This is a genomic window from Streptomyces sp. NBC_01317 (genome assembly GCF_035961655.1).
Classification (GTDB): Bacteria; Actinomycetota; Actinomycetes; order Streptomycetales; family Streptomycetaceae; genus Streptomyces.
This window is the reverse complement of sequence record NZ_CP108393.1, coordinates 5938923-6054020: the sequence shown is the minus strand read 5'-3', so window position 1 is coordinate 6054020 and position 115098 is coordinate 5938923. Positions and strand designations below refer to the sequence as shown.

The window sequence follows — 115098 nt, the reverse complement described above, 5'->3', positions numbered from 1 at the left end:
TCCGCGCGGGTCTGGGCGGGCGGCTGGGCTCGGGGAACCAGTACTGGAGCTTCATCGCGCTGCACGACCATGTGGCGGCGCTGCGGCACGTGATCGACACGGAGTCGCTGGAGGGCCCGGTGAACCTGACGGCCCCGTCACCGGCGACGAACCGCGAGGTGACGGCGGCGATGGGGGCGGCGTTGGGGCGGCCCACGCTGTTTCCGGTGCCGGGGGTGGTGTTGCGGGCGGCGTTGGGGGAGCTGTCGTCGGACATCCTGACGAGTCAGCGGGTGCTGCCGGCGCGGCTGCGGGAGTCGGGCTTCACGTTCGCGTTCCCGACGGTGGGGGAGGCGGTGGGGGCGGCCTTGTCTTGACGCCCTTGGGCGTCGCGGCGCCCGGTGCCGGCGGCCTGTTTGTGCGGTGCGCACGGTGGTGGGCGCGGCTTACTGATTGTCCTCAATCGCCGGACGGGCTTGGTTGTGCCCGCTGCGGGCCGGGGCTTTGTCCGCGGGTTGTTGCCGGGGGCCGGGCAGGGGTCGTGTCCTGCACTGCATGTTTTACGTCGCGTTCGGCGGGTCGTTCAGTTCACCGGGGCCACGCGACACAAAACACGCTCTACGTTCCGGACACGACCCCTGCCCGTCCCCCTTCCACGCCCGCGTTCAAGACAACCCCGGCCCGTCCGGCCTTGGAGACCACCGGGGCCACTTCCAGCCCGTCCGGCGATTGACGACATCGGTAACCCGCACCCCCGCACCGCACAGGGGAACCATCCAGCCCGTCCGGCGTTTGAGGACATTGGTAAGCCGCGCCCGAGCACCGGGCAGGGCCACACTCCAGCCCGTCCGGCGTTTGAGGACGTTGGTAAGCGGCACCGTCCACCGGGCAGAGGTGAGGCGCCCCGGGCCGGCGGGGTCGTTGAGCTCACCCTCGGCGTGAGGGGGGTGGGGTCGGAGGAGGTGCGTGTGTCCGGACGTAAAGCGTGTTTTGTGGCGCATGACTACCGGTGAGCCATACAAGTCCCTGAGGCGCCGTAAAACATGCAGTCCGGACATACGTACCTCCGCAGGCCCCACCCCCCGCCACCACGACAAACCCAGCCCGTCCGGCGATTGAGGACAATCAGTAAGCGCAACCAAACGCACCGGCACAAGGAAGCGCGACGAACACCGGGCACACGCGCCGCCCATGCCCCCATGCCCCACCCCACGCGCGGCCACCCCCACCCCGCCCCCTTCCTACGCTCGTCGTGAACTCGGGAAGACGACCTCGGGGAGGGCCACGTGCTCAGCAGCACCCACACAAGGACCGCGCACACAGCGCAAGACGTTGTCATCATCGGCGCCGGCATCGCCGGCCTCGCCGCCGCGCATCATCTGACCGCCGCGGGCGTGAGCGTCCGCGTTCTGGAGGCCGCCCCTCACCCCGGCGGTCGTATGAGCACGGAGCATGTGGACGGCTTCCGCCTGGACCGGGTGGGGCCGTTGCTCAGTACCGCGTATCCGGAGCTGCTCCACACCCCCGCCCTGGAGGGCATCGCGCTGCGGATGTTCTCGCCCGGCGTGCTCGTCCGGCGGAACGGGCGGCTCCACCGCGCCGGCACGATCGAAAGGACCGGCCTCGCCGGCAGCGCCGCAAGCGCCGGCACCGTCGAAAGGAGCGGCGCCACCGAAAGGAGGCGCGGCGTCGAGCTGACCCCCCGCCCACCCAGGCGCGCACACCGCGCACTCACCACCGCACGCGCCCTCGCGAGCGCCCCCGCGCGGGCCCGCCAGGACCGGACCGCCCTCGGACCCGCGGCCACCCGCCGCGCGCGGCCCGACCGCCCCACCCACGCCGCCCTCGCCGCCAGCGGCCTCCCCGCCTCCGCGGTCGACGGCTTCGTACGCCCGCTCCTGACCGCGCTGCTGGGCGACCCGGGCCTGTCGACGTCCAGCCACCGCGCCGACCTCGCGCTGCGCGCGTACGCCCGGGGCCGGCTCTGCGTCCCCGCGGGCGGCGCGTCCGCCCTGCCGGAGCTGCTCGCGCGGACGCTGCCGCCCGGCACCGTCGTGACGGACGTGTGGGTGACGGAGGCATCGATCAACCGCGTCGCCACCAAGGAACACGGCGAGATCGCGTGCCGTTCCCTGCTCGTGGCGACCGGCGCGCGCGCCGCCGCGGAGTTACTGCCGGGGCTGCGGGTGCCGGACTTCCACCCGGTGACGGTCCTTCACCACACCGCCCCCACCGCCCCGTCGGCCGATCCGGCCCTCGTCCTGGACGCCGAGACGGGCGGCCCGGTCGCGCACACGGCCGTGATGAGCGCGGTCGACCCGTCCCGTACGCCGGACGGCCGGGTCCTGGTGTCCTCCACCGTGCTCGGCACCCCGCCCCCGGCCCGGGAGTTGGACCGCGTCGTGCGGGCGCAGCTGGCCGGGGTGTACGGAACCCCCACGGACGACTGGGAGTTGCTGGCCGTGCACCACACCCCGGAGGCCGTACCAGCGATGCCCGCGCCGCACGACCCGCACCGGCCGGTGCGGCTGCTGTCCGGCCTGTACGTGTGCGGGGACCACCGGGACACCAACACCGTGCAGGGCGCGCTGTTCTCGGGCCGCAGGGCCGCCCACGCCGTCCTGCGGGACCTGGGGGTGAAGCCCGCGGACACGGAGGCGTAGGAACCCGGGACGCCGGGACGCCGGGACGCCGGGACGCGCCGCGTCAGCCGATCGTCGCGACCCGGTCGCGATAGTTCCGTACCGCCGCCGCGTCCCGGAACGGCTCCAGGCGGCGTTCAAAGTCGCGTACGTACTCCACCGCCCGTACCGACCGCATCTCGGCGGCCTGCTGGGCCGCCTCCGCGCCCAGCAGGCACGCCTGGTCCAGTTCGCCGAGCCCGAGGCGGCCCGTGGCGAGCACCACCCGGCAGAAGAGCCGGCTGCGCGCCAGGGCGGGCGCGCGCAGCTGGAGGGAGCGTTCGGCGTGCTGGACGGCGGCGCGGTACTGCTGGAGGTCGCGGTAGGAGTGCGCGAACTCGTCGGCGAGCTGCGCCTCGTCGAAGTACCGGCCCCAGTGCGGTACGTCGTCCCCGGGCCGTGAGGTCTCCAGGGCGCGTTCCGCCCGTACGAGGGACGAGGTGCAGGCCCGTACCTCGCCGAGGACCCCGTGCCCGCGCGCCTCGACGGCGTGCAGCAGGGCCTGGACGACCGGGGGCGCGGAGGAGCCGACGCCCTGCTGGGCGACGCGGGCCAGCTGGACGGCCTCGCGGCCGTGGCCGAGGTAGACGGCCTGGCGGCTCATGGTGATCAGGACGTACGAGCCGTAGGCGCGGTCCCCGGCGGCCTGGGAGAGGCGCAGGGCCTGGACGAAGTACCGCTGGGCGAGGCCGTGGGCGGCGATGTCGTACGAGGTCCAGCCCGCCAGCCGGGTCAGGTCGGCCGCGGCGGCGAAGAGGCGGCGCCCGGTGGCCTCTCCGTACAGTCCGCGCAGTATCGGCTCGACCTCGTGTTCCAGGTACCGGACGAGGGCCTGGCGCGCGTGGCCGCCGCCGTACGCCTGGTCGAGCGCGCGGAACAGCTCGCCGACCGACCGCAGCGCGGCGATGTCCCCGGCGGTGACGCGCTGGCCGGTGGTGCGTTCCGTGCGCGGGCGGGGGACGGTGGCGGGGCGGCCCTGGGCGGGGACGCGGGTCCGGCGCTCGCGGGCGGCGGGGTCCCGTGACCCGCGCGGGCCTTTGTCGTACGGGGCCGTCGGCCCGTTGGCTCCCGGCCCGTTGGCTCCTGGCCCGTTGGCTCCTGGTCCGTTGGCTCCTGGTCCGTTCCCGGTGGCGAGGTCGGGGTGGCCGACGCGTTCGTCGGCGCGGCCGATCAGCCAGTCGCGGCTCGGGACGACCAGTCCGGCCGGGGTGAACGCGATCTTGCGCAGTTCGGCGTGGCTGCCGGAGTCCTTGCGCCAGAGCCCGCCGACGATGTCGACGGCCTCTTCGGGACTGGCGGCGAATTCGAGCCCCGCGTACACCGGCGCACACGCGTCGAGCCCGAGATCCTGGGCCGAGAGCCGGCGTCCGAGCCGGCGTGTGAAGACCTCGGCGATCAGCGCGGGGGTGGTGCCGCGCGGCTGCTGCCCGCGTAACCAGCGGGTCACCGAGGTCTTGTCGTACCGCAGGTCGAGGCCGTGTTCGATGCCGAGCTGGTCCACGCGGCGGGCGAGCCCGGCGTGGGAGAACCCGGCCTCCGCGATGAGCGCGGCGAGCTGGCGGTTGGGGATGCGCTGGGGTGGTCGTTCCGACATCAGCTGTAGGGTCTCCTGCCTTCCGGGCCCCGGAGCAGCCCTCATGGAACGGCGTGAATTTAGCGGCACGAGGGGTCCGTACCGCCACCTTCGTCCTACATTCATCCGATCGTGTGAGGATTTACGGCGCCGCTGACGCAAGCGCGTGCGGCAGGGGCGGGGGGCGTGTGCCGGCGGCAACTGCCGGACCGGCCGACTCCGGGCTGAGGCCCCGTACACCTGCCCGGCGGCTCCCTCCCGCGCCGCCGTACAGTGGCGAGGGCGTGACGAACGCGCCACGAAGCTTCTTGAGGAGGCACGGCCCGTGAGTGAGTTGCGGTACGTCCATCTGGGATTCGGCGAGGAAGCCGTCGAGTACCGGGAGGCCTGGCAGGAGCAGCGCCGGGTCCACGCGGCCCGCTTCGCGGACGAGCTTCCCGACACCTGTCTGCTGCTGGAGCACCAGTCGGTCTACACCGCGGGCCGGCGTACGGCGGACAGCGAGCGCCCCCTCGACGGCACTCCGGTCGTCGACGTGGACCGCGGCGGCAAGATCACCTGGCACGGTCCCGGCCAGCTCGTGGGGTATCCGATCCTCAAGCTGCCGCGCCCGGTCGACGTCATCGCGCACGTCCGCAGGCTGGAGGACGCGCTGATCCGGGTGGCCGCCGAGTTCGGGGTGGAGACGTCCCGGGTGGAGGGCCGCAGCGGGGTGTGGGTGCTCGGGGACCCGGTGGCGGACCGGCCGGCGACGGGCGGGCTCACGCTGGACTTCGACCCGCGCCTCCAGGACGACGAGTTCGACCCCCGGATGAACGGACCCGAGTACGCGCCGTCCAACGCCGGCCAGCGCCGGGAGGACCGCAAGCTCGCGGCGATCGGGATCCGTATCGCCAAGGGGGTGACGATGCATGGCTTCTCGCTGAACGTGAACCCGGACAACACCTGGTTCGACAAGATCGTGCCGTGCGGGATCCGGGACGCCGGGGTCACCTCGCTCGCGTACGAACTGGGCCGCGACGTCACGATCGCGGAGGTGCTGCCCTCCGTGGAGCGGCACCTGCGGGACGTACTGGAGAGCACGGAGCCGAAGCCGCGCGAGATCGCGCGCGAGCCGGAGCACGCGACCGCGTAGGCCGCGTGCGCCCGTGGTGGAGCCGCGTGCGCCCGTGGTGGGGCCGACCGGGGGAATGCGCCCTCGCGGCGCCGGGTTGGCCAGACGTAATGCCGCGCAAACAACGGGCGTAACCTGGTGTTCGCCGAAGAATCGAATGCCGCGCCAGCAGAGAGAGGTGCCGGACGTGTCCGCTGTCGCACCCGACGGACGCAAGATGCTGCGTCTGGAGGTCCGGAACAGCCAGACTCCCATCGAGCGCAAGCCCGAGTGGATCAAGACCCGGGCGAAAATGGGTCCCGAGTACACCAAAATGCAGAGCCTCGTGAAGTCCGAGGGCCTGCACACCGTCTGCCAGGAAGCGGGCTGTCCCAACATCTACGAGTGCTGGGAGGACCGCGAGGCGACCTTCCTCATCGGCGGTGACCAGTGCACGCGGCGTTGTGACTTCTGCCAGATCGACACGGGCAAGCCGCAGGCGCTGGACCGTGACGAGCCGCGCCGCGTGGGTGAGTCCGTCGTCACGATGGACCTGAACTACGCCACGATCACCGGCGTCGCCCGCGACGACCTGGAGGACGGTGGCGCGTGGCTGTACGCGGAGACCGTCCGCCAGATCCACGGGATGACGGCGGGGCGCGAGGCCGGCGGTACGAAGGTCGAGCTGCTCATCCCCGACTTCAACGCGGAGCCCGCGCAGCTGGCCGAGGTCTTCTCGTCCCGCCCCGAGGTGCTCGCGCACAACGTCGAGACGGTGCCGCGGATCTTCAAGCGGATCCGCCCCGGTTTCCGGTACGAGCGCTCCCTCGACGTGATCACGCGGGCCCGCGAGGCCGGTCTGGTGACCAAGTCCAACCTGATCCTGGGCATGGGCGAGGAGCGCGCGGAGGTCAGCGAGGCGCTGCGGGACCTGCACGGGGCGGGGTGTGAGCTGATCACGATCACGCAGTACCTGCGTCCTTCGGTACGGCACCACCCGGTCGAGCGCTGGGTGAAGCCGCACGAGTTCGTGGAGCTGAAGGACGAGGCCGAGGCGATCGGTTTCTCCGGTGTCATGTCGGGGCCGCTGGTGCGTTCGTCGTACCGCGCGGGGCGGCTGTACCAGCAGGCGATGGACCGGCGGGGCGCGGTGGTGGGCAGCCAGGCCGCCGTGTGAGGTCGTACGGGGCGTCGCTTGAGTCCTACGGGCGCCGTGTGAGTCGTACCGGCGCCGTGTGAGTGCGCCCGCGCGCTCGGTGTGAATCCCAGCACAAGCGATTACCTCTGAGTAGCGCGCCGGTGGAACCCCGGCGGAACGCGGTCCGTACCCTCCCCGCAGGTCGGGGGCGGCCTACGGGCCGCGTCCGCGTTCCCGGGCGCCGGCGGGGGCGTACACCGGCCTCGTACCCAGGCTTCATGGGCGTTTGACCGGTCGGTCACGCCCTGGTAACACCAGTCCGTGACGCTGAAGCCACGCGTCACGGACACGCTCCATGCCGTTCCAGGCCACTCCAGGCCGCTCCAGGGGGAATGCCACCATGCAGGTCGCGCACATACGGCCCGTCCGCTCCGTCCGGCCCGTCGCCGAGTCCGGTGCGGACGCCAGGACGACAGTGATCCGCCCCACCACCTCCCTGCCCGCCGTCGCGCTCCCGTCGGTGGGGACCGCGCTGCGCGTGGTGGAGTCCCTCCTCCTCAGCGGCGGGCAGCGCACGGCCCGCCGTAACGCCTGGACAGCCGTCCAGGAGGACCGCCGCAGGGCCAGGGACCGGGTCGAGGCACAGCATGTGCTGGAGGCGGTGTCGGGCCGTACTTCCGAGGCCGCGTCGGACCGCGCTTCCCGGGCCACGTAAACTCCCGTACATGGCGGCGAAGGAAAACGCAGACTCTGCTGCGAACACCGGGCGACTGAAACAGATCGCTCTTACCTACAAGATGACCCGGAAGGCCGACTCGAAGGTCGGTCTTGTCGTCGCGGGTGTGGGAATCGTCACCTTCGGTGTCTTCCTCGCGGTCGGGTTCTTGATCAACCACCCCATCTACCTGGGGATCCTGGGCTTCATCCTGGCGTTCCTCGCGATGGCGATCGTTTTCGGCCGCCGTGCCGAGCGGGCGGCCTTCGGTCAGATGGAGGGCCAGCCCGGGGCGGCGGCCGCGGTGCTGGAGAACGTCGGGCGCGGCTGGACGACGACCCCGGCGGTCGCGATGAACCGCAGCCAGGACGTGGTGCACCGGGCGGTCGGCAAGGCCGGCATCGTCCTGGTGGCCGAGGGCAACCCGAACCGGCTCAAGAGCCTGCTGGCCGCCGAGAAGAAGCGGATGGCGCGGATCGTGGTGGACGTGCCGGTGCACGACATCATCGTCGGTGACGGCGAGGGCCAGGTGCCGCTGAAGAAGGTACGGACGACCCTGCTCAAGCTGCCGCGCGTGCTGGCGGGACCGCAGGTGACGTCGACCAACGACCGGCTGCGGGCGCTGGGAGATCTGATGAGCAACATGCCGCTGCCGAAGGGTCCGATGCCGAAGGGCATGCGGATGCCGCGCGGCGGGAAGATGCGCTGAGCGGTCGCGTACCGCTGACGTATCGCTGACGGAGGAGGGCGGCGCGGGAAGGCTCCCGCGCCGCCCTCCTCTGTTGTTTCGTCCGCTCAGGTCCTGACCTGTACGGCGCCGGAGAGGCGGTCGTGGAAGCCGCGGCCGTCCCGGTCCCAGATGAGGGCGGGGACGGCGAGGCAGAGCAGTACGGTGCGCACGAGGACGCGGACGAGCGAGAGCCGGCCGCCGTGCTCGGCGACGACGCGGAGCCCGAAGAGGCGCTTTCCGGGGGTGAAGCCGACCGTACCGACGGTGAGAAGACTGAGGACGAAGAGGACGCCGAGCGCCCAGTTGCCGGTCTTCTGCCAGTCACCCGCCGCGAGCAGCCCGTATGCGATCAGCATGCACAGCGCCCAGTCGAGGAAGAGGGCGCCGAAGCGGCGGCCGAGCGGGGCGACGGACCCCGGGCCGTGCTCCGGGAGACCGAGCCGCTCGCCCCGGTAGCCGAAGTCGACGCCCATGTTCTCGGCGGCGGCGCGGGGTCCGGAGAGCCAGGATCCGATTACTTGCCTGTTGTCCACCCGTCCACGGTACTGGGCGGGGATTTACCCCCTCTTGACGGGGGTCGGGGAGCATCCCGGCGGCGTCGTGCGCACCGGGGCTGGTTAACTTCTACGAAACAAATGGGTCACGCTTGAGAAATCCCGGAAACCTAAGGTCGGGTCCAGCGTGTGCCACCGCACTGGCCGCACCACCGAGCGACAAACCCCCGCCCCTCCTCGGGTCGGGAGGAGGAGGAGCTGGATGTTCCAGAACGCCGACGAGGCAAAGAAGTACATCGCGGACAACGACGTCAAGTTTGTCGACGTCCGCTTCTGCGACCTGCCTGGCGTGATGCAGCACTTCACGATCCCGGCAAAGGCGTTCGACCCCGCCGAGGAGCTCGCCTTCGACGGTTCGTCGATCCGCGGCTTCCAGGCCATCCACGAGTCGGACATGGCGCTGCGCGCGGACCTGTCCACGGCCCGGGTCGACCCGTTCCGCCGTGACAAGACGGTGAACATCAACTTCTTCATCCACGACCCGATCACGGGCGAGCAGTACAGCCGCGACCCGCGCAACATCGCCAAGAAGGCCGAGGCCTACCTCGCGTCGACCGGCATCGCGGACACCGCGTACTTCGGCCCCGAGGCCGAGTTCTACGTCTTCGACAGCGTGCGCTTCAACACCACGTCGAACGAGAGCTTCTACCACATCGACTCCGAGGCAGCCGCGTGGAACACCGGCGCCCTGGAGGACAACCGCGGCTACAAGGTCCGCTACAAGGGTGGTTACTTCCCGGCCCCGCCGGTCGACCACTTCGCCGACCTGCGCGCCGAGATCTCCCTGGAGCTGGAGGCTTCCGGCCTCCAGGTCGAGCGCCAGCACCACGAGGTGGGCACCGCCGGCCAGGCGGAGATCAACTACAAGTTCAACACGCTGCTCGCGGCGGCCGACGACCTGATGCTCTTCAAGTACATCGTGAAGAACGTCGCGTGGCGCAACGGCAAGACCGCGACCTTCATGCCCAAGCCGATCTTCGGTGACAACGGCTCCGGCATGCACGTCCACCAGTCCCTGTGGCAGGGCGGCACGCCGCTGTTCTACGACGAGCAGGGCTACGCGGGCCTGTCGGACACCGCCCGCTACTACATCGGCGGCATCCTCAAGCACGCCCCGTCGCTGCTGGCCTTCACGAACCCGACGGTGAACTCGTACCACCGCCTGGTCCCCGGCTTCGAGGCCCCGGTCAACCTGGTCTACTCGCAGCGCAACCGCTCCGCCGCGATGCGCATCCCGATCACGGGCTCGAACCCGAAGGCCAAGCGCGTCGAGTTCCGCGCCCCGGACCCGTCCTCGAACCCGTACCTGGCGTTCTCGGCCCTGCTCCTCGCGGGCCTCGACGGCGTCAAGAACAAGATCGAGCCGGCGGAGCCGATCGACAAGGACCTCTACGAACTGGCCCCGGAGGAGCACGCGGGCGTAGCCCAGGTCCCCACCTCGCTCCCGGCGGTCCTGGAAGCCCTAGAGGCGGACAACGAGTATCTCCAGGCGGGCGGAGTCTTCACGGCGGACCTGATCGAAACCTGGATCGACTACAAGCGCACGAAGGAAATCGCCCCGATCCAGCTGCGCCCGCACCCGCACGAGTTCGAGCTGTACTTCGACATCTAGGAAAGCCAGCTAGACGACCTGGAAGGGAGTCTTGGAAACCGGCTGCGAGCTGCGAAAACACTGTTCGGCAGTTCTCGTTGCTTCTATCGGTTTTCCGGCTCCTGCGCACCGCGTAAGCACCGCTCGGTCGACTCTCTGACTAGTGTCAAATACTGAGGGCCGCCACCCACTTCGGGTGGCGGCCCTCAGTCGCGACACCGGGCCATACATTCCGAGCCGTCACCCACTTTCCTGCTGAACGGCCATCGCAACAGACGGCCTAAGGCAGACGTGCGGCGATGAGCCCCTCCACGTCACACCCCCGAACCATCCAGCTACACCTGACGAACTGCGCCGCTCGAAGGAAAACGCCGTTTTCAGAAGGGTTCCCAAAAAGGCCCCCTCGTGCAAGGAGAGCCGATACGATGCTGAACCTACTGACGTCCGACCAGAAAGTGAGTGCCCAGGAGTGAACCTCGCGACAATCGAACGAATGGTGCGAGACGGGGACCTGAGCCTCGACGCGATCAAATATCTCATTGATTGTCGCGGCGAATGCGAGTGGCTGGATTTCAAACAGCTCCTCCGACTTGAGAGCGACTACGACGCAGCCGCTTTTGCTAAAGATGCGGTCGCCATGAGAAATACGGGGGGTGGCTACCTTGTTATCGGCGTCCAGGATAAAACCTGGGTACCGGTGGGCCTCAGTTCCGAACTGCCATATGATGCGAAACTCCTCCGCGATAAAGTTCGTCGAGCGACAGGGCTGGAAATATCAGTAGACATAATCCAGCATAAACTACGCTACGCAGGAGAACCGCGATGGTTTGCTGTAATTTTAGTGAGAGCAGCTGCCAAAAGAAGGAAGCGGCGCACTCCTTCCCTCGTAAAAAATGACTTCCAACCAAAAGAATCATATGGTCTCCGTCGCGGCGAAATATATTTTCGCCGCGGTGATTCAACCGTTCGACTGGACAACAGAGAGGAGCTCGAGGAACTTCTTGACGACCTAGAAGAAAGAGCGGATCAAGATAGCCTTGAACGGGAACAATCGAAGACTCCATTCGCCGTGGATACAGGAACCTATCGCCTCCTAGAGAAGGATTTCCAGTACTTCGTTGGACGGGACCAATTGCGAGACCAGTTGATCTCAGCAGTTACCAAAGATCCCCGAATTTGGATCATCAACGTCCACGGACCTGGAGGTGTCGGAAAATCAGCTCTCGTCACTTGGGCCGCCTACCACTTCTACGCCCAGAGAGAGTTTGAAGCGATCCTGCAGCTCACAGCAAAGGAGACCGCACTCACATTTGGGGGTATTTCACGCTCGCAGATCCGAACATTATACTCCCTCGAAGGCCTTCTCGATCAGGTCCTATTGCTGTTCGGCGAGGAACCTCCTGCTATTCTTGACGACAAAAAGAAACTCGTTCTGGAATGGCTTTCAGTTTGGCCCACACTTATCGTCCTAGACAATCTAGAGACCGTCGACGACGGGAGAATCATCTCCTTCATTCAGAACCTACCTCCATCCTCACAAGCCAAGGTCATCATAACGAGCCGCCGCAAGACTGGCGGATGGGAGCACCCTGTCACCGTCCCCGAACTGAACCACGAGGAGACTCGCGACTTCGTTGCGGTCAAGTCTGGAGAACTCCGGATCGACCTACCACTAACAGAACGGCGAATTAACGAAATAAATAAAGCCTGCGGAGGTCTCCCATTGGCAATCCAGTGGACTCTGGGTCGATACAAATTGCATGGCGACCTCAATCAAGCACTCGACGCAGTGCAAAATGAAGATTCACCGGTACTCGAATTCAGCTTCCGCAATATCTGGGACGTTCTATCCGTGGACGCAAAACGCACATTGAGCGTCATGTCCATCTTCGAAGCGCCGCCCGGGGATAACCTCCTCGCACTCGCTACAGAAATTCCGCGCGAACGTCTTGATTCAGCTCTACACGAACTGGAAGAGGCGACTCTAGTGAGCCGGCAGGTGCATCCGGCTGACGGACAGGCAACCTACAGCAGCCTACCCATCACCCTCTCTTTCGCAGCGAACCAGTTAGCTCGTTTTAGCGATTTAGAGACCGGCGCCCGTCGCCGAGTTCAGCAGTACACGCAGCAAATGGAGCTGAAATCATGGGAGGTGGAAAGGTTCGTCGGAGTGTTCGAGAGGTACGGAATTGAAGCAGATAGCGAGAAGCGGGGAGTGATCCTCTGCAGGCGCGGCGAGTCTGAAACGTTCTCTGGAAACATGGACGCCGCTGGCGCACTCTTTAAACAGGCGCGCGATGTCGCACCGACCAGTGCTTACGTATTTGCGATGAGCGCAAGCTACGAACTCGCGCGCAACAGGATTGGGGAAGCCATAAAGTTTGCAGATGTCGCCTGCGCGCGCGCCAGCCGGTTCACCGGCGGACTCGCGTACAGCACAAAGGGAAGAGTATGTGACGCCCAGCGAGACAAATTTGGTCGTGTCAACGCTTTGCGGCGAGCCGTGGAATATTCCCCGACAGATCTCGTATTACTTCACCAGCTTGGTGTTGCACTTAGCCGTGCCGGGGAAACCACTGAAGCCATCGATAAATTCACGGAGATCATCACTACGGAAGCCGCGCGAGATGTTCCGAGCGAAACCCTGCTCATGGCACTCAAGACGCGGATCATAAATTATCGACGCGTAGGTTTGAATCGCCAAGCGCAGGAAGATCTTACCCTAGCGAAAGACCTTCTGGCCAGACACCCTCATCTCAGCCCCCAGGCTCACCATATTGCAGAGCTGGAGTAATCCCCGAATCTCTTGAAAGCGTGAGCGCGCTCCCAGTATGAAACTCCGGCGCGCCGAAAAGCTGAACATGGATCGGACTCTGCTCACCCCCAGCCTTCCAAGGGAACACATGCACCGTTAGTCAAGTACTGCCGAAGGGCAGCGCTGTGGTGTCCACGGACTCTTTCGGGATGACATCAGCTTCGACCCAAGCAGCGCGGAGCAGATGGAGGTAATCGCTTCGCGGGTTCGGTCCGAGGTCATGCCCTCCAAGAGGACCAGTGCATGGGTCCAGGCGGCGACCGCCTCGTCCGCACGCGCCTCGGCCGCGAGGCTGTCGCCGAGGTCGGCTTGGTTGAGGGCGTGAACGCGCTTGTACTTCTCCGAGTCCCGGGGCAGAGCGTCATGGTGCTGCTGCTCGGTGCCGACGTGATCGGCAAGGTCGGTCCGTGTACGGGGTGTGGCTGGCCACAGTGTCGGCGACAGCGTGAGTGATGCGGAGAAGCGCTTCGATCCGGCCGTCCACATGGCCCAGGCCGCGAGTGAGGGCGCCTTCGACAAGGGCGACGCAGCGGTGTGGCTGTTTGGAGCTGAGTGACTAGTGCGCGAGGGCGCGCATCATCCAGGCGGCATGAGCCCTGAGGTCAGCTTCGCGGGCGGGCAGGTAGCCGACCTGGTAGTAACGCTGAGCGGCGCCTTCCTGTCCGAGGTCGTGATGTTTCTACCCCGCGAGATAGGCGAGTTCGGCGACGGCGCCGGAGGCGGACCGGCGTAAGGCTTCGGTGCCGAAACGGCCGCAGAGCACCGGAGCCGCCGTATTGGCGAGGTAGGCCGTGATAGTGGTCAAGCCGTGGCAACCGCCACGACGTTCATCTGCGGCGCCGAATGCCGCCGTGATCTGCCGTACGCCGTCGATGTCGTCGCCACCGACGGCGGAAGGGCCCGTACGGGCACGGAGCATCCGGGAATCGGTGCTTCGCTGCCTGGAACGGCTTCCTGACGGCTGTGACCAATGGCAACGAGCTGAAGTCTGTCGGATCCTTGCTGCCTTGTTGCACACGGTCGGAAAAACGGAGCCGCAGGACGAGCAGCAAGGCTGCCACCGACGAGCTAGGGAGCAACCCCGCGTGCACCCGTTGTGTACCGGCAATCGATCGATCCTTGGAAACATGCAGTTCAGAACCGTTCTCCACCTGCTCGTCAATATTTAGGCCCGGCCGTCGCGGCGCACCGCAGGCACGGATCTCGCGAAGCCCGATGGCCCGTCAGGGTTGGTCAGGCTCTCGTCGCTCTTCACGGAGAGCGGCGGAGTCCTGTCGTACGGGCGCCGGAACGCGGGTCAGGGCGCCTCGAAGACGATCCTGGGAACGCGGTCCATGTAGGCGGGGCTCGGCGTGCCGGGTGGGAGTGCGGGGCGCAGCCGGTCGAAGACGGCCGCGACGCGGTCCGGGCCGTACTCCCTGATGTCGTCGGTCGCCTGGAGCAGCACCCCGCCGCCGCTCAGGGGGACAACACGGGCGAACGCGGGTGATTCGGCGAGGGACTCGGCGCCGCCCAGTCGGCGCGTCACGCCGGCGGAGCAGACCGTGACCCAGGAGTAGCCGCGCAGGACGGAGTCGAGGCCCGGGAGGGTGTCGTCGGGGAACAGCCCCAGGGCGACCTCCAGTTCGGTGCGGTCGGCGTCCTCCCCGTCGTCGGCCAGCGAACCGAACAGGATCTCCGGATCCGCGCGGAGCCGCCGGTCGAGGAAGTCGAGCCAGCGCCGCTGGACGTCCCGGCTCGTCGCGGGATCGGTGAACTCCCTGCTGGAGGCCCGGACCGTGAGGGTCCCGAAGTCCGGTGCATCGACGTCCCGGACGACGGACGCCGCCCAGTGCTCGGAGCCGGGAAACCCGTTGGAGGCGAGCCGCCCCAGCGACACCCATGCCTTCGCCGGTACTTCGTCCAGCCGTCCGAGGAACGCGTCCCAGTTCTGCGGCGTCCACACCTGGCGGGAGAGCTTCGTGGACTTTCCCGGCTTGTAGGCGGGAGACACCCACAGCGTGCCCCAGAGCTCACCCGGTTCGCCGTACGGCACCCCCGGACGCCGCAGCACCGACGCCCGGCCCTTGAGGTCGAGCCCGTTGGCGAACGGGTCCAGGCGCGGCCCCGTCAGGACGCCGAGGGCGTCGAGCAGCCACGACTCCACCCAGGCGCGGAACGCCGACGTGTCGGCCGGAATCGCCCGGCTGACCGTCACGGTCACCTGGTCATTGAGCGGCGTACGGGACGAGGGCTGATCCATCGTTGTGAGTGGACGGCGTTGTCTGTGGAGGGCCTTGTCTGTGGGTGTTGTCAGTGGATGACGTCGAAGACGTTCTTCTGGAGGCCGTTGGGGTAGGTCTCGTGTTCGGTGAGGTGGAGCTTTTGGGTGTCTTTGTCCGTGGTGCTGAACAGGCGCTTGCCCGCGCCGAGGAGGAGGGGGAAGACCAGGAGGTGGTAGCGGTCGATCAGGCCGGCGTCGGAGAGGTTCTGGTTGAGGGTGGCGCTGCCGTGGATGATGATCGGGCCGCCTTCGGTCTCCTTCAGTGCGGCGACGTCGTCGAGTGAGCGCAGGATCGTGGTGTCGCCCCAGTTCGTGACCAGGTCGTTGTCGGTGAGAGTGGTGGAGACGACGTACTTCGGCATGACCTTGTACGTGGCGAACTCCTCCATGTCCGGCCAGACCGCGCTGAACGACTCGTAGCTGGTCCGGCCCAGGAGCATCGCGGCGGCTTCCTCCTGTTCGCGGCCCTTGATCTCGAACGCCTCGGGGAGGAACTCCACGTCCTTGAAGGTCCAACCCGAGTTCCGGTAGCCGGGCTCGCCGCCCGGGGCCTCCACGACGCCGTCGAGTGAGACGAAGGCGGTGCTGATCAGGGTGCGCATCTTGCTCTCCTGTTGTGACTGGTTGCTTGGCTGGTTGGTTGGTTGGTCGGGACGGTTCGCCGACTCTCAGTGATTGATTGACCGGTGATCGCTGGGAAACTCATCGGAATTGTTCGGTGTGGTGCCAGTGTGTTGTCACCGTTTTGCCGGCGCGGACCGACCGTACGCTTCCTCGTGTACGGGCCCGGCAGCGGCGTGGCCCGAGTCGGGGTCGATCGGGTACCTCCACGGGCGGGCGGCGGGTGCGCTTATCGTTCAGCAGCGAAACAAAACCGGTCCAGGTACGAGGAGCGAATGACGTGAGTGCGAGTGGGGCGCCGGTGCGGTTCGGGCTGGTCGGGACCGGGTGGCGGTCGGAGTTCTTCGTACGGCTCGCCCGCGCGCTGCCCGATCGGCTCACTGTTGTCGGGGTGGTCAGCCGGTCCGCCGAGCGGGCCGCGGAGGTGGAGGCCGCGTGGGGCGTGCCCGTCCATCGGAGCGTTGACTCGTTGACGGCCGGGGTGGGGGGAGCAGCGGGAGCGGGGGACGTACAGCCGGAGTTTGTCATCCCGTCCGTGCCGTGGGACGCCACCCCGCGCGTGACCAAGGAACTGGTCGCCCTCGGCGTCCCCGTCCTCGCCGAGACACCCCCCGCCCCGGACGCCGAAGGCCTGCGGGACCTGTGGCGGGCGACCGGCGGCAGTGTGCTGGTGCAGGTCGCGGAGCAGTATCCGCTGATGCCGGGGCACGCGGCGCGGCTGCGGCTGGTACGGGACGGAGTCATCGGTGACGTGACCTCCGTACAGCTGTCGTCCACGCACCTCTACCACGCGGTGTCCTTGATCCGGCACCTGCTCGGGGCCGGTTTCGAGCCCGCCACCGTGACGGCCCGGGCGTTCACCGCCCCGCTCGCCGATCCGCTGTCCCGCGACGGCTGGACGGACGATCTGACGCCCCGGGACGCCGAGACGTGCCTGGCCTTCCTCGACTTCGGCGGCGGGCGGATGGGGCTGTACGACTTCACCGACAACCAGTGGTGGAACCCGCTGCGCGGCCGGCGCATGGTCGTACGCGGCTCGCTGGGCGAGATCGTCGACGACCAGGTGGTCCGGATGGCCGACCCCCGTACACCCGTGGAATCGCCCCTGGTCCGCCGCCTGACCGGCACCGATCTCAATCTGGAGGGGCGGGAGCTGCACCACATCTCCTTCGACGGCCGGGTGGTCTACCGCAACGAGTACGTCGGGGCGCAGCTCTCCGAGGACGACCTCGCCGTCGTCGACCTGCTGTGCCGTACGGGCGCGTGGGTGCGCGGCGAGGGGCCGGAGCCGTACCCCCTCGCCGAGGGGTGCCAGGACCATCTGCTCAGCCTCGCGATCCAGGAGTCCGTACGAACCGGGCGGGCCGTCACCACGGAACGGGAGGCGTGGGCGGGCTGAGGCGTGGGCGGGGTGAGGCGTGGGCGGGGTGAGGCGTGGGCGGGGTGAGGCGTGGGCGGGGTGAGGCGTGGGCGGGGTGAGGCGTGGGCGGGGTGACGGCCCGGGGGGTGACGGCCCGGGGGGGGAGGGGTGTCAGGAGGTGATCGTGTTCCGCCAGGAGTGCCGCGGTTCGAAGCCGAGCGCCTCGCGGGCGCGGTCGATGGCCAACAGCGTCTCGTACGTACCGATCTCACGCGTCAGCTTCACCCCCGGGAACACCTCGGCCAGCAGCTCGGCCGACGGCCGGTCCATGACGGTGTCCGCCGCCGCGATGACAAAGCTGGGCGCGCCGGTCACGGGCGCGGTGAGCCCGAGGCGGCAGGCCGCGGCGGCGTCGCGGGCGTCGATGTAGCCCCAGAGGTTCCACTTCCGCAGGTGCGGGTCCGACCAGTAGCCGGGCACCAGCCGGTAGTCGTCCTCGACATGGACGTTGGACAGCCGCAGCGCCACGAAGGGGATGCCCGACCAGTCGGCGACGTGCTGGGCGGTCGTCTCGCTCGCCACCTTGGAGAGGGCGTAGGTCGAGGTGGGGTACGGGTAGTGGTCCTCGTCCACCGGCGCGTACCGGGGCGGGACGTCGAAGGGCAGGCCGAGGGTGGTCTCGCTGGACGCCCATACGACGCGGGAGAGCTTGTTGTGCGCGGCGGCGAGGAAGACGTTGTTGTTCATCGCCAGGTTGGTGTGGAGCGTGTGGGCGGCGGGGAACAGGCCGGGCGCCGGGATGTTGGCCAGATGGACCACCGCGTCGACCTCGCTGAGGGCGTCGACGGCCTGCCCGTAGTCGGTCAGGTCGGCGAGCAGGAGCGGTACGTCCGTACCGGCCGTCCTGCCCCGCTCGCCGCCGTCGGTCGCGATGTCCACGGCCAGGACGTCGAAGCCGTGATCCAGGAGATCCGCTACGACGACCTTGCCGGTCTTTCCGGTGGCTCCGGTGACAGCGACGGTGGTCATGGGTCCGCTCCTTGCTCGACGGCGTTTGTCGATGGGTGACGCGTCGTTCCATCCTCCCCTGTCGGTGCCTCCCCCACCACCGCGTCACGCCCCCGGCGTACGCCTACTCCTCGATCGCCCCGCCCACCGCGCGAAGGTGGTCGCGGAAGGTCAGGTCGGGGTTACGGCGCCGCTCGGCCAGGTACGTGTCGAATCGGACCTGGGAGCGGAGGGAGGCCCCCGCGCGGATCCGTTCCGCCTGCCGGTGTTCTGTGTCGCGGATCGTCTCGGCCAGGTTGAGGAGGTCCTCGATCCCGGCGGCGGGGAGGAAGAGGGCGCCGTCGTCGTCGGCGACGACCAGGTCGTCGCGGCCCACGGTCCACTCCCCCACCGCGGCGGAGGTCAGGGCGTCCTGGGGGCGGGGGTCGAGGCGTTGGGGGCCGGTGGGGAGCGTCCCCAGGCTGAAGACCGGGAGTCCGATCGCGCGCAGGTCGGCCGTGTCGCGGTGCAGGCCCCAGATCACGATCCCGGCCAGTCCCGCGATACGGGCCTCCAGGGCCATCAGGTCGCCCACGCAGGCCTCGTCTTGCCGTCCGGCGTTGTCCACGACCAGTACGTCGCCGGGGTCGGCCCCTTCGAAGGCCTCCAGGAAGACGTCCACGCTGCCGGTGTGACGGGCGGGGACGACCCGGCCGGCCAGGCGGCTGCCGGGTTCCAGGGCGCGCAGGGCGGTGGGGGCGCAGCGCACGGGGATACGGGCGCGGATGCACGCGTCCGCCAGATGGGCGGTGGTCACCGCCGCGAACCGGCTCTGGAGATCATTGTCGTTCGCGCCTGTGGTGCCTGTGGTGTGTCTCACGTCTGTCATCCTCGCGTACCTCTCTCTGTGCTGGGGGGAAAGTCTGGCATCGGCCGCCGGGATGTGTCCCTTGTCCGTGGGCGCTGGCACCATGACCGCATGAAGATCTACAACTGGCGGCCGTTCCTGGACCGGTGGAGTGCGGACTGGATCGACTCGCCCGGCGCGGAGGGGCGCGAGGACGCGGCCGAGGAGATCGTGCGGGACCGGTGGCTCGGGTTCGCGCCGGCCGGTGCGGAGCGGATCGCGGCCCTGGAGGAGCGGCTGGATGCGGAGTTGCCGCCGTCCTACCGGTCCTTCCTCGCGGTCACGGACGGGTGGCGGCCGGCCGGGACGGCCGTCGAGTTGCTCGGGACGGTGGACGGAGTCCACTGGCACAAGGGCGCCGAGCTCCAGGAGCTGTACGAGAGCGCGCTGGACGAGGAGTCGTCCGACGACGAGGTGGTACGGGCCGGGATGCGGGGGCGCGCGCTCCAGCTGTCCGTCGCGTCGGACGCCACCGACCTCCTGCTCGACCCGGGTGACGTGAACGCGGACGGTGAGTGGGCCGCGTACCTCCACCGTGCGTGGTCGGGGGAACTGCCGGTCCGTTACGAGTCATTCCTCGACCTCATGCAGGCGCTCTTCCGGGACTTCCACCGGAGCAACGCGGGCCCGGAGTTCGTCAACGCGACCACGCGCGAACTCGACGCGTCCGTGGAGGAGGCGCGGGTGGCGTGTCTGGCGGGTGAGGACATCGACGAACAGCTCGATGTGTTCGAGGACGCGGCGGAGCACGGCCGGCCGCGGGCAGGTGGGTTCCGCGACGAGCTGACGGCCCTGCTGAACGGCCGGCCCGGTGACACGGGGGGCCGACTGCTGCCGTACGAGCCGGTCGGGCCCTTCCGCACGGCGGTCGACACCGCGCGGGAACAGGCCCGTTGGGGCGACACCGACGCGGCCTGGCGCACGCTCGCGACGGCTGTGGGCACGTGGGAGGCGTACGGCAACGAACACGTCGCCCCGGTCGGGCTCCTCGCCGATCCGATACTCGGTCCGGTGATCACTCCGGAGCGGGGGCGGTACCTGCTGGAGACGCCACGCGGGGGTGGGCGGGGCGGAAGACACGAGGGTGGGGCGTGGGACGCGGCCGGGCTTGTGTCCCGGGAGATCGGGCTCACCTGGCTCGCCGATCACGTGGAGCAGCCCGGCGACTACCGCTTTGTCCTCGTCCGGGACGTGTCGCCGGAGGAGGTGGCCGCGCGGGTCGGAGAGGGGCCGCTTCTCCCGCCGAGCGACGAAGGGGACATCCGGCGGCGGTCGTTCGGCCCCGACGGCCGGCCGGTGGTCCGGGTGGGGTCGGCCGGGGAGGGGTGGAGTTTCGCCTATGGGACGGTCCTGGAGCCGTTCGGGTCGGGGCAGTTGAACGATCCGGGCGAGCGGGCCTCACGCGGCACCGAGGCGGTCACCATATGGGTCGAGCGGGGCGACACCTCGGCGGGACGGCCCGGCGTCTTCTACTTCTCCTGCGCGGAGGACGGAGAGCGCGGGTACGGATTCACCGTGCGCGGGGACGAGATCGAGGAGTGGGGGGACGTTCCCGAGGCCCTCGATCCGGAGGAGCTGTTCCCGGGCGCGGAGGTGCCGGAGGACTCCGTGGAGTCGGAGGAGTCGGAGGAGTCCTACGAGGACGAGGGGCCGGCGCCGGTTGCTCTCGACGTGGACGACGAGTACGAGGCGCTCGACGCGGTCACGGGGATTTTTGGTGTCGCGCTGCCCCAACTCGCGCTGCGGCGGGGACGGTTGCACACCGTTGCGACCGGGCCGTGGATCGCTGCCCGATGACCACCACACCGGGGCCCGAGCCGATCGAAACGGAACGGCTCACGCTCGTCCCCCTGAGGGTCGGGCACGCGCGGGAGATGGCCGTGGTGCTCTCCGATCCCGCTCTGCACGGCTTCATCGGCGGGGCTCCGGAGACGGAGGCGGAACTGCGCGTGCGCTACACGCGGATGGTCGGGGGATCCCCGGATCCGGAGGTGTCGTGGTGCAACTGGGTGCTGAGTCTCCGCGCCGAGGGGGCGGAAGGCGCCAGGGGCGCCGAGGGGTCCCGGGACGGCGGGGGCGCGCTGGCCGGGACCGTACAGGCCACGGTCACGTCGGCCGACCCCGGCAGCGCCCCTGGCCAGGGCGCCGTCGCCGAGATCGCCTGGGTGGTAGGAACCCCCTGGCAGGGCCACGGACTCGCCTCCGAGGCCGCGCGAGGGCTCGTACGGTGGCTGGAGGCGCGCGGCGTCGGCACGGTCGTCGCGCACATCCACCCGGAGCACGGCGCCTCGGCCGCGGTGGCCCGCGCGTGCGGTCTGACGCCGACCGACGTGTGGCACGACGGGGAGGTGCGCTGGGAACGGCGGCTCGGTGGAGCGGCGGGTAATGGAGAGGGGGTAAGCGGCAAAGCGGGCACCTGACGGTGCCGGACGCCGGACGCCGGAAACAATCCCGTACGCCCGGCGCCCCGGCCCGCGCCCCTACCCGATCAGCGCGCGCACCATGCGGCACGTCGTGTCGGACGGCGGGTGGATGCCGATCCTGGCCGCCGTGCTCCTTATCCTGCGGTTGCCGGCGTTCTCCGGGTGGTACACGCCCGAGTCCAGCAGGGCGATGGCGAGGCGCATGGCCTTCAGTCGGCGGTTGTGGGTCTCGTACCACTCACGCGGCTGTCCCGCGGGCAGTGGCTTGCGCTCTGGCGTCGGCTGGATCCGGATCGTTTTTGTGGTAATTGTCGTGACTGTGGCAACGGCCATCGGCGACCTCCCGGCACGGTGGTGGAACCCTCACGAACTCCCTCAATTCTACCGCCCCCCACTGACAATCGGGCCTGGCCAGAGGCTGTTTGACGGCAAGAAAGCAGCCCGGCGGCAAGAGGGGCGGAAGAGGCTGGAACGGCGGTGCCGGAAGTTGACGCCCCCGCGATTGAGCGGAACGAACGCCCCACCCGTATCCCAGGGCACACGGAACCCCAGCCGGCCCGCCGCGCGCGGCCGGGAACAGGAGCCCCCACACGTGTCCCGCAAGAAGACGCTCAGCCGTAAGAAGAAGATCTCCCTGCTCGTCGGGGCGGCAGCCCTGGTCGGCGGTACGGCGGTGGTGATGACCGGTACGAGCCAGGCGTCCGTCGCCTGTGACGGGTTCGCGACGGCCCTCGGCAACAACGAGGCGTTCATCGCCGGGCAGCGGTCGGCTCCCGACGCCCAGTCCGAGGCGCGGATCGCCAACCGGGTGGCGGTCATCGAGCAGATCAAGGTGCAGCAGAAGGCGTCCGGTTGCCGGGTCGGTGAGGGCAGCAAGGGCGTGGTCGCCGGTGGTGCGGCCCAGAAGCCTCCGGTCGTGAAGCCCCCGGTCGTGAAGACTCCGCCCGCCACGACGGCCCCGGTCACGACCCCGCCCGCGCAGCAGCAGCCCGCCACGGGCGGGGCCGACAACGGCGCGGGGCAGGTCGTCTGCCCCGGCTCGACCGTCACCCTCTTCAACGAGGAAGGCGCCCCGGGCGCCTCCAGCGGTCAGTTCCCGGTCGGTACGACGCTGCGCGTGACCAACCTCGACAACTCCAAGTCGACCACGGTGAAGGTCACTTCGACGTCGGCGAGCTGTGTCCTGCTGAACAACGCCGCGTTCGAGCAGGTCCGCGAGCCGGGCAAGTTCCTGATCCGCAAGGCCCGGATCGAGCGCGTCGGCTGAGGGGGGACGCAAGACCTGCGGCGGTACGGGTACGGGCGCCAGCCCCCGTACCCGTACCCCTCGCGGCTACTTCCCCGCCGCCGCCACCTGCTTCTCGGCCTCCGCCAGGATCTCGGTCAGCCGCAGTCCGAACCGCACGTCACACGCGTGCGGCAGCCCCGTGCGGACCGACGCCAGCAGCGCGTCGACCGCCGCCTCGAAGGAACCGATCGGGTCGCCCCACTCCTCCGGCAGCGACGCGATGCCGTGCTCCCCGTTCACGACGAACCCCGTGCCCGACCCCTTCGACGGCGCGCTCAGGCTCAGCGCGGCGGTGCTCGTCGCGCCGGACGTGTGCCGCAGGACGAGGTGGGTGAGGTCGGGCTCGCCCCGTACCGCCGTCACCTCGGTGACGTCACCGAGCAGCGGGATCAGTACGGACAGCGCGTGGGGGCCGACGTCCCACAGCCCGCCCTTCTCCCGGCGCCACGGCGAGTCCGCGAACGGGCTGCTCACCGCGCTCGGCCCGTACAGCGAGCCGAGCCAGTGCGCGTGGGCCGTGAACCAGCCGCCGGTCGCGACCTGTTCGTCGATCCAGGCCGACGTCACGGGCGAGAAGCGCAGCGTGCAGAAGACCACCGACGCGACGTTCGCGGCCGCGGCGGCGTCCGCCACCGCGCGGGCCCCTTCGACGGTTGTCGCGACCGGCTTGTCCATGATCAGGTGACAGCCGGCGGCCGCGGCCCGTACCGCGAGCGGTGCCTGGACGTCCGGCGGCAGGGCGAAGGCGATGGCGTCGCTCTCCGCGAAGAGCGCGTCGATCCCGGCCTCGCCGGAGTGCGCGGTGGTGTCGTGGGCGGCGGCGAGGGCCACGGCCGCCTCGGGGCGCCGCCCCCAGACACCGCTGAATTCGAGGCCGGAGTGGGCGGCCAGGGCCGGGGCGTGCGTGCGCTCCGCCCAGGGGCCCGCGCCGAGGAGTCCGATACGTGGTGGCTTGCTCATGGCGCTCAGTGTGCACCGGGCGTGCGACGGGGGCGCGGCCAGGGCGGAAATTCCGTGGCCGGGGTGGTGGGGGTCGGTGTTACGTTGCACGGGCCGGCCGCGGGCCTCCGGTGCGACTTCCGGGACTTGCCTCTTGAGCAAACATTTCGCTGTTCGCGCCCCCATGCCCCGGCCGGCATCCGACGGCACGTACCGGGGGGGGACACCGTGGCCGAGACCTTCGCGGATCTGATCGCGGCCGAGGACGTGCTGCTGTTCGTGAACGCGGCCGTGACAGCGACGGGACAGCGGGAGTTCCGCTCCGACGCGCACGCGCAGCGGCTGTCGCTGGACTTCCTGCACGCGTACGTGTGCGTCAACTACCGGCCCCTGTATGCCGCCACACTCGCGCTCGACATCAACGACCACAACGCGGCGCGGATCATCGAGACGCTGCTGCGCGGCGCCGGTGAGGCGAGCGCGGAGGAGAAGCGGGTGGAGGGGCGGCTGATCGCCCGGCGGCTGGCGGTGCTGCCGCCGCAGCGGGTCTACCGGCTGTTCCGCGCGCTGCGGGCGGCCCGGGTGAACAACCGCCGTACGCGCGCGATCCTGCGCGACTGGCTGGCCGCGCGGCCGGATCTGGGGCACGACGCGGTGAAGTACCGGCGGGGTCTGAAGACGGCCGCGCGGCACGCCCATCTTCCGCTCGGGGCGAGCAAGGAGGGGGTACCCGCCGAAATCGGTGATTTCCTCTTCGCTCCCGGCCGGCGCACGAAGTACCGGCATCCGCTGCTCGACGCGCACCGCCGTGCCCACTACGAACAGGGAGCGCTGTACGAGCTGCCGTTCACGGTCGCCGAGGGGTTCGCGGGTCGGCACGGCGTGGGCCGTGAGGCGCTCGTGGAGCGGATCGCGCCCCGGATGACGCGGCTGGAGCGGCTGCGGACCCAGGAGTCCACGGGGGTGCGGACGGAGCGGACGGAGCAGCGGACGGATCTGACCGTCATGCCGGTGACCCGCCTGGCGCTGTACGTCCTGTCGCTGCCCCTGGACGAGCGGGTACGGCGGCGGGCGGAGCTGACGAAGGCGCTGCGGGCGGCGGCGCGCCGCACGGCGGGGCCGTACCGGGGGACGTGGGGGCGGGTCGCCGCCGTACTGGACGACAGCTATTCGTCGTCCGGTTCGGGCGAGAAGCGCCGCCGCCCGCTGGGTACCGCCCTGGCCTGCCACTTCCTGCTGGGGTCCCTGGCGGCGCCGGGCGCGTACACGGCGTGGTGGACGTCGGGCACGGCGGATCCGCTGCTGGTACGGCCCTGGGGGCCGACCCCGCTCGGGACGCGGATTCTCGACGCCCTGGAGCACGCCCCCGAGCGGCTGGTGATCGTCTCGGACGGATGGGACAACGCGCCTCCCGGGCTCGCGGGCGAGGTGCTGCGGGTGTGGCGGACGCGGCTCGACCGGGAGGGGCGGACGAGCGTGGTTCATCTCAACCCCGTATACGACACGGATGGTTTTGACGTACGCCGGCTCGCACCGAGCGTGCCGACGGCGGGGATCAGGGACGCGGAGGATCTGCCGGCCCTGGTGGAGATCGCGCAGTTCGCGGAGGGGCGTACGGGCATCGCGGAGTTGCGGGAGTACCTGGACCGGCGGGTGGCGCTCTTCGTGGAGGACGACTCGTTCTGTTACTTCCCGGGTGAGCCCGTGGGCGTACCGGACGGGTCCGCGCGGGACGGACGGCGATGACCCGGCTCGACCTGACGGGGCTGACCACGCGCCCCGCGCAGGTGTGGGGCGGCATCCGGCTCGTGCCGCTGGTGCGCGCGGAACCGGTGCCCGGACTGCGGCTGCACGCGGAGATCTACGCGGGGCTGGGCGCGGTCGCGCTCGACGACGGCACGGAGTACCTGTCGTACGTCCCGCACGGTTTTGTCGCGGACTGGTCCGGGGAGGAGACGGAACCGGGACAGGGCAACGGACAGAAGGCAGGGCAACGCGCCTCCTACGGGACCCAGTTGGGCGCCGGGCGGCCCGACACCGTGACCGTCCACCGCCACCACCGCATGGTGAAGCGCCGCAGGCCCGGCAAGGGGCTGTCCGGCGGCGCCGCCACGGCCCGCTGCCGTTTCCTGCCGCTCCACCTGGCTCTGGAGGGCTATCTGGCGCTGCACTTCGGCGGTCCCTCCGTCGCCTGGGAGGAGTGGTCACGGCAGGCGGTACGGCAGGGGTTCTCGCCCCGCGAGGAGGAGGCGTACCTGGGGCTCGACGTCCGGGGACTCGCCGACGCGCTGCGGGTCTTCGAGATCCACCCCGGCCAGTGCGGGGTCCTGGTCCACACGGCCGACTCCCTCGCCGCGGCCTTCGTCGTACCGCATCCGGACGACTACCGCGCGCTGCACCCGAGCCTGCTCCAGGACCTGTACGGCGAACTGGTCCACCAGTACGCCCACTTCGGCGCGCCCGTCGCCGAGTTCGAGGCACGGATCTCCGGCCGGTACGTGGCGACCCTCGCCGGTCTCCGGGCCCGCGCGGTGGCGCAGGAGCGGCTGTGGAGCGAGACCCACGGGGACGTCCTGGCGCGGGAGTTGCTCACGGAGTCGTACGCCTCCGAGCGGGTCTTCCGGATGGGCTCGTACGAACTGCGCCGCTTCCTGCCGCCGTTCCGGCGCGGCGGCGCGGAGCAGCACATCGGTGAGCTGATCACGGACCACAAGGGGCGCACGGCGTACCTCAAGACGTTCCGGCTGTCCGACGCGCAGATCAGGCGCGGTCATCTGCTGAGCGTGCTGGCCGCGCACGACTGGCGGTTGGACGGGACGGCGGCGGCGCTGAGCACCACGTACGAAGAGCTGGTGCGCCGGATGGGCGCCGCCGGGTTCGCGCCGCTGCTGAACGAGCACGTGGTCGCTCGGAGGATCGCGGAAACAAAATAAACCTGAGTAACACGCAGTTCATGAACGGGCAACAACCGGGACATGACAGATTGCGACGCTTCTGGCCACAACTGCTGCACCCGCAAAGGATGAGGCCCCGTGACCTTCAAGGCTGAGTACATCTGGATCGACGGAACCGAGCCGACCGCGAAGCTCCGCTCGAAGACGAAGATCCTGGACGACGGTGCCGAGCTGCCCATCTGGGGCTTCGACGGATCGAGCACCAACCAGGCCGAGGGCCATGCCTCGGACCGTGTGCTCAAGCCGGTCTTCTCCTGCCCGGACCCGATCCGCGGCGGGGGCGACGTCCTCGTCATGTGCGAGGTCCTGAACATCGACATGACGCCGCACGAGTCCAACACCCGGGCGCAGCTGACCGAGGTCGCGGAGAAGTTCGCGGGCCAGGAGCCGATCTTCGGCATCGAGCAGGAGTACACCTTCTTCAAGGGCGCGCGCCCGCTGGGCTTCCCCGAGGGCGGCTTCCCGGCCGCGCAGGGCGGCTACTACTGCGGCGTCGGCGCGGACGAGATCTTCGGCCGTGAGATCGTCGAGGCGCACCTGGACAACTGCCTCAAGGCGGGTCTGGGCATCTCCGGCATCAACGCCGAGGTCATGCCGGGCCAGTGGGAGTTCCAGGTGGGCCCGCTGGCGCCGCTGGAGGTCTCGGACCAGCTGTGGCTCGCGCGCTGGCTGCTCTACCGCACCGCCGAGGACTTCAACGTCTCGGCGACGCTCGACCCGAAGCCGGTGAAGGGCGACTGGAACGGCGCGGGCGCGCACACCAACTTCTCGACGAAGGCCATGCGCGAGACGTACGAGGCGATCATCACGGCCGCCGAGTCGCTGGGCGAGGGCTCGAAGCCGCTCGACCACGTCAAGAACTACGGCGCGGGCATCGACGAGCGGCTGACCGGTCTGCACGAGACCGCCCCGTGGAACGAGTACAGCTACGGCGTCTCGGACCGCGGCGCCTCCGTCCGCATCCCGTGGCAGGTCGAGAAGGACGGCAAGGGGTACATCGAGGACCGCCGTCCGAACGCGAACGTCGACCCGTACGTGGTCACGCGCCTGATCGTGGACACCTGCTGCACGGCGCTGGAGAAGGCCGGACAGGTCTGACCGGGCCGTACCGGACCGGAACCACACGCAGCTGAGGGGCGACCGCCGGGCAGGCGGTCGCCCCTTTCGCATGAGTGCGGAGGAGCATCCAGGAGGCGTCCGGGAGGCATCCGGGAGGGGACTTCCGGGCCGACGGGAGGCGTCTTCGGCGCCGCCGGAAGGTGGCGTGCGACCCGTCCCGCGCCCGGCGTGCGCGTAGTCGCGTGAAAAGGGTCTGCTGCCCCGGGCAGCCATCTGCTTCAATGGGGGCATGGCCAGCTTCCAGCACACCGCGACGGGTCGCATCGACCTGGAGCCGTTCTGGCCGTCCCGGCAGCATCACGATTTCGACCGGGTGTGTTGTCGCGCGAAGAACGCGCCGGCCCTCTAAAGCTTTCCTTCTGGCCTTCGGCCGCCGCGCATGACGTACGTCCTGTCGACACGACGACTCCTTCGCGCGAAAGAGCTGACCTCTCATGGCGAACCCCCGTTCCTTCTCCGCGGCGACCGCCGCCGCCCCGCTCACCCAGAAGCCGCCCGCCCCCGGCCGTCACCGGCTGCGGGCCGTCGACCGTGACGAGACCGTCCCGGCCGCCTTCCCCGCCGCCGTCACCGCCGGGCAGGCCGTGGACTTCCTGCCGCCGGGCGCGACCTGGCTGCCCGCGCCGCAGCACACCCTGCCCTCCCTGCCGGGCCAGCCGCCGATGGTCGGCTACCTCGTGCTCGTCCCGGCCGACCAGCACGCGGCCGCCCTCGCCGCCTCCGTGCCGTACCTCGCCGCCGACCCGGCCGACCGGGCGGCGGGCCGGGGCGCCGCGCCCAGGACCGAGAGCGCCGGCGGCCCGGTACGGATCGACAGCGTCCAGCGGACGGCCCTGGTGGACGGACAGCAGCTGGACCTGACCTACCTGGAGTTCGAGCTGCTCGCGCACCTGGTGGCGCACCCCCACCGGGTGCACACCCGGGACCAGCTGGTCACGACGGTCTGGGGCTACGGACACGTGGGCGACGGCAGGACCGTCGACGTGCATGTGGCGCGGCTGCGCCGGAAGCTGGGCGTCGAGCACCGCCACACCATCCAGACGGTACGGCGGGTCGGGTACAAGTACGCCCCCTGAGCCCCCTGCACCGCCTGAACCATCTGAACCGCCGGCCACGGCACACCGGCACGAGGACGCACCGGGACCCTGACGGGCCGGTGCGTCCTCGGTTCACGCCTCAGGCCGTCTTCTTCGGATCCTGCCTCGCCCGCGCGCGGGCCGACAGGCCCAGCGCGCCGTCCAGCAGCAGGAACGCGAGCAGGCTGATCCCCAGCAGCGGGACGAACCAGCCGACCACCGCCGTCACCGCGGCCAGCGGCAGCAGCACCTTCAGGGGCACCTTCCGCCAGGCACCGCGCGCCATCGGCCGGCCGACGCCCGTCCTCCGCTCCTGGGTGGGCCTGCGCTGCCACCACATGCGGTAGCCCCAGAGGATGATCAGGATCAGCGACAGGGCGAGCGCGGCGAGGGCCAGCTGGTTCACGAGCCCGAGGAAGACCCCCATGTGGGCGTCGATGCCGAAACGGGTGAGCTGGGCGAGCACGGGGTAGTCCGCGAAGCGCAGCTCGTCGATGACCATGCCGTCGGCCGGGTCGACCGCGACCGAGTCGAGCCGGACCGGGAACTGGGTGTCCGTCTGCGCGACGACATACCCGTTCCCCTCCGTCGGGAGCGTCACCTGCAGCGGTCCGTCGAGGCCGGCCTGGCGCGCGGCGACGACCGCGAGGTCCACCCCGACGTCCATGCCCTCCATGCCGGGCATGTCGTCCGTCATCCCCGGCATGTCCTCGTGGCCCTCGTGTCCCCCGCCCGTGGAGCCCGTACCGCCGTCGAGCGTGGCCGAGACGGAAGGAGTGGAACCGCCGAGCTGGTCCTGGATCTTGCCTATGTTGGCGCCCGCGTACGTCGACCAGGTCAGGCCCGTCGCGGAGAGCAGGACCAGTCCGGTCACGGCCCACAGGCCGAGCGAGCCGTGCAGGGTGAGCGTCCTGCGCCGGCCGGTGGCCCCGCTCTCGGGGAGGAACAGGGCGCGTTTCGAGGTACGCCTGCGGGCGAGCCACAGGACCACGCCGCCGAGGGCCACGACCCAGAGCCAGCTGGCGGCCAGTTCGCTGTAGAGACGGCCCGGTTCGCCCAGGTGGAGATGGCGGTGCAGCTCGGAGAGCCAGGTGCGCAGCGGGAGGGCGCCCGAACCGCCGTAGCTGGCCAGCTGGCCCCGTACCTCCGCGGTGTACGGATCGACGAAGACCGCGAGGGACTTGCCCTCGCCGACCTCGGGGGTGGACATCAGGACGCGGGTGGTGGCGCCGTCCTCGGACGAGGGGCGTACGGACGTCACCTTGCCGTCCGGGTGCGCGGTACGGGCCGCGTTGACCTGGGTGGAGAGCGGGAGGACGCGGTCGCCGACCGGGACGCGCAGCTCGTGGCGGTAGACCACCTTCTCCGCCTGGAACGAGAGCGAGTAGAGGAGCCCGCTGACGGCGGCGACGAGCAGGAACGGGGCGATGAGCACGCCCGCGTAGAAGTGCAGGCGCAGGACCAGCGGACGCAGCGAACTCCACGCGGACGGGGTGCCGGTGGGGGTGCCGGTGGTCGTGGCGGTGGGGGTACCGGTGGTCGTGGCGGTATCGGTGGGGGTGGCCGCCGGGTCGGTCAGAGTGTCGGAGACGGTGGAGGCGGTGCCCTTGACGGGGTCCGCGTCCTTGAGGGGATCGTCGATGGCCATGACTGTCCTAGGTGTGGGCGTGGGCAAGGGGGAAGCGGCCCCGGTGCCGGCCGACGTCAGACAATGAGGACGTCAGACAATGAGGACGAGCGCGGCTCCCGGGTCCGTGGTGCGAGCGGTGCGCACGACGGGCGGACCACGCCGGGACAGGCTGTGGGCGAGGACCACGCCACGGAAGCGGCGCGGGGCGGGGGCGCCCGGGGCGAGGGGGGCCGGCCGGGGTACGACGGGCAGGCGGGCCGGGGCGAGCGGCAGCCGCAGCGGGATGAGCGCGAGGGCGCCGAGTGTCCGTGCGAGCTGGAAGAGCGCGGCCTCGCCCCGGGCGAGCCAGAGGGCGCAGACGGCGGCGGCGAGCACGTGCGCGGCGATCATCGCGACCGGGGTGTCGGTGACGGCGGCGAGCGCGGGCTCGCCCGTACCGCCCGTACCCATGTCCATGCCGGGGCGCCCCCCCATGCCGGACACCATGCCGAGGCCGGAGTCGAGACCCGCGCGCGCCCCGGCGCCTGTCCCGGTCATGGCGTGCCGGTCGTGCGAGGCCGGGGACGGTCCGTACGGCAGCACCCCCGCGAAGAGCAGATGCAGCGTGCCCTGGACGGTGAGCAGTCCGGCCCCGAGGGACAAGAACCCCCGGCGGCGCCCGCCGGCGAACCAGGCGACACCTCCGGTCGTCCCGAAGGCGGTCAACAGCGCCCCGAACGGGATCTCGTGCCCGGACGTGTACAAATGCCCCAGCGCCGCCAGCGTCACACACACCGCCGCGAAGGCCGCGGCCCGCAAGGCGCGCATCGGCGACCGGGCATCTGTCATGGTCCGCACATGCTGCCATCCCGACCGGGCGCGCGGCAGGTCCCAAAAGCCGCCGATTCGCCTGGCGGCGAACTTCTCTTTCCGGTGCGCGCGGCGGCGGGCAGAGTCGGTTCCATGAGACTTCTCCTCCTCGGTGGTACGGAATTTGTCGGGCGCGCCGTCGCGGAGGCGGCGGTGGAGCGGGGGTGGGAGGTGACCGCCTTCCACCGCGGCCGGCGTGCGGCGCCGGACGGCGTGACGTCCGTGCTGGGCGACCGGACGGACCCCGACGGGCTCGCGGCGCTCGCCGGCGGAGCCTGGGACGCGGTGGTCGACACCTGGTCGGCGGCGCCCTCCGTGGTGGGCGAGGCGGCCACGGCGCTCAAGGGGCGCGTGGAGCGGTACGCGTACGTGTCCAGCCGGTCGGTGTACGCCTATCCGACCCCGGCGGGGCTCACGGAGGACGGTCCGCTGGTCGAGGGCGCGTCGGCGGACGCCGGGCGGACCACCTACCCCCAGGACAAGCTGGGCGGCGAACTGGCCGCGGTGGCCGCCTTCGGCGACCGTGCGCTGCTGGTCCGTGCCGGGCTGATCCTCGGTCCGTGGGAGAACATCGGCCGACTGCCGTGGTGGCTGGGGCGGATCGCCCGGGGTGGACCCGTGCTCGCTCCGGGACCGCGCGACAACCCCCTCCAGTACATCGACGTGCGTGACCTCGCCGCGTGGATCCTGAGCGCCGTCGAACAGGGCCTCGGCGGCCCGTACAACCTGGTCAGCCCTCCCGGGCACACCACCATGGGCGAGCTGCTCGGCGCCTGCGTCCGGGCCACGGGCTCCGACGCCGAGCTGCGCTGGACCGGCCCCGGGCCGATCCTCGCCGCGGGTGTCGAGCCGTGGACGGACCTGCCCGTCTGGCTCCCGCCGGGCGAGCTGCACGACACCCTGCACCGGGGCGACGTCACCAAGGCCCTGGCCACGGGCCTCCGCTGCCGCCCGGTGGAGGAGACGGTCACGGACACCTGGACCTGGCTCCGCTCCCTCGACGGCCGGGCCCCCCAACGTCCGGACCGTCCCCCGGTGGGCCTGTCCCCGGAGGTGGAGGCGAGGCTCCTGAACGCGGAGGCGTGAGGAGCCGAGACCCGTGGACCGCGCGCCGGGCCCCTCAGGCCAGAGGCCGGACCGCCCCCGACAGCACCGGTATCGCGGCAGGTATCGGACCCATCGGACCCGGCATCCCGGCCACCGACGCCGCCAGCGCCGCCCTCAGTGCCGTCACCCCCCGCCACCACGGGCCCGCCTCGCCCTCCGCGTCCGCCCACAGTTCGCGCAGCTCGGAGTCGTCCGCGAGGACGCGGTCCAGGGCCAGGACCGCCACGTTCCTCAACTCCCCCGGGAAGCGCGGCAGCGGCTCGTCGGGGCCGTACACCGTCTCCACCGGCGGGCCCCCGGGGCACTGCGCGGCCACCAGTGCCGCCGCCGCGACGGCCACCACCGCCTCGCTCTCGTCCGGGCCGCCGAGAACGCCGGTCGTACCGGTCACCCGGACCAGCGCCTCCCGGACCAGCTCCGTCCGGCCTTCCACGGTGGCGTCGTCGAGATCGGCGGCGAAGTCCGCCGCGGTGTCGCTGTCGAAGTGTCCGGTGTCCCACGTGCCCATCGTCCGCCCCTGTTCGCCCGATCCGTCGATGTGTCCGATCGTGCCACCCCCCACTGACAATCGGCTCTGACCTGGGAGGACCGGGGAGGACCGGGGAGGACCGGGGAGGACCGGGGAGGACCGGGGAGGACCGGGGAGGACCGGGGAGGAACGCCCAGGAGTGATCAGGGGTGGTGCTGGCAACACCCCCCGCCGGGGTGCGAACCGGCTGCCCTGCCGCGCCACCCCGCCGCCAGACTGAGGGCCTGCCCGGGGGCCGGGCCGGGGCCGTCCGGCCGCGAAGGAGAGGGACCATCATGAACGCAACAGACATACGAGGCGCGGTACAGGCCGCCGGCCGGGGGCTGGTGCTCGGGCTCACCGCGATCGTGGGATCGGTCACCCTCTTCGTCCTGACCGTGGTGTCGCTCGCGCTCACCCCGCTGGGCATCGGCTTCCTCACCACCCCGTCGGCGCTGGCGGCGGTCAGGGCGCACGCCAACCACCGCCGCCTGCTGGCCGCGAAGTGGTCCGGGGTACGGATCCCGCCGCCCTACCAGCCCCTCCCGGACGACGTACGCGGCGGACTCACCGGCCGGGTCGAGCGCACCGTACTCCTCCTCAAGGAGCCCGCCACCTGGCGTGATCTCCGGTGGCTGCTGGTGGACATGACGGCGGGCTTCGCCGTCGCGATCGCGGCCGCCTGGCTGATGCTCTTCCCCGTGGAGGGACTCGTGCTGGCGGCGGGCCTGTGGCGGGTGTTCGCGGACGACCGGTACTGGTACGCGTTCGTCCCCGTCGACAGCCAGCTGACCGGCCTGCTCGCGTTCGCGCTCGGCCTGGTGATCCTCGCCGCCGGTGTGCGGTACGCCCCGACGCTCGTACGGGCCCACTTCACCCTGACCAGGGCCCTGATCGCCCCCACCCAGGAGGAGGAGCTGGCGCGGCGGATCGAGCGGCTCACCGAGTCCCGGCACGACGCCGTGGACACCTCCGCCGCCGAACTGCGCCGCATCGAGCGGGATCTGCACGACGGGGCGCAGGCCAGGCTGGTCGCGGTGGGCATGGACCTGGGCACGGTCGAGGCGCTGATCGAGAAGAACCCGGCCAAGGCCAAGGAGTTGCTCGGCCAGGCGCGGCTGTCGTCCGCCGAGGCCCTGACCGAACTGCGTGATCTCGTACGCGGGATCCACCCGCCGGTGCTCGCGGAGCGCGGTCTCGGGGACGCCGTACGGGCCCTGGCGCTGCGGCTGCCGCTGGAGAGCGAGGTCAACGTGGAGCTGTCCGGCCGGGCGGAAGCGCCCGTCGAGTCCGCCGCGTACTTCGCGGTGAGCGAGGCGCTGGCGAACGTGGTGAAGCACGCGGGCGCCGAGCGGATCTGGGTGGACATCTCGCACAGTGACGGGATGTTGCGGATCGCGGTCACCGACAACGGCGGGGGCGGAGCGGCGATCGGGAAGGGGTCGGGGCTGAGCGGCCTGGAGCGGCGACTCGGTACATTCGACGGAGTCCTGGCCGTCAACAGCCCTGTGGGCGGTCCCACCATGGTGACCATGGAGATTCCTTGCGCGTTGTCCTAGCCGAAGACCTCTTCCTGTTGCGCGACGGTCTCGTACGGATGCTGGAGGCGTTCGACTTCGAGATCCTCGCGGCGGTGGAGACGGGGCCCGAACTGACCAAGGCCCTGGCGGAGTTGGAGCCGGACGTCGCGATCGTCGACGTACGGCTACCGCCGTCCCACACGGACGAGGGCCTCCAGTGCGCGCTCGCCGCCCGCCGGGCCCGCCCCGGCCTGCCGGTCCTCGTCCTGTCCCAGCATGTCGAGCAGTTGTACGCGCGTGAGCTGCTGGCGGACGGCACCGGCGCGGTCGGCTACCTGCTCAAGGACCGGGTCTTCGACGCGGAGCAGTTCATCGACGCCGTGCGCCGGGTCGCGGGCGGGGGTACGGCGATGGATCCGCAGGTGATCCAGCAGCTGCTGTCCCGCCGGGGCCAGGACAAGCCGATCGCCGCGCTGACACCGCGCGAGCGGGAGGTCATGGAGCTGATGGCGCAGGGCAGGTCCAACGTGGCGATCGCCGGTCAGCTGGTGGTCACGGAGCGTGCGGTGGCCAAGCACACCTCCAACATCTTCGCGAAGCTGGGCCTTCCGGTGTCGGACGACGACAACCGGCGGGTGCTGGCCGTCCTCGCGTATCTGGACCGCGGCCGGACGTGAGCGGCCGGGGACGCGCCGCGCGAAACCTGCGGGGCCGGGGACGAGTCGTGCCGCAATGGGGGGTATCCGCCCGTTTTGCCGCCGGAGATTTCAATGAATTCTCAGAACCTCTGAACACTCCCCGAATGCCGTCCGTATGGAACGGAGCGCTTCGCTTCCCCTGCCGCGATTTCCCTGTAACCGGCAACGAAGCTTGAGGAGTTCCATGGCACGCACAGCGAGAAGAAAACGTTCCACCGTGGCAAACCGGGCGATTGCCGCCACGGCTGCCTTGCTCCTGGGCGGGGGTGGGCTGATAGCAGCCAATTTCTACGCATCCGCGGGTGAGGGCTGGTCGAAGGACAAGCAGCCGCCTGCCCAGGCCGAGAATGCCGCGCAGCAGATGTCGACCATCGACTGCCCCGAAGTGGCCAACGCCATCACGGACGTGCCGGAAGCGGCCCGTGCGGCGGTCGACGGGGAGCTGGCCGGGATCGACAGCCAGATCACCGAGGCTTACCAGAAGTTCGCCGATCAGAAGGCACAGATCGAGCAGGATCCCACCGTTGCCGACAATGCGATTCTCAATCCGTTGAAGGACAAGCGCCTGGAGAGCTTCGGCAAGATCTCCGCGGCGATCACCGGCGCCGGCGGGCAGCAGCCGCAGGGTCTTGAAGCCCTCGCGCCGTGCACCCTGCGGGCGCAGGCGCAGGACCCCGCCGCCTCCCCGGACCCGTCCGCGGCCGAGAGCGCCCCGGCCGAGGGCCAGGACGCCGGTGCGCAGAACAACGGGCAGGCCAGCCCCAGCGCCAGCGCGCCTCCGGCGGCCGGCCAGGGCGGCAACGGCCCGGACGCCTCGGACTTCGTCAGCATCAAGTCCGTCCGGCCGAACGTGGTGAAGCCGCGCAAGCTGCGCCAGGCGTCCCGGGGTTCGTTCACCACCTCATGCGGGGTGAACGCGAACAAGAAGTATAATTCCGACAACGTCATTGTCGCGCCCGGTGTGAGCAACGGCGCCCACCACATGCACGATTACGTGGGCAATCAGGGCAACAACGCCTTCGCCAGTGACGACGCGCTCGCCGCGGCCGCCACCAGCTGCCGCAATCAGGGCGACAAGTCGACCTACTACTGGCCGGTGCTCCGTCTCCAGAACGGCCAGGCCGAGTTCGACGTCAACGCGGACGGCGGCGGCAAGGAAGGAAATGCCGGAAAGATTCAGACGCCCAACGAGGTGACTCTGAAATTTGTCGGCAACCCGACCTCCAAGGTCGTCGCGATGCCCCGCTTCCTGCGGATCATCACGGGTGACGCCAAGGCCTTCGTCAACGGAAACGCGAACGCCAACGCGTCGTGGAGTTGCACCGGATTCGAGAACCGCCAGCTCAAGGACAAATACCCGATCTGCCCGCGCGGCAGCAAGGTGGTCCGTACATTCAATTTCCAGAGCTGCTGGGACGGCCAGAACACCGACAGCGCGAACCACCGCACCCACGTGGCCTTCGCCGATGCCAACGGTCGCTGCCAGAACGGGTTCAAGGCGATTCCGCAGCTCCAGCAGCGGATCGTCTACCGCGTCCCGCCGGGCCCCGGCTTCGCGGTCGACTCCTTCCCGGAGCAGCTGCACAAGCCCGTGACCGACCACGGTGACTTCATCAACGTGTTCGACACGCGGATCATGAACAAGATGGTGAGCTGCCTCAACGCCGGAACCAGTTGCCGCTGAGGCAACCGGCCCGACGCAGTCGGCACCACCACGCCGGTCAGCGCATGGACGGCATATCCTCCATACCGTCCATGCCGGGCATGTCACTCATGTCGTGACCGGTCGGATCGGCACTCGTCCCACCACCGTTCTGCGCGTGGTGGGACGAGCCCGTTTCCACCTCCCCGCCCAGCCGGCCACGCACCGTGGCGACCACGGCCGCCTCGCCGACCACGACCCACTTGCGGCCGACGAGGTACGAACCGCCGTAGTCCTTGGCCTCGTTGATCCACTCGCGCTGGCCGCGGTCGGTGGCGAAGGTCGCCAGGACGTACTTCCCGTCCCCGGTCGCGCAGTTGGCCTGCCGCAGCTCGGCGGCGTCCGTCGAGATGTTGGGCTCGCACTTCGCCTTCGAGGCGAGCTGTTCGAGGCTCCCCGTCGCCGTCTTCGGCACCTGGGGGGCCTTGTTGTCGTTCGCGCCGCAGCCCGCCGTCAGGACCAGGGCCAGAACCGCGACTGCCACACCTGCTCGTTCCGTACGCATACGGCCCATCGTGCCTTGTCGAACGCGTCTTCGTGTGGCCTAAGTCGTAATAAACGGAATGAGCGGAATGACTCATTCCGGGGTGACCACGGGATTCCGGGGTGACCATCGGACCAATCGCTCGTTCTGCTGCACGTGCGCCCACACGACTCCGTCACCGCCCCCGCCCCCGCCCCCGCCGCCGCCACCGCTGCCGCCCCCACCGCCGGTCCCGTCGACGTCGACCAGGCCGAGGCGGCGCTCGTCGAGCACTACCCCCGTCTCGTACGGATCGCCTACCTCGTCCTCCCCCCGTCCCTCGGCCGGAACCGGCGCGTCCTGACCGCGCACGCGCTCGTCCAGCGCTCGCTGCCCCGCGGCCGAACCGCCACCGTCGACGGCGTGCTCCCGGGACCGCGCCGGGCGGGCGGCGGAGGCGGCTCCGACGGGGCGCGGAACCCCGGTTACACGTACGTACGCGGCCGCGTGCTGCGCCAGGCCCTCGACGCCGGCCGCCCGCTGACGCTCCTCGCCCGGCCCCGCCGCGCCCAACTGCCGCCGGTGCTGCCGCACGTATGGGGCCTGCGGCTCTTCCCGCGCTCCGGCGGGGCCGACGAACTCGCCCTCGACCAGCGGCTCTCCGCCCTCTCCGGGGCGGCCAGGGCCGCGTTCGTCCTGCGCGGCCTGGAGGGGCTGGCGGACGCCGACGTACGGCGCACGCTGGGCGCGGCCGGGGCCGAGGACCCGGCGGGGGCGCTCGCCCAGGCGGTCGCCGCCGAGACGCCGGAGAGCGGCGCGCTGCTGCGGTCGGCCGAGTTCGACCCCTGCTCGCTCCAGGCCAGGCCCACCGACCTGATGCGCCGGCGCCAGCACGCGAAGGCGGCGCTCGCCGCGACCGCCGCCCTGCTCGTCTGCGGGACACTCCTCGGGCTGCCGGGGGACGGCTGGGGCCCCGAGAGCGCGGCGGCCCCCTCGTACGCCCGCAACCCCATGGCCCAGTCGGCCCTCGACCCCGCGAAGGTGCGCCGGGTCGCGCCCACCTTCTGGGAGAGCTCCGCCCGTACCGACTTCTCCGCCTGGCCCACCCGTGGCGCGCTGGCCGCCGACACGGGACTGCTGCGGCGGGCGCTGGCGGTCTGGGCGCGGCCGGGCCGCACCGTCCAGGTCTCCACCACCCCCGGGACCCCGTCGGGACCGCCCATGGGATCACCGCAGTTGCTGTACGCGGGCCGGGTCGACGCCGCGCGCGTCGTGCTGCTGTACGACGGCCTGCGGGTCGTGCGGTACGCCGAGGCGACGGACGGCGGCGACGCGGCGGGGCTGGACTTCGCCCGGGTCGACGGCGCGGACGGGTCCGCGTCCGGGGCGCTGGTGGTGGCGCGCTCGGACAGCAACGTCCGCTATCTGACGGCGCCTTGGGTGACCCGTACGTCCGTACGGGACCTGCGCGACCCGGCTGCGGAAGCCCGGCCGCTGGGGCGGGACGCGGACGGCGTGACGGACCCGATGGACAGCCCGGCGACGGCCCGCGACTGCGGGTCCTGGGACACCCTCGACCTCCGGGACGGCTCCCACGACCGGCTGCTCACGGACCTCGGTGAGCTGACGCCGGCGCGGCTGACGTCCGGGCCGCCGTCGTCCCCCTCGGACGTGTCGAGCGCGCGGGACCGGGTGGCGTGGGCCAGGACCGCGTGTCTGCTGCCGACCGTCCGCTCGCACGGGGTGCGGTCGGTGAACTCCTGGGCGTTCGCGCGCCAGACGCTGCCGGAGGCGAACGGCACGGCGGAGTGGCTGTGCACCCGCGCGGAGACCTGGCGGGGTACGGGGAGCCGGGTGCTGGCCCAGTTCCAGCCCCCGTCGGCCACGAAACCCGCGTCGGCGGGGGCGATCGCGGCCCGCGCGGAGGACTCCCTCGCGTGCGGGGCGCGGGGGCCGCGTGAGGTGCTGGCCGGGGTGCTCTGGAAGTCGCGGGGCGGCCAGTGGTACGTCCTGGCGGCGGGCAGCGAGGAGATCAGGTCGCTGGAGGTGTCGGGCGGGGTGAAGGGCACCGCGAAGGGGCGGCTGCTGGCGGTACGGGCCTCGGCGGGCGCGCGGGCGGAGTTGAAGGGGGCCGTGGAGGGCGGCGGGTCGGTGGGGGCGCTGCGGTGACGCGGGGCGCACGGCGGTGACCGGGGCCGTACGCCGTCAGCGGGCGCGGCCCCCACGCCCTACGGCAGCAGCCAGTCCGCCCCCAGCGCCGACAGCAGGCACACCGCCAGCAGCCAAGTCCCCAGGCGCGTACGGCCGTTGCGGCTCAGCTCGATCACCACACCGCACAGGATCATCGCCAGCCCGTACACCCCGACCACCAGGACCGACGTGCGTTCCGCCAGCCGTACCGCCAGCAGCACGGCCATCGCCACCAGCAGCACCGACGCGAGCGTGACCCGCAGGGCCCGCGCCTGACGGGGCGTCAGACCGGACGCCGGACCGGGCGCCAGACCTTCGGCGGGTGTCTCCATCGGCTGGTCCGGGTCAGATGAGGTCATGGACCGGCAGCGTAATCGACACCCCGGGGAGCGTGCCCGTTAGGCTGTTCGTATGACGACCGGGGTGCGCCGCAGGATGGGCGTCGAAGAGCGGAAGCAACAGCTGATCGGTGTCGCGCTGGAGCTGTTCAGCCACCGCTCCCCCGAGGACGTCTCGATCGACGAGATCGCCGCCGCGGCAGGCATCTCCCGGCCCCTCGTCTACCACTACTTCCCCGGCAAGCAGAGCCTGTACGAGGCGGCGCTGCGCCGGGCGGCCGACGAGTTGGCGGAGCGGTTCGTGGAGCCGAGGGAAGGGCCGCTCGGGGCCCGGCTGTCGCGGGTCATGGAGCGGTTCTTCGACTTCGTGGAGGAGCACGGTCCCGGCTTCTCCGCACTGATGCGCGGCGGCCCAGCGGTGGGTTCCTCGACGGCGAACGCGATGATCGACGAGGTGCGGCAGGCCGCGTACGTACAGATCCTGTCCCATCTGGACGTGACCACCCCGCCGGCGCGGCTGCACCTGGTCGTCCGGTCCTGGGTGTCGCTCGCCGAGTCGACCGCGCTGATCTGGCTGGACGGGCGCCACATCCCGCGCGCCGAGCTGGAGTTGCAGCTCGTGCACGACTTCGCGGCGCTCGCCGCGGTGAGCGCCGCGTACGACGCGGAGATGGCGGCGATCCTGCTGCGGATCGTCGCGGACGAACCGGCCGAGGGTCCGTTCGGCGACCTGCTCGGCCGGCTCATGGGGCTGGGTGCACAACTGCCGGGCCAGCGCCTCCCGTAGAAGGCCGGCCGGGGCCGTCGATCAGCTGGTGCCGTAGACGACGGTGACCTGGGTGAAGCCGAGGGACCGGAGCAGGCCCTCCAGCATGCTGGTGGTGTTCTTCTCGGCGCGGCCGGCCAGTTCGCTGTCCTTGGCCGCTTCCCCGATGTGCTTGGCGGCCAGCTGGTTCACGGCCCGCTCGCTCGCCGCGTTGTCCGAGAACAGGTCACCGAGCCGGTCCAGCAGTCCCCGCTGCTTGGAGACGGCGTAGGAGCGGTCGGGGTCGAGCGCGGGCTTGCCCAGCTGCGCGTGCGGCAGCCGGATCGTCGCCATGGTCCGTTCCTTGTCCGTGGTGACGCTGTTCTCGCCGATGCCTCCGAAGTCCACGTAGGCGCTGACCGTACCGGCGCCGACGTAGAGGGTACGGGTGCCGCGGATCGCGTCCGGCAGGTACTTGGCGTCCTTCTCCAGGTCCACGACCACCTGGAAGTTGCCCGAGGCGGCTTCGTAGCGGTCGAGGTCCTGCATGGACTGGAGCAGGGTCGGGCCTGTCCGGTCCTTCGTCTCGCTGCCGAAGATGTCGCCGAACCCGGGGATCAGGTCCAGCTTGCTGCCGGCGAAGAGCAGCGCCGCGACGGCGACGAGGGTGATGAGCAGCTTGCTCCACCAGGACAGCCCCGCCGGGCGGGGCTTGTGCTGGCTCTGTTCCGGTTGCACGTCGGTGGACGTCATACCCCTCTGATTTCCCGCCGTGCGCGGTTCACACGGGCGCGGCGGGGTCCGTTACAAGATCCGTATCAAACGGCCCCGCCGTGCCCGTTCCGGCGCCTGGTGTCAGCAGTTCCTGGCGCCCGTGTGGAGGGCAACGGCCGTGTTGGAGCCGAGCGTTGCCGTGAACTTCCCGGCGCTGTCGACGGTCACGCGCCGGCCGCTCTGGACGTCGCAGTAGTTCCCCGGGGGCAGGGAGGTCTCGAACGTACGGGTCAGCGCGGAGCCTTCGTGGTTGAGGGCCACGTACCCCTTCGTCCCCCGGCCGAAGGCGATCTGGTCACCGCCGTTGTCCCACCACCGGGTGACGGCCTGGCCCCGGGTGGTGTTGCGGAAGGCGACCATGGAGGCGATCTCCCGCCAGGCGTGCTGGCACTTCCAGCCGTCGCTGTAACAGGTCCTGACTGTACCGCCGTTGGGCGGGCCCGCGTCCCGGTCGGTGAACTCGTAACCGGAGTTGATGTCGGGCGATCCGTAGGGCCAGGCCAGCATGAAGACGTTGGCGAGGGTGTAGTTGGCGCCGTCCTTGTAGCTGAGGGTGTCGCCGCCGCGCTCGGTGTCGTGGTTGTCGACGAAGACGGCCGCCTTGTCGCCCCGCATGAAGGCCCAGCCCTCGCCGTAGTTCTTGAGGTAGGCGAGGTTCTCGTTGAGGAAGACCTGCTTGAGGCTGCGGCCGTACCGGAACTCCTGGACGTCACCGGTGTTGAGGTACTCGTCGGGCGATATCGCCTCGCCCGCGCCGTAGATGACCTCCTGCTTCCAGTACGCGCCGGGGTTGGTCAGCCGGCTCTTGATGTCGGCGAGATCGGCGGCCGGCATGTGCTTGGCGGCGTCGATACGGAAGCCGTCGACGCCCAGCGAGAGCAGGTCGTTGAGGTACGCGGCGATCCGGCCGCGTACATACGGCTCGCCGGTGTCCAGGTCCGCGAGGCCCACCAGTTCGCAGTTCTGTACGTTGGCCCGGTCCTGGTAGTTGTTGATCTGCCCCCGGCAGTCGTCCAGGTCGGCGCCCGAATAGATGCCGGGATACGTGTACTTGGTGTACGGGGAGCCGCCGGTGCCGGTGCCGTCACCGGCGGCCATGTGGTTGATGACGCTGTCGGCGACGACCTTGACCCCGGCCGCGTGGCAGGTGCCGACCATCGCCGAGAAGGCGGCGCGGTCGCCGAGGCGGCCGGCGATCCGGTAGCTCACGGGCTGGTACGAGGTCCACCACTGGCCGCCCTGGATGTGCTCCTGGGGCGGCGAGACCTGGACGTATCCGTACCCGGCCGGGCCGAGGGTGTCCGTGCACGCCTTGGCGACGGAAGCGAACGTCCACTCGAAGAGGACGGCGGTGACGTCCTTGGTGCCCGGTGGGACGGCCTGCGCGGTCCCGGCGGGGACCGCGAGGGCGGTGGCGGCCGCCCCGAGGGCGAGCGCGGCGGCGAGAGATCTGCGGACCATGGTTCCTCCAGCACTGGTGGGGGTGTGCGGGTGACGGTGGTGCGGCCTCGCGTGGCGACGCGCTCTGCCCTCAAGGCTCCTTACGGTGTGGTGCGGTTCAGGGGGACGGGTACGGATGGGGCCAGGGGTAGGGCTTCGGCTCGGGCTCCGCTCAGAGCGTCCACCACGCCGTCGTGTCCGGCGGCAGGTCGGCGTGCGTCCCGTCGGGCGTCACCGGGCCGCTCGACAGCAGGAGCCGGCCGCGTACGGGGATCCGTACCGGCTCCGAGGTGGTGTTGACCGTGCAGGCGAAGCCGTCCCGGGTGAAGGCCAGGACACCCGGGGGCGCGTCCAGCCACCCGACCGAGTCCCCGGCCCCGAGCCCGGGGTGCTCGCGCCGCACGGCCAGCGCGGCGCGGTACAGCTCCAGGGTCGAGGACGGGTCACCGGTCTGCGCCTCGACGCTCAGCTCGCCCCAGCCCGCGGGCTGCGGCAGCCAGCTGCCCGCGCTGCCGAACCCGTACGAACTGCCCTCGCGGGTCCAGGGGATGGGGACCCGGCAGCCGTCACGGAAGCCGTCCTGGCCGTCCGCGCGGAAGTACGACGGGTCCTGCCTGGCCTCGTCGGGCAGGTCGGTGACATCGGGCAGGCCGAGTTCCTCGCCCTGGTAGACGTACGCGGAGCCGGGCAGCGCCAGCATGAGCATCGTCGCGGCGCGGGCCCGCCGCAGGCCGAGGGCGCGGTCGCCGGGCTCGCGCGTCTGGGTGCCCGCGCCGGGCGGCCCGGCGAAGCGGGTCGCGTGGCGGGTGACGTCGTGGTTGGAGAGCACCCAGGTGGCGGGGGCCCCGACGGGCCGCATCGCGGCGAGCGAGGCGTCGATGACCTCGCGCAGCGCGTCACCGTCCCAGGAGGTGGCCAGGTACTGGAAGTTGAAGGCCTGGTGCAGTTCGTCGGGGCGTACGTAGCGTGCGGTGCGCTCGACGGTCCGCGTCCAGGCCTCGGCGACGGCGATGCGCTCGTCCGGGTACTCGTCGAGGATGGTGCGCCACTGCCGGTAGATCTCGTGGACGCCGTCCTGGTCGAAGAACGGCGTGATCTCGTTGGCGAGCAGCCGGAGTTGGGCGTCCCCGCCGATGTCGGGGAGTCCGTCGGCCTTGACCAGTCCGTGGGCGACGTCGATACGGAAGCCGTCCACGCCCATGTCCAGCCAGAAGCGCAGGATCGAGCGGAACTCGTCGGCGACGGCCGGGTGCGTCCAGTCGAAGTCGGGCTGTTCGGGGGCGAAGAGGTGCAGGTACCAGTCGCCGGGGGTGCCGTCGGGGTCGGTCGTCCGGGTCCAGGCGGGCCCGCCGAAGACGGACTGCCAGTCGTTGGGCGGGAGTTCACCCTTGGCGCCCTTGCCGGGACGGAAGTGGTAGCGGGCCCGCAGCGCGGAGCCGGGGCCCTCGCGCAGGGCGCGCCTGAACCAGTCGTGGGCGACGGACGAGTGGTTGGGCACGACGTCGACGATGATCCGCAGGCCCAGGCCGTGCGCGTCCCGGATGAGGGCGTCGGCGTCGCGCAGGGTGCCGAACATCGGGTCGATGGCGCGGTAGTCGGCGACGTCGTAGCCCGCGTCGGCCTGCGGGGAGGCGTAGAACGGGCTGAGCCAGACGGCGTCGACGCCGAGGTCCCTGAGGTACGGGAGCCGGCGGCGTACCCCGTCGAGGTCGCCCATCGCGTCGCCGTTCCCGTCGGCGAAGCTGCGGGGGTAGACCTGGTAGATCACCGCGTCCCGCCACCAGCCCGGGCGGTGCCCCGGGGCGTCGTCGGACGTCCTGGCGGCCGGGCGGGAGGAGGGGGCGGAAGGGGCGGTGAGGTGCTGGGTCATGTGGTTCCTGGAGTGTCTGAGGGGTGCGGAGGTGGGCGGGCCCGCGCGGGGTCAGCCCTTCACCGCACCGGCGGACATGCCGGTGACGAGATGGCGCTGGGCGAAGAGGAAGACCAGCGCGGCGGGGACGGCGATCAGTACGGACGCGGCGGACATCGGGCCCCACTGGGCCCCGTACTGGTTGACGAACTTCTGGAGGCCGCCGGCGAGCGTGAGGTTCTCGTCGCCGACCATGAACGCGGAGGCGTAGGCGACCTCGCCCCACGCGGTGATGAAGGAGTAGAAGGCGGTCACCGCGAGCCCCGGCTTGGCGAGCGGCAGGACGAGCCGCCAGAAGGTGCCGAAGGGCGTGAGCCCGTCGACCATGCCGGACTCGTCTATCTCGCGGGGGATGGTGTCGAAGAAGCCCTTCATCATCCAGGCGCAGAACGGCACGGCGATGGTGAGGTACGTGATCACCAGCCCCACCGGGTCGTTGAGCAGCCCGAGCCCGGCCATGATGTTGTAGATCGGCACGATGAGGACGGCGACCGGGAACATCTGGGTGACGAGCAGCGTCCACATCAGCCCGCGCTTGCCGGGGAAGCGGAAGCGGCTGACGGCGTAGCCGGTGGTGGCGGCGACGAAGACGCCGAGCACGGTGGTGAGTCCGGCGATGACCAGCGAGTTGCCGAACCAGGTCAGGAACGGGGTGTCGCGCAGCAGCCCGGTGTAGTTCGCGAAGGTCGGGTCCTTGAAGAAGTCCGTGGTGGTCGCGTGGGCGGCGGGCTTGAGCGAGGTCAGCAGGACCCACAGCACGGGGAAGACCGCGATCACCGAGGCCACGACGAGGGTGGTGTGCAGCGCGACGGAGGCCAGGGGTGAACGGCGGTTCCGGTGACCGGCGTTGGTCAGGGCGGTGACCCGCGCGGCGGCGGACGGGGTGTCGGTCGCGGTGTCGGGGGCGGCGAGGGTCACCAGCTGTCTCCCTGGTTGCGGAGCACGCGCCGGTAGAGCGCGGCGAAGAGCATCAGCAGGACGAGGATCAGCACGCCCCAGGTGGAGGACTGCGCGTAGTCGCGGGGGCTGATCTCGAAGGAGAACTTGTACGCCTGCGTGACCAGGATCTGGGTGGCTTCGCCGGGTCCGCCGCGCGTCAGCAGGAAGATCACCGGGAACATGTTGAACGTCCAGATGGTGGAGAGCAGGATCACGGTCGTGCTGACGGGCCGCAGCCCCGGCAGGGTGATGTGCGCGAAGCGCTGCCAGGCGTTGGCGCCGTCCATCTCGGCGGCCTCGTACATCTCGCCGGAGATGGACTGGAGGCCGCCGAGCAGGGCGACCATCATGAACGGCACCCCGAGCCAGATGTTGACGGCGATGACCGAGAACTTGGCCCAGGTCGGGTCGTTGAGCCAGGGCACGGCGTCGATGCCGCCGCCGGCGAGCAGCTTGTTGAGGAGCCCGCGGTCCTCGTTGTAGAGGAAGCGCCAGGCGAAGACGGAGACGAAGCCCGGCACGGCCCAGGGCAGGATCAGCAGCATCCGGTAGAGCGAGCGCCCGGCGATGCGGCGGTTGAGGAGCGTGGCGAGGCCCAGGCCCAGCGCGAAGGTGACGGCGACGCAGGAGACCGTCCACACCAGGGTCCAGCCGAGGGTGGAGAGGAACTGATTCCCCGTCAGGGCTGCCCGGTAGTTGTCGAGTCCGACGAACTCGTAGGTGGCGGGCAGGTTGTTGACGCCGATGTGGCGTGCGACGTTGCGCTCGTTGGCGTCGGTGAGCGACAGGTAGACGCCCCGTACCAGCGGATACCCGATGATCACGCCGATCACGGCGACGACCGGGGCGACCATGGCCCACGCGTACCAGTGCGTCGAGACGGCGCGGCGGAGCCCGCCGGAGGGGGTGCCGGTGCCGCGGCGGGGGCCGCGGGCGGTGTGCTCGCCCGGGGTCCTCGCCACCGACCGGCCGGTCTGGACGGCCATCAGCCGGCCCGCCTTCCTGTTACTTCCAGCCCTTGAGGAGCTTGCGGTACGCGTCCCCGGTGGCCGAGGCGCCCTTCTCCGGGGTGGTCTGGCCGGTGAGGACCTTGGTGTATTCGGTGACGAGCGGCGCGAAGAGGCTGCCGGTCTCCGGGATCCAGGGGCGCTCGACGGCCTTGTCCACGACGGGCTTGAAGAAGCCGACGATCTCGTTGTCCGCGACTCCGGGCTGTGCGTAGACGGAGGTACGGGTGGGCAGCAGGCTCAGTTGTCCGGCGATCCGCGTCTGGCTCTGTACGGACGTCATGTACTCGGTGAAGGCGTACGAGGCGTCCAGGTTCTTGGAGCCCGCGTAGACGGCGAGGTTGTGGCCGCCCTGCGGAGCGCCCTGCGCGGCGGAGCCGGCGGGGACGGGCGCGATGCCGAGGTTGGCCTTGTCCTTGAACTGCGCGCCGCCGTAGGTGTCGGTGACGGCCCACGGACCATTGATCATCATGGCGACCTTGCCGTCCTTGAACGCGGCCTGCATGTTCTCCCAGCCGTCCGTGGCGTCGGTCTGGGCGGCGCCCGAGTCGACCAGGTCCTTGACGACGGTCATGGCCTTGACGCCGGCGGCGTCGTCGACCGTGACGGTCTTGCTGTCGGCGTCCACGAGGTTGCCGCCCTCGCCGTACAGGAAGGACAGGAACCAGTACGCGTCGTCGCCGCGCAGGTAGAGCCCCGTCTTCCCGGTCCTGCTCTTGATCGTCTTGGCGGTGGCCTTCAACTCGTCGACTGTCGCGGGGACTTCCACCCCCGCCTCCTTGAAGATCTTCTTGTTGTAGAAGATGCCCATGGAGTCGATGACCTGCGGCACGGCGTAGGTCTTGCCGGCGTAGCGGGTGGAGGCGGCGGCCTGCGGCAGGAAGTCCTTCTCGTCCTTGAGCGCCGGGGTGCCGTCCAGCGGCGCGAGATAGCCCAGATCGGCGAACTCGGGTGTCCAGGCGACCTCGGAGCGGATGACGTCGGGGGCGCCGGAGTCCGCCTGCGCCGCGTTCTTGAACTTGTTCTGGGCGTCGCCGAAGGGCACGTTGACGTACACGACGTCGACCTTGGGATGCAGTTTCTCGAAGCCCTCGGCGAGCTGCTTGAAGACCTTGTCCTCGCTGCCGACGGTCGACGTGTCCCACCAGGTGACCTTCCCCGACAGTTCACCCCCGGCGCTCTTGCCGCCGTCCGACGCGTCGTCACCACCGCACGCGGTCACGGCGAGGGCCAGGGTCACGGCCAGGGCTGTGGCCGTTATGCCACGTCGCATCCGAACTCCTTCAACTGCCGTACCGCTCCGTTGCGGCTCCGGGTCGGACGTGAAGGTAACAGCGTTGCAAGAAGCCCGAAAGACCTTGCGGAAGATTTCCGCCGGACCCGGCGATTGTTACAAGTGCCCAGGCGTGGCGGGGCCGTACGACCTGACGGGGCACGGAAACCCGGCACGGACAGGGCAGAAAGGTTTCGCAAGATCTTGCAGAACGAGGCCGCGTCCGCTCCTCGGCCGTCCGGTGGGCAATCCGGTGAACCACCGGTACAGTCCACTCCCATGACCGCACGGCTTGCCGACATCGCAGCCCAGGCGGGGGTCAGCGAAGCGACGGTCAGCCGCGTTCTGAACGGCAAGCCCGGGGTTGCCGCGGCCACCCGCGAATCCGTACTCGCCGCACTCGACGTCCTCGGGTACGAGCGCCCCGTACGCCTCCGCCGCCGCAGCGCGGGGCTGGTCGGCCTGATCACCCCGGAGCTGGAGAACCCGATCTTCCCGGCGCTCGCCCAGGTGATAGGCCAGGCGCTCACCCGTCAGGGGTACACCCCGGTGCTGGCGACCCAGACCCCCGGCGGCTCCACCGAGGACGAGCTGACCGAGATGCTGGTCGAGCGGGACGTCTCCGGCATCATCTTCGTCTCCGGGCTGCACGCCGACACGTCGGCGGACATGCGGCGGTACGAGAAGCTGCGCGCCCAGGGGGTGCCGTTCGTCCTGGTGGACGGCTTCTCGCCGAAGGTGCAGGCCCCCTTCATCTCGCCCGACGACCGGGCCGCCGTACGGCTCGCCGTGACGCACCTCGTCTCGCTGGGACACCACCGGATCGGCCTGGCCGTGGGGCCGGAGCGGTTCGTGCCGGTGCTGCGCAAGATCGAGGGCTTCCGGGCCACGGTCCACGACCTGCTCGGCCTGTCGCCCGCCGAGACGGACGAGCTGATCCAGCAGTCGCTGTTCACTCTGGAGGGTGGTCAGGCGGCGGCCACCGCCCTCATCGAGCGGGGCTGTACGGCGGTGGTGTGCGCGAGCGACATGATGGCGCTCGGCGCGATCAGGGCCGGGCGGCGCATGGGCCTGGACGTGCCGCGCGACCTCTCGGTCGTCGGTTTCGACGACTCCCCCCTCATAGCCTTCACGGACCCGCCGCTCACCACGGTCCGCAAGCCGGTGCCGTCGATGGGCCAGGCCGCGGTCCGTACGCTCCTGGAGGAGATCGGGGGCACCCCCGCCCCCCACAGCGAGTTTGTCTTCATGCCCGAACTGGTGGTCCGGGGGTCGACCGCGTCGGGGCCCGGACGTCGTCCGTAGGGCGTCCCGGCGTCGTCCGCGGGGCGTCCCCGAGTCGTCCGCAGGGCGTAGCGAATGCGGGACCGACCCGACCGGGGGATGATCGGTCGGGGAGTCCGGATCTGGCAGACTCCTGGCTATGGGTGAATCGACCGTGAAGGCGCAGGCGGCCCGAAGGGCCGGCTCGTCGTCCTTCACCGACGAGGTGGCTGACACGACAGACACAGCGAGGGACACGGAAACCGAACCGGTGGAGAAGCACACGTTCATCCGGCGCCTCCGGACACCCCGCAAGCCCCGCCTCTGGTTCGAAATCCTGCTGATCGCGGTGAGTTACTGGATCTATTCGCTGATCCGCAACGCCGTACCCGAACAGCGGACGAAGGCCCTGGAGAACGCCGACCGGATCTGGCACGCGGAACGCCTGCTGGGACTCGGCTTCGAGCGGGCCGTCAACCACGGCGTCAATTCCGTGACGTGGCTCATCGTAGGGATGAACTACTACTACGCCACACTGCACTTCATCATCACCCTCGGAGTGCTGATCTGGCTGTTCCGCAGTCATCCGGGGCGCTATTCGGCGGCCCGCCTGGTCCTGCTGGCGACCACCGTCGTGGCCCTGCTCGGCTACTACCTGTTCCCGCTCGCGCCGCCACGGCTGATGACCAACGGCCACTTCATCGACACCGTCTCCCTGCACCACACGTGGGGCTCGCTGTCCTCGGACAACCTCAAGACCGTGTCGAACCAGTACGCGGCCATGCCGTCGATGCACATCGGGTGGTCGACCTGGTCGGGCCTGACGATCTTCGCGCTGTGCCGGATCCCGTGGGTACGGATCCTCGGGCTGCTCTACCCCGTGGTGACGCTGCTGGTGATCGTCGCCACCGCGAACCACTTCTGGCTGGACGCGGCGGGGGGCCTGGTGTGCCTGGCGTTCGGCTTCACCGTCTCGTACCTCTGGTACGGCTCGCTGCCGTACAACCTGCCGCGTTACGTGGACGGGCGGCGGCCGAAGAAGAAGCGGGGGTCCAGTACTACGCCCGGTAGTGGGGCTCACTCCGCCCCGTAGAACAGCCTCTCCATCACCCCGCGCGCCCTGCGCGTCGTCCTGCGGTAGTCGTCCAGCATGTCCCCGCTGTGCACCTCCTGCGTCTGGCCCCGCGTGGGCCCGGCACCGTACCCCAGGTAACGCCCCATCGCGCCCAGCTCGCGGCCGTCCGACGGGAAGGTGTCGCCGGGCCTGCCCCGTACGAGCATCACCCCGTTCCTGACCCGGGTCGCCAGCACCCACGCGTCGTCCAGCGTCTGCGCGTCCTCCTCCGACAGCAGCCCCGCCTCCCGCGCCGCCGCCAGCGCCCGGCGCGTCCGGGTGGTCCGCAGGCCCGGCTCCGCCCAGGCGTACCGCATCTGGAGCAGCTGGATCGTCCACTCGACGTCCGAGAGCCCGCCGCGGCCCAGTTTGGTGTGCAGGGTCGGGTCGGCGCCCCTCGGCATCCGTTCCGTCTCCATCCGCGCCTTGAGGCGGCGGATCTCGCGTGCGGAGTCCTCGGCCAGGCCCTCGGCCGGGTAGCGCAGCGGGTCGATCAGCTCGACGAAGCGGCGGCCGAGGTCCGCGTCGCCCGCCATCGGTTCGGCGCGCAGCAGGGCCTGGCTCTCCCAGACCAGTGACCAGCGCCGGTAGTACGCGGCGTAGGAGGCGAGCGTACGGACCATGGGGCCGCTCTTGCCCTCGGGGCGCAGATCGGCGTCGATCAGCAACGGCGGTTCCGGGCTGGGGACTTCGAGGAGGCGGCGCATCTCGGCGACCACGGCGTTCGCCGCCTGGGCCGCTTCCTGTTCGCCGACGCCCTCGCGGGGTTCGTGGACGAAGACGACGTCCGCGTCGGAGCCGTAACCCATCTCGTGCCCGCCGAACCGGCCCATGCCGATGACCGCGAACCTGGTCGGGAGGGTGTCGCCCCACCGGCCGCGGACGGCGGCGCGCAGGGCTCCGGCGAGGGTGGCGGCGTTGAGGTCGGTGAGGGCGTTGCCGACCCGGTCGACCAGCGCGCCCGGGTCCTCCTCGGCGGGGCTCTCCTCGGTCCCGTACGAGCCGATGATGTCGGCGGCCGTCGTACGGAACAGCTCACGGCGGCGCATCCCGCGTGCCGTCGCGACGGCGCCCTCGGCGGTCTCCGCGCGGCCGATCGCCGCGATGACCTCCTGTTCGAGGTGGGCGCGGCCGTGCGGCACGAGCCCGTGGGGGTCGCCGAGGATCGCGACCGACTCGGGGGCACGGAGCAGCAGGTCGGGGGCGAGGCGGCCGGCGGACAGCACCCGCGCCAGGTTCTCGGCCGCCGCGCCCTCGTCGCGCAGCAGCCGCAGGTACCAGGGGGTCTTGCCGAGCGCGTCGGACACCTTGCGGAAGCCGAGCAGGCCGGCGTCGGGGTCGGCGGAGTCGGCGAACCAGCCGAGCAGCACGGGCAGCAGCGTCCGCTGGATCGCCGCCTTGCGGCTCACCCCGGACGACAGTGCCTCCAGGTGGCGCAGGGCGGCGGCCGGGTCGGCGTACCCGAGCGCTTCGAGGCGCTGGCGGGCCGCCTTCGTACTCAACCGGGTCTCGCCGGGGGCGAGTTGGGCGACCGCGTCGAGCAGGGGGCGGTAGAAGATCTTCTCGTGCAGCCGCCGTACGACCGAAGCGTGCCGTTTCCAGGCCTTGTTGAGTTCGACGACGGGGTCGCCGCGCAGGCCGAGGGAGCGGCCGAGGCGGCGCAGGTCGGCCTCGTCCTCGGGCACCAGGTGGGTGCGGCGCAGCCGGTGGAGCTGGATGCGGTGCTCCATGGACCGCAGGAAGCGGTAGGCGTCGTCCAGTAGGGCCGCGTCCGCCCTGCCCACGTAGCCGCCGGCGGCCAGCGCGCCGAGCGCGTCGAGCGTGGAGCCGCTGCGGAGGGAGATGTCACCGCGGCCGTGGACCAACTGGAGGAGCTGGACGGCGAATTCGACGTCGCGCAGACCGCCGGGGCCGAGCTTGAGTTCACGGTCCAGCTGGGCGGCGGGGATGTTGTCCACGACGCGGCGGCGCATCTTCTGCACGTCGGGGACGAAGTGCTCGCGGTCGGCGGCCTGCCAGACGAGGGGCGAGACGGCGTCGATGTACTCGGCGCCGAGCGGTACGTCCCCGGCGACGGCGCGGGCCTTGAGGAGGGCCTGGAACTCCCAGGTCTTGGCCCAGCGCTGGTAGTAGGCGAGGTGGCTGCTCAGGGTGCGGACGAGGGGGCCGTTGCGGCCTTCGGGGCGGAGGTTGGCGTCGACGGGCCAGATGGAGCCCTCGACGGTGGTCTCGGAGCAGATGCGCATGAGGTGGGAGGCGAGGCGGGTGGCGGCCTGGACGGCCTTGCCTTCGTCGGTGTTGAGGCTCCCGCTCCCGTTCTCGCCGTTCTCCATCGTCCCGGCGGGGGCCTCGGGGAGGCCGCCCACGAAGATCACGTCCACGTCGGAGATGTAGTTCAGCTCGTGCCCGCCGCACTTGCCCATCGCGATGACCGCGAGCCGGCAGGCGGCGGCGTCCTCGGGCGCGGCGGCGCGGGCGATCGCGAGGGCGGCGCGGAGGGTCGCGGTGGCCAGGTCGGCCAGTTCGGCGGCGGTCTGGGCGATGTCGATCGTGCCGCAGACGTCCCTGGCCGCGATGGCCAGCAGGCAGCGCCGGTAGGCGATGCGCAGGGAGACGGGGTCGGTGGCGTCGGCGAGCCCGCGTTCGAACTCCGCGACCCCGGGGTGCAGGTCGGACGACTCGTACGTCACCAGGACGTGCCAGTCGTGCGGGTGCCTGGCCAGGTGGTCGCCGAGCGCCTCGGACGCGCCGAGCACGCCGAGCAGCCGGTCCCGGAGGGGCTTGGCGGTGAGCAGGGTGTCCAGCAGGACCCGCCGCTCCCCCGGGTTGGCCGCCTCGATGAGCCGTACAAGACCGCGCAGGGCCAGATCGGGATCGGCGGTGGCGCCGAGGGCGTCGAGGAACAGCGGGTCGGACCGTACGGTCGCCATCTCCGGGACGTCGAGAAGCCCCTCGGCGCCGGACGGATCGGTGAAGCCGTGGCGGAGCAGACGGGTGAAAATACTGCTCCTGCGCCCCGGCATCGTCATGTCGCCGTCTCCCGTCCGCGTTCCCGCCAGCGTTCCCGATCAAGCTGAGGGGATCGAGCGTAACCGCAGGGCGGGGAGGCGGGACCGGCCGCGTCCGGCGCGGTCGGGAAGAGTCGGGAAGAGTCGGGAAGAGGACCGATGACTTCGGGCCGAGGGGCCGGTCCACCTCTACGAGATCCCGGCCCCGGGACCGAAACACACCAGGAGCGGACGATGGCACCGAAGGAACCCGAACCCCGTACAGAACTGGACACCCGTTACGGCGAGCCGCAGGCGACGGCGACCGCGTGGCAGGAGGCGGTGGCCCTGCTGACGTCGGCGGAACTGTTCTGGCTGACGACCGTACGGCCCGAGGGCCGCCCGCACGTCACCCCGCTGCTGGCGGTGTGGTCGGACGGCGCGCTGTACTTCTGCACCGGCGCCGAGGAGCGCAAGAGCCGCAACCTCGCGCAGAACCCGGAGGTGATCCTGACGACCGGCACGAACGCCCTGGCCGGGGGCTGCGACCTCGTGGTCGAGGGCACGGCGGTCCGCGTGACGGACGAGGCGCGCCTGTCGGCGCTGGCGCGGGCGTGGGAGGCGAAGTACGGCGCCGAGTGGCACTTCGAGGTACGGGACGGCGGCTTCGCGGGCGACCGGGGGAACGTGGCCGTGGTCCACGAGGTGGCGCCCCGGACGGCATTCGGCTTCGGGAAGGCACCGTACAGCCAGACGCGCTGGCGTTTCTGACGCGCCGTACCGCGTAAATCACTGGTCCGGGACGGTGACCCGATGATGTGCTTCCGAGGTGACACACCATCCAACAGCCCCACTCGACCCGCTCGACCGGGTCGACCAGTACCGCGACACCCTGCCCCGCCGGATCGGCCGGGCCGAGGACTTCGGACCGCTGACCCTGTTCGTACGGGAGGACGGGGGCAGACCGCTCCAGGCCCGCCCGACCCGGGGCTGGCGGGGCCGGCCCGTCACCGCGGCGGACGTCGCGGACGTCCGGGCGCGTCAGCGCGAACTGGGCGTCCCCGAGAGCTTCGAGTGGGTCCACGAGTCGGCGCCGGCCCTGCGCCCGGCGGTGGAGGAAGCGGGCCTGCCGGTCACGCCCCGCCCCCTCCTGATACTCCCGGAGGAGGCCCCCACCCCACCCCTGGCCGACCTCACCCCACCAGGGGTCCAGGTCGTGACCCTCACGCCGGACGCCCCGTGGCTGCCCAGCGCGGTGGCCACCGCGTACCTGTCCTTCGCGAACCTGGGCACCCACGTGGGCGACGTGGGCCCGGCGGACCTGCCGGAGGCACAGACACGACACGCCCCCGAGACAGCCCTCATGGCCCGTCGCATCCGCGAGGGCAGCACCACTCTGGTCGCGGCGGTGGAGGACGGCGTCGCCGTCAGCTCGGGCCTGCTCCCGGGAGTGGTGGACGGAGTCACCGAGATCTGCGCCGTCGCCACCCTCCCCACGGCCCGCCGCCGGGGCCTGGCCCTGGCGGTCACCGCGGCCCTGATCCGCGAGGCCCGCTCCCGCGAGGCCCACACCGTCTTCCTGGGCGCCACGGACGCCCAAGTAGCCCGCATCTACACCCGCCTGGGCTTCCACCCCAGAGCAACCGCCCTGGAAACGTGACACTCGACCCGCCCCCGCCCAAATGAATGACCCCGAGTCGGCGGATGGCGCCATCGGCGGGCGGAGCCATCAGATGCAGGTGGTGGAGGTACCGACCTGTGCTTACAGGACCGTGAGGCTTGTGCGGGATTCTAATACCGTGACTTCTGAGCGGCGTTCCTCACACCTTCCAACTCTGCACGAACGTGCTCACCGAGGTTCCCGCACGTCCACTCACCGGGCCGTCGCTAGGCTCGTCGGGCAGATGAACAACTTCCTGCGGTCGTGAACGAGACTGCGATGAGATTGCGCACCTGCGAACGTCCCATAGCAATACCTACGGCTTCTTGCGGATCTTACGTTTCTTTGCGTTGGCTTCCTTCTCCTTGCGCTGCGCGACTCCGTAGGCCGACCAAGGCCCTTGGTGCTTTGCGCAGCGGGAAGTACCGAGCACGGCGAGGTTCCGACATGCTGCACCAGCCTTGGTACGAGCGCCACACCTGGACTGAGATGTCATTCGGTACCCCTTACGAAGAGGCCAACTCCAGACCTCAGGAAGGCTTCCACGTTGTGCTCGCCCGGGGGAGGCGTACAGGGGAAGCATGGGAGCATCCCTTCGAATTCTCACGAAAGCAGGCGGAGCGGGGACCTTGGCCAGCAGAGGCCGGGTGGCCGACCACTCCTTCGGTGACCTCTTCGTCCCGAACGCGATCAGGCACCTTGCCGATGTAGGGCCGCTGGCATCCGCTGGCTCGTTCAACAGGCTGATCGTCCACGAGGTCCCGTCATGTTCGCTCCGGCTGGCTCGTGTTCGGATCCCACAAGAGGGGGCTGAGTGGCGGCTGACCGAGCTGTGCCGACAACTCGCCTGGTCCCGAGCGCTGCGTGACACAAGCTATGCGGCGAGTCGTCACCGGGATTCAAGCCGAGGCCTACGCACTTTGAATTGTCCGATCTTGTTCCGCGGGCATCCAAGAAGCCGGGCGCAGGCTTCTGCTCCCGAACGGGCACCCTGTACAGGTGGTCAAAGCCGGGGTGGTTCATGGGCCGTCGTCGGAAAGACGACACGGCCGGCGCTAGTGGTCAGAACCGATTCGCCGTTCGGCGGGACTGTGTGTGCACTCAGGTCGCTCCATGCTTCCCATGTCAAGCGCCACAGCCCTGGCAGAGCTGTCGAGTGGATCGCGCCGCGGGAACGGCTCTGTGCTTGGTTCCTCGGGCGCCAGTCACCATCGCGGTGCCGGCGGCGGCTGTTCAGAGGCGGTGCGGTGGCAAGTTGCAGCATGTGTTCCAGTGCAAGGCCACAGACGAGGGAGCCCAGCTTCGCGGCAGCGGCCTGTTCTTCAACGGGAGTCTTTTCAAGAAGGGACGGCCACTCTAGGACGACGACCCTCTCCCACAGTTCAGGCGGAATAGTGTTGGCCAGGTGGTGACTCTCCCCGACAGGCAGATCGCGTAGACGGCGATCCGCCTCTTGGGTCTGTCCTACGTAGCAGAGACCCGTTCCGGGGATGAACACTCCGTAGAGGACTGCACCGGTGACGCCCGGGGAGTCCCCGGACGGGCCACACAGCAGGGTCCCGACCGAGTGTGCGAACCCGAAGCGTCGCTCCTGCCACAGCGCCAAACCCGACGCATCGGACATGAGCGTATGGAGAGAGCTGCGCCAGCTCCGGTAGGCATCCTCGTAGTGCTGATCAGTCACAAGAGACATTCTGGGCCACCAACGTCGCAACCCACGCCTTCCAAGTTGCCCCCTCTAGTTCCACTGGAGTCCACACGGGTCTGCATCGATCTACTAGTCTGGTAGAAACTAGTAGATCAGTAGTAGTTAGCCACAGGTAGTCACGCCCAGCCCAGACAAGCCAGCCGCGGACACCTGGACACCTGAGCTGCGAGGATGCATCGATCTACTAGTCTGGTAGAAACTAGTAGATCAGTAGTAGTTGGCCACAGGTAGTCACGCCCAGCCCAGACAAGTCAGCCGCGGACACCTGGACACCCCGCAAGAGGAGTGCCCCCATGAAGCGACCGATGCCACCACCGGAGCCCGATGAGCTCATCCGGTGGATGTTCAGGGCCACCACTCCTGAAAAGCTGTCCCTGATCCTTGAAAATCCCGGCGCTGGACCGGCTGACGAATATTTCCCATGGGATAAAATCAGGCACAAGACCCCGCCGGATGGGCTTAACCATAAAGAGTGGTGGGCCGGCATCAAGTTCATCCGCCGCCAAATGAGTCGCAGCCTCCCCCTCGCGGACGTTAAAGGTGAGCCGTTTACCTTTGCCCTCCCGGATAAGATCCTGAAAGCACTTGAGCAAATCACCCGTGACGCCAGCGGAAAAATCACAATCAGTGAGGAGGTGACCAATCCAGGAACAAGAGATCGCTATCTCGTAAATTCACTTATCGAGGAAGCGATCAACTCAAGCCAGCTTGAGGGCGCCTCTACCACTCGACGCGTCGCGAAGGAAATGCTGCGTGCAGGTCGCGCACCCCGCTCCCGCGACGAACGAATGATCGTGAACAATTACCAAGCCATGCGTATGATTGGAGAAATCAGAGACAGGCCCCTAACTCCTGAGCTGATCTGTGAGATCCACAGGATCGTCACTGACGGCACGCTGGACAATCCAAGCGCCTCCGGCAGGTTCCAACTTCCGAACGAAGAGCGAGTCAGCGTCTACACCGATGACGGGGTCCTCCTGCACAGCCCTCCACCCGCTGAACTCCTGCCCGAGAGGGTGGCACGGCTGTGCCGGTTTGCCAACGGCGAGCTGGATGAAGGTGGCTACGTCCCACCGGTCCTTCGAGCAATGACCATTCACTTCATGATCGGCTATGACCATCCCTTCGAAGACGGGAACGGCCGCACCGCTCGGGCGCTGTTCTACTGGTCAATGCTGAATCAAGGATATTGGCTGACCGAGTTTGTTGTGATCTCGCAGATCCTCAAGAATGCACCAGTCGACTACGCGCGGAGCTATCTACATAGCGAAGACGACGAAAATGATCTCACCTATTTTCATCTTTACCAGCTGCAAGTTCTTCGACGATCGATCGAGAACCTGCACAAATATCTCGCCGAAAAAACCAGAGAAGTGAAGGCTCTCCAGAAGAAAATCTCCCGTGCGGCCGAAGCGTTCAATCACCGGCAGATCGCACTCCTGGACTATGCGCTGAAAAATCCAGGCGCATCGGTGACCGCTCAATCACATATGAGCAGTCACAATGTTGCCTACGAAACAGCTCGACAGGATTTGATCGGGCTTGAGAGCCGCGAACTCTTCTTGAAGCGGCGCGCGGGCAGATCATTTACCTGGACGCCAGTTTCGGATCTCGATGTGAGGCTCCACCACCTGGACGACTCTGAAAACGATCGCCACGACCGGCTCTGAGAGCCAGGTCTGGGACTCGCCCTGCTCTGCGGGCGTCCACCCACAGGACGCCACGGCGGCCCGAAACAAGGCCTCAGCCACGTGGCCTCTTCCTCACCGGGCACAAACGAGTCGATCTCTGAAGCCTGCACGGCACAGTTACTCATACACTGAGGCGACATCGACCAGCACCGACTCACTGATCATGAACCCCTGATCCGGGTAGATCGGCAGCCATTGCAGATTCCCGACAAGCATGTCGACCAAAGACAAACGCCATGGGCGTAGAAGCGCTCACGATTTGAATGCCTGACCACAACTCGGGCCCCGAGGCCGAACGCGCGACGCCCGTCGTACGGCTTGCTGAAGCGGAAGTTCTCGCTTGTGTTCCGAGCTCGAGTCCCACGAGCACGGCGGAGTCGAGTAACCGAAGCCCAAGCCGTCCGTTCTCGGTTGCGGACATGGGTTATCTCATCATCAGGCTGGTTGGCCATGCGAGGAGAATAAGCGGCATCATGTCGCGTCGGTAAATCCACCTCCGTATCGACCACGCCCAGGTCATGACTGCAAAGTCCGACGGTGACACCGGATCACCGTTGAGCAAAGGCCGTCGAAGACCTACAAGGCAACCGCTCCCGCACCCGATGGCCCAGAGTCGACCCAGTTCGAGTGAGACGACTACGGGCCGACAGTTCAATACCCTCGGCTCGTAGTCGTCAGACACATGGGATGTAGCTGCTGGGTCGGAGTTACAGGACCGGGAGGTTCTTGCGGAGTTCGAAGGCGGTGACCTCCGAGCGGTATTCCTCCCACTCCTGCTTCTTGTTGCGGAGGAAGAAGTCGAAGACGTGTTCGCCGAGGGTTTCCGCCACCAGTTCGCTGCGTTCCATCAGGGAGATCGCCTCGCCGAGGTTTTGCGGGAGGGGTTCGATGCCCATCGCGCGGCGTTCGGCGTCGGAGAGGGCCCAGACGTCGTCGTCGGCGCCGGCCGGGAGTTCGTAGCCCTCCTCCACGCCCTTGAGGCCTGCCGCGAGGAGGACCGCGTAGGTCAGGTAGGGGTTGGCGCCGGAGTCGATCGAGCGGACCTCCACGCGGGCCGAGCCGGTCTTGCCGGGCTTGTACATCGGGACCCGGATCAGCGCGGAGCGGTTGTTGTGGCCCCAGCAGATGTACGAGGGGGCCTCGCCGCCCGAGCCCGCGGTGCGGGTGGAGCCGCCCCAGATGCGCTTGTACGAGTTGACCCACTGGTTGGTGACCGCCGAGATCTCGGCGGCGTGCTTGAGCAGGCCGGCGATGAACGAGCGGCCGACCTTGGAGAGTTGGTACTCCGAGCCCGACTCGTAGAACGCGTTGCGGTCGCCCTCGAAGAGGGAGAGGTGGGTGTGCATGCCCGAACCGGGGTACTCCGAGAAGGGCTTGGGCATGAACGTGGCGTTGATGCCCTGCTCCAGCGCGACCTGCTTCATCACCAGACGGAACGTCATGATGTTGTCGGCCGTGGAGAGCGCGTCCGCGTAGCGGAGGTCGATCTCCTGCTGTCCCGGCGCGCCCTCGTGGTGGCTGAACTCCACCGAGATCCCCATGGATTCGAGCATGGTGATCGCCTGGCGGCGGAAGTCCATGCCGACGTTCTGGGGCGTGTGGTCGAAGTAGCCGGAGTTGTCGGCGGGGGTGGGCCGCGAGCCGTCCAGCGGCTTGTCCTTCAGCAGGAAGAACTCGATCTCGGGGTGGGTGTAGAAGGTGAAACCCAGGTCCGAGGTCTTGGCGAGCATCCGCTTGAGGACGTACCGCGGGTCGGCGAAGGACGGCGAGCCGTCGGGCATCAGGATGTCGCAGAACATCCGCGCCGTGCCGGGGGCCTCCGCGCGCCAGGGCAGGATCTGGAACGTGCCCGGGTCGGGCTTGGCGATCATGTCCGACTCGTACACGCGGGCGAAGCCCTCGATCGCCGAGCCGTCGAATCCCATGCCCTCGTCGAAGGCCTGCTCCAGCTCGGCGGGCGCCACGGCGACCGACTTCAGGAAGCCGAGCACGTCGGTGAACCAAAGGCGTACGAAGCGGATGTCGCGCTCTTCCAATGTACGGAGCACGAATTCCTGCTGCTTGTCCATATTAGCTGTCCTACCCATCCTTGCTGGTCAGGCCACCTGCTCCCATGCCGAGGGGCACGTTGGGGCACACGAGCATCCCACCACACGATTTCCGGCGCGTTGCGAACCCCGGTCCAACGCCTTCCGTCGCGCGGATGTACGGGTCTCTGCCCATAGTGCCTGCTCGGCGGATACGCCGGTACCTCCGGCGGCCGGTCGGTCCTTCGGTTCGGCCGCCGGTCCGGTCGTCGGTTCAGTCGTCGGTTCAGTCGTCGGTCCGGTTGTCGGTGCGGTCGTCGGTGCGGTCGTCGGTCTGCCTCGTGTGGGTGTCCGACCAGCCCAGGGGGTACGGCTCCGAGTCCCCGACCGGAGCCGCAGGTTCCCCGCCCGCCTGGGTGAAGGCCGTCAGCGCCGTGACCAGATCGGCGCGCTGTCCGGGTGGCAGCCGTTCGACGATGGCCGTGATCTCGTGGCGTCGGGCGGCCGAGACCTCGTCCACCAGTCGCCTGCCGTCCGGTGTGAGCCGCAGCAGGGTCTCGCGGCGGCTGGCCGGGTTGCTCCGCCGGGCGGCGAGGCCCGCCGCGATCAGCCGGTCCAGCATGCGCATGGCGGTCGAGGGGTTCACGCCGAGCCGCTCGGCGACCTCCACGAGCTTGGCGTCGCCGTGGGTGTCGAGGACCACCAGCAAGCGGTACTGCGGGAGGGTCACCCGGTCGGGGACCGCCGCCAGCGCGCGTACGGAGATGGCGACGAGCAGCCGGGAGGCCGCGAGCACGGCGTGCGTCACCGCGTCGACGTCACCGGGGATCGCCTCGCCGGGGTGGGCGGTCGGGTCGGCCGTCGCGTCGGCCATCGGGCCGACCGTGGGGTCGGTGGTCGGACCGGCGGTCGGATCCGACGGCCCTTCGGCTCGACGTGGTGGCTCTGCTCGGTCGGCCATGCCTCTTTGTACCCCGCCCGCGCCCGGTTCGTACCGCAACGGGTGGGACCGTCGGCCCGATCCCCGGCCGGAAGCGGCTCCTCACTGCTGCTACCGGGGCAGTACGCACTACGATCTGCGCTCATGGGGGGAGCCCGCCGCACGCGCATCACGCGTCCCATGGCATTGCTGAGTGCCGTGGCGACGCTGTTCGCCGCGCTCTTCGTCTGTCTGGGCCCCGGCAACGGGCCCGCCGGGGATTCCGCCCGGGGCCCCGACAGCCATCATCGCGCCGCCGCCCCGTTCACCCCCGTGAACGAGCCCGTGGCGCGGTACAGCTGCCCGTACGACGGCAACGACTGCGGATACTTCCCGCACCTGAGCCCGGCCGTGCTCACCGTACCGCCGCCGGCCGCCCCCCTGGACGCCGGAGTCCCGCATCCGCTGGTCGAACCGGCGGCCCCCGCGGGCCGGCTCCCCCGCCCCGGTGCGCAGGCCCGCGCGCCGGACCTCCACGTCCTTCAAGTACTGCGGACGTAGTCCTAAGACGTAGCCCCAGCCGGGAACCCGGCGCCCCTGTGCGCGCGGGATTCCCGGGATCACCGCCACCCGTCACGTACGTACGCAGTCACCCCCAGAAGGACAGACACCATGGCTTCCAAGTCCCAGTCCGCCGAGCGCAAGGCCCGAATAGAGCAGATGCGCCGCGCCGAGCAGGCCCGTGAGCGGCGCAGTCGCATCATCACGATCACGGTGAGCGCCGTGGTCGTGGCGGGTCTCGTCGCCTTCGGCGCCGTGATCCTGAACAAGGAGTCCGACCAGAAGGAACAGGAACAGGCCGCCGCCAAGGAGCCCGTGAAGGGCGAGAAGTCCTGGGACGCCAAGAAGCTCACCCGTAACCACGTCACCGAAGCGGTGAAGTACCCGATGAAGCCGCCGGTCGGCGGTGACCACAACCAGGTCTGGATGAACTGCGACCGGAACGTCTACAAGGACGCGATACCGGACATGAACGCGGTGCACTCGCTGGAGCACGGCGCGGTCTGGGTCACGTACAACGACAAGGCCTCGGACGACGACGTCAAGACGCTGACCGACAAGGTCGGAAAGACCGCGTACACGCTGCTGAGCCCGTACAAGGACCAGGCCGGAACGATCATGCTGAGCGCGTGGGGCAAGCAGCTCTCGGTCGACAAGGCGTCGGACCCCCGGGTGAACCAGTTCCTCACGAAGTACGTGCAGGGCCCGCAGACCCCCGAGCCGGGCGCCGCCTGCACGGGTGGAATGGGCGCGCAGTGAGGCTCGGGGTCGTGGCCTCGGTGAACCGTACGCAGTGGGCGGCGATCGCGGCCGTCGTGCTGGCGCTGCTCTTCGCCGGCGCGGCGACGGTGGCCTCCGCCGGGCGGGACGACGGCGCGGGAGCCCCCCGTACCCCCGCGGCGGGCTCGCCGGACGCGGGCTTCGCCCGGGACATGGCACTCCACCACCAGCAGGCCGTGGAGATGTCGTTCATCGTGCGGGACAGCACGGACGACGAGGACGTGCGCCGGCTGGCGTACGACATCGCCAACACCCAGGCGAACCAGCGCGGGATGCTGCTGGGCTGGCTGGACCTGTGGAAGCTGCCGAAGGTCGAGTCGGGCGTGGAGCCGATGGCGTGGATGCCGATGGACACGCGGATGGGGGCCGGGCACGCCATGTTCGAGCCGCACGACGGCGCGCTGATGGAGGGCATGGCCACGACGGCGGAGCTGGAGCGGCTGCGGAAGGCGCGCGGCAAGGCCGCCGAGGTGCTGTATCTCCAGCTCATGACCGACCACCACAAGGGTGGCGTGATGATGGCGCGGGGGTGTGTCGATCTGTGCGCGGCCGGTACGGAGCGTGACCTCGCGCAGGGCATGGTCACGGCGCAGGAGTCGGAGATACGGCTGATGGCGGACCTGCTGAAGGAGCGGGGGGCGAAGCCTCGGGGATGATCGCGGCGGTGGCGCCGGGCGGGCGGGGTGGGTCGGGGGGCTCCTCGTACGCCCGGCCGCCCAGCCCGGCCCGGCCGCCCCGCCAGGCCGCCGCGCGCGGTCGCGCCGGTCGCGCGGTCGCGGTCGCGTCATCCGGACGGCCCCCGGAGAATGGGGTGTGGCTCGGGGAGTACGGCCAGGACACGCAGGAGGTACGACCCCATGACCACCGCCAAGGACATCATGCACCCGGGGGCCCAGTGGATCCCCGCCCACGAGACCCTCGACCGCGCCGCGCAGATCATGCGCGAGAGGGAACTCGGGTCGCTGCTCATCGCCGACGAGCAGGAGCGGCTCGCGGGCATCCTCACGGACCGCGACATCGTCGTCGGCTGTGTGGCGATGGGCCACGACCCGTCGAAGATCACTGCGGGCGATCTCGCCCAGGGCACTCCGCGCTGGATCGACTCGGACGCGGACGTGGGCGAGGTGCTCCAGGAGATGCAGAGCCACCAGATCCGCCGGCTCCCGGTCATCCAGGACAAGCGGCTGGTCGGGATGATCAGTGAGGCCGACCTGGCCAGGCACCTGACCGAGTCGCAGATGGGCGCGTGGGTGGAGCAGGTGTACGCGCGGGGCTGAAGGTCCACGTACGTGCGCGCCTGAGGTCGCCGCACCCCTGGTACGCGGCTGAGATCTTCGTACGGTACGCAGCCGGCCCGCCCCGCGCGGGAGCGGAACGTCCGTCCCCGCCGGAGTGGGACCGGCCACACCCACGTCTCACCGCACGACATCGCGTCAGAAAGACGATTACACTGGTTCCGTGCCTCAACTACGCCTCGCTCTGAATCAGATCGACTCGACCGTCGGCGATCTCGCCGCGAATGCCGAGGCGATCGTGCACTGGACCCGGCACGCCGTCGAGCAGGGAGCGCATGTCATCGCGTTCCCCGAGATGGTGCTGACCGGCTACCCCGTCGAGGACCTGGCCCTGCGGTCGTCCTTCGTGGAGGCGTCCCGGGACGCTTTGCGCGCCCTCGCGGGCCGCCTGGACGCCGAGGGCTTCGGCGGGCGGCCGGTGATCGTCGGCTACCTCGACCGTTCCGAGAAGGCCCAGCCCCGGTACGGCCAGCCCGCCGGCGCGCCGCAGAACGCGGGCGCGGTGCTGTTCGGCGGGGAGGTGGTGCTGACGTTCGCCAAGCACCACCTGCCGAACTACGGGGTGTTCGACGAGTTCCGGTACTTCGTGCCGGGCAACACTCTGCCCGTCGTACGGGTCCACGGCGTCGACATCGCGCTGGCGATCTGCGAGGACCTCTGGCAGGACGGCGGGCGGGTCCCGGCGACCTGCTCGGCCGGTGCCGGACTGCTGATCTCCATCAACGCCTCTCCGTACGAGAAGGAGAAGGACGACACCCGCCTGAACCTGGTGCGCAAGCGCGCCCAGGAGGCCGGCTGCACCACGGCGTACGTCGCGATGATCGGCGGCCAGGACGAGCTGGTCTTCGACGGGGACTCGATCGTCGTCGACAAGGACGGCGAAGTCGTGGCGCGCGCCCCGCAGTTCGCGGAGGGCTGTGTGGTGCTCGACCTCGATCTGCCGGCCGCGCCCGCGGTGCCGCCGTCGGGGGTGGTGGACGACGGGCTGGTGATCGACCACGTCGTCCTGTCCGAGGAGCCGCTGCCCGCGTACGAGCGTGAGCTGTCCGGCGGGTACGCGGAGCGGCTGGAGGACGACGAGGAGATCTACTCGGCGCTGGTGGTGGGGTTGCGCGCCTACGCGGCGAAGAACGGCTTCCGGTCCGTCCTGATCGGGCTCTCCGGGGGCATCGACTCGGCGCTGGTCGCGGCGATCGCGTGCGACGCGGTGGGGGCGGAGAACGTGTACGGCATCTCCATGCCGTCCAAGTACTCCTCGGACCACTCGAAGGACGACGCGGCCGAACTGGCCCGCCGTACCGGCCTCAACCTGCGCACGGTGGTCATCGAGCCGATGTTCGACGCGTACATGGACGCGCTGGGCCTGACGGGGCTGGCGGAGGAGAACCTCCAGTCGCGGCTGCGCGGTACGACGCTGATGGCGGTCTCCAACCAGGAGGGCCAGATCGTGCTCGCGCCGGGCAACAAGTCCGAGCTGGCGGTGGGGTATTCGACGCTGTACGGGGACTCGGTCGGCGCGTACGGGCCGATCAAGGACGTCTACAAGACGACCGTGTTCCGGCTGGCGCGGTGGCGCAACCGCGCGGCGGAGGAGCGGGGGCAGGTGCCGCCGATCCCGGAGAACTCGATCAGCAAGCCGCCGAGCGCGGAGCTGCGGCCGGGCCAGGTCGACACGGACTCGCTGCCGGACTACGACGTCCTGGACCGGATCCTGGAGCTGTACGTGGACCGGGACACGGGCAAGGACGCGATTGTGGCGGCCGGGTTCGAGGAGGAGCTGGTGACGCGGACGCTGCGGATGGTGGACGTGGCGGAGTACAAGCGGCGGCAGTATCCGCCGGGGACGAAGATCTCGGCGAAGGGCTTCGGCAAGGACCGGCGCCTGCCGATCACGAACCGGTGGCGGGAGTCCCCTTCGGGGTGAGGCGGGGGCCGTGCGCGGGCCCGGGTCCGCCCGGGGGCGGCTTTGTCCTCAAGCGCCGGACGGGCTGGTCGATGACTCGGATTCCGGCGTATCGCCTGGTCAGAAACGACAGAAGCCCCGCCCGTGCCCCTCGGGGGACGACGCACGGACGGGGCTGCCGACACGCTGGGCCAGGCTTTCGTCCTCAGCGTGCCGGGGTTCCTGTTCCTCGCGCGTCACACACGCGTGGTCGTCACGACACGGAGGGACGAACCACCGGCGTCGCGACTCATGACGCCTCGGGGTCTGCCAGCGGTTTGTCGTGATCCGGATGGCGGCCGAGCAGAACGATGCAGTCACTCACCGCGCTCCTGTCCCCCACCGCCCTTGCCGCCTTCTTCGCCTTCTCCAGACGGGCGCACTCCGCGCACTCACTCACGACTGCCTCCGACCACTGCGCGCGTTGGTTTCTTTCACTTCGGCGGACAACGCTTCGGCGTCCGTCAGAGACTCGACGCTTTCCAAGTCGGCTTCCCATTCCTTGCCCCCGCCGACCGGCCGAAGCATGGCGTATGGACCGGCCTTGCCCATGTATCGGCCGAGCCTGCCCTTGTTGTCCCGAACGAGTCTGCCGATACGGGGCAGTTCACTGTTCCCGATTCCTTCGTCAATCTCGCGGCGCGTAGTCTCTGCCATGGCTGCCTGCCTCCCAGGTGGTCCATGCCCCCGGGCCGTCGCCACGGCTGCGGGGGTCTGTGCTGTCCGGTGCACAAGACGTGCTGTCTGAAAAGGTTCAACCGGACACGGCAGTTGAAGGAACAGCGAACGGGGAACCCCGCAAGCCCATTTGGGGAACCCCTCTGAAGCGCCCGGACTACCCTGGGACGACACTTCTGTCCCAGTAAGGTGGTGGCGGTCATGGACGATCGCGAGACACGGCGCGGCGGTTACCCGCTCACGATCCCCGCCACGCTGCTACAGAGCGAGACCATGCGCCGAGCCTGCGCGACTCGCGACTTTCAAGAGGTCTTCCGTCTCGTCAACAGACGTACGGGCTCAAGCTACGCGGTGATGGCTGCCGCAGTCGGCAGGATGACGAGCTCACGCGTGAGCGATGTAATCCGTGGTGTACGAAGAATTCGCGGGCAGGGAGTGATCGAACGCGTAGCTGACGGATTCGGCATCCCCGGCGAAATGATTGGGTTACCCCCGCGGCCGTGGGAGGGTTCCCCAGGAAAAGTCCTCCTGCCTCAATCGTCAACCCATTCTGAAACAAGGCAAGAAGCAGCGGATACAGCACATCCCCTACCGCAGAACGACGAAGAAACTCTCACTTCTGCTCATTCCGATGTGCTTCTGGTCTCGGTATGGATCGAAGGGAGGAAACAGATCGTGCCCATCAGTCGGCGAACCCTGATTACTGGCGCGATTGGCGCCGGCCTACAAGTGGCAGACTTAACGCGATTTCCTGAACTCATCAACGAATCCAATCCAGTAACCGCACCGTTGGCGAAGTTCGACGCAAGCCGTATCGAGGCAGCGACAGAACATCTCCGAGACATGTGGCATTCCCTTGTCCGTGCTGACAACCTCTTCGGCCCACGGCACGCTCTCACGGCAGTGCGCCAACAACTGTCCATCCTCGAATCACTTCTGGAACAAGCCGGAGGTGCCCAGCGCTCCGAGTTACTGAGACTTGCCGCCCAATACGCCGAGTCCGCTGCTTGGCTGCACGAAGACTCGGCAGATATACAGAGCGCCACAAAGTGGACCAGCCAAGCCATGGAATGGGCAACCGAGTCCGGCGATCAAGCCATGGTGACGTGGACACTTTTCCGAAAGAGTCAACAAGCCACCACGAAGAAAAGCGCTGCGCAGACTATTAGCCTTGCTCAAGCTGCCCAAAGAAATAGCCCTGCCCTTACGCGGCCCATGCGAGCGGCGGCCATACAACAAGAAGCGCACGGGTACGCATTGGATGGGGACGAAGTCTCCTGCCATGCCCGTCTGGACAATGCCCATGACTTTGCAGCCTCACCGGACACAAAGGGAGACGCTCGCACCGGGCACGGAGATTTCTGTACTGCAAGTTATATCGAAATTCAGCGCGCTAATTGCTGGCTCACCCTCGGGCGGCCCGATCTGGCCGTCCCACTTTTTGAAACCGCACTCGACAAGCTTCCCGACGCCTACGAGCGTGACAGAGGTCTCACACGAGCCCGCCTGGCACTTGCATACGCCAAAATACGAGAGTACGACTCAGCGGCAGCACAAGCCGCCTCCGCGCTGAGCATGGCGCGTAGTTCCGGATCATTGCGCACGATGCATGAGTCGGTGTCCGCAGTGAACACACTCGGGGAAGTCCATACATCACAGGCAGTCTCTCAACTTTTTGACACCATTAAAGAAGAGGGGAGTTTCTGAAGTGGCGAATGTCTATGAGATGGCCGCAATGCGTCGCGCAATTGCAATTTCAGCTCAGGGCCTTGGGTCAACCAGCCCGAACCCGCCTGTTGGCTGTGTCATTCTCGACAGTGAGGGACGAACGGCCGGCGAAGGATATCACGTACGCAAGGGCGAATCACACGCGGAGGTCAATGCGCTTACCAACGCCGGAAAGCGGGCAGAGGGCGGAACAGCCGTCGTCACGCTGGAACCATGCAATCACTACGGACGCACACCGCCATGCCGTGAAGCACTGATCAATGCGAATGTCGCCAGAGTGCTCATTGCCGTAATGGACCCGACATCTCGTGGTGAAGGCGGGGCGGCGCTTCTACGGAGAGCCGGAGTGGAAGTTGAACAGGGTTTCCTGAAGAATGAGGCACTTCTCGTTCTGGGCCCGTGGCAGGCATCTCTGAGCTACGGTCACCCGTTCATTACATGGATCTACGAAGCGGGAGTGGACGGGAAACCCATTCCTTATTCTCTACAGGGTGTCGCGCTTGAAGAAGCGGATAAGCTCCGAGCCTCGTACGATCTAGTGATCAACCAGGAAGGCGGCATCGAGGAAGGAGAACCGGGAGGGCACGGAACCGGCGTATTCCAGCTTCCAAATGGAGCACTGAGCAACGATGTCAATGAATTCACAAAAGCGCTCGGCAGCACAGGATCACGATCTGTTCTGCTGTCCGGCGCAGTTGATCAGTTCTGTCGGATCGCTTCAGCCGGAATGGTTGACAAGGTGATCTGCTACCTACCGCGAACATCGCCCTCTAGGTCGCCCAGGAAGGATGTCGGCAGGATTACTGCAATTCCGGACGGATACCGGTTGACCGAGGTTACCCGGACGGCATCTCATGTCCGCCTTACAGGAGCCAGAACTTAGAGGTTATCTTACAACGGCTAACACAATGAGGTGGATCCCGCCTGGTTCCCGTGAGCTCGCGGCTCATTTGGTTAGCCATCGCCCAATGGATCATCGCCCGGGATCTCTGCGGCAAAGATTCGTAGTCCCGTGCCAGACGGCGGTGCCGCATCAGCCAGCCGAAGGTCCGCTCGATCACCCATCGCTTCGGGAGCGGCTCGAATCCCTTTGTCCGCGGTCGCCGCACGACCTCGACATCAATGCCCAGTCGGGCGCCATGGTTGAGGACGCTGTTCTGGCAGCCGCCATCGGCCCAGACCTTCGACACGCTGGGATGAGCTGCGGCCAGATCGTCGAGCAGGAGCTTGCCGCCGGCGGTGTCGTGCACGGACGCAGCGGTGACGAGGACGGCCAGTACCAGGCCGAGAGTATCTGTGATCAGGTGCCGCTTGCGTCCTTTGATCTTCTTGCCGGCGTCGATGCCCTGGCTGGTCTCGGGCACGTTTGCCGAGGTCTTCACGCTCTGCGCGTCGACCACGGCCGCGGTCGGCTCACGGTTGCGACCGTGGGCCCGGCGGGTCTTGTCCCGTAACAGGTCGTGGACTTGCCGGGTCGTGCCGTCGGCTTCCCACTTGGCGTAGTAGTCGTAGACGGTCTTGCACGGCGGGAAGTCGTGCGGCAGGTACTCCCACGGAATGCCGGTGCGATTGACGTAGAGGATCGCGTTGACGATCTCTCGCAGGTTCGTGCACCCGAGCTGCCGTTCCGGGCCCGGTTCGCTTGGCTCTCCAGGCGGTGAAGACAGGTTCGATCAGGACCCAGCGGACATCCGAGACATCACTGCGGTACGGGCGACGAGCGTTCACACCTCGCCCAACGACCGCCAACCCCCACAGTCACAAAATCATCCCGAACTACCAACTACACAGACCAGATGCCCTCTAAGCCTTGATGGGTGCGGCCGACCTCGCGGCCTGCTCGATCTTCGCGTAGTAGGCCGCACGGGCTTTCTCGTCGATCTGCTTCTCGTGTTCGGGGCGCATCCCGGTCCGGCCGTCGAGGCCCTCGCGGAGGATGTCGGCGTGCCCGGCATGCCGGTTGGACTCGCCGACGACATGGACCATGACGGCGAACAGGTTCGTGTGGGGAAAAGGCTCCGGCCACCACGGCACGTGGCCGGGGGTGTCGAGGGGAAGCTCGTTGATCGTCGCGTCCGAGTGTTCCCACGTACGCCGGTAGAACGCGATGATCTGATCGCGGGTCTCGCCCTCGGCCGCCCACAGATCGCCACCGTCGGAGTCCTGCCACCGGGGCAGCGGTTCCGGGGAAGGGCGGTCGAAGACCTCGCCGAAGTACCTGGCCTCGACGGTGGCCACGTGTTTTACCAGGCCGAGCAGGCTGGTCCCGGTCGCTGTCAAAGGCCGGCGGGCGTCGTACTCGGACAAGCCGTCAAGTTTCCACAGCAGCGCCTCGCGGTCCCGCCGCAGTCTCCCGTGCAGGTTGTCCTTCGCGAATTCATCGATCATGCGGGATGAGCCTGCCATGGGCCGCTCATGCTCAGTGCGTCGGGATCGGGTGACGGTCCTGGGGGGTGTTTTCCGCCACCACGCGTGACGCGGACCCGCCCGCCGAGCCGGGCCCGTCCAGGCGGCCCGCGACCAGGGCGATCGTCAGGCCCAGTACCGCCAGCACCGCCCCCACCAGCGTCGGGGACATCCAGCCCCAGCCCGCCGCGATCGCCGCGCCGCCCAGCCACGCGCCGCCCGCGTTCGCGAGGTTGAAGGCCGAGTGGTTGGACGCCGAGGCCAGCGTCGGCGCGTCCTTCGCCTTCTGCATGACCAGCATCTGGAGCGGCGTGGTCGTCAGGAAGCCCACCGCCCCCAGCACCACCACCGTCACCAGCGCCGCCCACTGCACGTGCGCCGTGAAGCGGAACGCGACCAGCACCACCGCGAGCGTGGCGAGCGACACGTACAGCGTCGGCCGCAGCGCCCGGTCCGTCAGCGGGCCCGCCGCCAGCGCGCCCAGCGTCATGCCGATGCCGAACAGCGCGAGCACCACCGTCACCGACGACTCCCCGAAGCCCATGACCTCGGTGGTCATCGAGGCGAGGTACGAGTACACCGCGAAGACCCCCGCGAAGCCGAAGACCGCCGTGGCAAGCCCGAGCAGCACCTGACGGTTCCCCAGGGCGCGCAACTCCCGGCCGAGGCTTTGATGGGCGTCGACCGGTACGTACGGGACGAGCCTCGCCAGCGCGCCCAGCGCCACCAGGCCGATCACGGTCACGACCAGGAACGTGGCGCGCCAGCCCAGGTGCTGTCCCAGCAGCGTGGCCGCCGGGACCCCGACGATGTTGGCGACGGTCAGGCCCAGGAACATCGTCGCCACCGCCCGTGCCTGCCGCCCCTCCTCCACCAGCCGCGACGCGACCACCGCGCCGACCCCGAAGAACGCGCCGTGCGGCAGCCCCGCGAGCAGCCGGCCCGCCAGCAGCCAGCCGAAGCTCGGGGCGAGCGCGGAGGCGAGGTTGCCGAGGACGAAGAACCCCATCAGGAGCAGGAGCATCCGCTTGCGCGGGATACGGGACCCGACGGCGGTGAGGAGCGGGGCGCCGAGGACCACCCCGATCGCGTAGGCGGAGACGAGATAGCCGGCGGTCGGTACGGAGGTACCGAGGTCGTCCGCGACGTTGGGCAGCAGGCCCATCATCACGAACTCGGTCGTGCCGATACCGAAGGCACTTACAGCGAGGGCCAGCAGCGCCAAGGGCATGGGGAGGGAAGCCTTTCCGGAGAAGGGGAGCGGTGTGAGGACGCGTTCAGTAAGTACCTCGACTGAACAAAGTCTCTCAGACGTTTTCTTCCCACGGATGAACCGGCGGATGGACCAGCAGATGAACGCCCGGTTCCGTACCCGGTCCGCGTCTCAGTCCGCCCGCAGCTCCACCCGCGCCGCGACCGGCAGATGGTCGCTGTCCGTCCTCGGCAGGGTCCAGGACGCCGTCGGCTCGATGCCCTTCACCATGATCTGGTCGATGCGCGCCATCGGGAACGAAGCCGGCCAGCTGAACCCGTACCCGTCCCCCGCCGCCCCCTGCGTGGAGCGCATCTGGGACGTGACGGCGTTCAGGGAGCGGTCGTTCATCGTGCCGTTCAGGTCGCCGAGCAGGATGACCCGGCCGACGGGCTCGCGGCTGATGGCCACTCCGAGCGCGTCCGCGCTGTTGTCTCGCTGGTTGGCGGTGAAGCCGGCGTGCAGCTTGACCCGTACGGACGGCAGGTGCGCCACGATCACGCCGACCTGCCCCTCGGGCGTGGTGATCGTGGACCGCATCGCGCGGACCCAGCCCAGCCGGATGTCGACGGGGCGGGTGCCGGACATCGGGTACTTGCTCCACAGCCCGACCGTGCCCTGCACGGAGTGGTACTTGTACGTCCCCGCCAGCGCCTTCTCGTACGTCGGTACGTCGGTCTCGGTCAGCTCCTCCAGCGCGAGGACGTCCGCCCCGGCCTCGGCGACCTCGCGCGCGGTGCCCGCCGGATCGGGGTTCTCCGCGTTGACGTTGTGCGTGGCGACGGTGAAGTCGCCGCCCCCGCCCGACTTGTCGGCGAGGAGGCCGCCGAAGAGGTTGACCCAGACGACGGCGGGCAGGAGGAGCGCGATCAGCGCGGTCGCGGACCTGCGCAGGAGAGCGAGGACGAGAATCACCGGGATGACCAGGCCCAGCCAGGGCAGGAAGGTTTCGGTGAGGCTGCCCAGGTTGCCGATCCGGTTGGGGATCTGCGCGTGCAGGATCATCAACAGCGCGGCCAGGAGCGCGAGAACGGCGAGAACGATGCCGCGCCGCCAGATGTTCCGGCCGCCACGCCATCGGGACAGCACGTTCCGGATCCGGGCTCCCGCACCCGCGCGCTGGTGTTCCGCGTCCGCGCCGGTCTCCACCGACTCCGCCGTGTACTCCTGCGTCATGTCCGCTGCCCTCACTGCCTTGCCGTGCACGCCCGCCCCCGACCCTAGGGGATACGCGGCCGCTTTCTCTGCCGTCCGGGACGGCCGTACTGCCACGAGGACGAAACCGGCGCGCGGAGGGGTTCCGATCACGGGCAGATCACGACCGGTTGTGACAGAACCCGCACGATTGTGGTGTTGCCAACGTCACGTGGGCGACGGGCAGTCGGGGCGCCGCAGGCCGTCCCGGCGTCACGCCTCGCGCGGGCCGATGCCCCCCATCGCGGCTCCGATGATCTGCTCGGCCAGATCTTCGGGCAGCGGCGCGTCCGGGCGGTGCAACGTCCGTACGAGCATGGCGCCGACCAGCAGGTCGTTCATCAGGTCCACCGGGACGTCGTCGCGCAACTCCCCCCCGGCGACGGCGCGGCGGAGCACCGCGAGCGTCGCCTCGTGGCGGGGTTCGATGACGAGCCTGCGGTACTCGGCCCACAGGGTGGGCCGGCTCTTCATCTCCGCGAAGACGTTGTGGAGGAGGGCCGAGGAACGCTGGGCGAGGCCGCGCGTGCGCAGGGACTCCAGCAGGACGGCGAGATCGGCGAGGGCGGACGTGCCGGGGAGGGTGGGCTCGGGAGGCTCGATGTCCCGCACGACGTCCACGAAGAGCGCCTCCTTGCCCTGCCAGCGCCGGTAGATGGTCGCCTTGCCGACGCCTGCCGTACGCGCGATGCGCTCGATGGAGAGCGTGCCGAGGGGCACGCCCTCCTCCAGGAGGGACACGACGGCGTCCAGGATGGCCCGTTCGGCCGCCTCGCTCCGAGGGCGTCCGCGCCGGTGCTCGCCGCCCTGTTCGTACTCCTGGTCCCGCACGTACGCCACCTCTCGCCGCCCGGCCCGAGCCCGTCCCGGCCCGGCCCAACCTGTCCGGCCCCCGATTCTCGCCCACCGGCGCGGACATGGACGCCGATCGCCGTACCGCGCGCCGCCGCCGGTCGGTCGCGCGCCGGCGGTCCGTCGTGCGCCGGCGGTCCGTCGTGCGCTGCCGCTCCGTCGCGCGCTGCCGGTCCGTCGCGTACCGCCGCCGGTCGGTCGTGCGCCACCGCCCGTCAGTTGCGGGTCGCCGGCTCCCGGGACGAAGGACGGTCCGCCTGGGGGAGCTTCTCCCCCGGGGCGCGCCCCGGCAGGAACAGCGCGACCACCGCCACCCCGATCAGCGCCACCACCGCCGAGCCGAGCGCGGTCAGGTGCATCGCGTGCAGGAACGCGTCGTGCGCGGACTCGACCAGCGGGCCGCCCGCCGGGCCCAGCTTGCCCGCGACCGTCAGCGTCGCCTCGATCGACTCCCCCGCCGCGTCCCGCGTACCCGCCGGGAGCGCGCCGAGGTGGCTCTCGATGTCGCCGCGGTACGTGGCGGACAGCACCGACCCCAGGACCGCGACGCCCAGCGCGCCGCCCACCTGGCGGAAGGTGTTGTTGATCGCCGAGCCCGAGCCGGCCTTCTCGCGGGGCAGCGCCTGCATGATCGCCACGGTCACCGGCGGCATGATGTGGGCCATGCCCGTACCGAGCACGAAGTAGTCGACACACAGCACCCACACCGGCGTGCCCGCCGTGAACAGGGCGAACGCCGCCAGGCCCCCGGCCACCAGCACCATGCCCGCCGTGCAGACGACCCGTGCGCCGAACCGGTCGACGACCAGCCGCGCGCGGGGCGCGAAGATCATCTGGGCGGCGGCGAGCGGCACGATCAGCAGGCCGGACCGGAGCGCGCTGTAGCCGCGCACGCTCTGGAGGTAGAACGCCGAGAAGAACGTGACGCCCATCAGCGCGAAGAACACCAGCGCGATCGCGGCCACGGCGGCGGCGAACGCCGGCTTCTTGAAGTACGTGACGTCGATCGCCGGGTGGCTGCTGCGCTTCTCGTACCACACGAAGCCGGCCAGCACGGCCACCCCGCCCAGCAGCGGCGCCAGCACCGAGACCTCGGTGAAGTCGGCCAGCTCGCCGCCGCGGATGATGCCGTACACCAGCAGGACCAGTCCGATGATGGAGAGCACCACGCCCAGCGGGTCGAGCTTGCCGGGCCGGGGATCCCTGGAGTCCGGCACCAGCAGCACCATGGCGATCAGCGCCACGGCGGCCACGGGCACGTTGACCAGGAAGATCGAGCCCCACCAGAAGTGCTCCAGCAGCAGACCGCCGGTGATGGGGCCGATGGCTATGCCGAGGCCGACACTGCCCGCCCAGATGCCGATGGCCTTGGGCTGCTCGTCGCGCTCGAAGACGTTCATCAGGACGGCGAGGGTGGCGGGCATCACAAACGCCGCGCCGAAGCCCATCAGGGCGCGGTAGCCGATCAGTTCGGCCGGTGAGCCGGACATCGCGGCGAGCGCCGAGCCGACGCCGAAGACGGCGATGCCGAAGAGCAGCACCTTCTTGCGGCCGATGCGGTCGCCGAGGAGTCCGGCGGTGAAGAGCAGCCCGGCGAAGACCAGCGTGTAGCTGTTGATCGCCCATTCGAGCTCGCTCTGGGTGGCGCCGATGCCCTCGGGCGCGGGGGCGGCGATGGTCTTGACCGCGACGTTCAGGATCGAGTTGTCCAGCACGACGATGAGCAGGCTGAACATGAGGACGCCCAGGATCGCCCAGCGGCGGCGGTGGACGGCTTCGGGTATGCGGGATGCGGCGACTGGCGCGCCGGACGGTGTGGACATGACCAGCAGCGTAACGTCATTTCGATACGAGACCGTCTCGTATTGGAAAGTCTTTACCCACGGTCGCCCTGGGTCCCACTTCCCGTGGACCGCTCCGGGATGCCACCATGGGTGTGGTCCGGGGACACCGTCAGGGTGCCTCGAGATGACGAAAGGGCCATCGGCCATGACTGCTCAGGCTGCGCACAACCAGCAGGGACAGCAGGATCACCGGAACAACCGGACCTCTCCCGCGGGACGCCCCGGAGACGGCACCAAAACGCTCTACGGCGGTACGAGCTCCCGCCGCGTCACCGTGCACGACCTCTCCGCCGCCAAGGAGCGCGGCGAGAAGTGGCCGATGCTCACCGCCTACGACGCGATGACGGCCTCCGTCTTCGACGAGGCGGGCATCCCCGTCATGCTCGTCGGCGACTCCATGGGCAACGTCCACCTCGGGTACGAGACGACCGTGCCGGTCACGCTCGACGAGATGACGATGCTCTCCGCCGCCGTCGTACGGGGCACGAAGCGCGCCCTGATCGTCGCGGACCTCCCCTTCGGTTCGTACCAGGAAGGGCCCGTCCAGGCCCTGCGCAGCGCCACGCGCCTGTTGAAGGACGCGGGGGTCGGCGCGGTCAAGCTGGAGGGCGGCGAGCGCTCGCACAGCCAGATCGAGCTGCTGGTGCAGGCCGGCATCCCGGTCATGGGCCACATCGGGCTCACCCCGCAGTCCGTCAACACCCTGGGCTACCGGGTGCAGGGCCGCGGCGAGGAGGCCGCCCAGCAGATGCTGCGCGACGCCAAGGCCGTCCAGGACGCGGGCGCCTTCGCCGTGGTGCTGGAGCTGGTGCCCGCCGAGCTGGCCGCCGAGGTCACCCGCATCCTGCACATCCCGACGATCGGGATAGGCGCGGGGATCGAGACGGACGCGCAGGTCCTCGTCTACACCGACATGGTGGGACTGACCGGCGGCAAGGTGCCGCGCTTCACCAAGCAGTACGTGAACCTCCGCCAGACCCTCGGGGACGCGGCGAAGGCGTTCGCCGACGAGGTCGTCGCGGGAACGTTCCCGCAGGAGGAGCACACCTTCCACTAGCCACTGCCGCACGAGCGACGGCCCGCCGATCTTCCCCCGTCGGCGGGCTGTTGCGTGCCCGGAGGGACCCTGGTCCGCCGGGCCGGAACGTGCTTGTCGGTGGAATGTCGGCCGTGCGCCGGGCGCCTGTCGGACATCTGTCGGCGCGTTGTCGGTGGCACCTGGTCCTATAGGGGCATGACGCGAATCGACAAGAACCCCAACGGCGGCCGCACCGGCCACGCCGTCGAGGTGCGGGGGCTGGTCAAGCACTACGGCGACACCAAGGCTCTGGACGGCATCGACCTCGATGTCCGCGAGGGCACCGTCCTCGGTGTGCTCGGGCCCAACGGCGCCGGCAAGACAACGCTCGTCCGCATCCTCTCCACCCTCGTCCAGCCGGACGCGGGCACCGCCATGGTCGCGGGGTACGACGTGCTCCGCCAGCCGCGCCAGCTGCGCCGCACCATCGGGCTCACCGGTCAGTACGCCTCGGTCGACGAGAAGCTCTCCGGCTGGGAGAACCTGTACATGATCGGCCGGCTCCTCGACCTGTCCCGCGCGGACGCCCGCCGCCGCTCCGACGAGCTGTTGGAGCGCTTCTCGCTCACCGAGGCCGCGAAGAGGCCCGCGATGCAGTACAGCGGCGGCATGCGCCGCCGGCTCGACCTGGCCGCCTCGATGATCGGCCGCCCGGCCGTGCTGTATCTGGACGAGCCGACGACGGGGCTCGACCCCAGGACCCGTAACGAGGTCTGGGAGGAGGTGCGGCGGATGGTCGCCGAGGGGGCGACGGTCCTGCTCACCACCCAGTACATGGAAGAGGCCGAGCAGCTGGCGAACGAGCTGACGGTCATCGACCGGGGCCGCATCATCGCCAGCGGCGGCGTCGACGAACTGAAGGCGCGGGTCGGCGGCCGTACGCTCCAGATCCGCCCGGCCGATCCGGCCCAACTCGCCCCCATGGCGCAGGCGCTCACCGACAGCGGACTGGTCGGCCTGGCCGGCGCCCAGGCCGATCCGGCCGAGGGCCTGGTGCATGTGGCCATCCTCAGCGACGAGCAACTGACCGCGGTCATAGGCCTGCTGGGCGAGCGCGGCTTCGGCATCGCCAACATCGGGACCCATCTGCCCAGCCTGGACGAGGTGTTCCTGGCCATCACCGGCCAGAAGACCTCTCTGTCCGACGACATCACCACCGACGCCGACGCCGACGCCCGCACCGGCACCGGCACCGGCACCACACCCGAGGAGGTCGCCGCATGAGCACCACCACGCTGCCCACATCCACCCCCGGGACGCCGGCCGCCGGACCGGGCGACCGGCTGCCGCGCGCCGCCTCCGCCGGTGTCGTGGACGACGGACGGATCGGACTGCGCGCGAATCTGCGGCACATCGGCGCGCTCGTGCGCCGTAACGCGCTCCAGATCAAGCAGGACCCGGAGTCGATGTTCGACGTCCTGCTGATGCCGATCATCTTCACGCTGCTGTTCGTGTACGTCTTCGGCGGCTCCGTGGGCGCGAGCCTCGGCGGGAGCCGCGGCGAGTACGTCAACTACGTGATCCCGGGCCTGATGGCGATGATGGGCATGAACATCGCCATGGCCGTCGGCACCGGCGTGAACGACGACTTCCGCAAGGGGGTCATGGACCGGTTCCGTACGATGCCGATAGCGCGCTCGTCGGTCCTGATCGCGAAGATCGTCGTGGAGATGGGCCGGATGCTGGTCGCCACGGCCATCCTGCTCGGCATGGGCTTCCTGCTCGGTCTTGAGATCAAGTCCTCGGTGCTCGACCTCTTCGCGGCGATCGGGCTGTCCACGGTGTTCGGTGCCTCGCTGATGTGGATCTTCATCCTGCTGGGGCTGACGATGAAGACGGCGCAGGCGGTCCAGGGGACGGCGATGCTCGTCCTGATGCCGTTGCAGTTCGGCTCCTCGATCTTCGCCCCGCCGTCCACGATGCCCGGCTGGCTCCAGGCCTTCACGGACTACAACCCGCTGTCCAACCTGGCCGACGCGGCCCGGAGCCTGATCAACGACCAGCCGGTCGGGCACTCGGTGTGGATGACGCTGGCGTGGTCGGCAGGGATCACACTGGTCTCGATGCCGCTGGCGGTGGCGAAGTTCCGCAAGAAGTCCTGAGGCGGGCGCGGGGTGGGGCGGCGCGGTCGTACGGGGGGGGAGGCGGCCCGGTCGTACGGACCGGGCCGGCCCCTCTCCCGCCTCCCGTCTCACGTCTCACACGCGGGCGACGGCCTCCTCCAGCGAGAGGTGGCCGCCTTCCGCGTACGCCGTCCCGAACGCGTCCTCGTCGCCGAGCGCGGCCATCGCGGCCAGCACGGCCCGTCGGGAGGCGGCGAGCAACTCCCGCTCCGTCGGGGGCCGGAAGTGACCGGCGGGGGTCAGCGCCTCGGACGCGCCGAGCAGCCGGGCCGCCTCGCGCGCCCGCTCCTTGTCGTTCCCCGCCAGGCCCGCCAGCGCCCACGCGGCCGTCGCCAGATAGCCCGCCGCCATGTGCGGGGCGACCATCTGGGACAGGACCGAGTGGGACTGCCGCAAGGCGTTCCTTATCTCTTCGAGCGCTTCCGCGTACCGGCCGTCCTCGCAGTCCAGCCAGGCGTACGCCCCCTGGATGAAACCCTGGAACACGGCGAGCGTCTCGTGCCGGAAGGCCTCCGAGATCACGCCCAGATGACGCCTGGCCTCCTCGCCGCGCCCCGTGCGGCCCAGCCGCAGCGCGAGGAAGAGCCGGGCCGCGATCAGGGACTCGTGCGAGACGTCGTGGCTGTCGTCCAGCACCGCGCGCAGTATCGCCTCCCCCTCCGCCGCGCGGTCCGTCTCGAACATGCTGCTCGCCATCCGGGCGCGCAGCACGGCGATCTGGCTCCGCGCGCCCAGGCTTTCGACGTGGCCGATCGCGGCGGCGAAATCGGCGACGGCGAGTCCGTACTCCCCGCGCCTCTCCCGCGCCTCGCCGCGTGCCGACAGCGCCTCGGCCCTGCCCCAGGCGTCACCGAGGGTGTCGTAGATCTCCAGGGCGCGGTCGGCGTCCCTGTCCGCGTCGTCGGCCCACGCGCCGCGGTTGGCGAGGATATTGGCCCGCATCTGGAGCGCGCCGGCCAACTCCCAGTCGTAGCCGAGCCGTTCGCAGGCCGCCACGGTCTCGTCCAGTACCTCCCTGAGCCGTTCGTCGCCCCCGTTCATCAGGGTCGCGAAGAACCAGAGCGAGGCGGGGAACCGGCAGGTCTGGGGCAGCCCGGCCCGGTAGACGGTGGCGACGCTCCGCAGCCACTCCTGCCGCTCGGGCGTCTCCCACTCGTCCTCGGCGTGCTCCATTGTGACCATCTCGACGATCCGCACCTGGCGCCGGGCCTCGATCAGCTGGTCGTCCGCCATGGGCGGCGGGAGGTCCGTGCACCGGAGGTGCAGGGGCGGAGCGGGTTCGGCGGGCGGGGCGAAGGGGTCGGGGCCGAGGGACGCGGCGGCGGTGGCCCACTGGCGGCCCTCGGTGCGCATGTCCCGTATCGACCAGAACCAGGCGAGCGACAGGACCATGCAGAGCACCTCGTGCTCGTCGCGGGCGGCGACGGCGCGGCGCAGGGCGGTGCGGAAGTTCTCGTGCTCCAGCTGGAGCAGGGCGATCGCGGCGAGCTGGCCGGAGCCGCGGAGGAGGGGGTCGGTGGTACGGGCCAGCTCGCGGTAGTACACGAGGTGCCGCCGCTCGGTGGCGGCCCGGTCACCGGCATGGCGGCCGGCCTGGTCACCGGTCTGGTCACCGCCCGGGTCTCCTACGACCTCACCCGCCTGGTCGAGGCGCTCGGCGGCGTACTCGGCGACGGTCTCCAGGAGCCGGTAGCGCATGTCGCCGTTCGGCGAGGGGGCGGCGACGACGAGGGACTTGTCGATGAGGGAGCCGAGGAGGGCGGGGACGTCGGGGGAGCGTACGGGGTCGCCGGGCGTCGTACCGGCGCAGACCTCCTCCACCGCCGCCAGGCCGCAGCCGCCCGCGAAGACGGACAGGCGGCGCAGGACGGCGCGTTCGGCCTCGTCCAGCAGGTCCCAGGACCAGTCGACGACCGCGCGGAGGGTCTGCTGGCGGGGCAGGACCGTCCTGCTGCCGCTCGTCAGCAGTCTGAAACGGTCGTCGAGGCGGTCGGCGATCTGTCGCGGGGACAGCAACCGGAGCCGGGCGGCGGCCAGTTCGATGGCCAGCGGCAGTCCGTCGAGGCGACGGCAGATCTCGGCGACGGCCTCCGGGTCGGCCTCGGGGTCGAAGTCGGGCCGCACGGCCCGGGCCCGCTCGGTGAACAGCCGGTGCGCGGAGCGGGGCGGCAACGGCTCGACGGGCCGTACGACTTCACCCGGCACCCCGAGGGGCTCCCGGCTGGTGGCCAGGACGGTCAGGTTCGGGCAGCGGGCGAGCAGTTCCTCGGCGAGGGTGGCGGCGGCGCCGATCACGTGCTCGCAGTTGTCGAGGAGGAGGAGCATGCGGCGGCGGGCGCAGTGCTCCGCCAACCGTACGAGCGGCTCACCGGCCTGCCGGTCGACGGCCCTGAACTCCTCGGCACCCGCCCCGCGCAGCACGGTCTCCCGCGCGCCGAGCGAGGTCAGGACGGCTTCGGCGACGGTCTCCGGGTCGTCCACGGGGGCGAGTTCGGCCAGCCAGACCCCATCGGGCCAGGCCCCGGAGGCCCGTTCTGCGGCCTCCTGCGACAACCGGGTCTTCCCGGCCCCACCGGGCCCGAGGAGCGTGACGAGCCGGGCACCGGAGAGGTCGGCCCGGATGGCGTCGATGTCCCCTTCCCGCCCGACGAAGCTGGTGAGGCGGGCGCGGAGGTTGCCGGGGGCGGGGGCGCCGGCGCTGGGCGCGGGGGCGGGGCCGCCGCGCTGCTGCCCCTGACCGGACGCTTGCCCGTGGCCCGGGTGGCCTCCCAGCCCTTCGCGCGGCCACGCGGGGGCCTGACGGCCCGACAACTGCCCTTGACCGGAGACCGGCCCGCCACGCTGCCCGCTCCCGTACGGGCTGTCCCCGCCCGACGGCTCCCATGACGACCGCCCCTCGTCCGAAGGGCCTCCGTCCCAAGGGGCTTCGCCCGACCCGACGCCACCCGACCGGACCCCGGCCGGCGAAGCGCCGTCCCACCGGGCTCCGCCCGACTCCCGCCCGCCCGACCGGGCCCTCTCCGACCCGGCCTCGTCCCACCGGTTCCTGTCCGCCCGCCGCTCATCCGACGGGGCTCCGCCCGCCTCGGATCCGTCCCACTCCGCGCCGTCCGACCGGTTTCCGTCGGGCCGCCGCTGGTCCGACCGAGTCCCGTCCGAGGGGGCTCCGCCCGGCCTCCCCTCGTCCGACCAGGAGTCCGGCCGCCGCTCGGCCCATCGGGCTTCGCTCGACCCGGATCCGTCCGACCCGGACCCGTCCCACCGGGTTCCGTCCGGGCGCCGCTCAGCCGGCCGGTCCTGAGGGCGGCCGTGTTCCGACGACGGCACCCCGTGCGGCTGCCGCCGGCCCTCGTCCGTTTGCCGCGCTCGCGCCGTGCGGGTCTCCGGGCCCGTATCCCGGCCGGTCGCCGAGCCGGTCTCCGGAGCCGGCGCCGTACCGGACGGGTCCGGTGGGTTCCCGTCGCCGGGCGCACCCCGTGTGTCCCCGGCCGTGCCGCGCCGACCGGGCGCCGCGCCCGGGGCGCGGCCCTCGTGCAGCAGCTCCTCGTGCAGCGCGCGCAGGTCCGGGCCCGGGTCGGCGCCCAGGCGGTCCGCCAGGCCGCGGCGGACCTCGTCGTACGCGACCAGCGCCTCCGCCGTGCGGGACGCGTCGCGCAGGGCGCGGATACGGAGCGCCTGAAGCGGTTCGTCGAGGGGGAACTCCTCGCAGAGCGCGGCCAGTTCGGGCAGGGCGTCCTCCGCGCGGCCCAGCGCGAGCGCGGCCGTCAGCCGGGCCCTGCGGGCCTCCAGCCGGCGGGTGTCCCAGCGCAGGGCCTCCGACGCGCGGTCGGGCAGATCGGCGAGCGCGGGCCCGTGCCAGAGGGCGAGTGCTTCATCGAGGAGTACGGCGGCCTTGCCCGCGTCGCCGTCCTCCAGCGCCCGCGCGCCCTCCCCCGCGAGGCGGCCGAAGCGGTGGAGGTCCACGTCGTCCTCGTCGGCGGTCAGCCGGTAGCCGCCCTCCGAGGACACCACCGCGTCATGCCCGAGCGCCCGCCGCAGGCGTCCGACCAGCGCCTGGAGCGCCGCGACGGCGTCCGCGGGCGGATCCCCGTCCCACACCTCGCCGACCAGCACCCCGACGGGGACGCTGCGCCCGGCCCGTAGCGCGAGCACGGTCAGCAACGCACGCAACCGCGCACCACCGAGCGCGACGGGGGTCCCGTCGTCCTGAAAAGCCTGGGCGGTGCCGAGGAGTCGGTAGCGCATCCGCCCATTGTCCCCGCCCGACAAAATCCACGAAGCCGGCGGGGCCGCACACACCGATCGCGGCGCGTCCCGGCCGGGGCCGGCCAGTAGCGCCGGCACCACTGTCTCGTGGCGCCCCCGCCCCCGCCGGGAACCGCCGCGCCCGGCGGGACGTTCCCCGGCCGTCACGAGTACGGTCGTTCCGCACCGGCAGGCGCCGGCTCCCACTTCCCAGGAGACCCACCCATGACCACCGCAGCCACCCGCAGCAGCGATCGGCGGATCTCCCCGGTCTTCCTCGGGATCGCCGCCGTCATGGCGGTATCGGGATGGGCCGTGTGGACGGACTTCTCCGCCAACGCCGGGGTCGCCGTCTTCCTCTTCGTCACCGCCGCCTGGGTCGTCTCCCTCTGTCTGCACGAGTACGCGCACGCCCGCACCGCCCTGCACAGCGGCGACATCTCCATCGGCGGCAAGGGGTACCTCACCCTCAACCCGCTCAAGTACACCCACGCCCTGCTCAGCATCGTGCTGCCGGTGCTCTTCGTGATCATGGGCGGGATCGGCCTGCCCGGCGGCGCGGTCTTCATCGAGCGCAACCGCATCCACGGCCGCTGGAAGCACAGCTTGATCTCGGCGGCCGGCCCCCTGACCAACGTCCTGTTCGCGCTCGTGTGCACCGCGCCGTTCTGGCTGCACGCGCTCGACGGCGTGCCGGACACCTTCGTCTACGCGCTCGGCTTCCTGGCGCTGCTCCAGATCACCGCCGCGATCCTGAACTTCCTGCCGGTCCCGGGCCTCGACGGCTACGGCGTCATCGAGCCCTGGCTCTCGTACAAGATCCGCAGGCAGGTGGAGCCGTACGCGCAGTTCGGACTGCTCGCCGTCTTCGGCATCCTCTTCATCCCGTCCGTGAACGCGGGCTTCTTCGACCTGGTCGACACCGTCCTGAGCGGCCTCGGCATCCCGGCCGACACGAACATCACCGCCTGCGGCCAGAACCTCTACCGCTTCTGGAACGACCAGAGTCCCTACTGCCAGCCGCAGTAGGCACAGCGAGAAAGCGGGACGACTGCCAGCCGCAGTAGGGCGGCGAGAAAGCGGGACGCGCTCAGCCCGCCGCCGACACCCCGTCCGCCGCGCGCCGCGCCTTCGCCCGGCGCAGGTAGTACCAGGCCATGTTGGACGAGAGCCCGGCCAGCAGCAGCCACACGACGCCGAGGAAGCTGCCCTGGACGAAGGAGACCACGGCCGCGATCACGGCGAGGGCGCAGACGGCGAGAGCGTACAGAGCGAGGCGGGGCATAGCGGTCGGCTCCTGTCGGGGGCGAGCGGGGGGGTACTGCTTCCTGGGCGGCACCGCGGTCATTCAGGTCGTACGGGCCCAGTCTCCCCCACCCCGGGCCCGTACCCGGCTCCGGGGACCGTCAGACGTCCGTCACCCGCAGGCCCGCGTGCGCCTTGTACCGGCGGTTGACCGAGATCAGGTTCGCCACCAGCGACTCGACCTGGTGCGCGTTGCGCAGCCGCCCCGCGAAGACACCCCTCATCCCCGGGATGCGCGCCGCCAGCGCCTGCACGATGTCCGTGTCCGCGCGGACCTCGCCCAGCACCATCACGTCCGTCTCGATCTCCTCGACCGCCTGGTCCTGGAGCAGCGGCGCGGAGAGGTGGTGGAAGGCGGCGGTCACCCGGGAGTCCGGCAGCAGGGCCGCGGCCTGCTCGGCCGCGCTGCCCTCCTCCGGGGTGAGGGCGTACGCGCCCTTCTTGTCGAAGCCCAGCGGGTTCACGCAGTCGATGACGAGCTTGCCCGCCAGCTCCTCGCGGAGGGACGCGAGGATCGTGGCGTGCCCGTCCCACGGGACGGCGACGATCACCACGTCACTGCGCCGGGCGCACTCCGCGTTGTCGGCGCCCTCGACGCCGTACCCCAGTTCCGCCGCCGAGGCCGCCGCCCGGTCCGCCGCGCGGGACCCGATGATCACCTTCTGCCCGGCCCGCCCCAGCCGGTAGGCGAGACCGCGCCCCTGGTCCCCCGTACCCCCGAGCACACCGACCACCAGACCCGACACGTCGGGAAGGTCCCAGGGGTCCTTGGCGGGGGGCTTGGGCACGCTGCCGTTGTCACTAGAAGTCATACGGCGGAGCCTACTTGCCGCACCGTCCACACCCGCCCCGGCCGGTCCGCGTCCCGTTCGGGTGAGGTGCGGTGGAGTGGCGGCGGCCGGGGCGGGTGGTCGGGCAGGATGCGCCCCATGGATGCCGTACGTGTCGCGCTGTTGCGTGAAGTCCTGGCCGGTACGGAGTGGTTGTCGGCGACCCGGCGGTTCGCGGGGGCGCTGCGGTCCTCCGTGGTGCCGCACGGCGGGGGGCTGCTGCTGGTCGGGACCGAGGAGTACGAGCCGTGGCACCTGGCGGCGCACCTGGTGGACGAGGCCGCGTGGTCCGGGCAGCCCGAGCTGGATCCGACGCTCGTACGGCACCGGGTGCGGGACGGGGACCCGGCCCATCTGGCCGTCGGCCTGGGGCGGCTGGAGGCGGCGGGGCGCGGGGAGACGCTGCTGGTGGTGGCGCCGGAGCGGCCGGACGCCGGGCTGCTGGAGCGGGTGCACGACGCGCGGCGGGCGGGGGCGACCGTGCTGTCGCTCGACGGTGGTGACGTGGAGGTACGGGGCCTGGCGCACGAGGCGCTGACGGTGGTGGCGGCGGACGCGGCGCACGGCGTGGACCTGGACACCGTGCAGCATCTGGTGTCCGCGGCGGCCGGGGAGAACAGCCTGCCGGCCCAGCGCGGGAAACGGCGGTTCCGGGACCGGCTGTCCCGGCTGGCCGACCAGCTGACGGCGCCGCCGCCGTCCCGTTGGTGAGATCCCCGGTGAGATCCCTCACGTGGGGAGACAGGACTGCCCGCTGAAATACGGTTGCCCTCTACAGGCTTCCGGCCTCAGCATGGCCCCCTGTGACCAAGATGTTCGCCGCGCTCCTGCCGGATCTCTCCCCCCTCCGCTCCTCCCGGGACTTCCGGCTCCTCTGGGTCCAGGGGCTGGTGACGAACTTCGCGAGCTTCATGGCGATGATCGCCCTGCCGCTCCAGATCAAGGATCTGACCGACTCCCCCCTCGCGGTGGGCGCGATGGGCGCGGTAGAGCTGGTGCCGCTGGTGGTCTTCGGCCTGTACGGCGGGGCGCTCGCCGACGCCGTCGACCGGCGCAAGGTCATCCTGCTCACCGAGGCCGGGCTCGGCGTGCTGGCCGGGGTGCTGCTGGTGAACGCGCTGCTGCCGGAGCCGCTGCTGTGGCCGCTGTACGTGGTGGCGGCGGGAGTCTCCGCGCTCGCCGGGCTCCAGCGTCCCGCGCTGGACTCGCTGCTGGCCAGGATCGTCCCGCACGACCAGCTCACGGCCGCCGCCGCGCTGAACGCCGTGCGCTGGCAGATGGGCGCGATCGCGGGGCCGTCGCTGGCAGGGGTGGTCGTGGCGTTCGCCGGTCACGCCCCGGCGTACGGCATCACGATCCTGGGCTTCGCCGTCTCCGTACTGATGTGCCTGCGCCTGTCGCCCGCACCGGCCGCGCACGACGCGCAGAAGCCGTCGCTGCGGGGCATCGCGGAGGGCGCGCGGTACGCGTGGAGCAGACCGGTCCTGCTCGGGACGTACGCGATCGATCTGGCGGCGATGCTCTTCGCCTTCCCGAACTCGATCTTCCCGTTCCTCGCGGACGACCTCGGCGCGGAGTGGTCGCTGGGGCTGATGTACGCGGCGGGCTCGGTCGGCTCCGTACTCCTCAGCCTGACCAGCGGCTGGACCTCACGGGTGCGGCGGCACGGGCTCTTCGTGGTGTTCGGCGCGGCGGGGTGGGGGCTGGCGATCACGGCGGCGGGGTGGTTCTCCAACGTGTGGGTGGTGCTGGTCTGCCTGGCCTTCGCCGGGGCGGGCGACATGCTGAGCGGCCTGGGCCGCTCGACGATCTGGAACCAGACGATCCCGGAGGAGCTGCGCGGCCGGCTGGCGGGCATCGAGGTGCTGTCGTACAGCGTGGGCCCCCAGGTCGGGCAGGTCAGGGCGGGTGCCATGGCCGGCTGGACCGGCACCCGTCCGGCGGTGTGGGGCGGCGGGCTGGCCTGCCTGGTCTCGGTGGGGCTGCTGTCGGCGGTCCTGCCGAGGCTGGTGACGTACGACGCGAGCACGGACGAGGACGCGTTGCGCCGCCGCGCGCGGCAGGAGGCGCTCACGCCGACGCCGCCGACCGTGCCCGCACCGCCGACGACCCCGGCACCGCCGACGACCTCGCTGCCCGCGGGGTGAGGGGGCGGGAGGGCCGTACGCGCTCCCCGGCGCCCGCCGCCCCGTCGCCCCCGTCCGTCCCTCAGACCGTGCCGTCGACCTGCTGGGGCCGGACACGCCCTAGGGCGTGTCCGGCTTGTCGTGCCACTTGGGGTCGTTCTCCCACTCCGTGTTCCGCTCCTTCGCCGTGTCCATCGCGTGCTCCGCCTCCTGGCGGGACGCGTACGGGCCGAAGCGGTCCTTGGCCGGGCACTCGGGGCCCTCCTCGACCTTGCCGTGCTCCAGGCAGTAGTACCACTCGCCCGGCTTGCCCACCGTGCGCTTCTTGAACAGGGCCATGCCCGGCTCCCTTTCTTCTCCGTCGTCCATGACGTCCCTGACGCCATGCTGCCCCCCGGCCGCCGCCGCGACGCTGGTTAGACTCGCTCGCATGTCTGGCCAGTCGCTGCTCGTACCAGGGGAGCTCTCTCCCGCACGTTCCGTTCCCGGAAACATCCGGCGCCCCGAATATGTCGGGAAACCCGCTCCTACCCCGTACACCGGGCCGGAGATCCAATCCGCCGAAACGATTGAGCTGATGCGGATCGCGGGGCGCATCGCCGCGCAGGCGATGGAGGAGGCCGCGAAGCACATCGCGCCGGGGGTGACGACCGACGAGCTGGACCGGGTCGCCCACGCCTACATGTGCGACCACGGCGCCTACCCCTCGACGCTCGGCTACCGGGGCTTCCCCAAGTCCCTCTGCACGTCCGTCAACGAGGTGATCTGCCACGGGATTCCGGACTCCACGGTGCTCCGCGACGGCGACATCGTGAACCTGGACGTCACCGCGTACATCGGCGGCGTGCACGGCGACAACAACGCCACCTACTTCTGCGGTGACGTCGACGAGGAATCGACACTGCTCGTCGAGCGGACCCGCGAGGCGCTGAACCGCGCGATCAAGGCCGTACGCCCGGGACGCCAGCTGAACGTGATCGGGCGGGTCATCGAGTCGTACGCCAAGCGCTTCGGCTACGGCGTCGTCAAGGACTTCACCGGCCACGGGATCAACACGTCCTTCCACTCCGGACTCATCGTCCCGCACTACGACAGCCCGCACGCCACGACCGTCATCAGGCCGGGCATGACCTTCACCATCGAGCCGATGCTCACGCTCGGTACGTACGAGCACGACATGTGGGACGACGGGTGGACCGTCGTGACGAAGGACCGCAAGCGGACGGCGCAGTTCGAGCACACCCTGGTGGTGACGGACACCGGCGCGGAGATCCTCACGCTTCCCTGAGCCGCCTCGCGGGCCTCTCCGAGCGCGCGCCCCTGGTGGGAGCCGGGTAGCGTTTTACCGACAGGACGTCGGGAACCAGTTGACTTAGGTAAGCCTAAGTAGGAGGATCCGTGGTGGCAAGCCCCCGCGCTGCCACCGTGGGCACTTCCGGTGCTCCCGTCCCCCTCGGTCCCCGGAGGCCCGCCTTGGACGCACGCACCGTCACCGACAGCACACCGTTCTCCACCCTGATCCGCGTCGCGTCGCACGAACAGCACACCCAGGCCGAGACCTCGCCCTTCATGGGCGACCTGCTGGGCGGGCGGCTCGGGGTGGACGCGTACACCCGCTACACCCAGCAGCTGTGGTTCGTGTACCGCGCACTGGAAGGCGCCTCCGAGGCACTGGCGGACGATCCGGTCGCCGGTCCCTTCATCCGGCGCGAGCTGGCGCGCACGCCGGAGCTGGAGCGCGATCTGGCGCATCTGTGCGGTACGGAGTGGCGTACGGGCCTGGAACCGCTCCCCGCGACCGCCGCGTACGCGGCACGGGTGGAGGAGTGCGCCCGCGCGTGGCCCGGCGGATACGTGGCGCACCACTACACCCGCTATCTGGGTGACCTGTCCGGCGGCCAGATCATCCGCGACCGGGCGGAGAAGGCGTGGGGCTTCGCCCGTAAGGGGGACGGGGTCCGCTTCTACGTCTTCGAGGGGATCGCGAACCCGGCCGCGTTCAAGCGCGACTACCGCGAGCTGCTGGACGCGGTGGCGGCCGACGACCTGGAGAAGCAGCGGATCGTCGACGAGTGCAAGCGGGCGTTCGACTTCAACGGGGCGGTCTTCCGTGAGCTGGGGGACGAGTTCCCGCGCAGCGCGTGACGCGTGACGCGTCACCGGTGACGACGCCGGGCGGACAGGCGCCCGCCCGGCAGCCCCTCAGCCCCTCAGTGCGTCTCGTGCGTCTGGTGCAGCCGCACCCGGCCGCCGATCTCGATCTCGCCCCGGGGAGCCGGCGCGGTGAGGATCTGCGAGCCCCGGCCCTGCGTGATGTTCAGCGCGCGGCCCAGCTGTTCCGTGAGCAGCAGCGCCGCCGCCCCCGTCGCCTCGTCCTCCGCGATGCCGTCGTCCCGGCGCGGAAAGCCCCGGGCCCTGACGCGCCCCGCCGCCTCGTCCTGCCACGCCCAGGCGTAGAGCCAGCCCTCACCGGGCGGCGGGGCGGGCAGGGCGTCGACCTCGGCGACGGAACCGTACTGCCGGAGCTGCCGGGGCGGCGCCCATTCGGGGCGGGCGGTGATCCAGGTGAACTCGCCGTCCTGGCGCACCCACACCTCACCCGCGGGCGGGTTCACGGACTCCAGGTCGAGCAGCCACGCCGTCCCCACCAGGGGGTGGCCGGCGAACGGCAGCCGCAGGCCCGGGGTGTAGATGTCGACCACACCGCGCTCGGGGTCGTCGACGAACACGGTCTCGCTGTAGCCGAGTTCGGCGGCGATCGCCTGCCGGTCGGCGCGGTCGGGGTGGTCCCGGCCCTCGCGCACGACGCCGAGGGTGTTGCCGTGCCGGCCGTCGGCCCCGCAGAAGACGCTGAGTACGTCGATGTCATTCACCCGGGCATTCAAACACCCGGGGCCCCGCACTTTCGAACAGGACATCGACCCTGAGGAGCGGCCTCGCCGAACCGCACCTCGAAACAGGCGAATCGGACACCTTGACCTCCGCTTGACCCACCCATGGCCGGCCCGTGGAGCACCCGTGATCCCGCCGTGTCCGAGCCCGAGGACTGAGATCCGAATCACTGGACGAAGAGGGCAAAGTCAGGTAAGCCTTCGTTAAGTTAGGTCTGCCTCACCAACGTCCCCGTCCCTCGCCACCACCCTTGTGGAGTCCCGCATGCGCCCTGCCCGCCTCTCCGTCGTCTCCGCGATCGCCGCGGTGGCCGCCCTGACCGCCGTCACGGGATGCGCCGACAGGAGCGACGCCAAGGCCGGCGGCGACGCCGTCCAGGTCACGGCGAAGGACACCTCCTGCGACGTGTCGAAGAAGGAGTTCCCTTCGGGCCACGTCGAGTTGGCCGTCGAGAACAAGGGCTCGAAGGTCACCGAGGTCTACCTCCTCTTCCCGGACGACCGCATCGTGACCGAGCGCGAGAACATCGGCCCCGGCACCAAGGTCACGCTGACCGCCGAGGTGAAGTCCGGCGCGTACGAAATCGCCTGCAAGCCCGGCATGAAGGGCAACGGCATCCGCCAGAAGGTCACCGCGACCGGGGGTACGGCCGTCACGCGCAGCCCGGAGAAGGACGCCGCGGTCGCCGCGTACCGCAAGTACGCCCAGGAGCAGGCCGATGCCACGCTGCCGAAGGTGAAGGTCTTCACCGACGCCGTGCGCGCCGGTGACATCGAGGGCGCGAAGAAGGCGTACGCGCCCTCCCGCATCGGCTGGGAGCGCACCGAGCCCGTCGCCGAATCCTTCGGCGACATCGACCCGTTGGTCGACACCCGCGCGGACGGCCTGGAGAAGGGACAGAAGTGGACCGGCTGGCACCGGCTGGAGAAGGAACTCTGGCAGGACAAGAAGCTGAGCCCGGACGCCACGGCCCTCGCCGACGAGCTGGACAAGGACCTGGCCGACTGGCAGAAGCGCGTCGGCAAGGCGGTCATCACGCCGACCTCCATGGCCAACGGCGCCAAGGAGCTGCTCGACGAGGTCGCCTCCGGCAAGATCACCGGCGAGGAGGACCGCTACAGCCACACCGACCTGGTCGACTTCAAGGCCAACGTCGAGGGGGCGCAGCAGTCGTACGAGCTGCTCAAGCCGGTCGCGGGGAAGAACGACGCGGCTCTGGTCACCGAGCTGGACAAGCAGTTCGCCGCGCTGAACACGCTGCTCGACAAGTACCGTACAGGCGGGGCCGATTCGTACGAGTTCGTCTCGTACGACAAGGTCCGTGAGCCGCAGCGCAAGGAACTCTCCGACGCGGTGAACGCGCTCGCGGAGCCGCTCTCCCGGCTCGCGGCGGCCGTCGTCAAGTAGTCAGGCAGCAAGGCACCAGTAAGGCATTCGAGCAGCCAGGCAGGGGACGCGTACGCCGTGAACGACCAGACGACCGAAAGCTCTCCCGGAGCCGCCGACGGATCCGGCCAGGGCGCCGCGCCCTCCCGCCGCTCCCTCCTCGGCTGGGGCGGCGCCGGGCTCGCGCTCGGTGCCGTCGCGGCCGGCGGCACCGTCGCGGCGGTGCGCGGCGGGGACCCGACCGAGCCCGCCGCGGAGAGCGGCGCGGCGGTCCCCTTCCACGGTACGCACCAGGCCGGCATCGCCACCGCCGTACAGGACCGTCTGCATTTCGCGTCGTTCGACGTGACGACGAAGGACCGTGCCGAGCTGGCCCAGCTCCTCAAGGACTGGACGCGGGCCGCCGAGCGGATGACGGCCGGCCAGGCGGTCGGCGACGGCGCGTACGGCGGGCTCGCCGAGGCGCCGCCCGACGACACGGGCGAGGCACTGGGGCTCAAGCCGTCCCGGCTCTCCCTGACGGTCGGCTTCGGCCCGTCGCTCTTCGCCAAGGGCCGGTTCGGCCTGGAGGACCGGCGGCCCGACGCGCTGGTGGACCTGCCCGCGTTCCCCGGCGACAACCTGGACGCGGCACGCACCGGCGGTGATCTGTGTGTGCAGGCGTGCGCGGACGATCCGCAGGTCGCCGTGCACGCCATCCGCAACCTCGCCCGCATCGGCTTCGGCAAGGTCGCGGTGCGCTGGTCCCAACTGGGCTTCGGCAAGACGTCGTCGACGACGCCGGGCGCCCAGACCCCCCGTAACCTCTTCGGGTTCAAGGACGGCACCAGCAACATCGACGGGACGGACACGGCCGCGCTCGACCGGCACGTGTGGGTGTCGCGGAAGGACGGGGCCGGCTGGCTGGCCGGCGGGTCCTACCTGGTCGCACGCCGGATCTCGATGCGGATCGAGAGCTGGGACCGCACCTCCCTCCAGGAGCAGGAGGACATCTTCGGCCGGGACAAGGGCGAGGGCGCGGCGGTCGGCAAGGCGCACGAGCACGACAAGCCCAACCTCAAGGCGATGCTGCCGACCGCGCATGTGCGCCTCGCGCACCCGGACTCCCATCACGGGGTACGGATGCTGCGGCGCGGCTACTCCTTCACCGACGGTACGGACGGGCTCGGCCGGCTCGACGCGGGCCTGTTCTTCCTGGCCTACCAGCGGGACGTGCGGGACGCGTTCATCCCCGTACAGCAGTCCCTCGCGCGCTCCGACGCGCTCAACGAGTACATCCAGCACGTGGGTTCAGCGGTCTTCGCGATCCCGCCGGGCGTCCGGGACAAGGACGACTGGTGGGGCCGGACGCTGGTCTCCTGAGCAGAGAGAGCAGAAGGGACCCGCCGTGTTCGGCAATTACCTGATCGGTCTGCGAGAGGGCCTGGAGGCCAGTCTCGTCGTCTGCATCCTCGTCGCGTACCTGGTGAAGACGGGCCGGCGCGACGCGCTGCGGCCCATCTGGATCGGGATCTCGGTCGCGATCGTGCTGGCGCTCGCCTTCGGCTTCGGGCTCGAATACGGCTCGCAGGAGCTGACGTTCGAGGCGCAGGAGACGCTGGGCGGTTCGCTGTCGATCGTCGCGGTGTGCCTGGTGACGTGGATGGTCTTCTGGATGCGGCGTACGGCCCGGCACCTCAAGGCGGACCTGGGGGCGAAGCTCGACGCGGCGCTGGCGATGGGCACGGGCGCGCTGGTCGCGACGGCGTTCCTCGCGGTGGGCCGCGAGGGCCTGGAGACGGCGCTGTTCGTCTGGGCGTCGGTGCGCGCGTCGCAGGACGGCACGTACGAGCCGCTGACCGGTGTGCTGTTGGGGCTCGCCACCGCCGTCGTACTGGGGTGGCTCTTCTACCGGGGCGCGCTCAGGATCAACCTGGCGAAGTTCTTCACGTGGACCGGCGGGATGCTGGTCGTCGTCGCGGCGGGGGTGCTCGCGTACGGGGTGCACGACCTCCAGGAGGCCGACCACATCGGCGGCCTGTCGGACAAGGCCTTCGACATCAGCTCCACCATCCCGCCGGACAGTTGGTACGGCACGCTCCTCAAGGGCGTCTTCAACTTCCAGCCGGATCCCACCGTGGTCCAGCTGGTCGTGTGGCTGCTCTACCTGATCCCGACACTCGCGCTGTTCCTGGCCCCGGTATGGTTCGGACGGTCAGTTGGAGGCGGGGGCGGGGCCGAGGAGCAGAAGGCGACCGATGATGAGGCCGATGCGGGCAGTGGTGGGGCTGGCGGCGGTCGCGTCGCTGTCACTGACGGCGAGCGGGTGCGTGACGGTGCACGGGGAGCTGGCGGTCGTACCGTCGGCGAAGCGGAGTGAGGCCGCGCGGGCGCTGAAGGTCTTCACCGACGCGTACAACGCCTCGGACCTGGCGTACGATCCGGCGCTGGACGCGGAGCAGGTCACGGGCGCGCTGGGCGCGATCAACCAGGCCGGGCTGAAGTCGCGGAGCGTCACGGACCCGGCCGGCAACCCCCGGCACGTACCGCTGGAGCTGACCGACGCGAAGTTCACCATCCCCAAGAAGGCGGGCTGGCCGCGGTTCTTCCTCGCGGACACCGACAGCAACCGGGACGTCGACGGCGGGCCGCAGGACAACAGCTGGCTGCTGGTGTTCGTGCGCAACGCGAAGGACCGTCCGTGGGAGGTCGCGTATCTGGCGATCCTGTCCAAGGGCACGGTGCCGGCCTTCAAGACCGACAAGGACGGCTGGGGCGAGGCGATATCGCCGGACGACACGAACTTCGCGGTGGCGCCGAAGGCACTGAGCGCCGAGTACACCTCGTACCTGCGGACCGGCCGGCCCGCGCACTTCGCGCCGGGGCCGCACACCACCGCGTGGCGGACGGACCGTCAGAAGCGGGCGCGCGTCCCCGGGTTCACCCAGCAGTACGTCGACCAGCCCCTGAACGGCGGGGACTTCGCCCCGGTCGGGCTGGCGACGGAGGACGGGGGCGCGTTCGTCTTCTTCGCCATGCGCTTCTTCGAGCGGCAGACGGCGGCGAAGGGGCTGCGGCCGCGGGTGAGCGCAGACGTGAAGGCGCTCATGACCGGCACGGTGACCAACACCGTGACGAAGGAATGGATGTCGAACCAGGCGGTGGTCGTCCCGCGCGCCGGGGCGGGCTCCGGGACGGCCTCCGGCCAGGTCGACGTCATAGGCCGCTTGCAGGGCGTGACGGGGGCCGTGGGCTCGTAACGCGGGCCATCGGCGGGGTCGTTCAGCGGCCCAGGGGCCAGGCCACCGCGTGCGGGTCCAGTTCGCCGTTCTCGCCCGCGTACCGCGCGCACGCGTCCGTCAGGGTCTCCAGCAGTGTCAGGGGATCGGGCAGCGGCAGCTCGGGGCCGCGGATCCAGCGCACCGCCAGGTCGCCCGGGAGCCGCGCGGGCGGTACGAGGACGTAACTGCCCCGGCAGTGCCAGCGCAGCCCCGGATGCTCGTCCATCGTCTCGGGGTGGCAGTCCAGTTCGCAGGGCCACCACTCGTCCTCGTCCTCCGGGGTGCCCCGGGTGGCGGTGAAGAAGAGCATGCGGTCGCCGCCGGAATCGGCCACGGGGCCGACGTCCACGGACCGTTCCAGCAGCCGCTCCAGCGCCCGGCTGCCCGCTTCCAGCGGCACGTCCAGCACGTCGTGGATCATGCCGGTCGCGGTGATGAAGTTGGCCTGGGGCTGGTTGCGGGCCCACCGCTCGATCTGGGCGCGGTCGGTGGTGGACTGGGTCTGCCAGGCGAACGAGATGGGGTGTCTGGCCGGGGTCGGACAGCCGATCCGCTCACAGGAACAGCGGTAGCCGAGGGGATGGGCCGCGGGCGAGACGGGCATACCGGCGTCGGCCACGGCGAGCAGCAGTGCCTCCCGGTCCGCCGCCGCCCCGTCGAGCGCCTCGGCGCTCTTCTTGGCACGCCTGCGCAACCACTGGGGAATCCTGCTGTCCGTGCCGCGGTAGCGGCCGAAGTCGTCGCCCATCTATCCCCTCACACACCTCACGCCGGCCCCTGCGGCCTCACCCATGGTCGCACCATCCTGCCTCCCGGGTGGCCGCCCTCCCCAGCCGGGGGTCGGCCACATGTGAGCCGCCGGTGGCCCGCCCGGCCGACCGCCGGTCGGCCGCCGGCCGTCCGCGCCTCGCCCCGCCGGTCAGCCGCGCGGGGCGAGACCGTACAGGGCGTAGTCGGCGACGGCATCCGCGTATGCGTGGGTGAGCGGGAGGGTACGGAGCAGCCAGCGGTGCGCGAGGGGGCCCGCGAGGAGTTCCAGGGCGATACGGAGGTCGATGTCCTGCCGTACGTCACCGGCTTCCTGACCGGCCCGCAGGCGCTTCACGTAGAGCTGGAGCTGGGGTTCGAGGAGCTTGCGGGCGAACTCGGCGCCCAGTTCGGCGTCGACGATCCCCTCGGCGGCGAGCGCGCGTGAGGGGAGGTCGTACGCGGGATCGTTCATCTCGTCGACCGTGGCGCGCAGCACGAGTTTGAGGTCCGCGGCCAGGTCACCGGTGTCGGGGATCTCGTACATCCCCGCCCCGTCGGCGGCGGCGCGGGCGGCCTGCTCGGTGAGATCGAGGAAGGCTTCGAGGAGGACGGCGCCCTTCGAGGGCCACCACCGGTAGATCGTCTGCTTGCCGACTCCGGCGCGGGCAGCGATGCCCTCGACGGTCGTCTTCGCGTAGCCGACCTCGGTGACCAGGGCGAGCGCGGCGTCATAGATCGCCCGGCGGGACCGGTCGCTGCGGCGGGTGGAGTCGGGTGCCCTGCTGTCGGCCATGGCGTCAATCTACCAACGGGTAGAGGCGAGACGTATCGTCTCGACAGCTGACGGGGAGACCGGCAGGACCGCACCGGGAATCACCCGAACGGATCACGGGGCGGCGGGCGGCGGCCAGGCGTCGCCCCACCCCGTGTCCCGGGCCGCGCGGTACAGCGCGCCGTGCCGCTTGGTGACCGTCTCGCCGCGCAGTCCGTCCGACGGGGTGCACAGCTCCAGCAGCACCTGGCCCTTGCGGATCTGCGGCTTGCGGATCACCCGGTTCCGCACCGGCCGCGGTGCGAAGCGGACCGCCGCCACATAGCTGAACTTCTCGTCCTCGTACGGCAGCGAGCCCCCCTTCACCTGCCGGTGCAGGGAGGAGCGGGCGACCCGGGCGGCGAAGTGGCACCAGTCCGTGCCCGGTTCGATCGGGCAGGCGCCGTCGTGCGGGCAGGGCGCGGCAACGCGCAGCCCCGCGCCGATGAGCTGCCGCCGGGCCTCGATGATCCTCAAGTAGCCATCGGGGGTGCCGGGTTCCACGATCACCACGGCCTGGGCGGCCCGCGCCACGTCGGTGACGAGCGCGCCCCGGTCGCGCTCGGTCAGTTCGTTCAGGACGTACGAGACCGTGATCAGGTCGGTGTCGGGCAGGACGAGCGGGGTGCCGATCCTGGCGCGCCGCCAGTCGACGGTACGCAGCGCGGGGAGGCCGGAGCGTTCGGCCAGCTCCCGGCCGAGCGCGAGGGCGGGCTCCGCCCAGTCCAGGACGGTGGTGGTACGGGGCTCCGCCCACGTCGCGTCGGCCGCCCAGACCGCCGCGCCGGTGCCGCCGCCCACGTCCAGGTGGCTGGCGGGCACCCAGTCCGGCGCGGCGTCCGCGAGCGCGTCGAGCGCGGCCCGTACCGCCTCGAACGTCGCGGGCATCCGGTACGCGGCGTAGGCGGCGACGTCCGACCGGTCGCGCAGCAGGGGCGTGCCGGTCGGGGTGGTCCCCCGGTAGTTCGCGATCAGCCGCTCGACGGCCTGGGCGGCCTGCTTGGGCGGCAGCCCGTCGAGCAGGCCGGCGAGGGCGGTGCGCAGGGCGTCGGGGGTGGGAAGGGTGTCGGCGTTCACCGCCGAATCGTACGCATCTTCGCCGGTGCGTTTGGTTGCGCTTAGCTTGTTTTTTAACCAGTTCGTCGGGGTTTGGTGCCGACCTTGTGGTGGGCCGGTCGCTGGTATGCCTCGCTGCCGGTGAGGACTCGTCCCACGTCGTGGTGGGGTGCAGGTCTGTGGTTCTTCGAGCCGGGCGGGCGTCCAGGGCCGGGTGTGGTGGGTTTCGGTGCCCCGGCCGGCGAACCGGTCGTCGTGCGGAGGTTCCGGAACCCGCGCCGGACGCGGGCCGGTGTGAGTTTGTGCGGCGGCGCTGGCTTCTCCCACGGTCGGCGGAGGTCGGTCGCGAGGGGGCGGGCGAGGCGGAGTTGGGTGTGGGCGGCGATGATTAGCCAGGTCCAGCGGTCGGCGGCGGCCGAGTCGCGCAGGCGGGGCCGGGTCCAGCCGAGGGTCTGCTTGAGCATGCGGAAGGTGTGCTCGATGTCGAAGCGTCGCAGGAACGCCTGCCAGCAGCGGTCGACGTCGGCTTCGGTGGCGCCGGTGCGGGACCACCACAGCCAGACCGGCTTGTTGACCCCGCCGGACGGCAGGTGTTCGACTGACAGGCGGATGACGGTGCCTTCGATGACCGGCAGCGGGCCGTCGTGGTCGAGCCAGGCGGCCCGCTGGGTCAGCCGCGGGTGGAGCCGGTCCCAGGCCCGCGCGGTCGCCGTGCCGTAGAGGCGGGTGCCGGTGACCGTGACGGCCTGCTCCTCACCCCAGGTCGCGGGGTCGCCGAAGACGAACTCCCCGCCGTGCTTGGGCGGCCGTCCACCCTTCGGGTTCGCACGGAGAAACTCTTCCCGCGAGGGTGCCGGGCGGCGCATCACCCGGTCCGACCGTGTCCGGCCCAGGATCTCGACCGGCAGGCCGGACAGCAGGTGGGCGATGCGCGGGGCGTCGTATCCGGCGTCCAGGACGATCAGGACGTCCGGGTCACCCTCGCTCCACTGGCCCGCCGCGACGAGCCGTTCGACCACCTCGCCGACCTGGCGGGCGGTGACCGCCGCCAGGTCCGCGCCGGGGGCCAGCCGGACCGCGTCCAGGAACGCCGACCAGGAGGTGCGGCCGGCCTCCAGGGCGACGACCACCGAGTACGGCCAGCCGGGCATCATCTGGTGCTTGGCGTTGCCACGGCCGTAGGTGTGACAGAACGAGCGGTCCGGCACGGTCCCGGCGTCCGGCCGCAGCCACGGCGAGACGTCCACCGCCAGGACCAGCCGCCCGTCGCCCGCCCGCGGCAGCGGAACCCCGGCCAGCGCGCGCCGCAACCGGGCGACATCGAGCCCGCCGCGGTTCAGGCCGGCGTAGAGGGAACCGTGACCCCGGCGGTGCTCGGGTGCCAGGGCGAGGTCGACCAGCGACCGTACCGGTCCGTCGGTGCACAGCACGGCGTCGGTCAGCTCGAACAGTGCGTCCGCGCGGGCGGTCAGGCAGTCGTAGAAGTCGGTCCGGAACCGGGACAACACGGTCAGGGACTCGACGCGAACAGCGTTGTACAGCAGACTCACCCTCGCGGCCTTGGCATGATCAACAGCGTCTCGACAACGCACATGATCACACCAAGGCCGTACCACTGCCGCATCGCCCGTCAGGCGCCAACTGGCCTCTCAGGGACGGACGTTAAACAACAAGCTTAGTGCTTGTCCTCAATCGCCGGACGGGCTTGGTTGTGGCCTCTGCCCGGTGCGCGCGCGGGTTACTGATGTCCTCAATCGCCGGACGGGCTGGGTGTGTCGTGGTGGCGGGGGGTGGGGCCTGCGGAGGTACGTATGTCCGGACTGCATGTTTTACGGCGCCTCAGGAGCTCCGGACATTCACGGTAGTCATGCGCCACAAAACACGCTTTACGTCCGGACACACGCACCTCCTCCGACCCCACCCCCCTCACGCCGGACGGGAGACGCAACGACTCCCCGCCTGGGGTGGGCCGGGTGGTAACGCGGGCCGGGAAGGGGGACGGGCAGGGGTCGTGTCCGGAACGTAGAGCGTGTTTTGTGTCGCGTGGCTACCGTGAATGTTCGGGGTTCCCGAACGCGACGTAAAACATGCAGTGCAGGACACGGCCCCTGCCCGGCCCCCGGCAACAACCCGCGCATACGCAACCGGCCCGCAGCGGGCACAATCAAGCCCGTCCGGCGATTGAGGACAATCAGTAAGCCGCACCCACCCGCACCGGGCACGCGGCCGATCTCACCCCCGGGGGGACCATGAGACAGCGGGCCTTACGCCTGTCCTTGCTGGCCGGCAGCATCGTGGTGGCGTTCTTCGTCCTCCTCGCCGTCTACGGTGACCGCGCCGAAGAAGGCGGCGCCGAAGCCAAAGCCGCCCGGGGCGACGAGAAGCCAGGGGCCAGGAGCGTCGCGCCCCCGGCCCGGCTCACCGTTCCGCCCGTCTACGACACCGCACGCGGCTGGGAGATCACCGGCCCCGCGCCCGCGCCGGCGTACACGCCCACGTCCACGCTCGCGTACGCGCTCGCCGGGGTCGGTACCGCGACCCGCCTCGCCCACCTGGAGAGCGCCGGGGAGAACCGCTTCCGGCTGCGGACGCTCGACCCGGCGTCCGGCGAACGCGGCTGGGAAGGCACGCCCACCCGCGCGCTGTTCGCCCCCGGCCTCGCCCCCCGCCTGCTGGCCGTCACCGCCGCCGACGGCAGCGCGTACTTCGTGACCTGGTCGTACGGAAAGCTCGACGCGACCGCCCCGGCGCCCTCCGACACGATCGTCTCCCTCGACGTGTACGACGCGACGACCGGCGCCCGCCGCCGCGTCGAAGTGCCCTGGCCCGCCGCGCCCGTCGTGACCGCCGCAGGACCCCGCGTACTGATCAGCGACGGGAAGGCCACCGGCGCGGTGGTCGACCCGGCGACCGGCGGGGTGTCCCGGGTGGAGCCCGGCGCGCTCGGCCGGCCGAAGGGCTGCCGGGAGTGCGGCCGGCTGACCGAACTGCGCGCCGTGACCGAGCAGGGCGTACTGGTGGGCGGCGCGGCCGAATTCTGGGTCCGTGGCGGCTGGTTCAGCCGTACGGTCGCCCCCACGGGCACCGCACCCGCCTCCGGAGTGCTGTCATCCGTCGCACCGGGCCGGATCCTCGCCCGCTGGCAGGGCAAGAGGAAAGCGAAGGACACGGCCACGCACGAGACCTGGGCGGTGCACGACATGACCACCGGCAAGGTGCTGGCCCGCACGCGCTGCCGCAGGCCCGCGCTCGCGCCCGTCGACGCGCCGCAGCCCGCCCTCTCCCCCACCGGCCGCTACCTGATCGCCGGCCGCCTCGCCTTCGACCTGGCGACGGGGAAGGGCCAGTGCTTCGAGGAGGCGGACGGCACCGGTCCGCTGACCCTGACGGCCGTGACGGACGAGGGCACCGCGTACGGCGCGGCCCTGGCCCGCTCGGTGACCGACGCGCTGGCCGGCGGCGGCAGCCCGGTCGAGGTCGACCTGACGGCCGGGCAGCCGGAGGCGGTGGCGCTGGCCCCCAACGTACGGCTGCCGGGCGGGAGCACGGCGGGCATGGGCCTCTTCCCCTGGACGGACGCCCGGGACCGGCCGCACCTGACGGCGTACCCACTGCGCCCCTGACACACGCCGGACAGGCCCTACGGCGTCGGCCGCCGCCGCTGCCAGGGCCGTACCAACCCCAGGAAGCAGCCGATCGCACCGGCCGCGCTGACCACCTGGACCAGGGCCATCGGCGCCGCCGTCCCCTCGCCGCCGATCCCGACGAGCGGCGAGGCCACGGCCCCGATCAGGAACGACGACGTACCGATGAGCGCCGAGGCCGAACCGGCCGCGTGCGGAGTGCGCATCAGCGCCTGCGCGTTGGTGTTGGGCATCGCCAGACCCATCGCGGACATCAGGACGAACAGACCCGCGGCGACCGGGAAGAGCCCCACCGTGCCGAACACCCCGGTCGTCATCAGCAGCAGCGCCACCCCGGCGAGCAGGATGACCGCCAGCCCGAAACCGAGCACCCGGTCCAGGCTCACCCGGCCGACGAGCAGCTTGCCGTTGATCTGGCCGACCACGATCAGCCCCACGGAGTTGACGCCGAAGAGCAGGCTGAACATCTGCGGCGAGGCGCCGTAGATCTCCTGGACGACAAACGGCGAGGCCGCGATGTACGCGAACAGCGCGGCGAAGGCGAGACCGCCCGCCAGCATGTAGCCGGTGAACACCCGGTCGGCAAGCAGCCCGCGCATCGTTCGCAGCGCCTCAACGACACCCCCGCTGTGCCGCTTCTCCTCGGGCAGGGTCTCGTGGAGCCACTTCCACACCACGAACGTGAGCAGCGCGCCGATCACGGTGAGGACGAGGAAGATGCCCCGCCACTCGGTGAGCCGCAGCACCTGACCGCCGATCACCGGCGCGATGATCGGCGCGACACCGGAGATCAGCATCAGCGTGGAGAAGAACCGCGCCATCTCCACCCCGTCGTACAGATCACGCACCACGGCACGGGCGATGACGATCCCCGCGGAGCCCGCCAGTCCTTGGAGGAGGCGGACGCCGATGAGGAGTTCGACGTTGGGGGCGACGGCGCAGAGGGCGGTGGCGAAGACGTAGACGACCATGCCGAGGAGCAGCGGTCCGCGTCTCCCCCACCGGTCGCTCATGGGCCCGACGACGATCTGGCCGAGCGCCATGCCCATCAGGCAGGCGGTGAGGGTGATCTGGACGGTGGCGGCGGGCGCGGCGAGCGAGCCGGTGACGTCGGGCAGCGCCGGGAGGTACATGTCCATGGAGAGCGGGGGAAGGGCCGTGAGCCCGCCCAGGACGAGGGTGACGAGGAGCCCGGCCCGGCGGGCGGTGGGGCTTTCCGCGAGCCGCTGCGTGTCCTGGGGAGGTGCCTGGCGCCGGGACGGCGGCTTCCCCGCCGTCCCGGCCGGGCCCGAACCCGCCTCCTCCGGCGGCCTCTTGCCCGCGTCCGGCAGGAGTTGCCCCGGTCCTATGTGGCCTATTCGTCCCTCGGTGGTCCGCCCGCCGTCAGGCATCCGCATCTCCATGTCGTTGAATCCTTACCTATGCTCTCAGCTCAGGCGGAGTGGTCAGGACCTATTGATCCGGGATGCACGCGGCACCCACGAATACCTACGGATGAGGCAGGCAGCACATGACAGCGGAAGCGGAACAGCCGATACCGGCGACTCGGGCGACACCGGTGGCGGCCGGCCGGGCGGTGCGCTGGGGTGTCCTGGCGACGGGCGGGATCGCCGAACGGTTCGTCACCGAGGTCGGTGAACTGCCGGACGCCGAGATCGTGGCGGTCGGCTCGCGCGGTGACGCCTCGGCGAAGGAGTTCGCCGGACGGCTCGGGATCCCGCGCGCGTACGGCAGCTGGGCCGGGCTCGTCGCCGACGAGGACGTCGACGTCGTGTACGTGGCCACCCCGCACTCCGCGCACCGGGCCGCCGCCGGGCTGGCCCTCACCGCCGGGAAGCCGGTGCTCTGCGAGAAGGCGTTCACGCTCGACGCCCGGGAGGCGGGCGAGCTGGTGGCGCTGGCCGGGGAGCGGGGGCTCTTCCTGATGGAGGCCATGTGGATGTACTGCAACCCCGTGATCCGGCACCTGGTGGCACTCGTACGGGACGGGGCGATCGGCGAGATCCGTACCGTACAGGCGGACTTCGGCCTGGAGGGCCCGTTCCCGCCCGAACACCGGCTGCGCGACCCGGCGCTGGGCGGCGGCGCGCTGCTCGACCTCGGCGTCTACCCGGTGTCGTTCGCCCAGCTGCTGCTCGGCGAACCGGACCGGGTCCAGGCCGACGCGCTGCTCTCCCCCGAGGGCGCCGACCTCAACACGGGGATCCTGCTGGGCTGGGACGCGGGCGCGACGGCGCTCCTCACCTGCTCGGTGACGGCCGAGACACCCCGTACCGCCACCGTCACCGGCACGAAGGGCCGGATCGAGATCCCGGCGGGCTTCTTCGCCCCGGACCGCCTCGTCCTGCGGCGGTCGGGGGCGGAGCCGGAGGAGATCACGGAGGCCCGGCTCACGGGCGCGGGCGGCCTGTGGGGGATGCAGCACGAGGCGGTCGAGGTGATGCGCTGCCTGCGGGCGGGCGAGACGGAGTCCCCGCTCGTGCCGCTGGCCGGCACGCTGGCGGTGATGCGGACGCTGGATGCGGTGCGTTCGCTGATCGGCGTGCGTTTTCCGGCTGACGCGGGGCGGGCGTAGCCCGCGGGGGTGCGTGGTGTTCTCATGCCGGACGGGCGTCTGCGGCCCGGTGGTGGACGCGGCTTACTGATGTCCTCAATCGCCGGACGGGCTTGGGTGTGCCGTGGTGACGGGCAGTCAGGCCGGGCTCAGGCCCGGGCTGCCCGCCTCCGTCACGAAGGACGCCGCCGTTCTGACCGGGCCCCCCGGTGCCGTGACCACGTCCACCGTACGGAAGTCCGCCCTGGCGCGCGTGAGGCCCAGCTCGACGTTCACGTAGCCGCGCCGCCCGCTGTAGAACTTCATGTGCGGATTGGCGGCCATGAAGGTGTCCCAGTCAGCCGGCCGATCCTGTCCGTCTCTCCCGCTCGTGACGGACGTCGCCACGATCTCGGTGCCCAGCGTGCGGGAGTCCGGGTCGTCCCAGTCCTTCTTGATGTCGTACGCGTGCCCCGTGTGCACGTCCCCCGACAGCACCATGAGGTTCGCGAGACCGGCCGCCTCGGCCCCGTCCATCAGCCGCTGCCTGGAAGCCGGATAGCCGTCCCAGGAGTCCATCGACAGCTTGTGACCGGCGGTCGGGGCGGTACGGCGCCGGGCGAAGGTGACCTGCTGCGGTACGACGTTCCAGGTCGCCGCCGAACTCTTCCAGCCGTCCAGCAGCCAGCGCTCCTGGGTCTCGCCGGTCAGGGTGCGCGAGGGGTCCTCGGACTTCGGGCCGGGCACCTGCCAGCCGTCGCCGTACGCCTGGTCGGAGCGGTACTGCCGGGTGTCCAGCACGTCGAACTGGGCGAGCCGTCCGTACTGGAGCCGCCGGTAGAGCCGCATGTCCGGGCCCGAGGGCGCCTGGAGGGGGCCCAGCGGCTGGTTCTCCCAGTACGCGCGGTAGGCGGCGGCCCTGCGCAGTAAGAACTCCTCCGGGGACACGGAGTTCTCGGGGATGTCACCGGCGTAGTTGTTCTCGGTCTCGTGGTCGTCCCACGTGACGACGAACGGGTGCGCGGCGTGCGCGGCCATCAGGTCGGGGTCGGACTTGAAGAGCGCGTACCGCAGCCGGTAGTCGTCCAGCGTGACCGTCTCCCGGTTGAAGACGGCGGGCAGGGTGCGGTCGGTGTAGTCGCGGGCGCCGCCGACGGACGACACGGCGTACTCGTACAGGTAGTCGCCCAGGTGGAAGACGACGTCCACGTCCTCCTCGGCGAGGTGCCTGAACGCGGTGAAGTACCCGTCGTGGTACGCCTGGCAGGAGACGGCGGCGAACCGGAGGCGGCTCACCAGCGCGCCGGGCGCGGGGGCGGTACGGGTCCGCCCCGCCGGACTGATCCACGTACCGGTACGGAAGCGGAACCAGTACACGCGGTCGGGGTCGAGGCCCCGCACGTCGACGTGCACGCTGTGGTGGAACTCGGGGTGCGCGGTCGCCTCGCCCCGCGCCACGACCCTGGCGAACCCGGCGTCGGCGGCGACCTCCCAGCCGACGGCGACGCGCTCGGGAGGCAGGCCGCTGTCGGGTACGTACGGGTCGGGCGCGAGCCTCGTCCAGAGCAGGACGCCGTCGGGGCGGGGGTCGCCGGAGGCCACGCCGAGGGTGAACGGGTCCGCCGCGACCTTCCGGGCGTCCAGCTCGGCGGCGCCCGCGACACCGGCGGCGGGAAGGTTCACGGCGAAGGCGAGCGCGACGGCCCCGGCGCTCGCGCCGGTGAGGAGGCGGCGGCGGGGGAGGCCTCTGGCCCGCGCCAGGGCCGCGAGGCGCTGCGCGGCGGCCCTGAGTTCGGGTGCGTGGCGGTGTGCGGCGGTCATGTGCCCCTCCCCTGACGGCTCCCCCGACGACGGTCCGTGCCTCGCCTATCTGTACCTCAACTACGCTGCGGGCCCATGAACGCCATGCGGGAGATCAACTCCAAGCACAAGATCGCACTAGTGACGGGCGCGGGTTCGGGCATCGGACGCGCGGTGTCGCTCGCGCTGGGGCGTGCGGGGTGGTCGCTGGTGCTGGCGGGCCGGACGGCCTCTGCGTTGACGGAGACGGCGGAGGCGCTCGCCCGCGCGACGGGCGGTGACGACGTGCTGGCCGTCCCCACGGACGTGACCCTCCCCGAGGAGGTGGACGCGCTCTTCGCGGCGGCGCGGGAACGGTACGGGCGGCTGGACCTGCTCTTCAACAACGCGGGCACGTTCGGGCCCGGCGGCGTGCCCGTGGACGAGCTGCCGTTCTCGGCGTGGCGGAAGGTCGTGGACACGAACCTGACCGGCAGCTTCCTGTGCGCGCAGGCGGCGTTCCGCCAGATGAAGGCGCAGGATCCGCAGGGCGGCCGCATCATCAACAACGGCTCGGTCTCGGCACACGCGCCCCGCCCGGACTCCATCGCGTACACCGCCACGAAGCACGCCGTGACCGGCCTGACGAAGTCCCTGTCCCTGGACGGCCGCGCGTACCGCATCGCGTGCGGCCAGATCGACATCGGCAACGCGGCGACGGACATGACGGAACGCATGCGGCGGGGCGTGCCGCAGGCGAACGGGGAGGTGGCGGTGGAGCCGGTCATGGACGTGGGGGATGTGGCGGGGGTGGTGGCGCATATGGCGGGGCTGCCGCTGTCGGCGAATGTGCAGTTCGCGACGGTGATGGCGGCGGGGATGCCGTTGATTGGGCGTGGGTGACGTTTCGCCCCGTGGGCGGCGCGGGTTACTGATGTCCTCAATCGCCGGACGGGCTGGGTGTGTCGTGGTGGCGGGGGGTGAGCTGAACGACCCCGCCGGCCCGGGGAGCCTCACCTCCGCCCGGTGGACGGTGCCGCTTACCAACGTCCTCAATCGCCGGACGGGCTTGATTGTGGCCCTGCGCGGTGCTCGGGCGCGGCTTACCGATGTCCTCAAACGCCGGACAGGCTGGATTTTGGCCTCTGCCCGGTGCCGGGTGCGGCTTACGGATGTCCTCAAACGCCGGACGGGCTTGATTTGCCTTGACGCGGGCGTGGAAGGGGGACGGGCAGGGGTCGTGTCCGGAACGTAAAGCGTGTTTTGTGTCGCGTGACTACCGTGAATGTCCGAAGTCCCCGAACGCGACGTAAAACATGCAGTGCAGGACACGACCCCTGCCCGGCCCCCGGCAACAACCCGCACCCAAACCACCGGCCCGCAGCGGCACCATCAAGCCCGTCCGGCGATTGAGGACAATCAGTAACCCGCACCCGCCCGCACCGGGCAGACGCCACAAATAAAGCCCGTCCGGCGATTGAGGACAACACGAACCGCAACCCGGTCACCCAGACGCGCGGCCCACCGGCCCCAGAACGCCCGTCCGGCGATTGAGGACAAAGCCGGCCGCCAGGGTCAACACCTGGGCCCCCCGGAATGCCCGGACAGGGCCCCCGCGTTAACGTGACATGCCCGACCACACCACCACCCCGCTCCGATACACCGCCTTCTCCGCCGACCCCGCCGGAGGCAACCCCGCCGGTGTCGTCCTCGACGCCACCCACCTCGCCGACAGCGACATGCTCGCCATCGCGAAAGACCTCGGCTACAGCGAAACCGCGTTCCTGACCGCGCCGCCCGACGACCTCGGCGAGCCCGGACGCGCCCACACCGTCCGGTACTTCAGCCCCCGCGCCGAAGTACCGTTCTGCGGCCACGCCACCGTCGCCACCGCCGTGGCCCTCGCCGACCGCATCGGCCCCGGGGACCTCGTGTTCGCGACCCGCGCCGGTACCGTGCCGGTCACGGTCACCCGCACGCCGGACGGGACCCTGCGCGCCACGCTGACCAGCGTCGAGCCGTACGTCACAGACGTGACCGACGCCGACGTCAAGGAGGCCCTCGCCGCGCTCGGCTGGGCGGCCGCCGACCTCGACCCCGCCCTCCCGGCCCGCATCGCGTTCGCCGGCGCCCGCCACCTCGTGCTCGCCGCCGCGACCCGCGCCCGCCTTGCGGACCTGGCGTACGACTTCGACCGCCTCGAATCGCTGATGCGGCGCCTCGACCTGACGACCGTTCAGCTCGTCTGGCGCGAGTCGGCGGACGTGTTCCACGTGAGGGACCCGTTCCCCGTCGGCGGCGTCGTCGAGGACCCGGCGACCGGCGCCGCGGCGGCCGCGTTCGGCGCGTACGCCCGCGAGTTGGGCGTCGTACCGGACGCGGCGACCCTCACCCTGCACCAGGGCGCCGACATGGGCCGCCCCGGCGTGCTGACGGTGGAGCTGCGGGCGGGCGACGCGCGCGTCCGGGTGGGCGGCACGGGCGCCCGAATCCCCGACGAGGCGGGGGCCGGCGACGGGGACAAGAACAAGGACAAGGATGGAGGCACGGGCGAAGACGCGCGGTAGCCGTCTACGCCGCCAACAGCCGCGCGATCTCCGTCAACTGCCCCTCCCCCAGCGGACCGTACGCCAGCGCCCCCGCGTTCTCCTCCGCCTGGGCCACCGACCGGAAGCCCGGGATCGGTACGGTGTGGGGGCTGCGCGCCCAGAGCCAGGCCAGCGCGCCCTGCGCGAGCGTGCGGCCCTCGCTGGTGAGGATGTCCCGTACGGCCTCCACCCGCGCCGACCACTCCGGCACCGGCACCCCGCCCGCGGCGAACCACTGGAGCCACGCCGGCGGCACCACACGGATGTCACCGGCCTCACCCCGGCCCCCGGTGCGGTACTTCTCGGTGAGCAGCCCCATCGCGAGGGGGCTGCGGTTGACGCTCGCGAGGTCGCGCTCCGCGCAGAGGGCGAGCATCGCGGGCGCGTCCAGGAGGACGTTGCACGCGTGCTGCACGGCCGCGCAGTGCTCCCCGTCCGCGAAGAGCGCGGCGCGCTCGGGATCGTCGGTGCTCCACGCGTACGCGCGGATCAGCCCTTCCCGTACGAACTCCTCGCAGGCGTCGCGCAGTTCGGCGGCCTCCTCCAACGGGGCGTCGGACAGGTGCAGTTGGAACAGGTCGACGCGATCCGTACCGAGCCGCCGCAGCGACGCGGTCAGCGCCTGACGCGCGAAGGCGGGTGAAGTGTCGCTGCCGGTGACGGACTTGGCGGACTCGTCGAAGACGTTGCCCCACTTGGTCGCGATCACGACCTCGTCGCGCCGGCCCCGCAGCGCCCGGCCGAGGACACGTTCGCTGTGCCCGGCGCCGTACACGTCCGCCGTGTCGAAGAAGGTGATACCGAGGTCGAGCGCCCGGTGGACCGCGGCGACGGACTCGTTGTCGTCCACCGTGCCCCAGCCGAGCGGATTGCCCTGGCCGTCCTGCCACTCCCCGCCGATGGCCCAGCAGCCGAAACCGAGTGCGCTGACGGTGATCCCGCTGCGTCCCAGCGGCCTGGTCCGTATCGCTGTCGCTTCCATGGGAGGGAGCGTACGAGTTGGAGTGCGGGCGAAGTCCAGGGCGCGGCCCGGACCGGCTGCCCGTACACACCGAGCCATGGGGGAACCGTTCGCGGCGGGGGCCTCGGCGGTCACGCGCCCGGCCCCCCGCCGGCGCGGGCTCAGGCGCCCTCGACCGCCGCCTTGATCCGCTGGGCGAAGGCCGGCGCGTCCTTGCGGGCCGCGCTCAGCGCGACACCGACGAGGAGCTTGCCGATGCCGTGGCCCTCCAGCACGTTGTAGATCCGCACCCGCGTCCTGCCGCCCTCGATGGACTCCAGGTCGTAGCCGCCCTCGGTGGCCGTGACGGTGTTCTTGGAGGTCTCGGTCCAGCGGATCCGGGTGGGCGCCACCAGCTCACTGATGCGGAATTCCCGCTTCGTGGTCATCCCGGCGTCCTTGACCGTGCTGAGGAAGACCGTGTCGACCCCGGTGGCGCCCTCCGGGGACTTCACGATCTGCTGCACCCGGGGGCTGAACTTCGGGTCGTTCGTACCGTCGGCAAGGAACGCGAAGACCTCCTCGATGGGGCGGTCGATCTCCGTGGTCGCCTCGAACTGTCCAGCCATGATCACTCCTAAGTCGCTCAAGCAACGTGGGGCGGAAAAGACCCCGGCCCGGCGTGAACGGCAGCCCGCGGGGGCGGGCCGGTGCCGTACCCCCCATTCTCGCGGGTTCGCACCCTCCCCCACCACCCGAAACGTCCGACACGCCGCCCGGGCCCCATCCCGTAAGGGATGCCGGAGCCCGTACGGTACGGCCCGGCGGGGGGAACCGGGCCACATGCTTCCGTTTCCTGCTTCCGCCCCTTGCTTCCGGCCCTTCCTTCCCGGCCCTTCCTTCCGGCCTTTACCTTCCGTCCTTCACGGCAGGGTCTTCTTGGCCGCGACCGGGGAGTCCTCCCGGTAGAAGATGTCGATGTCGACCTCCTCGCCCCCGACGATCATCGTGTCCCAGGCCCCGCTCTCCAGCAGGGTCCGCAGCGTCGCGCTCTTCATCGTGCGCAGATGGTCCTTCAGGACCGTGTCGTCGGGCATGCCGGGAATGCGCGGCGCCAAGCGGTCGCGGATCGCGCGCAGTTGGTCCATCAGCGCGTCGATGTCGGCTTCCTTGTCCAGGCCGCCCGCCGCCTCCGCCCCCTCCGCCGCCGCGATGCTCTGCGCGATCTTGTCCTTGATCGCGGAGGTGACCCCGTCCTCGTCGGTGGTCACCATCGCCTTCCAGGCCCGGCTCTTGTGCCGGTACTGGAGCATCGACATCGCCGCTTCGTGGCGTACGAAGTCGGCGTCGCGGAAGGGCCTCCCCTTCCAGCTGTTCTTGAGCGAGCGCGCGAGCGAAATGGCCGACGCCAGACCGCTGTTGAGCCCGCGCCCCGGCCAGAAGTGGATCGCGTTGGCCGCGTCGCCGAGGAGGAATCCGTACGTTCCCGGAGTGGTCGACGTCGCCGAGTACAGGTGGGCGGTGAAGCGCGGCCGCTGCACCATGTCCAGCCGGAACGCGGTGACGGCGCTGAGGTTCCCCTCGGAGATGCCGAAGAACGCCAGCCCCTCCGTCACCCGCTTCCACAGCGCCGAGCCCCTGACCAGCGCGGGCAGGAACAGCGTGCCGTGGGTGGAGCAGTGGAAGTCGCCGTCCTCGTCGCGTCCCATCACGCAGGGGCGCGAGGCGATGCAGTCCTCGAAGACGTGCCGGACGGGGTCGATGCCGACCACTTCCTTGGCCTCCGCGTCGGTGAGGCGCATGTTCAGGAAGCCCTCGCCGCGCAGGGCGTTCAGCAGGAAGCGGTTCTGCGCGACGGTCAGCAGGACGGTCATGGGGTCCGTCAGGTCGGACTTCACCCGCAGGCCCAGCACGACATCCTGGACGTGATGCCCGTCCAGCGAATAGATCGATTTGTCGGCGTTGCCGAATTTCGACGTGAAATGCTCACGCGTCCGGGACCGGCCGCCCTCGCAGATCGCGAGCACATGGTCCTTGACCAGGGTGTCGTGCTGCTCGGTCGGATCGAATTTCGCCGGAACGAGGGTGATGCGCTCGGATTTCTCGTTCGCTATTTCGAGCAGTTTGTCCTCGACGTGCGCGATCCGGATGTTCCGGGGATTGAATCCGCGAATCGAGTCCGGGCCCGCGGGCCACATCTCGGAATACGCCTCGGGGGTGAAAAGGCGCGCCTGGATCTCTTCGGGGAGATTCAGGTACTGGCGGCTCTGGACCGTGACGACCTGCTGCCGCCGTACGTTCCCCTGGCCCTGGTTCTTCCATACGATCCGCGCGTCCTCCTGGACCCAGCGGCCGTCGTACACCGTGATGGCCACCTGGGGGCCGAGGAAGTGCTCCAGCAGCAGGGCGAGGCTCAGCCCGACCGGTCCGCCGCCCGCGATCGTGACCTTGAGGACCGGGCCGGGTTCGACGGCCGGGGTGGAGGCGATGAGCGACTCGATCAGGGAGAGATCCATGATCGTCTCCATGGCGTCGGCGACCTCGAAACAGAACGTCTCGTCGCCGATCTTGATCAGGTCGCCGGGCCGCAGCACGTGGGAGGTCACGCGCTTCCCGTTGACCAGGGTGCCGTTGCTGCTCCCCCGGTCGTGCAGGACGTAGCCGTCGGCCTCGCGGATCACTTCGGCGTGGAAGCGCGAGGCGCTGCCACCCGTGATGACCACGCTGTTGTCGCCCTTGCGCCCGAAGGTGATCGGCTGTTCGCCGACCGGAAAGCGTCGTCCGGCGAGAGCACCTTCACGCCCAACTATTTCGGGTGGCACAGGTGACTCCTTCCATGGTTCGTAGAGAGGGGTTGTAGGGAGGGGTTGCAGAGAGGGATCGTGGAACTGCTGGGACCGATGCGATGAACTGCTGAGACCGATGCGCGCCCGTCGTCACCGAGCCGCCGGGCGGGGCGTCACGTACCGGGCCGGCCAGGTCCCCCCGCATGATCCGTTTCTGCTTCGGAGCCGGGTCGCCCCTGTTCAGCGCATGCGCCAGGGCCTCCGGCCAGTCGGCAGCATAGCCCGCTGCGCGGCCGGTCCTGAGGGCATGTCAGCGCCCGCGCGTGGCGGGCCGCCGGGACCGGACCGGCCCGGCCCGCGCGGGGTCGTACCGCCTACCGGACACACGAGATCCGCGCCCATCCCGTTCACCCGTCACTTCGCCACTTCCCCCGCCTCCGCCTCACCGCTCACGGCCCGACCCCGCGTCGGGGACGGCTCGCTGAGGGGTAATCGAACACTGGCCATTATTGCCCCAGGAGGGCGTGAATCGCTCCGGTCGTACGGAGGGCGGGAGGGGGCCGGAACGAGGAACCGGAACGATGGGCCGGAATGGTATAACTCCTCAGACAAGCGGAGGAGCTGTCTATGCCGTCATCCATCCGCCGCCACCCCCTGGCGGCCCAGGTCGCCGACGTCCTGCTGGAGCGCCTCCGGGCGGGCGAGTGGCCGCTCGGTCACAAACTGCCCGGCGAGACGACCCTCGCGGCCCAGCTCGGCGTCGGGCGCTCGACCCTGCGCGAGGCGATCCGTGAGCTGTCCGGGAAGGGGGTGCTCGACTCCCGGCAGGGCTCCGGGGTGTACGTCACCGCGCTCGACGTGCCCGAGGACCGTGAGACCGTCCTGCGGAACGCGTCGATCGTGTCGGTGATCGAGGCCAGGATCGCGATCGAGGCCGAGGCCGCCGGCCTCGCCGCGGCGCGGCGCACCCCCGCCGACCTGCGCACGATGCGACGGGCGCTGCGGGAGCGCCGTACGGACGGCCAAAGCCTCGACGCCCACGTCGACGCCGACATGGCCTTCCACCGCACGGTGGTGGTGGCGGCCCACAACGACGTCCTGACCGAACTCTTCGACGGGTTCGTCCCGCGCGTACGCACCGCGATGATCGACATGCTCAGGCTGCGGCCCCTCGTCTCCGAGGAGGCCGATCACGCGCTGCACGAGGCGCTGGTACGAGCCGTCGCGGACCGCGACCCACGGGCGGCCACGGAGTCGAGCCGCTCGCATCTGACCACTCTGAAGGAGGCGTTCGCGTGACGCGGGCGGCGGCGAGGGCCGGGCATCTCCCGGTGGTGGAGCTGGACGACGTGACGTTCCGGCGCGAGGGCAAGGAGATCCTGCACGGCATCAGCTTCGCCGTACGCGAGGGGGAGCACTGGGCTCTCCTCGGCCCGAACGGCGCCGGCAAGAGCACCGTGCTCGGCTTCTGCGGCGCGGTCACGCACCCGACATCGGGTACGGTCCACGTCCTGGGCGGCCGGCTGGGCCGGGTCGAGCTGCAAGCGCTCCGCCGTGCGATCGGCCATGTGAACCCGCGCCACCCGCTGCGGTCACCGCTGACGGTCCGCGAGGTGGTCCTGACGGGTCTCACGGGGTCGATCGAGAGCCCGCCGAGGTGGCGGCCCGGACCCGGCGACCTCGACGCGGCCGACTCCCTCATCGACATGCTGGGCCTGGCGGGCAGGACGGACGCGAAGTGGCCCACCCTGTCGCAGGGGGAACGCGGGCGGGTCCTGATCGCCCGCGCCCTCGTGTGCGACCCGCGCCTGCTCCTCCTCGACGAACCGTCGACGGGCCTGGACGTGGCGGCCCGCGAACAGCTCCTCGAAACGATCGACCTGCTCGACAGCACCCATCCCGCCCTCGCGTCGATCCTGGTCACCCACCACCTCGAAGAACTGCCGACCTCGACCACCCACGCCCTGCTCATCGACGACGGGCGGGTGGTCGCCTCCGGCGCGGTGGAGTCGGTCGTGACGACGGAGAACGTCTCGGCGGCCTTCCACCACCCCATCAACGTCCGGCACGAGGACGGCAGATGGTCCGCGAGGGCGGCCCGCTTCGCCGCGGCGGAGGTCCGCGTACTTGGGGGCGGGTGACGGGAACAGGCAGGGGCAGGGGCGCTTCCGGCGAGCGGAACGTCAGGTGGGGCGGATCGGTCCCGGTGGGGCGATCCGGATCAGGTCGGCGACCAGCTCGCTGAAACGCGCCTCGCCCAGCGCCTCCCGCCAGGGCGCGACGGCGTCCCGGGCTGCCCGGTCGGCGGCCCGGGTGGCGGCCCAGCCGGTCTCGGTCAGCTCCAGGAGGCGGGCGCGGGCGTCGTGGGGGTGGGGGCGCCGGACCACGTACCCCTTGCGGACCAGTTCGTCGACGGACTGGGCGGCGGCCTGCTTGGTCACTCCGAGGTGCTCGGCCAGGTCGGCGGTGGTGGCGCCGCCCCGCGAGATCCGCACGAAGGCGAAGCCGTGCGCCGGCCGCAGATCCTCGAATCCCTGCTGGGACACGCGCGCGTGGATCTCTTGCACCAGCTGTCCGGAGAGGGCCAGTACGAGAGCGGAGAAGGCCAGGGCGTCGTCCATAGGCTTGACTATAACTCGTCAAGCAGCTTGTCTACATGGACAAGCTGCTTGCCCATGAGGAGGAACACCCCCATGCCTTTCATCCGCAGCGACGAGGCCGTCGTGCACGAGACCCACGGCGTCCGGTTCGTTTCGTACATCCGCCCTGGTACGGGCAGCCAGGACCTGGCCGCCTGGCGCGGCGAGATCCCGGCGGGAACGGTGGCGCCGGCCCATGTGATCAGCGAGGAGGAGACGTTCTACGTCCTGTCCGGCCGCCTCCGCCTCACCATCGACGCCGAAACGGCCGAACTCGACGCGGGCGACGCGGCGGTGGCCCCGGCCGGCTCAGAGGTGGCGGTCGCCAACACCACGGACGACCTCACCCACATATGGGTGACCACCCGCGTCGGCCTGACGGCCCGCCTGTCCGACGGCACCAGGATCACACCACCGTGGGCCCATTGAGTGGGAAGGCAACAGGCAGGGACTCTCCATCCCGGCGGTCAGAGGCTGGCGAGAAGGCCATCAAGCGGGGCGGGTACGCGGTCGAGGTCCAGGGCCTCG

At 70.4% G+C, this 115098-nt stretch carries 96 protein-coding genes and 3 pseudogenes (2 of these 99 running past the window's edge); 53 read left to right on the top strand and 46 right to left on the bottom strand.

What is annotated here, in order from left to right; genetic code table 11:
* A protein-coding gene (locus OG349_RS26300) for a TIGR01777 family oxidoreductase (protein ID WP_327236943.1) crosses the window boundary here: on the top strand, window positions 1-356 show its 3' portion. Its footprint begins 535 nt before the window's first position; 356 of the gene's 891 nt are visible here — the last part of the coding sequence; its start codon lies off the left edge, out of view; it ends in the stop codon at window positions 354-356.
* 909 nt (window positions 357-1265) lie between these two features.
* Window positions 1266-2642 (top strand): FAD-dependent oxidoreductase, encoded by a 1377-nt coding sequence (locus tag OG349_RS26295; RefSeq protein ID WP_327236942.1) that lies wholly within the window; start codon window positions 1266-1268, stop codon window positions 2640-2642.
* A gap of 43 nt (window positions 2643-2685) precedes the next feature.
* On the opposite strand, the gene OG349_RS26290 is transcribed toward OG349_RS26295, so the two are convergent.
* Window positions 2686-4254, bottom strand: coding sequence for a regulator (locus OG349_RS26290; protein WP_327236941.1), 1569 nt, complete (start codon window positions 4252-4254; stop codon window positions 2686-2688).
* Between the two features lie 304 nt (window positions 4255-4558).
* On the opposite strand from OG349_RS26290, the gene lipB reads away from it, so the two are divergent.
* The 4 genes from lipB (at window position 4559) to OG349_RS26270 (ending at window position 7888) form a co-directional block, all read left to right on the top strand.
* Window positions 4559-5368 carry a lipoyl(octanoyl) transferase LipB gene (gene lipB, locus OG349_RS26285; RefSeq protein WP_327236940.1) on the top strand — a complete coding sequence of 270 codons (810 nt, stop codon included), beginning with the start codon at window positions 4559-4561 and terminating at the stop codon, window positions 5366-5368.
* Between the two features lie 166 nt (window positions 5369-5534).
* A complete protein-coding gene (gene lipA, locus OG349_RS26280) occupies window positions 5535-6503 on the top strand; it encodes a lipoyl synthase (RefSeq protein WP_327236939.1) in 969 nt (322 codons plus the stop codon).
* Window positions 6504-6960: 457 nt separating this feature from the next.
* Entirely contained in the window at window positions 6961-7179 is a 219-nt protein-coding gene (locus tag OG349_RS26275) for an SCO2195 family GlnR-regulated protein (RefSeq protein ID WP_442806422.1), read from the top strand.
* Between the two features lie 10 nt (window positions 7180-7189).
* On the top strand, window positions 7190-7888 hold the full coding sequence (locus OG349_RS26270; protein WP_327236938.1) for a DUF4191 domain-containing protein: 699 nt from the start codon (window positions 7190-7192) through the stop codon (window positions 7886-7888).
* A gap of 86 nt (window positions 7889-7974) precedes the next feature.
* On the opposite strand, the gene OG349_RS26265 is transcribed toward OG349_RS26270, so the two are convergent.
* Complete coding sequence (locus OG349_RS26265) at window positions 7975-8442, bottom strand: RDD family protein (RefSeq protein ID WP_327236937.1); 468 nt, start codon at window positions 8440-8442, stop codon at window positions 7975-7977.
* A 223-nt stretch (window positions 8443-8665) separates the two neighbouring features.
* Here OG349_RS26265 and glnA point away from each other — a divergent pair, with 223 nt between their 5' ends.
* Together glnA and OG349_RS26255 are read left to right on the top strand one after the other, a co-directional pair.
* Entirely contained in the window at window positions 8666-10075 is a 1410-nt protein-coding gene (gene glnA, locus OG349_RS26260) for a type I glutamate--ammonia ligase (RefSeq protein WP_327236936.1), read from the top strand.
* 448 nt (window positions 10076-10523) lie between these two features.
* Window positions 10524-12848, top strand: coding sequence for an RNA-binding domain-containing protein (locus tag OG349_RS26255; protein WP_327236935.1), 2325 nt, complete (start codon window positions 10524-10526; stop codon window positions 12846-12848).
* A gap of 192 nt (window positions 12849-13040) precedes the next feature.
* On the opposite strand, the pseudogene OG349_RS26250 reads toward OG349_RS26255, so the two are convergent.
* The 3 genes and pseudogenes from OG349_RS26250 to OG349_RS26240 all read right to left on the bottom strand — a co-directional run.
* Window positions 13041-13794, bottom strand: a pseudogene (locus OG349_RS26250) (hypothetical protein); the annotation flags it as partial.
* Window positions 13795-14166: 372 nt separating this feature from the next.
* Window positions 14167-15111, bottom strand: a complete 945-nt coding sequence (locus OG349_RS26245) for a hypothetical protein (RefSeq protein ID WP_327236934.1) — start codon at window positions 15109-15111, stop codon at window positions 14167-14169.
* A gap of 50 nt (window positions 15112-15161) precedes the next feature.
* On the bottom strand, window positions 15162-15734 hold the full coding sequence (locus OG349_RS26240) for a dihydrofolate reductase family protein (protein WP_327236933.1): 573 nt from the start codon (window positions 15732-15734) through the stop codon (window positions 15162-15164).
* 299 nt (window positions 15735-16033) lie between these two features.
* Between OG349_RS26240 and OG349_RS26235 the strand changes: the two genes are divergently transcribed.
* Window positions 16034-17152, top strand: a complete 1119-nt coding sequence (locus OG349_RS26235) for a Gfo/Idh/MocA family protein (RefSeq protein WP_327236932.1) — start codon at window positions 16034-16036, stop codon at window positions 17150-17152.
* Between the two features lie 132 nt (window positions 17153-17284).
* Here OG349_RS26235 and OG349_RS26230 read toward each other — a convergent pair whose 3' ends face one another.
* Both OG349_RS26230 and OG349_RS26225 read right to left on the bottom strand, forming a co-directional pair.
* A complete protein-coding gene (locus tag OG349_RS26230; RefSeq protein WP_327236931.1) occupies window positions 17285-18142 on the bottom strand; it encodes an NAD-dependent epimerase/dehydratase family protein in 858 nt (285 codons plus the stop codon).
* A gap of 103 nt (window positions 18143-18245) precedes the next feature.
* Window positions 18246-18980 (bottom strand): RraA family protein, encoded by a 735-nt coding sequence (locus OG349_RS26225; RefSeq protein WP_327236930.1) that lies wholly within the window; start codon window positions 18978-18980, stop codon window positions 18246-18248.
* Between the two features lie 99 nt (window positions 18981-19079).
* On the opposite strand from OG349_RS26225, the gene OG349_RS26220 reads away from it, so the two are divergent.
* Window positions 19080-20804, top strand: a complete 1725-nt coding sequence (locus OG349_RS26220) for an SMI1/KNR4 family protein (RefSeq protein ID WP_327236929.1) — start codon at window positions 19080-19082, stop codon at window positions 20802-20804.
* Window positions 20801-21427, top strand: a complete 627-nt coding sequence (locus OG349_RS26215) for a GNAT family N-acetyltransferase (protein WP_327236928.1) — start codon at window positions 20801-20803, stop codon at window positions 21425-21427. The genes OG349_RS26220 and OG349_RS26215 overlap by 4 nt, the downstream gene beginning before the upstream one ends.
* 60 nt (window positions 21428-21487) lie before the next feature.
* On the opposite strand, the gene OG349_RS26210 is transcribed toward OG349_RS26215, so the two are convergent.
* Window positions 21488-21763 carry a hypothetical protein gene (locus tag OG349_RS26210; protein ID WP_327236927.1) on the bottom strand — a complete coding sequence of 92 codons (276 nt, stop codon included), beginning with the start codon at window positions 21761-21763 and terminating at the stop codon, window positions 21488-21490.
* Window positions 21764-22022: 259 nt separating this feature from the next.
* Between OG349_RS26210 and OG349_RS26205 the strand changes: the two genes are divergently transcribed.
* Window positions 22023-22697, top strand: coding sequence for a hypothetical protein (locus tag OG349_RS26205; protein WP_327236926.1), 675 nt, complete (start codon window positions 22023-22025; stop codon window positions 22695-22697).
* Window positions 22698-22763: 66 nt separating this feature from the next.
* Here the strand turns inward: OG349_RS26205 and OG349_RS26200 are convergent, their stop codons facing one another.
* A complete protein-coding gene (locus OG349_RS26200; RefSeq protein ID WP_327236925.1) occupies window positions 22764-23678 on the bottom strand; it encodes a Gfo/Idh/MocA family protein in 915 nt (304 codons plus the stop codon).
* A gap of 207 nt (window positions 23679-23885) precedes the next feature.
* On the opposite strand from OG349_RS26200, the gene OG349_RS26195 reads away from it, so the two are divergent.
* The 4 genes from OG349_RS26195 (at window position 23886) to OG349_RS26180 (ending at window position 28806) form a co-directional block, all read left to right on the top strand.
* Entirely contained in the window at window positions 23886-25403 is a 1518-nt protein-coding gene (locus OG349_RS26195; protein ID WP_327236924.1) for a hypothetical protein, read from the top strand.
* The gene (locus OG349_RS26190; protein WP_327236923.1) at window positions 25400-26590 is read left to right on the top strand and encodes an ARPP-2 domain-containing protein; all 1191 of its coding nucleotides are present in this window, start codon (window positions 25400-25402) and stop codon (window positions 26588-26590) included. Before OG349_RS26195 ends, OG349_RS26190 begins: the two co-directional genes overlap by 4 nt.
* A gap of 99 nt (window positions 26591-26689) precedes the next feature.
* Window positions 26690-27709, top strand: coding sequence for a glutamine synthetase (gene glnII, locus OG349_RS26185; RefSeq protein ID WP_327236922.1), 1020 nt, complete (start codon window positions 26690-26692; stop codon window positions 27707-27709).
* A gap of 455 nt (window positions 27710-28164) precedes the next feature.
* Window positions 28165-28806, top strand: coding sequence for a winged helix-turn-helix domain-containing protein (locus OG349_RS26180; RefSeq protein WP_327236921.1), 642 nt, complete (start codon window positions 28165-28167; stop codon window positions 28804-28806).
* Between the two features lie 100 nt (window positions 28807-28906).
* Here OG349_RS26180 and OG349_RS26175 read toward each other — a convergent pair whose 3' ends face one another.
* A complete protein-coding gene (locus tag OG349_RS26175) occupies window positions 28907-30454 on the bottom strand; it encodes a PepSY-associated TM helix domain-containing protein (protein WP_327236920.1) in 1548 nt (515 codons plus the stop codon).
* Between the two features lie 72 nt (window positions 30455-30526).
* Window positions 30527-31264, bottom strand: coding sequence for a hypothetical protein (locus tag OG349_RS26170; RefSeq protein WP_327236919.1), 738 nt, complete (start codon window positions 31262-31264; stop codon window positions 30527-30529).
* 114 nt (window positions 31265-31378) lie between these two features.
* Between OG349_RS26170 and OG349_RS26165 the strand changes: the two genes are divergently transcribed.
* Window positions 31379-32371 (top strand): NAD-dependent epimerase/dehydratase family protein, encoded by a 993-nt coding sequence (locus tag OG349_RS26165; RefSeq protein ID WP_327236918.1) that lies wholly within the window; start codon window positions 31379-31381, stop codon window positions 32369-32371.
* A gap of 34 nt (window positions 32372-32405) precedes the next feature.
* On the opposite strand, the gene OG349_RS26160 is transcribed toward OG349_RS26165, so the two are convergent.
* Window positions 32406-32900: a DUF4259 domain-containing protein gene (locus tag OG349_RS26160; protein ID WP_327236917.1), complete on the bottom strand. Its 495-nt coding sequence runs from the start codon at window positions 32898-32900 to the stop codon at window positions 32406-32408.
* 296 nt (window positions 32901-33196) lie between these two features.
* Between OG349_RS26160 and OG349_RS26155 the strand changes: the two genes are divergently transcribed.
* From OG349_RS26155 to OG349_RS26145, 3 genes are all read left to right on the top strand, one after another.
* Window positions 33197-34459 carry a sensor histidine kinase gene (locus OG349_RS26155; protein WP_327236916.1) on the top strand — a complete coding sequence of 421 codons (1263 nt, stop codon included), beginning with the start codon at window positions 33197-33199 and terminating at the stop codon, window positions 34457-34459.
* Window positions 34444-35097 carry a response regulator transcription factor gene (locus tag OG349_RS26150; protein ID WP_327236915.1) on the top strand — a complete coding sequence of 218 codons (654 nt, stop codon included), beginning with the start codon at window positions 34444-34446 and terminating at the stop codon, window positions 35095-35097. Before OG349_RS26155 ends, OG349_RS26150 begins: the two co-directional genes overlap by 16 nt.
* A 205-nt stretch (window positions 35098-35302) precedes the next feature.
* Window positions 35303-36802, top strand: a complete 1500-nt coding sequence (locus OG349_RS26145; RefSeq protein ID WP_327236914.1) for a DUF1996 domain-containing protein — start codon at window positions 35303-35305, stop codon at window positions 36800-36802.
* Window positions 36803-36839: 37 nt separating this feature from the next.
* Here OG349_RS26145 and OG349_RS26140 read toward each other — a convergent pair whose 3' ends face one another.
* Entirely contained in the window at window positions 36840-37325 is a 486-nt protein-coding gene (locus OG349_RS26140) for a hypothetical protein (RefSeq protein WP_327236913.1), read from the bottom strand.
* A 135-nt stretch (window positions 37326-37460) separates the two neighbouring features.
* On the opposite strand from OG349_RS26140, the gene OG349_RS26135 reads away from it, so the two are divergent.
* On the top strand, window positions 37461-39452 hold the full coding sequence (locus OG349_RS26135) for a hypothetical protein (protein ID WP_327236912.1): 1992 nt from the start codon (window positions 37461-37463) through the stop codon (window positions 39450-39452).
* A gap of 59 nt (window positions 39453-39511) precedes the next feature.
* Here the strand turns inward: OG349_RS26135 and OG349_RS26130 are convergent, their stop codons facing one another.
* Window positions 39512-39832, bottom strand: a complete 321-nt coding sequence (locus OG349_RS26130) for a hypothetical protein (protein WP_442806314.1) — start codon at window positions 39830-39832, stop codon at window positions 39512-39514.
* Window positions 39833-39884: 52 nt separating this feature from the next.
* Between OG349_RS26130 and OG349_RS26125 the strand changes: the two genes are divergently transcribed.
* Window positions 39885-40598, top strand: a complete 714-nt coding sequence (locus OG349_RS26125) for a TetR/AcrR family transcriptional regulator (protein WP_327236911.1) — start codon at window positions 39885-39887, stop codon at window positions 40596-40598.
* 21 nt (window positions 40599-40619) lie between these two features.
* On the opposite strand, the gene OG349_RS26120 is transcribed toward OG349_RS26125, so the two are convergent.
* The 6 genes and pseudogenes from OG349_RS26120 to OG349_RS26095 all read right to left on the bottom strand — a co-directional run bounded on the left by OG349_RS26120 (window position 40620) and on the right by OG349_RS26095 (window position 47898).
* Window positions 40620-41309, bottom strand: a complete 690-nt coding sequence (locus OG349_RS26120) for a DUF4230 domain-containing protein (RefSeq protein WP_327236910.1) — start codon at window positions 41307-41309, stop codon at window positions 40620-40622.
* Window positions 41310-41414: 105 nt separating this feature from the next.
* Window positions 41415-42791, bottom strand: a pseudogene (locus OG349_RS26115) (alpha-amylase); the annotation flags it as partial.
* 151 nt (window positions 42792-42942) lie between these two features.
* Window positions 42943-44640 (bottom strand): glycoside hydrolase family 13 protein, encoded by a 1698-nt coding sequence (locus tag OG349_RS26110; RefSeq protein ID WP_327236909.1) that lies wholly within the window; start codon window positions 44638-44640, stop codon window positions 42943-42945.
* Window positions 44641-44691: 51 nt separating this feature from the next.
* Window positions 44692-45678, bottom strand: a complete 987-nt coding sequence (locus tag OG349_RS26105; protein WP_442806421.1) for a sugar ABC transporter permease — start codon at window positions 45676-45678, stop codon at window positions 44692-44694.
* Window positions 45594-46604 carry a carbohydrate ABC transporter permease gene (locus OG349_RS26100; RefSeq protein WP_327236908.1) on the bottom strand — a complete coding sequence of 337 codons (1011 nt, stop codon included), beginning with the start codon at window positions 46602-46604 and terminating at the stop codon, window positions 45594-45596. Before OG349_RS26100 ends, OG349_RS26105 begins: the two co-directional genes overlap by 85 nt.
* Window positions 46605-46623: 19 nt before the next feature.
* Entirely contained in the window at window positions 46624-47898 is a 1275-nt protein-coding gene (locus OG349_RS26095) for an extracellular solute-binding protein (RefSeq protein ID WP_327236907.1), read from the bottom strand.
* A gap of 279 nt (window positions 47899-48177) precedes the next feature.
* Between OG349_RS26095 and OG349_RS26090 the strand changes: the two genes are divergently transcribed.
* Both OG349_RS26090 and OG349_RS26085 read left to right on the top strand, forming a co-directional pair.
* A complete protein-coding gene (locus OG349_RS26090) occupies window positions 48178-49203 on the top strand; it encodes a LacI family DNA-binding transcriptional regulator (RefSeq protein WP_327236906.1) in 1026 nt (341 codons plus the stop codon).
* A 118-nt stretch (window positions 49204-49321) separates the two neighbouring features.
* Window positions 49322-50254: a phosphatase PAP2 family protein gene (locus OG349_RS26085; protein ID WP_327236905.1), complete on the top strand. Its 933-nt coding sequence runs from the start codon at window positions 49322-49324 to the stop codon at window positions 50252-50254.
* Here the strand turns inward: OG349_RS26085 and OG349_RS26080 are convergent.
* Entirely contained in the window at window positions 50239-53304 is a 3066-nt protein-coding gene (locus tag OG349_RS26080) for a bifunctional [glutamine synthetase] adenylyltransferase/[glutamine synthetase]-adenylyl-L-tyrosine phosphorylase (protein WP_327236904.1), read from the bottom strand. The genes OG349_RS26085 and OG349_RS26080 overlap by 16 nt on opposite strands.
* Window positions 53305-53517: 213 nt before the next feature.
* Between OG349_RS26080 and OG349_RS26075 the strand changes: the two genes are divergently transcribed.
* The 3 genes from OG349_RS26075 to OG349_RS26065 all read left to right on the top strand — a co-directional run bounded on the left by OG349_RS26075 (window position 53518) and on the right by OG349_RS26065 (window position 58300).
* Window positions 53518-54033 (top strand): pyridoxamine 5'-phosphate oxidase family protein, encoded by a 516-nt coding sequence (locus tag OG349_RS26075; protein WP_327236903.1) that lies wholly within the window; start codon window positions 53518-53520, stop codon window positions 54031-54033.
* A 58-nt stretch (window positions 54034-54091) separates the two neighbouring features.
* Complete coding sequence (locus OG349_RS26070) at window positions 54092-54922, top strand: GNAT family N-acetyltransferase (RefSeq protein WP_327236902.1); 831 nt, start codon at window positions 54092-54094, stop codon at window positions 54920-54922.
* 2001 nt (window positions 54923-56923) lie between these two features.
* Window positions 56924-58300 carry a Fic family protein gene (locus OG349_RS26065; protein ID WP_327236901.1) on the top strand — a complete coding sequence of 459 codons (1377 nt, stop codon included), beginning with the start codon at window positions 56924-56926 and terminating at the stop codon, window positions 58298-58300.
* A gap of 728 nt (window positions 58301-59028) precedes the next feature.
* Here the strand turns inward: OG349_RS26065 and OG349_RS26060 are convergent.
* Both OG349_RS26060 and OG349_RS26055 read right to left on the bottom strand, forming a co-directional pair.
* Window positions 59029-60390, bottom strand: coding sequence for a glutamine synthetase family protein (locus OG349_RS26060; RefSeq protein WP_161310949.1), 1362 nt, complete (start codon window positions 60388-60390; stop codon window positions 59029-59031).
* 244 nt (window positions 60391-60634) lie between these two features.
* Window positions 60635-61222 (bottom strand): MarR family winged helix-turn-helix transcriptional regulator, encoded by a 588-nt coding sequence (locus OG349_RS26055; protein ID WP_327236900.1) that lies wholly within the window; start codon window positions 61220-61222, stop codon window positions 60635-60637.
* A 246-nt stretch (window positions 61223-61468) separates the two neighbouring features.
* On the opposite strand from OG349_RS26055, the gene OG349_RS26050 reads away from it, so the two are divergent.
* The 5 genes from OG349_RS26050 to OG349_RS26030 all read left to right on the top strand — a co-directional run bounded on the left by OG349_RS26050 (window position 61469) and on the right by OG349_RS26030 (window position 65827).
* Window positions 61469-61828 (top strand): hypothetical protein, encoded by a 360-nt coding sequence (locus OG349_RS26050; protein ID WP_327236899.1) that lies wholly within the window; start codon window positions 61469-61471, stop codon window positions 61826-61828.
* A 111-nt stretch (window positions 61829-61939) separates the two neighbouring features.
* Window positions 61940-62587 (top strand): DUF3105 domain-containing protein, encoded by a 648-nt coding sequence (locus OG349_RS26045; RefSeq protein WP_327236898.1) that lies wholly within the window; start codon window positions 61940-61942, stop codon window positions 62585-62587.
* Window positions 62588-62607: 20 nt separating this feature from the next.
* On the top strand, window positions 62608-63264 hold the full coding sequence (locus OG349_RS26040; RefSeq protein WP_327238728.1) for a DUF305 domain-containing protein: 657 nt from the start codon (window positions 62608-62610) through the stop codon (window positions 63262-63264).
* A gap of 201 nt (window positions 63265-63465) precedes the next feature.
* Complete coding sequence (locus OG349_RS26035; RefSeq protein ID WP_327236897.1) at window positions 63466-63885, top strand: CBS domain-containing protein; 420 nt, start codon at window positions 63466-63468, stop codon at window positions 63883-63885.
* Window positions 63886-64066: 181 nt separating this feature from the next.
* Window positions 64067-65827, top strand: a complete 1761-nt coding sequence (locus OG349_RS26030; RefSeq protein ID WP_327236896.1) for an NAD+ synthase — start codon at window positions 64067-64069, stop codon at window positions 65825-65827.
* Between the two features lie 414 nt (window positions 65828-66241).
* On the opposite strand, the gene OG349_RS26025 is transcribed toward OG349_RS26030, so the two are convergent.
* On the bottom strand, window positions 66242-66502 hold the full coding sequence (locus OG349_RS26025) for a hypothetical protein (protein WP_327236895.1): 261 nt from the start codon (window positions 66500-66502) through the stop codon (window positions 66242-66244).
* Between the two features lie 222 nt (window positions 66503-66724).
* Between OG349_RS26025 and OG349_RS26020 the strand changes: the two genes are divergently transcribed.
* Entirely contained in the window at window positions 66725-68230 is a 1506-nt protein-coding gene (locus OG349_RS26020) for a hypothetical protein (protein WP_327236894.1), read from the top strand.
* A 1-nt stretch (window position 68231) separates the two neighbouring features.
* Window positions 68232-69134 (top strand): bifunctional diaminohydroxyphosphoribosylaminopyrimidine deaminase/5-amino-6-(5-phosphoribosylamino)uracil reductase RibD, encoded by a 903-nt coding sequence (gene ribD, locus OG349_RS26015; protein WP_327236893.1) that lies wholly within the window; start codon window positions 68232-68234, stop codon window positions 69132-69134.
* Here the strand turns inward: ribD and OG349_RS26010 are convergent.
* The 6 genes and pseudogenes from OG349_RS26010 to OG349_RS25985 all read right to left on the bottom strand — a co-directional run bounded on the left by OG349_RS26010 (window position 69115) and on the right by OG349_RS25985 (window position 75778).
* A pseudogene (locus OG349_RS26010) lies at window positions 69115-69979 on the bottom strand (IS5 family transposase). The gene ribD and the pseudogene OG349_RS26010 overlap by 20 nt on opposite strands.
* Window positions 69980-70054: 75 nt before the next feature.
* Window positions 70055-70639 (bottom strand): DinB family protein, encoded by a 585-nt coding sequence (locus tag OG349_RS26005; RefSeq protein WP_327236892.1) that lies wholly within the window; start codon window positions 70637-70639, stop codon window positions 70055-70057.
* Window positions 70640-70670: 31 nt separating this feature from the next.
* Complete coding sequence (locus OG349_RS26000; protein ID WP_327236891.1) at window positions 70671-71888, bottom strand: MFS transporter; 1218 nt, start codon at window positions 71886-71888, stop codon at window positions 70671-70673.
* A 153-nt stretch (window positions 71889-72041) separates the two neighbouring features.
* A complete protein-coding gene (locus OG349_RS25995) occupies window positions 72042-73085 on the bottom strand; it encodes an endonuclease/exonuclease/phosphatase family protein (RefSeq protein WP_327236890.1) in 1044 nt (347 codons plus the stop codon).
* 231 nt (window positions 73086-73316) lie between these two features.
* On the bottom strand, window positions 73317-73934 hold the full coding sequence (locus OG349_RS25990) for a TetR/AcrR family transcriptional regulator (RefSeq protein ID WP_327236889.1): 618 nt from the start codon (window positions 73932-73934) through the stop codon (window positions 73317-73319).
* Window positions 73935-74170: 236 nt separating this feature from the next.
* On the bottom strand, window positions 74171-75778 hold the full coding sequence (locus tag OG349_RS25985; protein WP_327236888.1) for an MFS transporter: 1608 nt from the start codon (window positions 75776-75778) through the stop codon (window positions 74171-74173).
* Window positions 75779-75944: 166 nt separating this feature from the next.
* On the opposite strand from OG349_RS25985, the gene panB reads away from it, so the two are divergent.
* From panB to OG349_RS25970, 3 genes are all read left to right on the top strand, one after another.
* Window positions 75945-76856 (top strand): 3-methyl-2-oxobutanoate hydroxymethyltransferase, encoded by a 912-nt coding sequence (gene panB, locus OG349_RS25980; protein ID WP_327236887.1) that lies wholly within the window; start codon window positions 75945-75947, stop codon window positions 76854-76856.
* Between the two features lie 177 nt (window positions 76857-77033).
* Complete coding sequence (locus OG349_RS25975) at window positions 77034-78101, top strand: ATP-binding cassette domain-containing protein (RefSeq protein WP_327236886.1); 1068 nt, start codon at window positions 77034-77036, stop codon at window positions 78099-78101.
* Window positions 78098-78979 carry an ABC transporter permease gene (locus OG349_RS25970; RefSeq protein WP_327236885.1) on the top strand — a complete coding sequence of 294 codons (882 nt, stop codon included), beginning with the start codon at window positions 78098-78100 and terminating at the stop codon, window positions 78977-78979. Before OG349_RS25975 ends, OG349_RS25970 begins: the two co-directional genes overlap by 4 nt.
* 96 nt (window positions 78980-79075) lie before the next feature.
* On the opposite strand, the gene OG349_RS25965 is transcribed toward OG349_RS25970, so the two are convergent.
* Window positions 79076-83245 carry a BTAD domain-containing putative transcriptional regulator gene (locus OG349_RS25965; RefSeq protein ID WP_327236884.1) on the bottom strand — a complete coding sequence of 1390 codons (4170 nt, stop codon included), beginning with the start codon at window positions 83243-83245 and terminating at the stop codon, window positions 79076-79078.
* A gap of 225 nt (window positions 83246-83470) precedes the next feature.
* On the opposite strand from OG349_RS25965, the gene OG349_RS25960 reads away from it, so the two are divergent.
* The gene (locus OG349_RS25960) at window positions 83471-84274 is read left to right on the top strand and encodes a site-2 protease family protein (protein ID WP_327236883.1); all 804 of its coding nucleotides are present in this window, start codon (window positions 83471-83473) and stop codon (window positions 84272-84274) included.
* A 61-nt stretch (window positions 84275-84335) separates the two neighbouring features.
* Here the strand turns inward: OG349_RS25960 and OG349_RS25955 are convergent, their stop codons facing one another.
* Both OG349_RS25955 and npdG read right to left on the bottom strand, forming a co-directional pair.
* On the bottom strand, window positions 84336-84593 hold the full coding sequence (locus OG349_RS25955; RefSeq protein ID WP_442806313.1) for a hypothetical protein: 258 nt from the start codon (window positions 84591-84593) through the stop codon (window positions 84336-84338).
* A gap of 58 nt (window positions 84594-84651) precedes the next feature.
* Window positions 84652-85362, bottom strand: coding sequence for an NADPH-dependent F420 reductase (npdG, locus tag OG349_RS25950; protein ID WP_327236881.1), 711 nt, complete (start codon window positions 85360-85362; stop codon window positions 84652-84654).
* A 117-nt stretch (window positions 85363-85479) separates the two neighbouring features.
* Between npdG and OG349_RS25945 the strand changes: the two genes are divergently transcribed.
* Together OG349_RS25945 and OG349_RS25940 are read left to right on the top strand one after the other, a co-directional pair.
* A complete protein-coding gene (locus OG349_RS25945; protein ID WP_327236880.1) occupies window positions 85480-86091 on the top strand; it encodes a hypothetical protein in 612 nt (203 codons plus the stop codon).
* 101 nt (window positions 86092-86192) lie between these two features.
* On the top strand, window positions 86193-87527 hold the full coding sequence (locus tag OG349_RS25940; protein WP_327238727.1) for an MFS transporter: 1335 nt from the start codon (window positions 86193-86195) through the stop codon (window positions 87525-87527).
* A gap of 99 nt (window positions 87528-87626) precedes the next feature.
* Here the strand turns inward: OG349_RS25940 and OG349_RS25935 are convergent, their stop codons facing one another.
* Window positions 87627-87845, bottom strand: coding sequence for a hypothetical protein (locus tag OG349_RS25935; protein ID WP_327236879.1), 219 nt, complete (start codon window positions 87843-87845; stop codon window positions 87627-87629).
* A gap of 91 nt (window positions 87846-87936) precedes the next feature.
* On the opposite strand from OG349_RS25935, the gene map reads away from it, so the two are divergent.
* Both map and OG349_RS25925 read left to right on the top strand, forming a co-directional pair.
* Window positions 87937-88794, top strand: coding sequence for a type I methionyl aminopeptidase (gene map, locus OG349_RS25930; protein WP_327236878.1), 858 nt, complete (start codon window positions 87937-87939; stop codon window positions 88792-88794).
* Window positions 88795-88979: 185 nt separating this feature from the next.
* Window positions 88980-89651, top strand: coding sequence for a biliverdin-producing heme oxygenase (locus OG349_RS25925; RefSeq protein ID WP_327236877.1), 672 nt, complete (start codon window positions 88980-88982; stop codon window positions 89649-89651).
* A gap of 65 nt (window positions 89652-89716) precedes the next feature.
* Here OG349_RS25925 and OG349_RS25920 read toward each other — a convergent pair whose 3' ends face one another.
* A complete protein-coding gene (locus OG349_RS25920; RefSeq protein WP_327236876.1) occupies window positions 89717-90379 on the bottom strand; it encodes a PhzF family phenazine biosynthesis protein in 663 nt (220 codons plus the stop codon).
* A 283-nt stretch (window positions 90380-90662) separates the two neighbouring features.
* On the opposite strand from OG349_RS25920, the gene efeO reads away from it, so the two are divergent.
* Genes efeO through OG349_RS25900 form a run of 4 tightly spaced genes read left to right on the top strand, consistent with a single transcriptional unit; the run spans window position 90663 to window position 95023 of the window.
* Window positions 90663-91805 (top strand): iron uptake system protein EfeO, encoded by a 1143-nt coding sequence (gene efeO, locus OG349_RS25915; protein ID WP_327236875.1) that lies wholly within the window; start codon window positions 90663-90665, stop codon window positions 91803-91805.
* Between the two features lie 57 nt (window positions 91806-91862).
* Window positions 91863-93146 carry an iron uptake transporter deferrochelatase/peroxidase subunit gene (efeB, locus tag OG349_RS25910; protein WP_327236874.1) on the top strand — a complete coding sequence of 428 codons (1284 nt, stop codon included), beginning with the start codon at window positions 91863-91865 and terminating at the stop codon, window positions 93144-93146.
* A 25-nt stretch (window positions 93147-93171) separates the two neighbouring features.
* A complete protein-coding gene (efeU, locus tag OG349_RS25905; RefSeq protein WP_327236873.1) occupies window positions 93172-94143 on the top strand; it encodes an iron uptake transporter permease EfeU in 972 nt (323 codons plus the stop codon).
* Entirely contained in the window at window positions 94025-95023 is a 999-nt protein-coding gene (locus OG349_RS25900) for a hypothetical protein (RefSeq protein WP_442806420.1), read from the top strand. Before efeU ends, OG349_RS25900 begins: the two co-directional genes overlap by 119 nt.
* A 22-nt stretch (window positions 95024-95045) precedes the next feature.
* On the opposite strand, the gene OG349_RS25895 is transcribed toward OG349_RS25900, so the two are convergent.
* From OG349_RS25895 to OG349_RS25880, 4 genes are all read right to left on the bottom strand, one after another.
* Window positions 95046-95792: a bifunctional DNA primase/polymerase gene (locus tag OG349_RS25895; RefSeq protein ID WP_327236871.1), complete on the bottom strand. Its 747-nt coding sequence runs from the start codon at window positions 95790-95792 to the stop codon at window positions 95046-95048.
* Window positions 95793-95963: 171 nt separating this feature from the next.
* Complete coding sequence (locus tag OG349_RS25890) at window positions 95964-96587, bottom strand: TetR/AcrR family transcriptional regulator (protein ID WP_327236870.1); 624 nt, start codon at window positions 96585-96587, stop codon at window positions 95964-95966.
* A 93-nt stretch (window positions 96588-96680) separates the two neighbouring features.
* Window positions 96681-97682, bottom strand: a complete 1002-nt coding sequence (locus OG349_RS25885; RefSeq protein ID WP_327236869.1) for a small ribosomal subunit Rsm22 family protein — start codon at window positions 97680-97682, stop codon at window positions 96681-96683.
* A 53-nt stretch (window positions 97683-97735) separates the two neighbouring features.
* A complete protein-coding gene (locus tag OG349_RS25880) occupies window positions 97736-99211 on the bottom strand; it encodes an NF041680 family putative transposase (RefSeq protein ID WP_327236868.1) in 1476 nt (491 codons plus the stop codon).
* A gap of 699 nt (window positions 99212-99910) precedes the next feature.
* Between OG349_RS25880 and OG349_RS25875 the strand changes: the two genes are divergently transcribed.
* Entirely contained in the window at window positions 99911-101284 is a 1374-nt protein-coding gene (locus OG349_RS25875; protein ID WP_327236867.1) for a hypothetical protein, read from the top strand.
* 17 nt (window positions 101285-101301) lie between these two features.
* On the opposite strand, the gene OG349_RS25870 is transcribed toward OG349_RS25875, so the two are convergent.
* Entirely contained in the window at window positions 101302-102708 is a 1407-nt protein-coding gene (locus tag OG349_RS25870; RefSeq protein ID WP_327236866.1) for a multidrug effflux MFS transporter, read from the bottom strand.
* 107 nt (window positions 102709-102815) lie between these two features.
* Here OG349_RS25870 and OG349_RS25865 point away from each other — a divergent pair, with 107 nt between their 5' ends.
* Window positions 102816-103880 (top strand): Gfo/Idh/MocA family protein, encoded by a 1065-nt coding sequence (locus OG349_RS25865; RefSeq protein WP_327236865.1) that lies wholly within the window; start codon window positions 102816-102818, stop codon window positions 103878-103880.
* A gap of 117 nt (window positions 103881-103997) precedes the next feature.
* On the opposite strand, the gene OG349_RS25860 is transcribed toward OG349_RS25865, so the two are convergent.
* Complete coding sequence (locus OG349_RS25860; protein ID WP_327236864.1) at window positions 103998-105659, bottom strand: alkaline phosphatase D family protein; 1662 nt, start codon at window positions 105657-105659, stop codon at window positions 103998-104000.
* Window positions 105660-105734: 75 nt separating this feature from the next.
* Here OG349_RS25860 and OG349_RS25855 point away from each other — a divergent pair, with 75 nt between their 5' ends.
* Window positions 105735-106520, top strand: a complete 786-nt coding sequence (locus OG349_RS25855; RefSeq protein WP_327236863.1) for an SDR family oxidoreductase — start codon at window positions 105735-105737, stop codon at window positions 106518-106520.
* A gap of 725 nt (window positions 106521-107245) precedes the next feature.
* Complete coding sequence (locus OG349_RS25850) at window positions 107246-108184, top strand: PhzF family phenazine biosynthesis isomerase (protein WP_327236862.1); 939 nt, start codon at window positions 107246-107248, stop codon at window positions 108182-108184.
* A gap of 4 nt (window positions 108185-108188) precedes the next feature.
* Here OG349_RS25850 and OG349_RS25845 read toward each other — a convergent pair whose 3' ends face one another.
* From OG349_RS25845 to OG349_RS25835, 3 genes are all read right to left on the bottom strand, one after another.
* The gene (locus OG349_RS25845) at window positions 108189-109187 is read right to left on the bottom strand and encodes an aldo/keto reductase (protein WP_327236861.1); all 999 of its coding nucleotides are present in this window, start codon (window positions 109185-109187) and stop codon (window positions 108189-108191) included.
* A 140-nt stretch (window positions 109188-109327) separates the two neighbouring features.
* A complete protein-coding gene (locus tag OG349_RS25840) occupies window positions 109328-109774 on the bottom strand; it encodes an SRPBCC family protein (protein ID WP_327236860.1) in 447 nt (148 codons plus the stop codon).
* Window positions 109775-110068: 294 nt separating this feature from the next.
* Complete coding sequence (locus OG349_RS25835; RefSeq protein WP_327236859.1) at window positions 110069-111967, bottom strand: FHA domain-containing protein; 1899 nt, start codon at window positions 111965-111967, stop codon at window positions 110069-110071.
* Window positions 111968-112558: 591 nt separating this feature from the next.
* Here OG349_RS25835 and OG349_RS25830 point away from each other — a divergent pair.
* Together OG349_RS25830 and OG349_RS25825 are read left to right on the top strand one after the other, a co-directional pair.
* Window positions 112559-113230 carry a FadR/GntR family transcriptional regulator gene (locus tag OG349_RS25830; RefSeq protein WP_327236858.1) on the top strand — a complete coding sequence of 224 codons (672 nt, stop codon included), beginning with the start codon at window positions 112559-112561 and terminating at the stop codon, window positions 113228-113230.
* Entirely contained in the window at window positions 113227-114072 is an 846-nt protein-coding gene (locus tag OG349_RS25825) for an ABC transporter ATP-binding protein (protein ID WP_327236857.1), read from the top strand. Before OG349_RS25830 ends, OG349_RS25825 begins: the two co-directional genes overlap by 4 nt.
* Before the next feature lie 42 nt (window positions 114073-114114).
* On the opposite strand, the gene OG349_RS25820 is transcribed toward OG349_RS25825, so the two are convergent.
* Window positions 114115-114552 carry a MarR family winged helix-turn-helix transcriptional regulator gene (locus OG349_RS25820; RefSeq protein ID WP_327236856.1) on the bottom strand — a complete coding sequence of 146 codons (438 nt, stop codon included), beginning with the start codon at window positions 114550-114552 and terminating at the stop codon, window positions 114115-114117.
* A 72-nt stretch (window positions 114553-114624) separates the two neighbouring features.
* On the opposite strand from OG349_RS25820, the gene OG349_RS25815 reads away from it, so the two are divergent.
* A complete protein-coding gene (locus tag OG349_RS25815; RefSeq protein WP_327236855.1) occupies window positions 114625-114999 on the top strand; it encodes a cupin domain-containing protein in 375 nt (124 codons plus the stop codon).
* A 38-nt stretch (window positions 115000-115037) separates the two neighbouring features.
* Here the strand turns inward: OG349_RS25815 and OG349_RS25810 are convergent, their stop codons facing one another.
* A protein-coding gene (locus OG349_RS25810; protein WP_327236854.1) for a TOPRIM nucleotidyl transferase/hydrolase domain-containing protein crosses the window boundary here: on the bottom strand, window positions 115038-115098 show its end. The gene runs 557 nt beyond the window's last position; 61 of the gene's 618 nt are visible here — the last part of the coding sequence; its start codon lies beyond the right edge, outside the window; the stop codon is at window positions 115038-115040.

Bases quoted from the DNA above. Each gene is read 5' to 3' on its own strand.
- OG349_RS26180 (WP_327236921.1), top strand. From the start codon at position 28,165: ATGGCGAACCCCCGTTCCTTCTCCGCGGCGACCGCCGCCGCCCCGCTC.
- OG349_RS26155 (WP_327236916.1), top strand. From the start codon at position 33,197: ATGAACGCAACAGACATACGAGGCGCGGTACAGGCCGCCGGCCGGGGG.
- OG349_RS26230 (WP_327236931.1), bottom strand. From the start codon at position 18,142: ATGACCACCGTCGCTGTCACCGGAGCCACCGGAAAGACCGGCAAGGTC.
- OG349_RS26270 (WP_327236938.1), top strand. From the start codon at position 7,190: ATGGCGGCGAAGGAAAACGCAGACTCTGCTGCGAACACCGGGCGACTG.
- OG349_RS25875 (WP_327236867.1), top strand. From the start codon at position 99,911: ATGAGACAGCGGGCCTTACGCCTGTCCTTGCTGGCCGGCAGCATCGTG.
- map (WP_327236878.1), top strand. From the start codon at position 87,937: ATGTCTGGCCAGTCGCTGCTCGTACCAGGGGAGCTCTCTCCCGCACGT.
- OG349_RS25845 (WP_327236861.1), bottom strand. From the start codon at position 109,187: ATGGAAGCGACAGCGATACGGACCAGGCCGCTGGGACGCAGCGGGATC.
- OG349_RS26210 (WP_327236927.1), bottom strand. From the start codon at position 21,763: ATGGCCGTTGCCACAGTCACGACAATTACCACAAAAACGATCCGGATC.
- OG349_RS26160 (WP_327236917.1), bottom strand. From the start codon at position 32,900: ATGGGCACGTGGGACACCGGACACTTCGACAGCGACACCGCGGCGGAC.
- OG349_RS25940 (WP_327238727.1), top strand. From the start codon at position 86,193: ATGTTCGCCGCGCTCCTGCCGGATCTCTCCCCCCTCCGCTCCTCCCGG.
- efeO (WP_327236875.1), top strand. From the start codon at position 90,663: ATGCGCCCTGCCCGCCTCTCCGTCGTCTCCGCGATCGCCGCGGTGGCC.
- OG349_RS25850 (WP_327236862.1), top strand. From the start codon at position 107,246: ATGCCCGACCACACCACCACCCCGCTCCGATACACCGCCTTCTCCGCC.
- OG349_RS26055 (WP_327236900.1), bottom strand. From the start codon at position 61,222: ATGGCCGACGCGACGGCCGACCCGACCGCCCACCCCGGCGAGGCGATC.
- OG349_RS25945 (WP_327236880.1), top strand. From the start codon at position 85,480: ATGGATGCCGTACGTGTCGCGCTGTTGCGTGAAGTCCTGGCCGGTACG.
- OG349_RS25890 (WP_327236870.1), bottom strand. From the start codon at position 96,587: ATGGCCGACAGCAGGGCACCCGACTCCACCCGCCGCAGCGACCGGTCC.
- OG349_RS26060 (WP_161310949.1), bottom strand. From the start codon at position 60,390: ATGGACAAGCAGCAGGAATTCGTGCTCCGTACATTGGAAGAGCGCGAC.
- OG349_RS26140 (WP_327236913.1), bottom strand. From the start codon at position 37,325: ATGCGTACGGAACGAGCAGGTGTGGCAGTCGCGGTTCTGGCCCTGGTC.
- OG349_RS25855 (WP_327236863.1), top strand. From the start codon at position 105,735: ATGAACGCCATGCGGGAGATCAACTCCAAGCACAAGATCGCACTAGTG.
- OG349_RS26095 (WP_327236907.1), bottom strand. From the start codon at position 47,898: ATGCGACGTGGCATAACGGCCACAGCCCTGGCCGTGACCCTGGCCCTC.
- OG349_RS26050 (WP_327236899.1), top strand. From the start codon at position 61,469: ATGGCATTGCTGAGTGCCGTGGCGACGCTGTTCGCCGCGCTCTTCGTC.
- OG349_RS26000 (WP_327236891.1), bottom strand. From the start codon at position 71,888: ATGCCCTTGGCGCTGCTGGCCCTCGCTGTAAGTGCCTTCGGTATCGGC.
- OG349_RS26220 (WP_327236929.1), top strand. From the start codon at position 19,080: ATGAAGATCTACAACTGGCGGCCGTTCCTGGACCGGTGGAGTGCGGAC.
- OG349_RS25865 (WP_327236865.1), top strand. From the start codon at position 102,816: ATGACAGCGGAAGCGGAACAGCCGATACCGGCGACTCGGGCGACACCG.
- panB (WP_327236887.1), top strand. From the start codon at position 75,945: ATGACTGCTCAGGCTGCGCACAACCAGCAGGGACAGCAGGATCACCGG.
- OG349_RS26240 (WP_327236933.1), bottom strand. From the start codon at position 15,734: ATGCGCACCCTGATCAGCACCGCCTTCGTCTCACTCGACGGCGTCGTG.
- OG349_RS26020 (WP_327236894.1), top strand. From the start codon at position 66,725: ATGGACGATCGCGAGACACGGCGCGGCGGTTACCCGCTCACGATCCCC.
- OG349_RS25975 (WP_327236886.1), top strand. From the start codon at position 77,034: ATGACGCGAATCGACAAGAACCCCAACGGCGGCCGCACCGGCCACGCC.
- npdG (WP_327236881.1), bottom strand. From the start codon at position 85,362: ATGACTTCTAGTGACAACGGCAGCGTGCCCAAGCCCCCCGCCAAGGAC.
- OG349_RS26245 (WP_327236934.1), bottom strand. From the start codon at position 15,111: ATGGATCAGCCCTCGTCCCGTACGCCGCTCAATGACCAGGTGACCGTG.
- OG349_RS26165 (WP_327236918.1), top strand. From the start codon at position 31,379: ATGAGACTTCTCCTCCTCGGTGGTACGGAATTTGTCGGGCGCGCCGTC.
- OG349_RS25820 (WP_327236856.1), bottom strand. From the start codon at position 114,552: ATGGACGACGCCCTGGCCTTCTCCGCTCTCGTACTGGCCCTCTCCGGA.
- OG349_RS26290 (WP_327236941.1), bottom strand. From the start codon at position 4,254: ATGTCGGAACGACCACCCCAGCGCATCCCCAACCGCCAGCTCGCCGCG.
- OG349_RS25965 (WP_327236884.1), bottom strand. From the start codon at position 83,245: ATGCGCTACCGACTCCTCGGCACCGCCCAGGCTTTTCAGGACGACGGG.
- OG349_RS26080 (WP_327236904.1), bottom strand. From the start codon at position 53,304: ATGACGATGCCGGGGCGCAGGAGCAGTATTTTCACCCGTCTGCTCCGC.
- OG349_RS25895 (WP_327236871.1), bottom strand. From the start codon at position 95,792: ATGGGCGACGACTTCGGCCGCTACCGCGGCACGGACAGCAGGATTCCC.
- OG349_RS26110 (WP_327236909.1), bottom strand. From the start codon at position 44,640: ATGACCCAGCACCTCACCGCCCCTTCCGCCCCCTCCTCCCGCCCGGCC.
- OG349_RS25970 (WP_327236885.1), top strand. From the start codon at position 78,098: ATGAGCACCACCACGCTGCCCACATCCACCCCCGGGACGCCGGCCGCC.
- OG349_RS25995 (WP_327236890.1), bottom strand. From the start codon at position 73,085: ATGACGCAGGAGTACACGGCGGAGTCGGTGGAGACCGGCGCGGACGCG.
- OG349_RS26100 (WP_327236908.1), bottom strand. From the start codon at position 46,604: ATGGCCGTCCAGACCGGCCGGTCGGTGGCGAGGACCCCGGGCGAGCAC.
- OG349_RS25870 (WP_327236866.1), bottom strand. From the start codon at position 102,708: ATGGAGATGCGGATGCCTGACGGCGGGCGGACCACCGAGGGACGAATA.
- OG349_RS26085 (WP_327236905.1), top strand. From the start codon at position 49,322: ATGGGTGAATCGACCGTGAAGGCGCAGGCGGCCCGAAGGGCCGGCTCG.
- OG349_RS26200 (WP_327236925.1), bottom strand. From the start codon at position 23,678: ATGAGCAAGCCACCACGTATCGGACTCCTCGGCGCGGGCCCCTGGGCG.
- glnA (WP_327236936.1), top strand. From the start codon at position 8,666: ATGTTCCAGAACGCCGACGAGGCAAAGAAGTACATCGCGGACAACGAC.
- OG349_RS25830 (WP_327236858.1), top strand. From the start codon at position 112,559: ATGCCGTCATCCATCCGCCGCCACCCCCTGGCGGCCCAGGTCGCCGAC.
- OG349_RS25900 (WP_442806420.1), top strand. From the start codon at position 94,025: ATGAGGCCGATGCGGGCAGTGGTGGGGCTGGCGGCGGTCGCGTCGCTG.
- OG349_RS26190 (WP_327236923.1), top strand. From the start codon at position 25,400: ATGACCCGGCTCGACCTGACGGGGCTGACCACGCGCCCCGCGCAGGTG.
- OG349_RS25860 (WP_327236864.1), bottom strand. From the start codon at position 105,659: ATGACCGCCGCACACCGCCACGCACCCGAACTCAGGGCCGCCGCGCAG.
- OG349_RS25935 (WP_327236879.1), bottom strand. From the start codon at position 87,845: ATGGCCCTGTTCAAGAAGCGCACGGTGGGCAAGCCGGGCGAGTGGTAC.
- OG349_RS25985 (WP_327236888.1), bottom strand. From the start codon at position 75,778: ATGTCCACACCGTCCGGCGCGCCAGTCGCCGCATCCCGCATACCCGAA.
- OG349_RS26035 (WP_327236897.1), top strand. From the start codon at position 63,466: ATGACCACCGCCAAGGACATCATGCACCCGGGGGCCCAGTGGATCCCC.
- OG349_RS26025 (WP_327236895.1), bottom strand. From the start codon at position 66,502: ATGGCAGAGACTACGCGCCGCGAGATTGACGAAGGAATCGGGAACAGT.
- OG349_RS26120 (WP_327236910.1), bottom strand. From the start codon at position 41,309: ATGACGTCCACCGACGTGCAACCGGAACAGAGCCAGCACAAGCCCCGC.
- OG349_RS26130 (WP_442806314.1), bottom strand. From the start codon at position 39,832: ATGACCTCATCTGACCCGGACCAGCCGATGGAGACACCCGCCGAAGGT.
- OG349_RS26090 (WP_327236906.1), top strand. From the start codon at position 48,178: ATGACCGCACGGCTTGCCGACATCGCAGCCCAGGCGGGGGTCAGCGAA.
- OG349_RS25840 (WP_327236860.1), bottom strand. From the start codon at position 109,774: ATGGCTGGACAGTTCGAGGCGACCACGGAGATCGACCGCCCCATCGAG.
- OG349_RS26045 (WP_327236898.1), top strand. From the start codon at position 61,940: ATGGCTTCCAAGTCCCAGTCCGCCGAGCGCAAGGCCCGAATAGAGCAG.
- OG349_RS26065 (WP_327236901.1), top strand. From the start codon at position 56,924: ATGAAGCGACCGATGCCACCACCGGAGCCCGATGAGCTCATCCGGTGG.
- OG349_RS26125 (WP_327236911.1), top strand. From the start codon at position 39,885: ATGACGACCGGGGTGCGCCGCAGGATGGGCGTCGAAGAGCGGAAGCAA.
- OG349_RS26215 (WP_327236928.1), top strand. From the start codon at position 20,801: ATGACCACCACACCGGGGCCCGAGCCGATCGAAACGGAACGGCTCACG.
- OG349_RS26175 (WP_327236920.1), bottom strand. From the start codon at position 30,454: ATGGCCATCGACGATCCCCTCAAGGACGCGGACCCCGTCAAGGGCACC.
- OG349_RS26170 (WP_327236919.1), bottom strand. From the start codon at position 31,264: ATGACAGATGCCCGGTCGCCGATGCGCGCCTTGCGGGCCGCGGCCTTC.
- OG349_RS25960 (WP_327236883.1), top strand. From the start codon at position 83,471: ATGACCACCGCAGCCACCCGCAGCAGCGATCGGCGGATCTCCCCGGTC.
- OG349_RS26005 (WP_327236892.1), bottom strand. From the start codon at position 70,639: ATGATCGATGAATTCGCGAAGGACAACCTGCACGGGAGACTGCGGCGG.
- OG349_RS25815 (WP_327236855.1), top strand. From the start codon at position 114,625: ATGCCTTTCATCCGCAGCGACGAGGCCGTCGTGCACGAGACCCACGGC.
- OG349_RS25955 (WP_442806313.1), bottom strand. From the start codon at position 84,593: ATGACCGCGGTGCCGCCCAGGAAGCAGTACCCCCCCGCTCGCCCCCGA.
- OG349_RS26145 (WP_327236914.1), top strand. From the start codon at position 35,303: ATGGCACGCACAGCGAGAAGAAAACGTTCCACCGTGGCAAACCGGGCG.
- OG349_RS26075 (WP_327236903.1), top strand. From the start codon at position 53,518: ATGGCACCGAAGGAACCCGAACCCCGTACAGAACTGGACACCCGTTAC.